The sequence below is a fragment of the Haemophilus sp. CCUG 60358 genome, assembly GCF_001679485.1.
In the GTDB taxonomy this organism is placed as follows: domain Bacteria; phylum Pseudomonadota; class Gammaproteobacteria; order Enterobacterales; family Pasteurellaceae; genus Haemophilus_D.
This window is the reverse complement of sequence record NZ_LZOZ01000012.1, coordinates 1-115343: the sequence shown is the minus strand read 5'-3', so window position 1 is coordinate 115343 and position 115343 is coordinate 1. Positions and strand designations below refer to the sequence as shown.

General features: G+C 39.7%; 121 protein-coding genes, 7 pseudogenes and 1 riboswitch (1 of these 129 running past the window's edge). Of the genes and pseudogenes, 52 read left to right on the top strand and 76 right to left on the bottom strand.

From position 1 onward, the window contains the following. Positions 1-1531, bottom strand: a pseudogene (locus A9500_RS04915) (hypothetical protein); its annotated part reaches 442 nt to the left of the window's first position; the annotation flags it as partial. A 365-nt stretch (positions 1532-1896) separates the two neighbouring features. On the opposite strand from A9500_RS04915, the gene A9500_RS04910 reads away from it, so the two are divergent. From A9500_RS04910 to A9500_RS04900, 3 genes are all read left to right on the top strand, one after another. Next, a complete protein-coding gene (locus A9500_RS04910) occupies positions 1897-3066 on the top strand; it encodes an EmrA/EmrK family multidrug efflux transporter periplasmic adaptor subunit (RefSeq protein WP_065244107.1) in 1170 nt (389 codons plus the stop codon). A gap of 8 nt (positions 3067-3074) precedes the next feature. Beyond that, on the top strand, positions 3075-4601 hold the full coding sequence (locus A9500_RS04905) for a DHA2 family efflux MFS transporter permease subunit (RefSeq protein WP_065244106.1): 1527 nt from the start codon (positions 3075-3077) through the stop codon (positions 4599-4601). A gap of 243 nt (positions 4602-4844) precedes the next feature. After that, entirely contained in the window at positions 4845-5918 is a 1074-nt protein-coding gene (locus tag A9500_RS04900) for a Fic family protein (RefSeq protein ID WP_065244105.1), read from the top strand. Between the two features lie 120 nt (positions 5919-6038). Here A9500_RS04900 and uvrA read toward each other — a convergent pair whose 3' ends face one another. Beyond that, positions 6039-8870 (bottom strand): excinuclease ABC subunit UvrA, encoded by a 2832-nt coding sequence (gene uvrA / locus A9500_RS04895; RefSeq protein WP_065244104.1) that lies wholly within the window; start codon positions 8868-8870, stop codon positions 6039-6041. A 162-nt stretch (positions 8871-9032) separates the two neighbouring features. Between uvrA and A9500_RS04890 the strand changes: the two genes are divergently transcribed. After that, entirely contained in the window at positions 9033-9500 is a 468-nt protein-coding gene (locus A9500_RS04890; protein ID WP_049357843.1) for a single-stranded DNA-binding protein, read from the top strand. 111 nt (positions 9501-9611) lie between these two features. Next, the gene (locus A9500_RS04885) at positions 9612-12311 is read left to right on the top strand and encodes an NB-ARC domain-containing protein (protein WP_065244103.1); all 2700 of its coding nucleotides are present in this window, start codon (positions 9612-9614) and stop codon (positions 12309-12311) included. A 238-nt stretch (positions 12312-12549) separates the two neighbouring features. Here A9500_RS04885 and A9500_RS04880 read toward each other — a convergent pair whose 3' ends face one another. The 4 genes from A9500_RS04880 to A9500_RS04865 form a co-directional block, all read right to left on the bottom strand. Then, complete coding sequence (locus A9500_RS04880) at positions 12550-12918, bottom strand: rhodanese-like domain-containing protein (protein WP_065244102.1); 369 nt, start codon at positions 12916-12918, stop codon at positions 12550-12552. A 214-nt stretch (positions 12919-13132) separates the two neighbouring features. Beyond that, positions 13133-13339, bottom strand: coding sequence for a YnbE family lipoprotein (locus A9500_RS04875; RefSeq protein WP_049380751.1), 207 nt, complete (start codon positions 13337-13339; stop codon positions 13133-13135). Further along, complete coding sequence (locus A9500_RS04870; RefSeq protein ID WP_065244101.1) at positions 13336-16071, bottom strand: YdbH family protein; 2736 nt, start codon at positions 16069-16071, stop codon at positions 13336-13338. The genes A9500_RS04875 and A9500_RS04870 overlap by 4 nt, the downstream gene beginning before the upstream one ends. A gap of 48 nt (positions 16072-16119) precedes the next feature. After that, positions 16120-16596 (bottom strand): DMT family transporter, encoded by a 477-nt coding sequence (locus A9500_RS04865; protein ID WP_065244100.1) that lies wholly within the window; start codon positions 16594-16596, stop codon positions 16120-16122. A gap of 172 nt (positions 16597-16768) precedes the next feature. Between A9500_RS04865 and A9500_RS10495 the strand changes: the two genes are divergently transcribed. The 4 genes from A9500_RS10495 to A9500_RS04850 all read left to right on the top strand — a co-directional run bounded on the left by A9500_RS10495 (position 16769) and on the right by A9500_RS04850 (position 18871). Continuing rightward, a complete protein-coding gene (locus A9500_RS10495) occupies positions 16769-17026 on the top strand; it encodes a hypothetical protein (RefSeq protein ID WP_083180320.1) in 258 nt (85 codons plus the stop codon). A 55-nt stretch (positions 17027-17081) separates the two neighbouring features. After that, positions 17082-17627, top strand: coding sequence for a carboxymuconolactone decarboxylase family protein (locus A9500_RS04860; protein WP_049364053.1), 546 nt, complete (start codon positions 17082-17084; stop codon positions 17625-17627). An 84-nt stretch (positions 17628-17711) separates the two neighbouring features. Beyond that, on the top strand, positions 17712-18065 hold the full coding sequence (locus A9500_RS04855) for a helix-turn-helix domain-containing protein (RefSeq protein WP_065244099.1): 354 nt from the start codon (positions 17712-17714) through the stop codon (positions 18063-18065). A gap of 26 nt (positions 18066-18091) precedes the next feature. After that, positions 18092-18871, top strand: coding sequence for an IS3 family transposase (locus tag A9500_RS04850; protein ID WP_083180318.1), 780 nt, complete (start codon positions 18092-18094; stop codon positions 18869-18871). Positions 18872-18939: 68 nt separating this feature from the next. Here the strand turns inward: A9500_RS04850 and A9500_RS04845 are convergent, their stop codons facing one another. The 6 genes and pseudogenes from A9500_RS04845 to msrAB all read right to left on the bottom strand — a co-directional run bounded on the left by A9500_RS04845 (position 18940) and on the right by msrAB (position 27911). Further along, entirely contained in the window at positions 18940-23313 is a 4374-nt protein-coding gene (locus A9500_RS04845; RefSeq protein WP_065244098.1) for a hemagglutinin repeat-containing protein, read from the bottom strand. 159 nt (positions 23314-23472) lie between these two features. Further along, positions 23473-25071 carry a ShlB/FhaC/HecB family hemolysin secretion/activation protein gene (locus A9500_RS04840; RefSeq protein ID WP_049363849.1) on the bottom strand — a complete coding sequence of 533 codons (1599 nt, stop codon included), beginning with the start codon at positions 25069-25071 and terminating at the stop codon, positions 23473-23475. A 53-nt stretch (positions 25072-25124) separates the two neighbouring features. Next, positions 25125-25946 (bottom strand): annotated as a pseudogene (locus tag A9500_RS04835) (IS3 family transposase); the annotation flags it as partial. Further along, positions 25928-26302 carry a transposase gene (locus tag A9500_RS04830; RefSeq protein WP_065244097.1) on the bottom strand — a complete coding sequence of 125 codons (375 nt, stop codon included), beginning with the start codon at positions 26300-26302 and terminating at the stop codon, positions 25928-25930. The pseudogene A9500_RS04835 and the gene A9500_RS04830, both read right to left, overlap by 19 nt. Positions 26303-26363: 61 nt before the next feature. Continuing rightward, the gene (locus tag A9500_RS04825) at positions 26364-26840 is read right to left on the bottom strand and encodes a redoxin family protein (RefSeq protein ID WP_065244096.1); all 477 of its coding nucleotides are present in this window, start codon (positions 26838-26840) and stop codon (positions 26364-26366) included. Between the two features lie 9 nt (positions 26841-26849). Continuing rightward, on the bottom strand, positions 26850-27911 hold the full coding sequence (msrAB, locus tag A9500_RS04820) for a bifunctional peptide-methionine (S)-S-oxide reductase MsrA/peptide-methionine (R)-S-oxide reductase MsrB (protein WP_065244095.1): 1062 nt from the start codon (positions 27909-27911) through the stop codon (positions 26850-26852). A gap of 113 nt (positions 27912-28024) precedes the next feature. Here msrAB and A9500_RS04815 point away from each other — a divergent pair, with 113 nt between their 5' ends. The 6 genes and pseudogenes from A9500_RS04815 to A9500_RS04790 form a co-directional block, all read left to right on the top strand. Continuing rightward, positions 28025-28891 carry a DMT family transporter gene (locus A9500_RS04815; RefSeq protein WP_054420204.1) on the top strand — a complete coding sequence of 289 codons (867 nt, stop codon included), beginning with the start codon at positions 28025-28027 and terminating at the stop codon, positions 28889-28891. 91 nt (positions 28892-28982) lie between these two features. Further along, positions 28983-29873, top strand: coding sequence for a Fe(3+) dicitrate ABC transporter substrate-binding protein (locus A9500_RS04810; RefSeq protein WP_065244094.1), 891 nt, complete (start codon positions 28983-28985; stop codon positions 29871-29873). Next, complete coding sequence (fecC, locus tag A9500_RS04805; protein ID WP_065244093.1) at positions 29873-30862, top strand: iron-dicitrate ABC transporter permease FecC; 990 nt, start codon at positions 29873-29875, stop codon at positions 30860-30862. Before A9500_RS04810 ends, fecC begins: the two co-directional genes overlap by 1 nt. Further along, complete coding sequence (gene fecD, locus A9500_RS04800) at positions 30862-31845, top strand: Fe(3+) dicitrate ABC transporter permease subunit FecD (RefSeq protein ID WP_065244092.1); 984 nt, start codon at positions 30862-30864, stop codon at positions 31843-31845. Before fecC ends, fecD begins: the two co-directional genes overlap by 1 nt. Continuing rightward, positions 31845-32612: a Fe(3+) dicitrate ABC transporter ATP-binding protein FecE gene (gene fecE / locus A9500_RS04795; RefSeq protein WP_065244091.1), complete on the top strand. Its 768-nt coding sequence runs from the start codon at positions 31845-31847 to the stop codon at positions 32610-32612. The genes fecD and fecE overlap by 1 nt, the downstream gene beginning before the upstream one ends. A gap of 210 nt (positions 32613-32822) precedes the next feature. Further along, positions 32823-33266: pseudogene (locus A9500_RS04790) on the top strand (poly-beta-1,6 N-acetyl-D-glucosamine export porin PgaA); the annotation flags it as partial. Positions 33267-33381: 115 nt separating this feature from the next. Here the strand turns inward: A9500_RS04790 and pckA are convergent. Then, positions 33382-34998 carry a phosphoenolpyruvate carboxykinase (ATP) gene (gene pckA, locus A9500_RS04785; RefSeq protein WP_049381435.1) on the bottom strand — a complete coding sequence of 539 codons (1617 nt, stop codon included), beginning with the start codon at positions 34996-34998 and terminating at the stop codon, positions 33382-33384. Between the two features lie 256 nt (positions 34999-35254). Between pckA and A9500_RS04780 the strand changes: the two genes are divergently transcribed. The 4 genes and pseudogenes from A9500_RS04780 to merA all read left to right on the top strand — a co-directional run bounded on the left by A9500_RS04780 (position 35255) and on the right by merA (position 38626). Further along, positions 35255-36079, top strand: coding sequence for an alpha/beta hydrolase (locus tag A9500_RS04780; RefSeq protein WP_083180323.1), 825 nt, complete (start codon positions 35255-35257; stop codon positions 36077-36079). Positions 36080-36148: 69 nt separating this feature from the next. Beyond that, a riboswitch (PreQ1 riboswitch) is annotated at positions 36149-36214 on the top strand. A gap of 25 nt (positions 36215-36239) precedes the next feature. Next, positions 36240-36365, top strand: a pseudogene (locus tag A9500_RS10490) (7-cyano-7-deazaguanine synthase); the annotation flags it as partial. A 199-nt stretch (positions 36366-36564) separates the two neighbouring features. After that, positions 36565-36957: an Hg(II)-responsive transcriptional regulator gene (gene merR / locus A9500_RS04775; protein WP_007526597.1), complete on the top strand. Its 393-nt coding sequence runs from the start codon at positions 36565-36567 to the stop codon at positions 36955-36957. Between the two features lie 28 nt (positions 36958-36985). Continuing rightward, the gene (gene merA, locus A9500_RS04770; protein ID WP_001031935.1) at positions 36986-38626 is read left to right on the top strand and encodes a mercury(II) reductase; all 1641 of its coding nucleotides are present in this window, start codon (positions 36986-36988) and stop codon (positions 38624-38626) included. 266 nt (positions 38627-38892) lie between these two features. Here merA and A9500_RS04765 read toward each other — a convergent pair whose 3' ends face one another. Both A9500_RS04765 and A9500_RS04760 read right to left on the bottom strand, forming a co-directional pair. Next, complete coding sequence (locus tag A9500_RS04765; RefSeq protein WP_005653496.1) at positions 38893-39498, bottom strand: recombinase family protein; 606 nt, start codon at positions 39496-39498, stop codon at positions 38893-38895. A 14-nt stretch (positions 39499-39512) separates the two neighbouring features. Next, positions 39513-39704, bottom strand: coding sequence for a hypothetical protein (locus tag A9500_RS04760; RefSeq protein WP_065244088.1), 192 nt, complete (start codon positions 39702-39704; stop codon positions 39513-39515). A gap of 101 nt (positions 39705-39805) precedes the next feature. Here A9500_RS04760 and A9500_RS10480 point away from each other — a divergent pair. The 3 genes and pseudogenes from A9500_RS10480 to putP form a co-directional block, all read left to right on the top strand. Further along, positions 39806-39922 (top strand): annotated as a pseudogene (locus A9500_RS10480) (radical SAM protein); the annotation flags it as partial. 235 nt (positions 39923-40157) lie between these two features. Beyond that, entirely contained in the window at positions 40158-43610 is a 3453-nt protein-coding gene (gene putA, locus A9500_RS04755; RefSeq protein ID WP_065244087.1) for a bifunctional proline dehydrogenase/L-glutamate gamma-semialdehyde dehydrogenase PutA, read from the top strand. 13 nt (positions 43611-43623) lie between these two features. After that, entirely contained in the window at positions 43624-45114 is a 1491-nt protein-coding gene (gene putP, locus A9500_RS04750; RefSeq protein ID WP_065244086.1) for a sodium/proline symporter PutP, read from the top strand. A 54-nt stretch (positions 45115-45168) separates the two neighbouring features. Here the strand turns inward: putP and A9500_RS10475 are convergent. From A9500_RS10475 to A9500_RS04710, 9 genes and pseudogenes are all read right to left on the bottom strand, one after another. Next, positions 45169-45279 (bottom strand): annotated as a pseudogene (locus A9500_RS10475) (IS3 family transposase); the annotation flags it as partial. A 166-nt stretch (positions 45280-45445) separates the two neighbouring features. Continuing rightward, positions 45446-46312, bottom strand: coding sequence for an Hsp33 family molecular chaperone HslO (hslO, locus tag A9500_RS04745; RefSeq protein WP_065244085.1), 867 nt, complete (start codon positions 46310-46312; stop codon positions 45446-45448). 198 nt (positions 46313-46510) lie between these two features. Further along, the gene (locus A9500_RS04740) at positions 46511-47590 is read right to left on the bottom strand and encodes a porin (protein ID WP_065244084.1); all 1080 of its coding nucleotides are present in this window, start codon (positions 47588-47590) and stop codon (positions 46511-46513) included. A 171-nt stretch (positions 47591-47761) separates the two neighbouring features. Further along, complete coding sequence (rfaC, locus tag A9500_RS04735; protein WP_065244083.1) at positions 47762-48715, bottom strand: lipopolysaccharide heptosyltransferase RfaC; 954 nt, start codon at positions 48713-48715, stop codon at positions 47762-47764. After that, complete coding sequence (locus tag A9500_RS04730; RefSeq protein WP_065244082.1) at positions 48712-49617, bottom strand: DMT family transporter; 906 nt, start codon at positions 49615-49617, stop codon at positions 48712-48714. Before A9500_RS04730 ends, rfaC begins: the two co-directional genes overlap by 4 nt. A 28-nt stretch (positions 49618-49645) precedes the next feature. Further along, entirely contained in the window at positions 49646-50230 is a 585-nt protein-coding gene (locus A9500_RS04725; RefSeq protein ID WP_054420218.1) for a YcxB family protein, read from the bottom strand. A gap of 1 nt (position 50231) precedes the next feature. Beyond that, the gene (gene waaF, locus A9500_RS04720; protein WP_065244081.1) at positions 50232-51290 is read right to left on the bottom strand and encodes a lipopolysaccharide heptosyltransferase II; all 1059 of its coding nucleotides are present in this window, start codon (positions 51288-51290) and stop codon (positions 50232-50234) included. Between the two features lie 98 nt (positions 51291-51388). After that, complete coding sequence (rfaD, locus tag A9500_RS04715) at positions 51389-52312, bottom strand: ADP-glyceromanno-heptose 6-epimerase (RefSeq protein WP_065244080.1); 924 nt, start codon at positions 52310-52312, stop codon at positions 51389-51391. A 52-nt stretch (positions 52313-52364) separates the two neighbouring features. Next, positions 52365-52868, bottom strand: coding sequence for a protein disulfide oxidoreductase (locus tag A9500_RS04710; RefSeq protein ID WP_049384628.1), 504 nt, complete (start codon positions 52866-52868; stop codon positions 52365-52367). Positions 52869-52978: 110 nt separating this feature from the next. Here A9500_RS04710 and deoC point away from each other — a divergent pair, with 110 nt between their 5' ends. Then, positions 52979-53653: a deoxyribose-phosphate aldolase gene (gene deoC, locus A9500_RS04705; RefSeq protein WP_065244079.1), complete on the top strand. Its 675-nt coding sequence runs from the start codon at positions 52979-52981 to the stop codon at positions 53651-53653. Between the two features lie 66 nt (positions 53654-53719). On the opposite strand, the gene proS is transcribed toward deoC, so the two are convergent. From proS to truD, 6 genes are all read right to left on the bottom strand, one after another. After that, a complete protein-coding gene (gene proS, locus A9500_RS04700) occupies positions 53720-55435 on the bottom strand; it encodes a proline--tRNA ligase (protein ID WP_065244078.1) in 1716 nt (571 codons plus the stop codon). Positions 55436-55529: 94 nt separating this feature from the next. Then, complete coding sequence (gene nlpD / locus A9500_RS04695; RefSeq protein WP_065244077.1) at positions 55530-56747, bottom strand: murein hydrolase activator NlpD; 1218 nt, start codon at positions 56745-56747, stop codon at positions 55530-55532. Between the two features lie 23 nt (positions 56748-56770). Beyond that, entirely contained in the window at positions 56771-56959 is a 189-nt protein-coding gene (locus tag A9500_RS04690) for a hypothetical protein (protein WP_014064606.1), read from the bottom strand. Positions 56960-56975: 16 nt separating this feature from the next. Continuing rightward, positions 56976-57551 carry a YqaA family protein gene (locus tag A9500_RS04685; RefSeq protein WP_014064605.1) on the bottom strand — a complete coding sequence of 192 codons (576 nt, stop codon included), beginning with the start codon at positions 57549-57551 and terminating at the stop codon, positions 56976-56978. A gap of 52 nt (positions 57552-57603) precedes the next feature. Next, positions 57604-58344 (bottom strand): 5'/3'-nucleotidase SurE, encoded by a 741-nt coding sequence (surE, locus tag A9500_RS04680; RefSeq protein ID WP_065244076.1) that lies wholly within the window; start codon positions 58342-58344, stop codon positions 57604-57606. Next, positions 58344-59366, bottom strand: coding sequence for a tRNA pseudouridine(13) synthase TruD (truD, locus tag A9500_RS04675; protein WP_065244075.1), 1023 nt, complete (start codon positions 59364-59366; stop codon positions 58344-58346). The genes surE and truD overlap by 1 nt, the downstream gene beginning before the upstream one ends. 206 nt (positions 59367-59572) lie before the next feature. Between truD and rraB the strand changes: the two genes are divergently transcribed. The 3 genes from rraB to slyD are packed head-to-tail and all read left to right on the top strand — an operon-like array spanning position 59573 to position 61458. Then, positions 59573-60001 (top strand): ribonuclease E inhibitor RraB, encoded by a 429-nt coding sequence (gene rraB, locus A9500_RS04670; RefSeq protein ID WP_049363970.1) that lies wholly within the window; start codon positions 59573-59575, stop codon positions 59999-60001. Positions 60002-60058: 57 nt separating this feature from the next. Next, positions 60059-60769 (top strand): SIMPL domain-containing protein, encoded by a 711-nt coding sequence (locus A9500_RS04665; protein WP_065244074.1) that lies wholly within the window; start codon positions 60059-60061, stop codon positions 60767-60769. 44 nt (positions 60770-60813) lie between these two features. Then, positions 60814-61458 (top strand): peptidylprolyl isomerase, encoded by a 645-nt coding sequence (slyD, locus tag A9500_RS04660; protein WP_065244073.1) that lies wholly within the window; start codon positions 60814-60816, stop codon positions 61456-61458. A gap of 78 nt (positions 61459-61536) precedes the next feature. Here the strand turns inward: slyD and hslU are convergent, their stop codons facing one another. Together hslU and hslV are read right to left on the bottom strand one after the other, a co-directional pair. Continuing rightward, positions 61537-62871 (bottom strand): HslU--HslV peptidase ATPase subunit, encoded by a 1335-nt coding sequence (hslU, locus tag A9500_RS04655; RefSeq protein ID WP_049369891.1) that lies wholly within the window; start codon positions 62869-62871, stop codon positions 61537-61539. Between the two features lie 9 nt (positions 62872-62880). After that, positions 62881-63411, bottom strand: a complete 531-nt coding sequence (gene hslV / locus A9500_RS04650) for an ATP-dependent protease subunit HslV (RefSeq protein WP_005695137.1) — start codon at positions 63409-63411, stop codon at positions 62881-62883. A 220-nt stretch (positions 63412-63631) separates the two neighbouring features. Here hslV and aphA point away from each other — a divergent pair, with 220 nt between their 5' ends. The 3 genes and pseudogenes from aphA to A9500_RS04635 all read left to right on the top strand — a co-directional run bounded on the left by aphA (position 63632) and on the right by A9500_RS04635 (position 66706). Next, complete coding sequence (gene aphA / locus A9500_RS04645) at positions 63632-64339, top strand: acid phosphatase AphA (protein ID WP_014064597.1); 708 nt, start codon at positions 63632-63634, stop codon at positions 64337-64339. 116 nt (positions 64340-64455) lie between these two features. Further along, entirely contained in the window at positions 64456-66066 is a 1611-nt protein-coding gene (gene rmuC / locus A9500_RS04640; protein WP_065244072.1) for a DNA recombination protein RmuC, read from the top strand. A gap of 82 nt (positions 66067-66148) precedes the next feature. Continuing rightward, a pseudogene (locus A9500_RS04635) lies at positions 66149-66706 on the top strand (TIGR00645 family protein). A gap of 38 nt (positions 66707-66744) precedes the next feature. Here the strand turns inward: A9500_RS04635 and hslR are convergent. Next, entirely contained in the window at positions 66745-67140 is a 396-nt protein-coding gene (hslR, locus tag A9500_RS04630) for a ribosome-associated heat shock protein Hsp15 (RefSeq protein ID WP_049364707.1), read from the bottom strand. Positions 67141-67204: 64 nt separating this feature from the next. On the opposite strand from hslR, the gene nudE reads away from it, so the two are divergent. From nudE to A9500_RS04570, 12 genes are all read left to right on the top strand, one after another. Next, a complete protein-coding gene (nudE, locus tag A9500_RS04625) occupies positions 67205-67753 on the top strand; it encodes an ADP compounds hydrolase NudE (protein ID WP_049364706.1) in 549 nt (182 codons plus the stop codon). A gap of 115 nt (positions 67754-67868) precedes the next feature. After that, positions 67869-69869 carry an OPT family oligopeptide transporter gene (locus A9500_RS04620; RefSeq protein ID WP_080970223.1) on the top strand — a complete coding sequence of 667 codons (2001 nt, stop codon included), beginning with the start codon at positions 67869-67871 and terminating at the stop codon, positions 69867-69869. A 50-nt stretch (positions 69870-69919) separates the two neighbouring features. After that, complete coding sequence (locus A9500_RS04615) at positions 69920-70324, top strand: hypothetical protein (RefSeq protein WP_049364705.1); 405 nt, start codon at positions 69920-69922, stop codon at positions 70322-70324. A gap of 9 nt (positions 70325-70333) precedes the next feature. After that, positions 70334-71140 (top strand): 3'(2'),5'-bisphosphate nucleotidase CysQ, encoded by an 807-nt coding sequence (cysQ, locus tag A9500_RS04610; protein ID WP_049364704.1) that lies wholly within the window; start codon positions 70334-70336, stop codon positions 71138-71140. Between the two features lie 72 nt (positions 71141-71212). Then, the gene (zwf, locus tag A9500_RS04605) at positions 71213-72694 is read left to right on the top strand and encodes a glucose-6-phosphate dehydrogenase (protein WP_049364703.1); all 1482 of its coding nucleotides are present in this window, start codon (positions 71213-71215) and stop codon (positions 72692-72694) included. Between the two features lie 61 nt (positions 72695-72755). Further along, complete coding sequence (gene pgl / locus A9500_RS04600) at positions 72756-73454, top strand: 6-phosphogluconolactonase (protein WP_049364702.1); 699 nt, start codon at positions 72756-72758, stop codon at positions 73452-73454. A gap of 33 nt (positions 73455-73487) precedes the next feature. Continuing rightward, complete coding sequence (locus A9500_RS04595; RefSeq protein WP_049364701.1) at positions 73488-73880, top strand: GNAT family N-acetyltransferase; 393 nt, start codon at positions 73488-73490, stop codon at positions 73878-73880. A 66-nt stretch (positions 73881-73946) separates the two neighbouring features. Beyond that, on the top strand, positions 73947-74279 hold the full coding sequence (locus A9500_RS04590) for a n-acetylglutamate synthase (protein WP_065244071.1): 333 nt from the start codon (positions 73947-73949) through the stop codon (positions 74277-74279). A 105-nt stretch (positions 74280-74384) separates the two neighbouring features. Then, positions 74385-75260, top strand: a complete 876-nt coding sequence (locus A9500_RS04585; protein ID WP_065244070.1) for a hypothetical protein — start codon at positions 74385-74387, stop codon at positions 75258-75260. A gap of 69 nt (positions 75261-75329) precedes the next feature. Continuing rightward, complete coding sequence (gnd, locus tag A9500_RS04580; protein WP_065244069.1) at positions 75330-76784, top strand: decarboxylating NADP(+)-dependent phosphogluconate dehydrogenase; 1455 nt, start codon at positions 75330-75332, stop codon at positions 76782-76784. 79 nt (positions 76785-76863) lie between these two features. After that, positions 76864-77184: a DUF4298 domain-containing protein gene (locus A9500_RS04575; RefSeq protein WP_065244068.1), complete on the top strand. Its 321-nt coding sequence runs from the start codon at positions 76864-76866 to the stop codon at positions 77182-77184. Positions 77185-77313: 129 nt separating this feature from the next. Beyond that, positions 77314-77517, top strand: a complete 204-nt coding sequence (locus A9500_RS04570; RefSeq protein ID WP_005695111.1) for a hypothetical protein — start codon at positions 77314-77316, stop codon at positions 77515-77517. Between the two features lie 39 nt (positions 77518-77556). On the opposite strand, the gene srmB is transcribed toward A9500_RS04570, so the two are convergent. Then, positions 77557-78888: an ATP-dependent RNA helicase SrmB gene (gene srmB, locus A9500_RS04565; RefSeq protein ID WP_065244067.1), complete on the bottom strand. Its 1332-nt coding sequence runs from the start codon at positions 78886-78888 to the stop codon at positions 77557-77559. Between the two features lie 70 nt (positions 78889-78958). On the opposite strand from srmB, the gene A9500_RS04560 reads away from it, so the two are divergent. Beyond that, positions 78959-79657 (top strand): tRNA1(Val) (adenine(37)-N6)-methyltransferase, encoded by a 699-nt coding sequence (locus A9500_RS04560; protein ID WP_065244066.1) that lies wholly within the window; start codon positions 78959-78961, stop codon positions 79655-79657. Positions 79658-79691: 34 nt separating this feature from the next. Here the strand turns inward: A9500_RS04560 and pnuC are convergent, their stop codons facing one another. Next, positions 79692-80375 carry a nicotinamide riboside transporter PnuC gene (pnuC, locus tag A9500_RS04555; protein ID WP_065244065.1) on the bottom strand — a complete coding sequence of 228 codons (684 nt, stop codon included), beginning with the start codon at positions 80373-80375 and terminating at the stop codon, positions 79692-79694. Positions 80376-80574: 199 nt separating this feature from the next. Here pnuC and rapA point away from each other — a divergent pair, with 199 nt between their 5' ends. Together rapA and rluA are read left to right on the top strand one after the other, a co-directional pair. Continuing rightward, a complete protein-coding gene (gene rapA / locus A9500_RS04550; protein WP_065244064.1) occupies positions 80575-83337 on the top strand; it encodes an RNA polymerase-associated protein RapA in 2763 nt (920 codons plus the stop codon). Position 83338: 1 nt separating this feature from the next. Further along, positions 83339-83998: a bifunctional tRNA pseudouridine(32) synthase/23S rRNA pseudouridine(746) synthase RluA gene (gene rluA, locus A9500_RS04545; protein ID WP_065244063.1), complete on the top strand. Its 660-nt coding sequence runs from the start codon at positions 83339-83341 to the stop codon at positions 83996-83998. A gap of 58 nt (positions 83999-84056) precedes the next feature. On the opposite strand, the gene rplQ is transcribed toward rluA, so the two are convergent. The 31 genes from rplQ to ftsY all read right to left on the bottom strand — a co-directional run bounded on the left by rplQ (position 84057) and on the right by ftsY (position 101176). Beyond that, on the bottom strand, positions 84057-84440 hold the full coding sequence (rplQ, locus tag A9500_RS04540) for a 50S ribosomal protein L17 (RefSeq protein ID WP_005695104.1): 384 nt from the start codon (positions 84438-84440) through the stop codon (positions 84057-84059). A 40-nt stretch (positions 84441-84480) separates the two neighbouring features. Beyond that, positions 84481-85470, bottom strand: coding sequence for a DNA-directed RNA polymerase subunit alpha (locus A9500_RS04535; RefSeq protein ID WP_065244062.1), 990 nt, complete (start codon positions 85468-85470; stop codon positions 84481-84483). Positions 85471-85501: 31 nt separating this feature from the next. Beyond that, the gene (gene rpsD / locus A9500_RS04530; RefSeq protein ID WP_005625866.1) at positions 85502-86122 is read right to left on the bottom strand and encodes a 30S ribosomal protein S4; all 621 of its coding nucleotides are present in this window, start codon (positions 86120-86122) and stop codon (positions 85502-85504) included. Between the two features lie 29 nt (positions 86123-86151). After that, entirely contained in the window at positions 86152-86541 is a 390-nt protein-coding gene (gene rpsK / locus A9500_RS04525) for a 30S ribosomal protein S11 (RefSeq protein WP_005543603.1), read from the bottom strand. A gap of 16 nt (positions 86542-86557) precedes the next feature. Further along, positions 86558-86914 (bottom strand): 30S ribosomal protein S13, encoded by a 357-nt coding sequence (gene rpsM / locus A9500_RS04520; protein WP_005548758.1) that lies wholly within the window; start codon positions 86912-86914, stop codon positions 86558-86560. Positions 86915-87055: 141 nt separating this feature from the next. Beyond that, positions 87056-87169, bottom strand: a complete 114-nt coding sequence (gene rpmJ, locus A9500_RS04515) for a 50S ribosomal protein L36 (RefSeq protein WP_005625868.1) — start codon at positions 87167-87169, stop codon at positions 87056-87058. 28 nt (positions 87170-87197) lie between these two features. Further along, positions 87198-88523: a preprotein translocase subunit SecY gene (gene secY, locus A9500_RS04510; protein ID WP_005695101.1), complete on the bottom strand. Its 1326-nt coding sequence runs from the start codon at positions 88521-88523 to the stop codon at positions 87198-87200. 7 nt (positions 88524-88530) lie between these two features. Next, positions 88531-88965, bottom strand: a complete 435-nt coding sequence (gene rplO / locus A9500_RS04505) for a 50S ribosomal protein L15 (RefSeq protein ID WP_005695100.1) — start codon at positions 88963-88965, stop codon at positions 88531-88533. A gap of 4 nt (positions 88966-88969) precedes the next feature. Then, complete coding sequence (rpmD, locus tag A9500_RS04500; RefSeq protein WP_046339253.1) at positions 88970-89149, bottom strand: 50S ribosomal protein L30; 180 nt, start codon at positions 89147-89149, stop codon at positions 88970-88972. Positions 89150-89155: 6 nt separating this feature from the next. After that, positions 89156-89656: a 30S ribosomal protein S5 gene (gene rpsE, locus A9500_RS04495; RefSeq protein ID WP_005695098.1), complete on the bottom strand. Its 501-nt coding sequence runs from the start codon at positions 89654-89656 to the stop codon at positions 89156-89158. Positions 89657-89670: 14 nt separating this feature from the next. Then, positions 89671-90024, bottom strand: a complete 354-nt coding sequence (gene rplR / locus A9500_RS04490; protein ID WP_005695097.1) for a 50S ribosomal protein L18 — start codon at positions 90022-90024, stop codon at positions 89671-89673. A gap of 13 nt (positions 90025-90037) precedes the next feature. Next, the gene (gene rplF, locus A9500_RS04485; RefSeq protein ID WP_065244061.1) at positions 90038-90571 is read right to left on the bottom strand and encodes a 50S ribosomal protein L6; all 534 of its coding nucleotides are present in this window, start codon (positions 90569-90571) and stop codon (positions 90038-90040) included. Positions 90572-90586: 15 nt separating this feature from the next. Beyond that, the gene (rpsH, locus tag A9500_RS04480; RefSeq protein ID WP_005625877.1) at positions 90587-90979 is read right to left on the bottom strand and encodes a 30S ribosomal protein S8; all 393 of its coding nucleotides are present in this window, start codon (positions 90977-90979) and stop codon (positions 90587-90589) included. A gap of 36 nt (positions 90980-91015) precedes the next feature. Beyond that, on the bottom strand, positions 91016-91321 hold the full coding sequence (gene rpsN, locus A9500_RS04475; RefSeq protein WP_007242504.1) for a 30S ribosomal protein S14: 306 nt from the start codon (positions 91319-91321) through the stop codon (positions 91016-91018). Positions 91322-91332: 11 nt separating this feature from the next. Next, on the bottom strand, positions 91333-91872 hold the full coding sequence (gene rplE, locus A9500_RS04470; RefSeq protein ID WP_005695093.1) for a 50S ribosomal protein L5: 540 nt from the start codon (positions 91870-91872) through the stop codon (positions 91333-91335). 17 nt (positions 91873-91889) lie between these two features. Further along, positions 91890-92201, bottom strand: coding sequence for a 50S ribosomal protein L24 (gene rplX / locus A9500_RS04465; RefSeq protein WP_005695092.1), 312 nt, complete (start codon positions 92199-92201; stop codon positions 91890-91892). 13 nt (positions 92202-92214) lie between these two features. Next, positions 92215-92586, bottom strand: a complete 372-nt coding sequence (rplN, locus tag A9500_RS04460; protein WP_005619403.1) for a 50S ribosomal protein L14 — start codon at positions 92584-92586, stop codon at positions 92215-92217. 239 nt (positions 92587-92825) lie between these two features. Beyond that, positions 92826-93083, bottom strand: a complete 258-nt coding sequence (gene rpsQ, locus A9500_RS04455; protein ID WP_005695091.1) for a 30S ribosomal protein S17 — start codon at positions 93081-93083, stop codon at positions 92826-92828. Then, positions 93083-93274 (bottom strand): 50S ribosomal protein L29, encoded by a 192-nt coding sequence (rpmC, locus tag A9500_RS04450; RefSeq protein WP_014064571.1) that lies wholly within the window; start codon positions 93272-93274, stop codon positions 93083-93085. Before rpmC ends, rpsQ begins: the two co-directional genes overlap by 1 nt. Continuing rightward, positions 93274-93684, bottom strand: coding sequence for a 50S ribosomal protein L16 (gene rplP / locus A9500_RS04445; protein ID WP_005695088.1), 411 nt, complete (start codon positions 93682-93684; stop codon positions 93274-93276). The genes rpmC and rplP overlap by 1 nt, the downstream gene beginning before the upstream one ends. Positions 93685-93697: 13 nt before the next feature. Continuing rightward, the gene (gene rpsC / locus A9500_RS04440; protein ID WP_049357257.1) at positions 93698-94405 is read right to left on the bottom strand and encodes a 30S ribosomal protein S3; all 708 of its coding nucleotides are present in this window, start codon (positions 94403-94405) and stop codon (positions 93698-93700) included. A 17-nt stretch (positions 94406-94422) separates the two neighbouring features. Then, positions 94423-94755, bottom strand: a complete 333-nt coding sequence (gene rplV, locus A9500_RS04435) for a 50S ribosomal protein L22 (RefSeq protein ID WP_005625897.1) — start codon at positions 94753-94755, stop codon at positions 94423-94425. Positions 94756-94766: 11 nt separating this feature from the next. Then, the gene (gene rpsS / locus A9500_RS04430; protein WP_005539416.1) at positions 94767-95042 is read right to left on the bottom strand and encodes a 30S ribosomal protein S19; all 276 of its coding nucleotides are present in this window, start codon (positions 95040-95042) and stop codon (positions 94767-94769) included. Between the two features lie 24 nt (positions 95043-95066). Continuing rightward, positions 95067-95888 carry a 50S ribosomal protein L2 gene (gene rplB, locus A9500_RS04425; RefSeq protein WP_014064570.1) on the bottom strand — a complete coding sequence of 274 codons (822 nt, stop codon included), beginning with the start codon at positions 95886-95888 and terminating at the stop codon, positions 95067-95069. A 17-nt stretch (positions 95889-95905) separates the two neighbouring features. After that, positions 95906-96205 (bottom strand): 50S ribosomal protein L23, encoded by a 300-nt coding sequence (rplW, locus tag A9500_RS04420; RefSeq protein WP_005632756.1) that lies wholly within the window; start codon positions 96203-96205, stop codon positions 95906-95908. After that, positions 96202-96804, bottom strand: a complete 603-nt coding sequence (gene rplD / locus A9500_RS04415) for a 50S ribosomal protein L4 (protein ID WP_005695085.1) — start codon at positions 96802-96804, stop codon at positions 96202-96204. Before rplD ends, rplW begins: the two co-directional genes overlap by 4 nt. Before the next feature lie 15 nt (positions 96805-96819). Continuing rightward, positions 96820-97446: a 50S ribosomal protein L3 gene (gene rplC / locus A9500_RS04410; protein ID WP_005632753.1), complete on the bottom strand. Its 627-nt coding sequence runs from the start codon at positions 97444-97446 to the stop codon at positions 96820-96822. A gap of 16 nt (positions 97447-97462) precedes the next feature. Further along, complete coding sequence (gene rpsJ / locus A9500_RS04405; protein ID WP_001181005.1) at positions 97463-97774, bottom strand: 30S ribosomal protein S10; 312 nt, start codon at positions 97772-97774, stop codon at positions 97463-97465. Between the two features lie 331 nt (positions 97775-98105). Further along, positions 98106-99038: a permease-like cell division protein FtsX gene (gene ftsX / locus A9500_RS04400; protein ID WP_065244060.1), complete on the bottom strand. Its 933-nt coding sequence runs from the start codon at positions 99036-99038 to the stop codon at positions 98106-98108. A gap of 9 nt (positions 99039-99047) precedes the next feature. After that, complete coding sequence (ftsE, locus tag A9500_RS04395) at positions 99048-99704, bottom strand: cell division ATP-binding protein FtsE (RefSeq protein WP_065244059.1); 657 nt, start codon at positions 99702-99704, stop codon at positions 99048-99050. Between the two features lie 14 nt (positions 99705-99718). Next, positions 99719-101176, bottom strand: a complete 1458-nt coding sequence (gene ftsY / locus A9500_RS04390; protein WP_065244058.1) for a signal recognition particle-docking protein FtsY — start codon at positions 101174-101176, stop codon at positions 99719-99721. Between the two features lie 98 nt (positions 101177-101274). Here ftsY and rsmD point away from each other — a divergent pair, with 98 nt between their 5' ends. Together rsmD and trmL are read left to right on the top strand one after the other, a co-directional pair. Continuing rightward, positions 101275-101859 (top strand): 16S rRNA (guanine(966)-N(2))-methyltransferase RsmD, encoded by a 585-nt coding sequence (gene rsmD / locus A9500_RS04385; RefSeq protein ID WP_065244057.1) that lies wholly within the window; start codon positions 101275-101277, stop codon positions 101857-101859. A 9-nt stretch (positions 101860-101868) separates the two neighbouring features. Next, on the top strand, positions 101869-102345 hold the full coding sequence (gene trmL / locus A9500_RS04380) for a tRNA (uridine(34)/cytosine(34)/5-carboxymethylaminomethyluridine(34)-2'-O)-methyltransferase TrmL (protein ID WP_065244056.1): 477 nt from the start codon (positions 101869-101871) through the stop codon (positions 102343-102345). Positions 102346-102774: 429 nt separating this feature from the next. Here the strand turns inward: trmL and A9500_RS04375 are convergent, their stop codons facing one another. Both A9500_RS04375 and A9500_RS04370 read right to left on the bottom strand, forming a co-directional pair. Next, positions 102775-103530 (bottom strand): DeoR/GlpR family transcriptional regulator, encoded by a 756-nt coding sequence (locus tag A9500_RS04375; RefSeq protein ID WP_065244055.1) that lies wholly within the window; start codon positions 103528-103530, stop codon positions 102775-102777. A gap of 21 nt (positions 103531-103551) precedes the next feature. Continuing rightward, a complete protein-coding gene (locus A9500_RS04370; protein ID WP_065244108.1) occupies positions 103552-104127 on the bottom strand; it encodes a rhomboid family intramembrane serine protease in 576 nt (191 codons plus the stop codon). Between the two features lie 96 nt (positions 104128-104223). Here A9500_RS04370 and A9500_RS04365 point away from each other — a divergent pair, with 96 nt between their 5' ends. Next, positions 104224-104541, top strand: a complete 318-nt coding sequence (locus A9500_RS04365) for a DUF5389 domain-containing protein (RefSeq protein WP_065244054.1) — start codon at positions 104224-104226, stop codon at positions 104539-104541. Between the two features lie 105 nt (positions 104542-104646). Here A9500_RS04365 and pgdx read toward each other — a convergent pair whose 3' ends face one another. Further along, positions 104647-105372, bottom strand: coding sequence for a hybrid peroxiredoxin PGdx (pgdx, locus tag A9500_RS04360; protein ID WP_065244053.1), 726 nt, complete (start codon positions 105370-105372; stop codon positions 104647-104649). Positions 105373-105503: 131 nt separating this feature from the next. On the opposite strand from pgdx, the gene oxyR reads away from it, so the two are divergent. Beyond that, positions 105504-106409: a DNA-binding transcriptional regulator OxyR gene (gene oxyR / locus A9500_RS04355; protein WP_065244052.1), complete on the top strand. Its 906-nt coding sequence runs from the start codon at positions 105504-105506 to the stop codon at positions 106407-106409. A gap of 25 nt (positions 106410-106434) precedes the next feature. After that, on the top strand, positions 106435-107058 hold the full coding sequence (gene fabR, locus A9500_RS04350) for an HTH-type transcriptional repressor FabR (protein WP_065244051.1): 624 nt from the start codon (positions 106435-106437) through the stop codon (positions 107056-107058). A gap of 67 nt (positions 107059-107125) precedes the next feature. On the opposite strand, the gene A9500_RS04345 is transcribed toward fabR, so the two are convergent. After that, a complete protein-coding gene (locus A9500_RS04345) occupies positions 107126-107944 on the bottom strand; it encodes a 5'-nucleotidase, lipoprotein e(P4) family (RefSeq protein ID WP_065244050.1) in 819 nt (272 codons plus the stop codon). Positions 107945-108194: 250 nt separating this feature from the next. Between A9500_RS04345 and ftsB the strand changes: the two genes are divergently transcribed. Genes ftsB through ispF form a run of 3 tightly spaced genes read left to right on the top strand, consistent with a single transcriptional unit; the run spans position 108195 to position 109629 of the window. After that, positions 108195-108473, top strand: a complete 279-nt coding sequence (gene ftsB, locus A9500_RS04340) for a cell division protein FtsB (protein WP_065244049.1) — start codon at positions 108195-108197, stop codon at positions 108471-108473. Further along, positions 108473-109156: a 2-C-methyl-D-erythritol 4-phosphate cytidylyltransferase gene (gene ispD, locus A9500_RS04335; RefSeq protein ID WP_065244048.1), complete on the top strand. Its 684-nt coding sequence runs from the start codon at positions 108473-108475 to the stop codon at positions 109154-109156. Before ftsB ends, ispD begins: the two co-directional genes overlap by 1 nt. Continuing rightward, positions 109153-109629 carry a 2-C-methyl-D-erythritol 2,4-cyclodiphosphate synthase gene (gene ispF / locus A9500_RS04330; protein ID WP_065244047.1) on the top strand — a complete coding sequence of 159 codons (477 nt, stop codon included), beginning with the start codon at positions 109153-109155 and terminating at the stop codon, positions 109627-109629. Before ispD ends, ispF begins: the two co-directional genes overlap by 4 nt. 61 nt (positions 109630-109690) lie before the next feature. On the opposite strand, the gene mscL is transcribed toward ispF, so the two are convergent. The 6 genes from mscL to def all read right to left on the bottom strand — a co-directional run bounded on the left by mscL (position 109691) and on the right by def (position 115204). Continuing rightward, entirely contained in the window at positions 109691-110074 is a 384-nt protein-coding gene (gene mscL, locus A9500_RS04325; RefSeq protein ID WP_065244046.1) for a large-conductance mechanosensitive channel protein MscL, read from the bottom strand. Between the two features lie 78 nt (positions 110075-110152). After that, the gene (gene trkA / locus A9500_RS04320) at positions 110153-111529 is read right to left on the bottom strand and encodes a Trk system potassium transporter TrkA (protein WP_065244045.1); all 1377 of its coding nucleotides are present in this window, start codon (positions 111527-111529) and stop codon (positions 110153-110155) included. Further along, positions 111526-112341 (bottom strand): glycosyltransferase family A protein, encoded by an 816-nt coding sequence (locus A9500_RS04315; RefSeq protein WP_065244044.1) that lies wholly within the window; start codon positions 112339-112341, stop codon positions 111526-111528. Before A9500_RS04315 ends, trkA begins: the two co-directional genes overlap by 4 nt. Next, positions 112342-113679 carry a 16S rRNA (cytosine(967)-C(5))-methyltransferase RsmB gene (rsmB, locus tag A9500_RS04310; protein WP_065244043.1) on the bottom strand — a complete coding sequence of 446 codons (1338 nt, stop codon included), beginning with the start codon at positions 113677-113679 and terminating at the stop codon, positions 112342-112344. Then, positions 113679-114635: a methionyl-tRNA formyltransferase gene (gene fmt / locus A9500_RS04305; protein ID WP_065244042.1), complete on the bottom strand. Its 957-nt coding sequence runs from the start codon at positions 114633-114635 to the stop codon at positions 113679-113681. The genes rsmB and fmt overlap by 1 nt, the downstream gene beginning before the upstream one ends. Before the next feature lie 59 nt (positions 114636-114694). After that, entirely contained in the window at positions 114695-115204 is a 510-nt protein-coding gene (def, locus tag A9500_RS04300; RefSeq protein ID WP_065244041.1) for a peptide deformylase, read from the bottom strand. Positions 115205-115343 lie beyond the last annotated feature (139 nt).

Genomic DNA, 115343 nt, shown 5'->3' with positions numbered 1-115343 from the left:
CATTTTGACCTAAAGCAACAGCGCCTGCTGCAGTAACATTCGCACCTTGACCTAGCGCAACCGCACCTGCCGCAGTAGCATTCGCTGCTGAACCAATAGCAACTGCATAACCTGCCGAAGTATTCGCATTTGTACCTACAGAAATACTTTCTTGCCCACTAGCCTTCGCATAACGGCTGGCAGCCAAAGAAAATGAACCCGTTGCTTCAGCGCCTAAACCAATAGCAACAGCACTATCTTTACCGGCAACGGTATTACGACCTAATGCGATGGCGTTATCTTCTGTTGTTGATACATTAGCATTACGACCAATTGCAAGACCAAAGTTGCCAGATACGTTTGCCTCGCGACCAATAGCAATACCGCTTTCTTTATTCGCCTTCGCAGTCATACCCATAGCGATAGTATTTTCGCCAATTGTTTTAGCGCTAAAGCCCATAGCAATAGCATTATTACCTTGTGAGGCACCTGCTGAATCATTAACTGTCGCACCAGTACCAATTGCAATAGCATTATTACCTTTTGAGCCACCAGTTGGACCGTTAACTACCGCACCAGTACCAATTGCAATAGCATTATCTGCCCATCCTCCAACAGTACTGCCCGAGCCCATAGCAACACCAGCTATCGCACCATTGACGGAATTTTTACCAATCGAAATCGCTTGAAAGTTTGATGCATTCGCATTTGTACCTAATGCTACGCTATCAATATAGCCGCCTCTTGCATTAGAACCAATTGCTGTTGAGTTAGTACCATTTGAAACTGATGAAACACCGATTGCAATCGCTTGAGTACTGTTTGTGGTAGCCGTTGCATCTTCACCAATTGCAATACCTTTTTCACGTTCAACAACAGAATTTCTACCAATCGCAATAGATGCATCTGCTTTTGCATTAGCTAAAGTACCAATTGCAGTAGAATTTCCTGCATTTGAGGATGCTGCTGTACCGAATGCAATCCCTTGGTTACTAGTTGCCGTAACAGTTGCCCCATTACCAATGGCGATACCCTGTTCACGTTGAACATTCGCATTCTGACCAATCGCAACTGCAGAAATTCCGTTTGCATTAGCAAAACCACCAATTGCAGTCGCATTCGCAGCTGTTGCGTTTGCAAATCCACCTTGCGCAATTGCAAAATCAGCATTAGCATTAGAATCAGAACCTATAGCAACAGATTTAACAGCTGTTGATTTTGTAGCAATACCTAAGGCAACACTATTATCTCCAGTTCCAGTAGCTGCACGCCCAATAGCCACACCGCCTTTATTAGCTTCCGAGCTTCTACCTATTGCAATGGAACCTGTACCTGTCGATGTACCACCAGCGATAGCCGCTAGATGATTAGCATTGTCACCAACTATTTGATTCATGCTTCCAGCCATAATAGCATTTGCTTGCCCTGCGATCCCTAATGTTGCCAAGGCAATAACGCTTAATTTGAATAATCTGTTAACACCATTTGAAACAGTTGATGTTGAAATATCTGAGGACGATTTTACTTGTCCTTTAGCTAATTCAGAAGTCACCACCAATGACTGTGGGTTCTATTCCAAATAACCTTGAAAATCTTGTTCATCTAAACAAAACTCCTCATGTGTACTTTAATAAAATTGAACAAAAATAAAAAATTTTTGCCTAAAATCACCATAGATGTGATCAGCTCATGATTATGCATTATAATCAGAAAGAACACCAGTTATATCAAGTAAATATTATGTAAAGATCTCTTCTCCTCTCCGGATATACGGAATTTCTTATACTAAAATATATATTAGTCACTAAAGCGCGGTCATTCTTGAAATAATTCTAATTCACGTTCATAATGAACAAACATTCATATTTTATAGACTGAAGCTTTTTTACTTCAGCCTTTTCCGATAAGGCTCGCATTATGTCCGATCAACAAACAGATACACAAAACTCTTCAAATAATAAATCTCAACAACGTAAAAAAGGGCTTTCTATTTTTATTCTTTTGCTTCTTCTGATTGCAATCGGTTCGGCGGCTTATTGGTTTTTCTTTATTAAAGGTTTTGAAGAAACGGAAGATGCCTATGTCAGCGGCAATCAGGTGATGGTCTCAGCACAGGTGGCGGGAAATATTGCGAAAATTAATGTCGATAATATGGATCCCGTACAAGCGGGCGATGTGTTATTAGAATTGGATGACACCAATGCCAAATTGAGTTTTGAGCAAGCAAAAAGCAATTTAGCCAATGCCGTTCGCCAAGTTTCTCAACTGAATTACACCATAAAACAATTAAAATCTGCTGTTCGTGCGAATGAAATAACCCTTGCTCAAGCACAAGGAAACTTGAACCGTCGTGTGCAATTAGTCAAAGATGGGGCGATTGATAAAGAATCGTTCCAACATGCAAAAGAAGCTGTTGAACTCGCAAAAGCGAACTTAACCACCTCACAAAATCAGCTCGGCGCAAATCAAGCCTTATTGTTAGACGGACCTTTAAGTGAACAACCGCAAATTCAAAGCGCAATCAGTAATTTAAAACAAGCTTGGCTAAATTTAGAACGCACAAAAATCCGCAGTCCAATTAAAGGTTATGTGGCTCGCCGCAATGCTCAAGTGGGTCAAGCGGTGTCTGTTGGTGGGGCATTAATGGCAGTGGTCACAACCGATCAAATGTGGTTAGATGCCAACTTCAAAGAAACACAATTAACCCATATGCGAATTGGTCAGCCGGTTGAAATTCATTTCGACCTTTATGGCAAAGATAAAACCTTTAATGGAAAAGTCGTGGGAATTGAAATGGGTACGGGCAGTGCATTCTCATTATTACCCACTCAAAATGCGACGGGGAACTGGATCAAAGTGGTGCAACGTGTGCCTGTGCGTATTCAATTAGATCCGCAACAACTGGCTGAAAATCCATTACGTATCGGTCTTTCTGCAACTGTGAAAGTGAATGTGACCGATAGCCAAGGCGAAACTTTACGTGACCAAGCGCCATCTACAACGCTTTATTCCACGAATGTGCTGCAATATGATGAAAGTGCGGTCAATAATTTGATTGAATCCATTATTCGCGACAATAGCTATTAGGTTCTGTTATGCCGCAATCTCATTTCAAGCCGCTACAAGGCGGTGCGTTAGCGATGCTCACATTGGTGCTGTCTTTAGCCACCTTTATGCTCGTGCTAGACTCCACCATCGCTAACGTAGCCATTCCAACTATTGCAGGTGATTTGGGTGCCTCGTCTAGCCAAGGAACGTGGGTGATCACTTCGTTCGGGGTGGCAAATGCGATTTCGATCCCGATTACAGGCTGGCTGGCAAAACGTTTTGGTGAAGTGCGGTTATTTTTAATCGCAACGCTATTATTCGTGCTAGCCTCTTGGCTTTGTGGTATTGCAAATAGCTTGGAAATGTTGATCGTTTTTCGCGTCCTTCAAGGTGCGGTAGCGGGTCCCATCATTCCCCTTTCTCAAAGTTTATTATTAAATAACTACCCGCCTGAAAAACGCGGAATGGCATTGGCCTTTTGGTCAATGACAATCGTCGTCGCCCCAATTTGTGGCCCGATTTTAGGCGGTTGGATCAGCGATAATATTCACTGGGGTTGGATTTTCTTTATCAACGTTCCGATTGGGCTTGCCGTTGTCTTAATCAGTTGGAAAATTTTAGAAGGCCGAGAAAGTAGAATTTCTCATCAACCAGTTAACACTATTGGGCTTATTTTATTGGCGCTTGGCGTCGGTGCGTTGCAATTAATGCTGGATCAAGGTCGTGAGCTAGATTGGTTTAATTCCACTGAAATTGTGGTACTTACCATTATCGCGGCGGTAGGTTTAATCGCCCTCATCATTTGGGAACTCACGGACGATAATCCAGTTGTGGATGTTTCCTTATTTAAATCCCGAAATTTCACCGTAGGTTGTGTTTCAACCAGCCTTGCTTTCTTGGTGTATTCAGGGACAGTCGTGCTTATCCCGCTTCTGCTCCAACAGGTTTACAACTATACAGCAACATGGGCGGGACTTGCGGCAGCTCCAGTAGGATTATTGCCGATTCTACTTGCACCGATTATAGGGAAATTCGGCAATAAAATTGATATGCGGATTTTAATCACCGTCAGTTTTATGGTTTATGCGCTGACCTTTTATTGGCGAGCTGTGACCTTTGAACCTGAAATGACGTTTATGGATGTGGCATTACCGCAATTTGTGCAAGGCTTAGCCGTTGCTTGTTTCTTTATGCCACTGACAACCATTACCCTTTCTGGTTTACCACCTGAAAAAATGGCTTCGGCGTCGAGCTTATTTAATTTTCTCCGAACCCTTGCCGGCTCAATAGGCACATCACTTACTACTTTTATTTGGTATAACCGCGAAGCCGTGCATCACACGCAACTCACAGAAGTCATTAATCCATACAATCCGATTTCCCAACAATTCTTCCAAACTATGGCAAGTTTTGGTTTAAGTGAAGAACAAACGGCATCATATCTCGCCAGACAGATCACCGCTCAAGGCTTTATTATTGGTGCTAACGAGATCTTCTTAGTTTCTGCGATAACCTTTATTTCCTTGGTTGTGCTCATTTGGTTTGCTAAACCACCTTTCAGCAGCAAACATTAAAAACACCCGAAAAAATAACCGCACTTTTCTATCTGAAATGACAAGAATTTGTTATTTGGGACAATTGAAAAACTGGGAAATTTAACCAAATATTATGTCTTCTGCTTTAGAACCTGAAACATGCACAAAAAAATAGAAAATTTGTGTGCGTTGTACTAATATGCACAAAATATTCTGAATATTGTGCATGTTATGTAAACGTGCACAAGAAACCACACCTTTTTATGTATAAAGGAAGTCATAATGAACAACTATCAAATTCCAGATTTATTTGCCTTGGGCGAGATAGAAAGTAAAGCGGTATTGAAAGCTTGCAGTGCTGCTCATCAGGCATTAGGTGAGTTAAAAGGCGTGGTACATACGATGCCGAATCAAAATATTTTGCTAGGGACATTACCCTTGCAGGAAGCAAAAGAAAGCTCGGAGATTGAAAATATCATTACCACGCAGGATGATTTATATCAAAGCAATATCAATACACACCAATTCACTACCGTAGCGGCAAAAGAAGTTCACTACTACGCACAAGCCATGTCATTAGGCTTTGACTCCGTCCGTTCCGATAAATTAATTACACTCAATCTCATTAAAGAAATTCAATCTACATTGGAAGGAAACAATGCGGGTTTCAGAAAGCAGCAAGGAACGGGGCTGGTAAATCAAACGACAAAAGAAATTGTTTATATGCCACCGCAAAATCCTACCGATATTGAAAAATATATGTCTGATTTGGAAAGATTTATCAATGACTCGGCACAACTTGATTACGATCCCTTGGTAAAAATGGCACTGATTCATCACCAGTTTGAAAGCATTCATCCATTTTATGACGGAAACGGTCGGACAGGACGGATTTTGAATATCCTGTATCTGATTCAGCAGGATTTGCTAGACACGCCGATTCTGTATCTTTCCCGATATATCAACCGAAACAAAGCTAAATACTATCAATTATTGCAATCGGTACGCGACCGTCAAAACTGGGAAGCGTGGTTAGTATTTATGTTAAATGGCATCACAGAAACCGCCAAACGGACAGTGACCTTAATCAATGGAATTAAAGTATTAATGCAAAACCATAAACAGCTCATCCGTGACAACTTACCACAGATTTACAGCCATGAACTGATTAACAATCTGTATAAACACCCTTATACGAAAATTGATTTCATCGTACGAGACTGCCAAATCCATCGTAATACAGCAAGAACCCGTTTAGAAGCATTGGTGAGAATCGGTATTTTAAAGAAGGAAAAAATTGGAAAAGAAAATTTTTATATTAATGTAGCATTGTATGAGTTATTGATGGAGCAATAGAGATTATCAGAATTCTCAACATTAGCTATATCCAATCAGATAGTAAAAATATCCAATGTTGTAATACAATTCTAGTAAATAACCGCACTTTAATGATGTTCAAAAGTGCGGTTGGTTTTTCTAGCCTTTTGTTAAGATGTCTTTTAGGAATCTCGCGGTATGCGAGCCTTTGACTTTAGCGACCTCTTCTGGTGTGCCTGTTGCAATGATTTGACCACCGCCGCTACCGCCTTCTGGACCAAGATCCACAATCCAGTCTGCGGTTTTGATCACATCTAAGTTGTGTTCGATCACCACGATAGTATTGCCTTGATCGCGCAAGCGGTGTAACACTTCGAGAAGTTGTTTAATATCAGCAAAATGCAAGCCGGTTGTCGGTTCATCCAAAATATAAAGGGTTTTACCAGTATCGCGTTTTGAAAGCTCTGTCGCTAACTTAACGCGTTGTGCCTCACCACCTGAAAGCGTGGTAGAAGACTGACCTAAACGAATATAAGACAAGCCTACATCCATTAGGGTTTGCAATTTACGCGCAATCATTGGGATCGCATCAAAAAACTCGCGAGCTTCTTCCACCGTCATATCTAACACTTGGTGAATAGTTTTGCCTTTATAACGGATCTCCAAGGTTTCACGGTTATAGCGTTTACCTTTACATTGATCACAAGGCACATACACATCCGGCAAGAAGTGCATTTCTACTTTTAGCACGCCATCACCTTGGCATGCTTCACAACGACCACCGCGTACATTAAAGCTAAAGCGTCCCGGGTTATAACCACGCGCACGCGCCTCTGGCACGCCCGCAAATAATTCACGAATTGGCGTGAATAAACCGGTGTAAGTTGCAGGGTTAGAACGCGGTGTACGACCAATTGGGCTTTGGTTAATATCGATCACTTTGTCGAAATATTCCAAGCCTTCAATGGATTTATAAGGTGCAAAATCCGTTTTTTCCGCACGATTTAAGGCGTTTTGAGCCAATGGGAATAACGTATCATTAATTAGCGTTGATTTACCTGAACCTGATACCCCCGTAATACAAGTAAATAAGCCCACTGGGATCTCTAAATTCACACCTTTCAGATTATTCCCTGTCGCACCTTTTAATTTTAGAAGTTTGCTTTTATCAAGTGCGGTTCGTTTTTTCGGAATTTCGATTTTTTCTTCACCCGATAAGAACTTACCCGTAATCGAATTCGGGTTCGCCATGATTTCTTTGGCGGTACCTTGCGCAATCACTTGACCACCATGCACACCTGCCCCTGGGCCAATATCAATAATATGATCGGCTTCTCGAATGGCATCTTCATCATGTTCCACCACAATTACGGTGTTGCCCAAATTACGCAAATGAATCAGCGTATTTAACAGACGCTCATTATCGCGTTGGTGCAAACCGATAGAAGGTTCGTCCAACACATACATGACTCCCACTAATCCCGCACCAATTTGGCTAGCTAGTCGAATACGTTGTGCTTCACCGCCCGAAAGGGTCTCAGCTGAGCGAGAGAGGGAAAGATAATTCAACCCCACATTCACTAAGAATTCTAACCGCTCTTTGATCTCTTTCAGGATTTTTTCCGCAATTTGTGCTTTTTGACCGGTTAAGGTAAGCCCTTGGAAAAACTCAAGGCTTTCACCAATGCTTTTCTCTGAAATTTGCGGCAAGTTAATGCTGCCAATATACACGTTTCGAGCTTCAGGGCGAAGACGTGAACCACCACAATCTGCACAAGGGCGGTTGCTGATATTTTTTGCCAATTCTTCGCGTACAGACATGGATTCCGTTTCTTTATAACGGCGCGCCATGTTATTCAAAATCCCTTCAAAAGGATGCTTGCGGATCACTACATCGCCACGATCGTTCATGTATTGGAATTCAATTTCTTCCTTGCCTGAACCGTGCATCACTATGTCTTTAATTTTTTGAGGCAAATCTTCGTATGGCGTTTCAATATCAAATTTATAATGTTTTGCTAACGAGGTAAGCATTTGATAGTAATAGAAATTGCGACGATCCCAACCTTTTACCGCACCGCCTGCAAGAGAAATACTTTCATTTTGTACCACACGGCTTTCATCGAAGAACTGCTGAACACCTAAGCCATCACAAGTCGGACACGCCCCTGCCGGGTTATTAAATGAGAATAAGCGAGGCTCTAATTCCGGTACAGAATAACCACAATGCGGACAAGCAAAGTTTGCTGAGAAAACCAATTCTTCAGCCTTAGGATTATCCATATCCGCCACAACTGCTGTACCACCAGAAAGCTCTAAAGCCGTTTCAAAGGATTCCGCCAAACGTGTGGCTAAATCTGACCGCACTTTGAAGCGATCCACCACCACTTCAATGGTATGTTTTTTCTGTAAAGCAAGTTCTGGTGGATCGGATAAATCACAGATTTCACCATCAATTCTTGCACGAATATAACCTTGTGCCGCCAAGCTATCTAACAGCTTAACATGCTCACCTTTGCGGTTTTTCACCACAGGCGCAAGCAACATCATTTTGCTTTCTTCTGGCAGACTTAAAACTTTATCCACCATTTGGCTGATGGTTTGTGCCGTTAATGGCACATCATGATCCGGACAACGAGGCTCCCCTACGCGAGCAAACAACAAACGCAGGTAATCATAAATTTCGGTGATAGTCCCCACAGTTGAACGCGGGTTATGAGAAGTGGATTTTTGCTCAATAGAAATCGCTGGTGACAAGCCCTCAATCGAATCCACATCCGGTTTTTCCATCAAAGAAAGGAATTGACGCGCATAAGCAGAAAGAGATTCCACATAACGGCGCTGCCCTTCCGCATAAAGCGTATCAAATGCTAAAGAAGATTTGCCCGAACCGGACAAGCCTGTAATCACAATTAATTTATCGCGCGGAATGGTTAAATTGATGTTTTTGAGGTTGTGGGTTCTAGCCCCACGAATGTCGATAGTATCCATAAAAAAAGCGATTGCCTTAAGAAAATAAATTCAAAAATTGTGACCATTATCGCATATTTCAATATCTGTGCAAATATCCAGTTAATTTTTATGGATCTTTTGTTTCTTTTAAGGCAAAATAGCCAAAATTTTTCACCTTATTTCTAAAATATAGAGGATTCTATGGCAGGTATTAATAAAGTAATCATCGTGGGTAATTTGGGTAATGATCCTGAAATCCGCACGATGCCAAATGGCGAAGCGGTAGCAAATATCAGCGTGGCAACAAGTGAAAGCTGGACAGATAAAAACACGGGCGAACGTCGTGAAGTGACAGAATGGCACCGTATCGTGTTATATCGTCGTTTAGCAGAAATTGCGGGGCAATACTTACGCAAAGGTTCACAAGTTTATGTTGAAGGTCGTTTAAAAACCCGTAAATGGCAAGATAACAACGGCCAAGATCGTTACACCACTGAAATCCAAGGTGATAACTTACAAATGTTAGGTGGTCGTAATCAAGAGATGGGCGGTTATACACCTGCACAATCAGCACCACAACCAAGCTATCAATCTCGTCCAGCACAATCTGCGCCAGCGCCACAAGCTGAGCCACCAATGGACGCATTTGATGACAACATTCCATTCTAAGTTACATTAGAAATTAAATATGGAAATACAATTCAAATGAATAAATAGAAGTCTTTTAAAATAGGCTTCTTTTTTTCTATGTTAAAAAGATAAGTAATAAGAGTTATTTAAATGGATCTAAACACTTTTAGAAGAAAAACAGCTATGGTTTTACACGAATTAGAAATTGGAATAGGAAATCTAGTACTAGAACAAATTCCAGATTCTAATTTATCTGATTCTGAAACTAATAAATTAAAACCGCTGACAGTTCAAGATTTAGTGGAGCAATCATATCTAGATGATTTATTTCAGATGTTAATTCCTTCATCTAAAGATACTATTTTTAGAGAAGATATAATTGAATTAAGAAATATTTTTATACAGAACGAAATATATAATATTAGAAATGTTATATCTCATCCTAATAGAATATTTGATTTAAATTACTGGTATAAAGTTGCTGCCTTGGCAAGTGATCCTATTATTGAATTATTAGGTTTATCTAAGGTTAAAAAATCATTATTATCAGCTGAAAATAATCTAATTGTAGATCCTCCTGAAGATTGGATGAATAGTATCTTTAAGAAAATTCCTAACAACATCCCAGATAAATTTGAACATACTATAACAGGTCTAATTGGCAGGAATAAACTATTAGCCGATCTTAAAGAACTTCTAATAAATAGGCTTGATCGAAGATCTTTGACCATATCCCTCGTTGCTCCAGGAGGAAATGGAAAAACAGCAATTGTATTAGAAACTTTAAGAAGAATTATTAATGATCCATTAACTAAAGAACATTTTGAAGCATGCATCTACATAACATTAAAAACAGAAGAACTAACTGATAATGGTATTGTAAAACTAGATTCAATAACTTCAGTTAATGAGCTAAGAAAAGAATTAGTGAGTATTTTTAATGATCTATTTTTAACAGATTATTCTGATTTTTCTGAGCTATCTGATATAGAATCTAATAAGAAAATTTTATTATGTATAGATAACTTAGAAACTCTTTTAATTGAATGTAAATCTGATTTTGATAACTTTTTATCAGAAATACCGCTTTCTTGGAAAGTATTAATCACTAGTAGAATATCTATTGATAACAGTAAAATTATTAAAGTTGATGTACTAAAGAAAACAGAAGCTATTGCTCTAGCACGTTCTTATCTGTCGAAAAAAGCTGGTAATTTAAGAAATCATACTATGACCGACGATGAATTAGATAAAGTAGTTAATGAATGCTATTTGAATCCTTTAGCTATTAGATTAACTATAGACCTTTACTTAAAAGGGAAGGATATTTTTACCTCAACTAAGGTTGCTAATAAAGAAATAGTTCAGTTCTCATTTAAAAACTTAATCGATTCTTTTGATGAAAATATTATCAAAGTTTTAGAATGTTTATATTTGAAACCAGAAAGTTCTCGAGCTGATTTAAAAGAAATATTAGATTTTTCTGATGACGAAATTGCAGATAGTATTGCCCAATTATCTAATACAAGTCTAATAGTAAGGGTTACTAAAGATGATGTTGAAAATTATAAATTAGGAGAGTCAATTCTTAATTTACTATTGTCTAACCCTAAAAACATTAGAGTTCGCGCTGAAATTCAGAAGAAAATAGGAAGGATGAAGACAAAAATTAATGAATATCAGAGAGAACAAGCTATACAAGGTATAGATAAACTTTCTTTTGATTATATAAATCCATCTTTACCAGACTCTTTAAAGATTTTATTACTTGATCTAAATAAGAGTATTAAAAAGCATAATGATTTATCAATACTATTAGATAGATTTTGTCAGCTAGAATATAATTTCAAGGGACACTTAGAATTTCAGATTGCCTATGGTCGATTATTATTTGAAATGAGAGCTAATGATATGGCTAGAGAACGCTTTAATAGTGCTATATCATGCTGTAATTCGTCTAGAATCGCCAAATACTATTTAGCTTTAATTGATTTTTATGATAATGAATATAGTAACTCATTTAAAAAATTTTGGGATTTATATTTAGATAATGAAATAAAAGGGGAGCTAAGAGAAAAAATTATCGATTATATGTATAAGTCATTACTATACGATAGTAAGTATGAGGAAATATTAGAATTTAGTAAAAAATGGAGAGAATCACAAGTAAGAGGTATCGAAGGTTCTTTTAGAGCCAGAGCAATAAAAAATCTTGCTGAGAAAATTAATATTCCTAAAGATCGAGCTAAAGAAATATTGAGATCTATACATATTTTAGAAGATATATTTAGAAATGACGGATATATAAAAGTAGCCTGTATCCAAATGAAGGCTATAGCTGATGAAATAGCTAAGTTACTCATTTCGACTAAAGATAAACGTGAATATTGGAATTTACATGAATCTATAGAATTTGTGAATTTCATAACAAAACATGTACCTAATTCAATAGATGATATTACATATGGAGATTGCGAATTTCTTATTAAGTTTGTTGATTATATGCATCACCTTCCCAATAAAAATCCATTTCAAAACCTTTTCTGGAAAGATTTTCTTAGCAAGTATAGTACTCTAGTTCTCCTAGAAGAGCTACCATCAGAAAATCATATAGAGGTAATTGTAGAAAAAATAGTATTTTATGATACAGGGAAAAGAGCCAGTTATTTATTCGCTCAATCTCTTGAAAAAGAACGTTTCTTCATTCATTATAGACGAATGTCAAAAGCTTCATATAGATTATGGCCTTCAATAAAAGAAGGCTCAAGATTAGCAATTATTCCAGACTATGAAGGGAAAGAAACGGGTAAAGATGCTCTGGCTAAGGACGTATATATTATTGAACTATAATGATTTTAAATTAAGCAATAACAATAAAGGAGCTGATGTCTTGTCAGTTCCTTTATTTTTTTATACTTTGTTAAACCTTAAGAGGTACGAATTTTTACGACACTTTTTTATCATTATAATAAAACTGAATACTTTCGGTGCAACAACTGTCTCCATAAAAAAGCCAACCTTGATATTTAGTCAACTATTAAATAACAATGAATTCTACAGTGTCGAAAGTTTTTAGACTAAATAATATTTATTTCAAACCTTTTTTAACCAAATCTTCATAACCACCATGATTGGTGACATTGGTATAGCCTGCATTTTTCAGCTCAGTGAGTGCAGCTTCGGCACGGCGACCACTACGGCAGTAAAGGTTGATCGGTGCATCTTTATCTGAATCAATTGCTTTAACACCTTCCACAATTTTATCGTGTGGAATATTCACTGCACCTTGTAAATGACCAGCATTAAACTCCTCAGCAGAACGCACATCAATCCAAACGCCTTTTGCTTTTTCCGGTTGTACCATACTTTGTTCTGTTTGTGGTGCAGTATTTGCATAAGCAACAATAGAGGCGGTAATGGCTGCCGCAGAAAGTACCGCTGTGAATAATTTTTTCATTATTCAATCTCCTATTAAATAGAAATAATATATTTACCTAAATAAATTTAGGGGTTATGTAAAACTAATAGCCATCATACGCCTAAACATAAAGATAATAAACTGTGAACAAAGTAAAAATTAAGTAAAATTTTCGTGAAATTTAACCGCACCTTAAAATAAAAAAAAAGCCATCTGAAATAAAACATTCAGATGGCCTTTTTAATTGATTTAATTATTTCTTTGCAGGATCAACTTCACTCACAGCTTTCTGGGATTTTTCATCCATTTCCACTTTAATATTGTGGTCCACCACCACATTCATATTAATGGTGATCCCTTCCTTTGGGGTGTCTAATTGAATGGTTGGCGTACAGGCTGTGAGTGTAAACATCGCCGCAAAAATAAAAAAGTGCGGTTGAAATTTAAAGTGTTTTATCATTTGTCTTTGTCTAATTGCTTATAAAGTTTATATTGCAGATTTTGTTCAAATTGCGAGCCGTAGTCAATCATATTCCACAATTCAAACATATTTTCTTGGTGCGTATAATTTAACGTTATCGGATTATTGGTTCGCTTAGTTGGATTAAATCCGCTAATACTCGCATGCAACCTCATCTGCCCTTTAGGATCGAGCGTCACCGCCGCATGGGAATTTTGCAGTTCCATTTCTTTTAATAAATCCACCAAAATATTTTCTGTCCAACCACCTTTTTTCAGTCCTTTCACCATTTCATCGGTTAATTTGATAGACACATTTCCCACTTGTTCCAATGTACCATTACAAATCAGACATTCCTTGTGACCAAGCCAAAATGGCAAGGTCGCATTGGCGCGGCCGGTTAAGGTTACTTGGTTATATTGTGCCAAGGCTAACACTTGGGCTAAATCAATATTAGTAAAAGAAAGTGTCGCCATTTTACTTTGTGGAAAACTGAGCTGAGGCACCGTCAATACGCCATCAAATAAGGAAAGTTTCACATTTCTCAAAGTAAGCGGATTTTTCATGGTGTTCGGATAACGCCCAAACAAATCCAATTCCCCATTTGCGACGGAAAGCGCGCCATAGCGAATATTTTGAGTCGAAATATGGATCGGTTTACCCGAAGCCACTTGCAATGCCGAGTTTTCATAATTCATTGGGAAACGAATATTCAAGCCATAAATCTCGCCATCTGGCATAGTGATTTTGCCATTTTTAAGATTCAGCTCCCCCTTCATCTTCACGCCATTGCCATTGATTGCGAATTCACTTTGTCCTTTAATGCTGCCCTCATGAATTAACCAATTCCATTGTTGAGGGAAAAGTGATTGGAATACTTTTGCAGATTGTTCTTTCCAGCTGATTTTGCCTGAAAGTGCAGTATTTTGATATACACCCAAGACATCTAAAGGCCCAAGCGAACCAGCCTTTAAATCACCTGCAAAATTGAAGTTACTGATACTCTTACCATCAATACCTAAACCGAAAACAGGCGAAACAAAACGACCGCCATAAGCCAGTTCAATCCAATCTGTTTTCGCTTGCAACAAACCTCGAATATGCTCTTCTTCATAATCCCAGCGGAGTCGATCTTTAAGCTCCAATGAAAGTGGTGCCATTTTTACCTCTTTCATTTTGACTTCTTTGGAGTGAGCAGAAAGTTGATTTAATTCAATATGATCGGCTTCCCAAAATCCTTTCCCTTCCATTTTGACTGGCGTATTTAAAGATTTCCAGTTTGCACTGCCATTGATAATCCAATCCCAACGGTTTGTCGCTTGTTTCTCCACCGACTGCAACTTATGTTCTTCATCTCGCAAATCAAACACGGTTTTAATACCGGCAATAAACTCGTGGGCATTTCCGTCTAATTTTAGATTGAGGTTTTCAAACTGCGGAGTTGTGCCATTCAACGTTGCCTGCAAACGCCCTTCTAAGCCATAACGACCGATAATAATGTCATCTAACGGTAAACGAACATGTAATTTGGTGTCGGGTTGTACAGTATCCATTTTAAAGACCGAGCCAGGATAAAAATACACCACGGGATGCGTAAAAATCCCGCCTAGATGATAAGTTAAATTAGTAAGTGCCACGGTAGCGTTATAACGTAAATCCCCGCGAGTTTTCAGCTCAAAGTCCAATTCGTTATTATCATCGCCCCCACCGATTTCACCATTTTTCCCTGAAATCACGATCTCCCCTTTGCCCATTTCGCCAAAAGTTTGCAAGATCACGTTCATATCAATGCTTAATGGCAACAAGCCTTCTGCCGCACGATGAATAGATAACCCAAGGAAGCCTTTAATCGGTTGATAGCTGTCAAAGGTCCAATAAAATTTCCCCCACGAAATATCCAAGCCATCTTTGGTGAACACGAAAGGCACATCCAACAACGGCGAATTTGCTGTTAAATCTTGAGCGTTTAACTGACCGTCTGCACCTTGCCATGACACTTTTGTCTCGCCTTTTGTGACGGCTAGTTCTGGGTTATTCCAGTTAAGTAAGACATTGCCTTGTTGAGGAAGCTGAGAAAGATCAGGATCAAAATTCGCAGAGAAATGAAGATCGTAGGTTTTATCTCCCGCTTGTTTGATTTCACTACTCCCCGCCCATTGGAAAATACCATCTTGTGGCGTGACAGTCGATTGATGATGAAGCTCAAGCCCGTCATTATTGGCTTGAGCTTCGAGTGCTAATTGGTTGCCGTTATAGTTTGCGTCTAACGCCCAATCAGCTGATAAGAAAGGTTTTAAAGCCCCTTGTGTCAAGGCTTCGGCATCCGTTAATTGAAAGTGTTTAACGTTAACATGAGAAATAGGCAATGCCGCCCAAAGTGCGGTCAGATTTGGCGGTGTTTTTTCAGCATTATCACTGGGTAAATGGGTTAAACAATCATAATTCAAGCTAGCCTTTTCAACATCAAGACTATGCGTATTCCACCAAGTCACCTGAGTATTATTCAGGTTCACAAGCGTACATTGGTCGGTTTTCACTTTTAGCTCTGGCAGCGTTAAACCTGTTGTTTCCCATTGCCAATCATCGGCTAATTCAATGTGATAATGCGGTGCTAAAAAATGATTGGTAAGTTGCGCTACACGTTTCGGGGTCGCAAAAACGCGTAATAAGCCAATGCTTATTACGATCAATAGCAACAAAATAATCAACACCCACAGGCAACGCTTTCGCATAGTTTCCCCAATTACGCGATTAATCAATAAATAGAGGCGTATTCTATCCTATCTCGCCCCAAATAACTCAACCAACTTATCTCCAAAGAAATAAAACACTAATCCAAAGGCGACAATGATTAATCCAATGAGTTTTGTGATGTTCACTTCTCGGATCGGCATACCGATAAGACCGAAATGATCGATGGTTGTTGCCGTAATTAATTGTCCAACGATGATAAAAAATAACATCGCGGTGATGCCTAATTTCGGTGCAAGTAGAACCGTTGTGAAGACGACGATAGCGCCGAGTACCCCACCAATTAATTTCCACCAAGGTTGTGATGGAATCGTGGATAGATTGCTCCATAAATCAGTTTTAGCCAACGCGATAAAAAAGAGAAAAATCGTGCCTACCGCAAAAGAAATGAAGGTAGCAATCACCGCTTCGCCACTCATGGCTTTCGCCAATTGCGTATTAATCGCTGATTGCGTGGCGAGTGCTACGCCTGCCGCTAAAGCGACGATGAGATAAACAAAAAACATTGAAACTCCCAACAGAAAATTTGGCTTATTTTAACCTTTTCCTATTTGTCTTGTCGCGAAATGCTTTCCATTCTGAAAAAATAATCAAAAATCTACCGCACTTTGCATTTCATTCATAAATACCTCAAAAGTTGTAAGTCATCTTACCTGTTTATTTGATCTCGATCACCATTTGACTATTCTTGATTTGACGCTAACCTTCAAACCCATAGCCGAAAAGCAATTCCAAGAAACCCAAAACAGCGATTACCTCCGCTTTATTGAAGCACGCGCCACCCAAATGTTGCACGACAACAAAGCCCTTTCCGAAAAAGGCAAAAAAGAGTTGGAGAGATTACTGTCTATCGTCAAAACACATTTAGCATGGCGACGCCAAAATAATCATAACTTTTGGCTATATGAAATAAACTTTTCTTCTTTTTCTTACTGAATTTAGAAAGGTATTATCAAGCGGAAATTTATGATTTATCCCTTAGGAGTAGTTTATGTCTCAATTTAAAATTCACACCATTGAATCTGCACCGGAAGCGGCACAAGAAGCCTTAAAAGCCGTACAAAATGCCAATGGTTTTATTCCAAATTTAATTGGTGTTCTCGCAAATGCCCCTACTGCACTTGAAACTTATCGTACAGTGGGCGGTATTAATGGTCGTAATAGCCTAACCGCAACAGAACGCGAAGTGGTGCAAATTACTGCAGCCGTAGTCAATGGCTGTGGTTTCTGTGTAGCAGGCCACACGAAAATCGCTTTAAAAGTGTTAAAACTTGAAGAAGAGCTTGTAAACCAAATTCGTGCAACTGCTTGTATTGAAAGTGATAAAAAACTCGATACTTTAGCGCGTTTCACCCTTGCTGTTATTTTACAAAAAGCAAAATTAACCGAAGCACAACTTAACGCGTTCTTTGATGCAGGTTATACCCAAGAAAATGCTATTGATGTGATTTTAGGTGTTAGCCTCGCCACATTATGTAATTATGTGAACAACATTGCTGAAACTCCAATCAACCCTGAATTACAAGCATTTTCATAATCAAGTCTATAAAAGTGCGGTTCAAAATGATCTGCACCCCAAAAGTTGGACTCAACAAACCAACAATTGAGGTGCAGATTTTTTATGGGTAAACACTACACAATCGAATTTAAATTACAGGTTATTCAACCTATTCTAAAAGGGAAAATGAGCATTCGAGAAGCCGCTCGTTTTTACAATATCTCCTATGACACATTAGTCGGAACCTGGTTGAAACGGTTTGAAAAAAGTGGCATAAAAGGACTTATTTCCCGTAAACCATCAGGACGACCGCCAATGAAACCTAAATATGCAAAAATGCCACCGCCACCCAAAACTGAAGAAGAGCGTTTACGTTTGAGAATTTTACAGCTTGAAGCGGAGGTGGCTTATCTAAAAGAATTGAGAAGGCTCAGACTTCAGGACGAAGCCGAGCAACGGAAATTATCCAAAGGTTAAGAACGCATTATCCCTTAACATGGCTATTGAGTTTCGCACGTTTAGCGCGTAGTACGTTCTTTTCCCAACTTCAAGTTAAGCCAGATAAAGACAAGGTACTTAAAGCCGCCATTAAAGACATTAAAGCGAAACATCCTGATTATGGCTATCGACGTGTTCATGCCTGTTTGCCAGGCGTAAATCATAAAAAAGTCCAACGTTTAATGCAGGTACTTGGGCTTCAAGTGCGGTCAAGAAAAAGCAAGAAATTTACCACCTATCGAGGCACGATAGGGGTGATTGCACCGAATCATCTTGAACGCGATTTTAGTGCAACGGCTCCGAAACAAAAATGGGTGACCGATATCACCGAGTTTAAGGCGAAAGATGGAAGTAAAGTCTATTTATCCCCAATTTTAGACTTATTTAACAATGAGATAGTCTCCTATAATCTCAGCTATTCCCCAAACTGGGTGCAAGTAGAGGACATGTTAATGCAAGCCGTCAAAGGATTAAATAAAGCTTGTGGTGTCATTTTACATTCAGACCAGGGATGGCAATATCAAATGGTAGCTTATCGTCGAATCTTGGCTGAACATGGCATCATTCAAAGTATGTCGAGAAAAGGGAATTGCTTGGACAACGCCGCAATGGAAAGTTTCTTTGGGCGATTAAAAACGGAATGCTTTTATGGTCGGGAATTTAACAGTAGAGAGGAGATAGTTGATGCCGTCAGAGATTATTTGGATTACTATAATCATCGACGGATTCAACTAAAATTAAAAGGACTGAGTCCGATACAATATCGAAAACAATCCTTTAAATAACAGTCTAACTTTTTGGGGTCAGATCAATTCCGTGAAAAATTTGCAAAAAATTGACTGCTTGATGGGTTTTAGTGTCTTACACGTACTTTATAATTTACTTTATTATTTTTAATAAGTTGTAAATTTACTGCACGTATTGGTTTTACTACCTGTCTTACTTTTTCAGGAATTTTTGCTTCAACTTGTTTTTTTATCGCTGTAGTAGCTTCCGCTTTAAAATGTATTTGGCGACTACGATGATTTTTCATCTCAGTACGAGATTTTACACCTTTGACTACAACTGTATCCTGTGTTGCATTCACGCCAGCATTAGTTGCTGTTTGCTGATGTTTGGCGTTAACCTCTAATTTTGCATCCGCTTTCACACCTGCAATAGAACCGTTATTCCAGTCATTTTTTGCTGCTTCTGCCCACTTATCTGTAGTTGGTACAGCAAGTTTACCACTACCATTCGCAGCAAGGCTTACACTTACTTCATTGACTTTATTGGCTAATTGCTCACTGTGAGAATCACCTGAAATCGTACCGCTTGCGTGGTTAGCATTGACAGAGCCACCGATAAATTTCGCATCACCACCAGCATTGATTTTAGCTGTATCGGTGTTGAGAGTGGTTTCGGTATGTGTTTCATTACGCACCACATTCACAGCAAGATGACCGCTACCTGAAGACGGAGTCCATTTTTGTTCAGCCACACCACCGCCTAGTTTTAAGCCTACTGAAACATCAGTTTTGTTCACGCTATCTGTTGCTGCCGTTAAGGCTAAATTGCCTTTGCCTGCATTAAGATTGAGCTGTTCAGAGGTTGAGTTTACGCCTTTTAAATTCACTCCGTTTTGAGCTTGAATGCTCACATTTTTACCGTTTACTGCCACGCCTGTGTGCGTTTGGCTGTTTTCGGTGTTTACGCCTACATTTGCATTAAAGCCTGCATTTGCTACTTTAGCTCCAATATTCACGCCTGTTGCCACAGAGGCTGCCACATTTTGAACGTGATTATTGCCGGCTGTAATGTTCACACGTTTGCCAGAAAGTTGAGCATTTTCAACCGCTTGCACGTTTGTGCCTTGCAAGTTCAATACGCCTTGTGTTTGCACATTTACGTTTTTACCCGCAATGGTGTTCATCACCGCTTGGCTTTGGTTGCCGTTTTTACCATTTGCAGAAAGGCTTAAATCAATAGATGGAACTGCTGCACCTGCTGATGGCACAACCATTGCACCAACACCTACTTTCGCTTCAAAACCACCACCTGATTGGGTTTTACTGCTTGTTGCTTGGCTGAATTGAGCACTTTGAGCTTGAATATTCACATTTTCACTTGCGTTAATATTTGCTTGGCTATTTAATTTGCCTGTGTGAATGTTCACGTTTTTCGCATTAATTGAGCCTTGCACAGCATTGCTTTCTTGGCTAGCAGATTGGTTGTAATTTGCTCCTACTTTTGCTGCAACGTTAAAGCGTTGGAAGTCGGTAGTATCGGCTGAAACGCCTAAACTCGCCCCAGCTGAAAGGCTGTTTTTCTCAACACGATTTGCAACTGCTACAAGTTGATGGCTGTTTGAATTAAATTGTGCCGTTTCTCCTGCCTTGTATTGGGTCGCATTATCTTGAATGTGGTTTGCATTTACGCTGATATTTTTGCCCGCTTGTAACTGCGTTGCGGTATGCGTTGTGCTTGATACGGTTTCACGTCCACCTTTTGCAGCAAGTTCCGCTTCCACGCTGAAAGCTTTGGATTTATCAATGCTCGCAGACACCGTGAGATCAACACTCACATTATTGCCAAAGCTATTTATACTGTTTTTCGCAGTAGTGTGGAGTACCTCTTTCGCATTTTCTTGAATATTTCCTCCTGCTTGCACTTGGCTGCCTTGATGCTCAATGCGATTTGCATTAAGTTTTACATCATTTGCCGCTGAAAGTTTGCTTACTTGGGCTTTGTTTTCCACGCTTGAATTCAAGGAATGAGCTACGCCAACCCCTAAAGTGGCACTTAATTTGTTCTCGGTTACGGTGCCGCTCAAACCAACATTTACTTCGTTTTTCACGCTGTTGTTAATGCTTTGATTTTGAGCCGCTTGTGTCGTGATTTTATCTGCGTTAATGACTAAATTGCCGTGAGTTGCCGCTACTTCACTGCCTGAAACAGTCACAGTTTTTGCATTCAATGCTACATCGTTACCTTTTACGCTTGAACCTGTATGCGTTGTCGTGTGACTATTTTGGCTGTTATTGTAAACGTTCAAGCCCAAGTGGAATTTACCTTCTGCATTTATAGCATCTGCTTTTTTCTCTTTGCTGATTTCAACATCTGCATCCACGCTTGGCTTACCTTTGTTATTATCAAGGTTGAGATTTGCGGTTAAATGCCCGTGTTGGAATGATGTTTTGAGGCTGTCGAAACTGCCCGCGAAACTAAAACCAGCCTTACTTGATTCCGTACGAACGTGGTTAGCTGCACCTTTCACTTCAATACCACTTTTTGCTGCAATATCGAGCAACCCTGCGGATTGCACGGTTGAGCCCACAATGCTCACGTTTTTGTTGGTAGAGAGTTGGAGATTCGATGCTGATTTTAAGGTTGAACCTTTTGCAGTAGAGGTATGTGTATAGCTACTTTGGCGAGCCTTGGTAATATCAAAAATTGTACCTTGACGAGCGTAATCAACTGCAGTGGTTTTCGCTTGAGTGCTATCAATAACTAATGCACCTGCATTGCCTTTTACTACGCCATTACCACCCGTTACGACACGGCTGCCTGAAATATGCACGCCACGGCTTGCATCTAAAGTCGCATCGCCTTTCACGGTAAAATCAGCCCCGTGAACAGTTTCCGCACTTCTGCCTGTACCAACGGTTTTAGAGCCTGCTAAACCACCCCAGAAACGCATATCATCGCTGAGGTTATAACTTTCGCTAGATCTTTCTGAGCCGAATGAAAGCGAACCGATATTTTTTGCCAATAATGCACCATCCACATTTGCCACTACGCCTGTTAAATGCACATCGCCTTTACCGCCTAAAATAAGATCTTGTTCGGTCGTTAATTCTGTCGCAGTGTAGTGCTGCACGCTACTATCTTGGCTGCTTAAACCTGTTTTTAAACGTGCAGTTTCATTTTTAAATTCAGCACGAGCCGTTTGAGTGGTAGTGGCTTTTGCACCACGTAAATTCACGCCTTGTTCGCCATAAATAGCGGTCGTTTTTGCGGAAACTTTTGCACCTTCTGTGGTCACTTTGCCTTTGGTTGCTTCAATATTTACACTATCGCCTGCAATCGTAGTGCGGTGTATGGTTTCAACACGATTGCTCTCTTGTTCATTGCGATACCAACTGCCTTTGCTTTGGTTTTTGCTGTGTTCACGTAAATTTACGTTTTTTTCTGCCCCTAAATGTACATTGCCACCGCGAATATTGCTATTTTTGGCTTGAATATCTGCTCCTGAAATGTTCAATTTACCACCGACATTCACGTTAAATTGATCGGTTTGCACACGGGTTGCTTGGTAGCTTTCACTTGAGCCACTTTGATGATCACGAGACTGTACGCCATTTTGATGTGTAACTTTTGCTTTACCTCTATCTGTATGACGACTAATTCTACCGTTTAAGTTTGCATTGCCTGCGGTAATATCCACTTCTTTTGCTTGTAAATTAGCCGATTGAGCGGTGATAGTCGCACGATCATCAGTTGAATGAATACGAATTCTACCCGCTTGAATACTACCCACAACTTTGCCATCCAGCACTTGACCTTTACGCTCTGTAGTTGTAATTTTAAGCGTGCCATTGTCTTCACGTGCAATTTTATTTTTGCCCGTAATCACATTCACCCCTTCGCTGGTGGTAATTTGACCGCCAACGGTCACTTGCGGGGCGATTAAATCAATGTCACCAGAACTGGTAATTTTGCCGCTGGTGCTTAACGCTTTATCGCCTGTTGCATCATAGCCTTTAAGTTTACCTTCTGCGACTTGCGGTTTACCTACCACAAGCGAAGCACGAGGCGTATTAATAAAACCGCCTCCTTCCACGCTAATGCCGTTCGGGTTAGCTAACACATAATCGGCTTTTTCACCAAAGATTTCTTGCTGACCAGCAATTTTAGAAGGATTGCGACTAACGACTTCGTTCAGAATCACTTTTGCGGATTGGGTTTTGAGATTTGGGTTGGCGTTCAGATCGCCTGCGAGTTGAGATTTGCCATTTTGACGAGCATTGTTTAGCACCGCACCAGATTTATCTACGTTAAACTTATCATATCGGTTATGCGATAACCCTGCGGCACTTGGATTGGCGATATTGATAATTTCAATGCCTTGTTTTTTGCTAATTTGTGTATTGGCATCTGCCGCACTGATTTCTGCAAAAGCAGATTGCCCCGCAATGCTGAATGCAATGGCGAGCGAAATTTTGCTTAAAGAGTAAGTTTTAGACATTTTGTACCTCGTAAAATGGAACATAACTAAATAAGAAATGCTCGTATTAAAGCAAAAATGGATAGGTTAGACCAGTTATTTATGGAGTAAAAATGTGATCTGCTTCACAAAAAAATAATTTATTGAGTAAAAAATCAAGTGTGCATTAGTGTAATAAGCTTAGAATTTATAGCTGATGCTTCCCAACACTAATCGCTCTTGTTTGACACCATCAGTTTTCGAAAACAATCGCCCCATTGCCCATTCAAGGTTAGCTTGAAAGGCTTTCTGCTCCCAATTCAACCCAACAGAATAAGCAAAGGCTTGTTCTCGCTGAGTATTCGCTTGTGTTGATTTTTGTACGCCAAAATCAATGCCAACGTAAGGCGAAAATGTACCGAATTCGGTTGCTTTTACCCAAGCAATATCGTTGTGTAAAACAATATTTTTCTCAGCCGATAAGCTCAAATCATTTAAGCCTCTCACCCTATTTCGTCCCGTTAAATCTTCTTGTTTAATCGAAGGCAAATAATCGCGGCTATATTGTGCTGTGAGCTGATGAGAATGGCGAAAAAGTTGTTCACCAATCGGTTGATAGCGGTTAAATTTCAGCTCAAAATTCCAACGGCTAAAACGATCTTCTGGCTGGTTTTCACCTTTATTTCGCCCCTGTTCATAGCGGAAATCAGTAACAAAAGTGGCATTTTCAAACAGCTGCAAATGATTTAGCCCAATAGAAATGCTCGTTAATTTAGGACTTTGAAGATCTAAAACCACATCATCCAGTCGGTTTTTGCTGTTAATTTTCTCGATCTGCGTTGAAAATGTTGAAATATGGTTAGAACCACGATGGAAAACATAATCTGCGGTTAATCCCGTTTGGAGAGTTTGCCCTTTTTGTTGCAGGCTTAATGTCTGAAGTGAGAGCGGCGTTTTAAATTGGGAAATAGAAACAAAGCCACTGAATGTCCAATAACCATAAGGTAAGGAATAATAGAGCAATGCCGAGCGGCTAAATTGATGACGAAATTTTAGTGTATGCGAACCGCTTAGATAAAGCGTATCTGATAAGCCAAAAGGGGTGCTAATGCTAACAGAGGAACGTACCTGCCAACGATCGTAGGTTCTTGACGCGTAATTATCCAATCCAATTGAACCATTGAAACGAGAAATTGGTTCGTTCGTAAATTTCAGTTTAACTTCGCCATTTTTAGCTGGCAAAACATCAACAGAAACGCTGTTTCCCGTGATGCGATTCGCTTGATCCAGTGCTTGGTCGAGATCTTGCACTTTCAGTGGTTTACCTATCGCATTTGGCAAAATTTGGCTTAAATTAAACCGCTTATTATCGCTTTCTATAGCAGCAATTTTGCCCTCAAATACATGCAGGGTTAAAACGCCTGATTGATCGTCTTCAAACTGAAAAGGGTTGTGAATGTAGCCTTTTCTCACATAGGCTTGAGTAAGTTGTTGGCTCAGCTGATTAAGACGAGCTTCATTCAAACATTCGCTCGATTTAGGTGCAAAAGGCATTGGATCAATAAGCGTTATTCCTTTAAATTTCACACCTTGATAATCTAAACAAATTTGCGAGAAATCGCCATTTTCAACCGCTTGAGAAGTAGATTGGAATTGATGTTGTTCTAACCAACGTTGTTGATTTTGGCTCTGTAGCTCAGAGAATTGCTGTTTAGATTGTTGGAGCGATTGGGTGATATCATCAGCCCAAACATTTGATGAAAAAAGAGTAAGAAGAAAGGGAAAAGCAAATTTATTCATAGCAGCGATAAAATAAAAAATATGATCTGCCCCCCAAAAGTTGGACAGGTTAGTTAACTTAAATATTGAGCTCGGTATTGCACTGGGCTCAATCCTTTTAAACCAAGTTTAATTCGTTTTTGGTTGTAATACACTAAATATTCTTCAATTTCAGCCTGTAATTCAGCAATTGAATGATAAGTCCGTGAGTAAAAGCACTCTGATTTTAATATTGCAAAAAAGCTTTCAATCACCGCATTATCGTAGCAATTTCCTCGGCGGCTCATACTTTGAACCGCTTTACCTTCCAACATTTTCACCCATTCCGCCGTGCCATACAATACACCTTGGTCGCTATGAATAATCGGGCATTCTATCGGTTTAATTCGACTAAGTCCTTGTTCTAACATCTTTTTCACCAATGAAAATTTGGGGCGTGTTGAAAAGTTATAGGCAATAATTTCTCGGTTAGCCAAGTCCATTAACGGTGAAAAATAAAGCTTTTCTTGCCCAACATGAAATTCCGTTACATCTGTTACCCATTTTTGATTGAGTGCCGTTGCTGTAAAATCACGATTCAGCAAATTCGGGGCAATATGCGATGTTTTTCCACGTTTTCCATGTCTTTTTTTGCGTAAAATGGAATGAATACCTAACTCGTTCATCAACTTTAACACCGTCTTATGATTCAAATTAAAACCCATTTGGCGTAATTTAAACGTCATGGGGCGATAACCATCTCGTTTTCTGTTCTTTTTATACAGCGATAAAATAGCTTCTTTAGCTTCGTGATAATTTCGCTTAATCTCTTTATAGTAAAAGCTTGAATGAGGCATTTTAGCCACATGAAGTAAATCATTTAATGCGTGGTTTGGCTTCAATCTTTCAATAATTTTTCTTTTTTCTGTCGCTGCTTTTGACGGTCGAGCGCCTCCAACTCCTTTAGATAAGCAATCTCCGCTCGAGCCAAGGCGAGCTCTCGCTGCAGCTTTTTAAACGCTTTAGGTGAAAAGTCTGTGGTTTCTGGAATTTCAATGTCTTTCTTTTTCATCTTTGGCTTCACTATTTTCGGGGTTTGAAGGTTTGTATAAGGCGATTTTATGCCATCAAGCCCTCTTTCTCGAAATGCTTTTAGCCAATAAATGACGAGAGCATGGGAAATTTTATGAAGTTTAGCCACCTCACGGATACCATAATTCTGTTCAGTGACGAGTTTGATAATTTTCAAACGAAATTGATAAGAGTAGGACATAATCTGCACCTCAAATTAGGTGTCCAGGTTTTGGGGTGCAGATCAAATGACCGCACTTTTTTTATTCCTTCACAAATTGTTTAATTTGATCTGAATTCAAATGACCTGGCTGTGCTTTGATAAGATTTAAATCCTTATCCAACAGCAAATTAAACGGATAGCCTAATACATTGGCTCGTTTAATAATTTCCCCCTTTTCATCCAATAATACAGTGATATTTTTATAGTCCAAGCCTTTATACCAATTGATAAATTTGGGGCTATTTTGTTCGTTCTTTTGTCCAGGTGAGGTAATCGTAATCACATTAAAATCAAGATTTTTTTCTGCACTAAGATCATCAATTTCCGCTAAGCCTGCTAAGCAAATTGGACACCAAGATGCCCACATTTTGATATACAGTGGCTTGCCTTGATATTGTGATAAAGAGACGGTTTGATTATCCAACGTCTTCAAGGGGATATCCGCCAAAGACACCTTCTCTTGTGCAAAACTCAATGGACTCAAAAACAATAAAAGTACGGTCAATATTTTTTTCATTTTTTCCTCTTATTTCACAAAGGGAATCAAATCGCCATAGCCTTGTTTTTCCATTTCATCTAATGGAATAAACTTAATCGATGCGCTGTTAATGCAATAACGCAAACCACCTTTATCACGCGGACCATCATCAAACACATGGCCTAAATGGGCATGACCACTGCGACTTAACACCTCAACACGAGTCATATTAAAGCTATTATCTCTTTGATACTCCGCCACTTCAGCGGCAATCGGTTTGGTAAAACTTGGCCAACCACAACCGGATTCAAACTTATCTTTGGAAGAAAATAACGGTTCTCCCGTGGTGATATCCACATAAATACCAGGCGCGAAATTATCCCAATATTCGTTACTAAAAGAACGTTCTGTATGTTTGCCTTGCGTCACATCATATTGAAGTGCGGTCAATTTTTGCTTTAATTCTGTATCACTTGGTTTGGGGTATTTTTTATCATCAATTAATGGCTCATCGGCTTTTTTGATGTCGATATGACAATAGCCATTCGGGTTTTTCTTGAGATAATCCTGATGATACTCTTCCGCCTCTACATAATTTTTCAGCGGTTCCACTTCAATTTGAATCGGTTCTTGATATTTGCTTTGTAAGGTTTTCAATGCTGCCTCAATAACCGCTTTATCTTGTTCATTTTGATAATAAATGCCGGTGCGATACTGTCTGCCACGATCATTGCCTTGCTTGTTAATACTGGTTGGATCGATAACACGGAAATAATATTGCAACAATTTATCTAGCGAAATTTTGTTTGGATCGTAAGTCACTTTCACGGTTTCAGCATGATCTGTCGCGTGCAATAATTGGTAGTTAGTGGTATCGCCTTTTCCATTGGCATAGCCAGAAACGGCATCGGTCACGCCTTGAATGCGTTCCATATAAGCTTCTAGTCCCCAAAAACAACCACCAGCAAGATAAATAATTTGATGTTCTTGTTTACTTTCCATTGTCATTTTTTGCTCCTTTGATGATTCTGTGTGATCAGCATACGTTAAACTACTTTGCAAACCGCCAAAAAGTGCGGTCAATATGAGAAATGTTTTTGTATATTTCATTTTCTTTCCTTATTATAGAAAATATCTTCAGCCTACATTTCATTAGACGAAGAGAAACCCATTTTCTTACAAAATAAGGCAATTTTTTACCGCACTTTATGCAAGGAACCCTTATGCCAAACATACATATCCGCAATAATTATCAAAAAGCTGTTGTTTGTATGGTGTTAGCTTACATCAGCATTGCCTTAATGGGCGTATTTGTAAAATACGCCTCTGATGAATTACCGTCCAGTGAAATTTTATTTTCCCGTTTTTTTATTGGTTTTGTGTTTCTCCTGCCTTTTTTAATTAAAGATGGAGATTTCAAAGTTGATATGTCGCAATGGAAGTTTCTCGTTTTGCGTAATCTCGCCGGCATTGCCAGTATGTTGTTAACCTTTTACGCGATTAAATATTTACCAATTTCCATTGCGACTTTATTGATGAATACGTCCTCACTTTTTGTGCCTTTATTGCTGTTTTTCTTTAAAGTCAGAACACCATTAAAAGTATTAGCTTGTAGTTTTATGGGTTTTATCGGTGTATCCATCATTATGCTGACCAACGGATCAATGAATATCAACCCTATCCATGTAGGCTATGCGTTAGGTGCTGCTGTGCTAGCAGCCATGGCATTTATCAGCTTACAAGAGCTCAATAAACATAACTCACCTAAAAATATCGTGTTTTACTTTCACTTATTAGGCTCGATTTTATTGCCACTCTTTTTCATCACGCAGTGGAAAATGCCAACATTACATGGATTTACTCTGCTACTTTTAGTGGGCGGATTCGGTCTTATTTTCCAATTGTTATTGACTCGCGCCTTTAAATACGCGCCTGCAAATGTCATTACGCCTTTTGCTTTTACTGGCGTGATTTTCTCCAGCATCTGTGACTGGCTCTTCTGGGATAACGTACCTAGTCTGAATTTCTGGATTGGTTCATTAGTCATCATTATCGCTGTCAACTTGCTTGCTAGAATGCGGGCAAAATAGAGAAATCCGACCAAATAGCTAAAATACAACTATTCTCAATAACATTGTTTGAATGTATAATCCAAATGCTTTTTATTATTGAGGACACAACATGAAAAAATTATTCAAAACTACTTTAGCTTCCGCATTGTTAATGGCATCTGCATTTGCTAGCGCCGTGACGATTAAAGATGCGAAAGGTGAATTTACCCTTGATAAAACCCCAAGCCGTGTTGTGGCATTGGAATATTCTTTTGTGGATGCTTTAGCCCAAGTCGGTGTTAGCCCAGTGGGTGTGGCTGACGACAACAAAGTCGATCGTATTTTGCCGCAAGTGCGCGAAAAAATTGCTGCATGGCAATCCGTTGGCACGCGTTCTCAACCGAGTCTTGAAGTGATTGCATCTCTCAAACCCGATTTAATTATTGCCGATCCATCTCGCCATACTGCAGTATTTGAAGAATTGAAAAAAATTGCACCAACGGTGATGTTTGATTCCCGTCATGAAAGTTATCAAGAAAATCTTGAAACTGCGCAGAAAATTGGTGATTTAGTGGGTAAAAGCGCTGAAATGAAAGCGAAGATCAATGAACATAATGATTACATTGCCAACATTGCAAAAAATCTAGGTGTACAAGGCAAAAAAGCCTCATTTGGTACTTCCCGAGAAGATAAATTTAATATCCAAAATGCGAATGGCTATGTGGGTAGTTTCTTAACGACATTAGGTTTTGCCCCAACTAAACTCAATAGTGATCAAGCTTTCGTAGAAATCAACCTTGAACAATTAGTAATGGAAAAACCGGAATACTTGTTCATCGCCCATTATCGTGATGAAAGTATTGCGCGTAAATGGGAAGCTGAGCCACTGTGGAAAGCCATTCCTGCCGTAAAAGCGAACCAGGTTTACAGCGTTGATGCCGACATGTGGGCTCGTGGTCGTGGCTTAGAAGCGAGCAAAATTATGGCAAAACAAATTGAAGGTTTCGTGAAACAAAAATAATGATGAAGTCCACTTTCCGTTGGGGACTCCCCCTTATCATTCTGGCTTTCCTATTATGGGGAAGCCTGTTTTTGTATTATCCCATCGAAATTCGACCGCTTGCAGCTTTACAAGCGTTCCTCCCCGATGGCGATGAAATGGCCAAAATTACGGTAACCGATTTACGCTTACCGCGCGCATTAGTTGGCATGATTTTAGGTGCCAATCTTGCGGTGGCGGGGGCCTTATTACAAACCATTACGCGCAATCCACTGGCCTCACCTACACTACTTAGCGTGAACTCAGGAGCCAGTCTTGCCATGGTAACCGCCAGTGCGTTTAGCCCCTTGATTCTTTCTGGTTATAGCATTGCTTTAGTGGCTAGTATCGGTGGCGGTCTGAGTTGGTTTGTGGTGATGCTGATCAGCAACGGATGGAAAGACAACAGTGGGGATCGTAGCCGGGTGATTTTAGCGGGGATTGCTGTATCACTACTGTGTGCAGCGCTCACGAAATTGGTGCTGATTATCGCGGAAGATCATGCCTTCGGTATTATGAGTTGGCTAGCTGGTGGCATTGCACATGCCCGTTGGAATGAATTATTGACGTTATTTCCGTTCTTTATTTTGACCGCACTTTTCTGCCTGTTTTTTGCCAGCCGTTTGAATTTACTCAATTTAAGCGATGAATCCGCTCGTTCACTAGGCATCAATCTCTTCCGTTTACGTTGGTACGCAAACATCATGGCGTTATTGATTGTAGGTTCAAGCGTAAGTGTTGCCGGCCCCGTGGCCTTTATTGGCTTACTCGTGCCCCATCTTGCTCGCTATTGGATTGGTTATGACTTGCGAAAATCGCTCCCTATGGCGATGTTACTCGGCGCAATTTTAATGCTGGCTGCAGATACCATTGCCCGCGCGGTCAACTTCCCTAGCGAAGTGCCTGCTGGTGCGGTACTTGCCTTAATCGGTGCCCCAGTCTTTGTATTATTTGCCAGAGGAAGACACTAATGCGAACCTCTCATGTATCTTTTCGCGCTATCGGCTTTTATGTCATCACGCTTAGTCTGATGTTACTACTCTTTGGGTTGAGTATTCGCCTTGGCACTTATACGCTTTCCTTTGAGGAAATTTGGGCGGCCTTTCAGCCTGACGATAAAAACTATTTTACCTTGATGGAATATCGCCTACCCCGTGCAGTGTTAGCGATTTTATTAGGCGGAGCCTTAGCAATTTCTGGTGTGTTAGTGCAAAGCGTGGTACGTAATCCACTTGCCTCTCCCGATATTTTAGGGATTAACAACGCGGCTGGGTTGGTTGCTGTTTCAGTATTGATGTTCTTGCCAAACTTGGCATTTTACTGGATGCCAATTTTTGCCTTTTTAGGCGGCGTGCTCTCTTTTGTCATTTTATGGATCGTATGCGGTTTTAACTTCCGCCCTATCAAAATGGCAATCATTGGGGTCGCACTATCCGCATTGTGGGCAGCCATCAGTCATTATCTGATGCTTACTAATCCAGTCGAGATCAATACCGCGATGTTATGGCTCACAGGCAGTCTATGGGGACGCAGCTGGTCTTATTTAAATGTGGTATTACCATGGTTAGTGGTATTGCTGCCCTTGCCATTTATTTTCTGTCGCGATCTCGACACCCTTGGTTTAGGTGAAAACAAAGCCTCCACCTTGGGCGTAACCGTAAATAAAGTGCAAATTAGCGTTTTAGTGTTAGCGGTAGCTCTTTCCACTACAGCCGTGGCAATTTGTGGTCCGATTGCCTTTTTAGGCTTGGTTGCTCCGCATCTTGCCCGTCGTTTAGTCGGCGGCAGACATCGCACCCTATTACCGGCAGCCTTGATTATTGGCGCCCTCTTATTACAACTTTCGGATATTTTGGCGCGGGTGATTGACCCACCAACTGAATTACCAGCGGGCATTCTGACTGCAATTATTGGTGCGCCATATTTCTTCTACTTATTGATGAGAACTAAATAATGAGCATTGAAATCAATAATTTATCTTTAGGTTATCAAGATAAACTCGTGGTTAAAAATCTGTCGCTAAAATTCCCGAAAAATAAAGTGATTGCATTAATCGGCCCAAATGGTTGCTGTAAGTCCACCACATTAAAAGCGGTAGCTCGCTTGCTCAAACCAAAGCAAGGCTCAATCACCCATAAAGGCAAGGACATTTGGCAAAAAACCCCTAAAGAATATGCCCAAGAATTGGCTTTTCTCCCGCAGCAACACTTGGTACCCGAAGGGATTAAAGTGCGCGAATTGATCGCCTACGGACGTTCGCCTTACTTAAATCTTTGGGGCAAACTTAGCCAAAAAGATGAAGAATTGGTTAATTGGGCGATGGCGCAAACACAAACTGCCGAACTCGCCGAACAGTTAGTTTCCGATTTATCTGGTGGTCAGCAACAACGGGTATTTTTAGCTATGACACTTGCGCAAGATGCTGAATTAGTGCTACTCGATGAGCCGACTACTTATCTAGATTTAAACCGCCAAGCTGAACTCATGGGCATGATGCGACAAATGCAACAAAACGGTAAAACCGTGATTACGGTGTTGCATGATCTCAACCAAGCCTGCCGCTATTGCGATTATTTAGTCGTGATGAAAAAAGGTGCCGTGATGGCACAAGGTACGCCCGATGAAGTGATGACCGAAGAGTTGCTGAAGGATGTGTTTGATTTGGATGTCATCATTTATCGTGATCCTATCAGTAACACACCGATGTTTATTTTGAAATAACTTTCAATCACTTCTCTAAATATCAAATAGGCGTTTTATTTTACTAAAATGCCTATTTTTTCACCTAAAACACTCGATGTTATACATAACTAATACTTTTTATAGCTCAACTTGAGGTCGGACCACTTTACGAAACTTATACTTTCCTTACATTGTCATAAATATGGAGTCCACAATAAATAATTATAATTAAACATAGTAGAAGTTAATATGAAGTCTCTATCCCATGTCTTTAAGGCAGTGCTATTAGTAGGTATCAGCACCTCAGTAGTACAGCTTGCCTATGCCCAAAATTCCTCTATTGATACCGAACGAGAAAATATCATCATTTTCTCTCGTCAAGGAGAGGCCCAATTAAATCAAGCTATTCCAAAACTTGAGGCCTTATTTAAGGGGACGCACGATGTGAAAGTGCGCGATGATTTAATTACACTCTATCTGAGGACGAATCAATCCGCTAAAGTACTTTCACTTTGCGAAAGCTGCGCACCAGCGCAATTTTCCCAAAATGAACTGGAAAATTTAGGCAAAGCCGCTCGAAATGAAAAACAATACGACCGTGCCGTTGCATTCTATTCCCAATTGCAAAAGCAATTCCCTGATAATCCAAATGGATGGCTTGGTGGCGCATTAGCCTCCACTGAAACCAAAAACTAAAACTACACTGCGGCAAAAAATGCACTGAATGTTTAAAAGAAAACCGCACTTTGATTTAAAAACCAAAGTGCGGCTATTTTTAGAGATGTTTAATTAGATACTGTTTATCTAATTAAGCTTTTGGACCCGCTGCGATAAGTGCTTTACCTTCTGCATTAGTCGCATATTTTTCGAAGTTTTTCACGAAACGACCTGCAAGATCTTCAGCTTTAGCTTGCCATTGAGCTTTATCAGCATAAGTATCACGAGGGTCTAGGATCGCAGGATCTACACCAGGTAATGCTTTTGGAATCGCTAAGTTAAAGATTGGTAACTCACCCATTTCAGCTTTTTCTATAGAACCATCTAAGATTGCATCGATAATACCACGAGTATCTTTAATTGAGATACGTTTACCCGTACCGTTCCAACCAGTATTAACTAAATACGCTTCTGCACCAGCAGCTTGCATACGTTTGACTAATACTTGAGCATATTGTGTTGGGTGGAGAGTTAAGAACGCTGCACCGAAACATGCTGAGAAAGTTGGAGTTGGCTCAGTAATACCACGCTCTGTACCAGCTAATTTAGCAGTGAAACCAGATAAGAAGTAGTATTTGGTTTGCTCTGGTGTCAATTTAGACACTGGAGGTAACACACCGAATGCATCCGCAGTTAAGAAAATTACTTTCGTTGCGTGACCTGCACGAGATACTGGTTTAACAATATTATCAATGTGATAAATTGGGTAAGACACACGAGTATTTTCTGTTTTAGAACCATCATCGAAATCAACTGAACCATCTGCACGAACCACCACGTTTTCTAATAATGCATCACGACGGATTGCACGGTAGATATCTGGCTCATTTTCTTCAGAAAGATGGATAGTTTTCGCGTAACAACCACCTTCAAAGTTGAAGATACCTACATCATCCCAACCGTGCTCATCGTCACCAATTAATTCACGTTTTGGATCGGTAGAAAGTGTGGTTTTACCTGTACCTGATAAACCGAAGAAGATTGCTACATCACCGTCTTTACCTACGTTAGCAGAACAGTGCATTGCACCTACACCTTTAAGTGGTAGGAAGTAGTTCATCATTGAGAACATACCTTTCTTCATTTCGCCGCCGTACCAAGTACCACCGATTAATTGGATACGCTCAGTTAAGTTGAATGCAACGAAGTTTTCAGAGTTCAAACCTTGTTCTTTCCAGTTCGGGTTGGTGCATTTAGAACCATTCATTACCACGAAATCAGGTTTAAAGGTTTTTAATTGTTCTTCTGTAGGACGAATGAACATATTTTTCACAAAGTGTGCTTGCCATGCTACTTCAGTCACAATACGTACTGCGATACGGTCTTGTTCACTTGCGCCACAGAAACCATCAACCACGAATAAACGTTTACCAGAAAGTTGTTTAGTCACAAGACCTTTCAAGCTTGACCAAGTTTCTTGAGTCATTGGTTTGTTATCGTTTTTCGCCACATCAGAAGTCCACCACACAGTATCTTTTGTGGTATCATCTAAAACGATGTATTTATCTTTCGGCGAACGACCGGTAAAGATCCCAGTATCAACAGCCACCGCTCCAGTTGTGGTAAGTGTACCTTTTTCAAAGCCTTCTAAGCCAGGTTTGGTTTCTTCTTCAAAAAGTTGTTCATAGCTTGGGTTATAAACCACTTCTTTTACATCATGAATACCAATGGCTTCAAGTTCTTTAATTACATTTTTAATGTCAGTCATAGTTCACCTCTTGATTAAAGTTTAAAAGTTTTCCTGCAGATATTGTAGGGGAATTGCCAGAAAAAAAATGTTAACTAGATCAAATTTTTGAACATTCATTGAAAATTTCTACCTATTTTTAGGGTGTTTTTGGGAGCCAAGATGAAGTGCGGTTGATTTCACCTTTACTTTTACTATATAGTGATAACCATTCTCAAATTAAGACCGGATAACCATGTTCTCATTTCTGCGTTTACCCTTTTTATTTTTCCTGCTGATATTTACGCAAAGCACGCAAGCAGAACCCGACTTTAAGATTCCTCCTATTCAAGAAAGCATGAAAAAAATGTATCAAATTCAAGAAAAAGATTTTACTTTTGAAGGCAAGCATTATCGTTTGTTTATTGCAGTTCCACCAAAAACATCGCAAAAACTGACCGCACTTTACACATTGGATGGCAATGCACAATTTCCAATAGCAGTGAATGCTGTCAATCCTCATAAACCGCTTCCTCTTATTGTCGGTATCGGTTATGTATCTGATAAAGCTTACGTCATTGAGGAACGAATGAGAGATTACACTTTTCCAGTAGAAGGCGCTGAATTTGCCAAAGGAGGGAAAGCCGCTGATTTTCTACGTTTTATTCAACAAGATGTAAAGCCTTATATTGAACAGCATTTCGATATCAATAAGGAAAAACAATATTTCTTTGGCCATTCTTTTGGTGGGTTGTTTGGATTATACGTGCTCTTCCATCAACCGGATTTATTTCAACATTACACATTGGCAAGCCCTTCTCTTTGGTGGGGGAATGGTTCATTTTTGCCTCAAAATGAGCCATGGATTAGCCAAAAACCATCACATATTCTGATTACATTAGGCTCTTATGAAGAACATCCTGAACAGGATCCGAATATCACTGAAGAGCAATTACAGCGTATTAATCAACGGAAACAAATGCGAACAATCAATGCGCATCAACTGGCGGAAATATTAACCAAACAAGGAAATTCCGTGGCGTTTATTTCCATTCCCAATAAAAACCACGGTGGCTCAATTCCTGACGCAATCAAACATAGCTTGGAACAAGTGCAACAATAAAACGTCCAAAAAAATCCCCGTTATCATGATGATCTGCCCCAAGAAATTTGACCGCTTATTTTCTCTTCATTTTCCGTGGTTCGAAACTTTCCCACGGTTAGTCAATATTTGACGAGAAAACAAAACTAAGGATGTTTATGCAACAAAATAAAAAGCCCTTGTGATTTTTTCAGGCGGCCAAGACTCCACAACTTGCCTATTTCAGGTCATCGCAGAATTCGGCAAAGAAAATGTCGAAGTAGTGACCTTTCAATACGGACAACGTCATGCAATTGAGCTAGAAAAAGGGCTTAACGAATACTTAATAGTTTAAAAACAACTGGTGTTTAAATTGGATTTTCTGGTGGGATGTTAGGATAATCAATAGTATTATATAAAAGTATCAATCACATACGAGTGATACTTTGGAAAAAAAATAAAATAGTCCAATTTACTTGACCGTGTACTATGGTACATGGTTTATAATATTCAGGGGGTGAAATAAGATGATTTATCGCATTAGTGAGTTTGCAGATAAATGTGGAGTTAATAAAGAAACGATCAGATATTACGAGCGAAAAAATTTATTACAAGAACCTCACCGAACGGAAGCTGGTTATCGGATATATTCATATGATGACGTTAAGCGTGTTGGGTTTATTAAACGAATACAGGAACTTGGTTTCTCTTTAAGCGAGATTTATAAATTACTTGGTGTTGTAGATAAAGATGAAGTTCGTTGTCAAGATATGTTCGAATTTGTTTCTAAAAAACAAAAGGAAGTGCAAAAACAAATAGAGGATTTAAAACGAATTGAAACTATGTTAGACGACTTAAAACAACGATGTCCAGCTGAAAAGCAATTACATTCGTGTCCAATAATAGAAACATTAACATGAGAGATTAATTAACGAAAGGAGCTTTTTTATGAATAAATTTAAGGTAAACATTTCAGGAATGACCTGTACGGGTTGTGAAAAACACGTAGAATCAGCACTTGAAAAGATAGGTGCTAAAAATATTGAGTCTAGTTATCGTCGTGGTGAAGCAGTATTTGAACTGCCCGATGATATTGAGGTTGAAAGTGCAATAAAGGCGATTGATGAAGCAAATTACCAAGCCGGAGAAATTGAAGAAGTATCATCACTAGAAAACGTGGCGTTAATTAATGAAGACAATTATGACCTTCTTATTATTGGTTCTGGTGCTGCTGCCTTTTCTTCGGCAATTAAAGCTATAGAATACGGTGCAAAAGTTGGAATGATTGAGCGTGGAACGGTTGGGGGAACCTGTGTGAATATTGGCTGTGTTCCGTCAAAAACTCTTCTTAGGGCAGGGGAAATCAATCATTTATCAAAAGACAATCCGTTTATAGGTTTACAAACATCCGCTGGAGAAGTGGATTTAGCTAGTTTAATCACGCAAAAGGATAAATTGGTGAGCGAACTTCGGAATCAAAAATATATGGATTTAATTGATGAATATAATTTTGATTTAATTAAAGGTGAAGCAAAATTCGTTGATGCTAGTACGGTTGAGGTCAATGGGGCAAAGTTATCTGCAAAACGCTTTTTAATTGCAACAGGTGCATCGCCTTCGTTGCCCCAAATTTCAGGACTTGAAAAAATGGACTATTTAACTAGTACAACACTTCTTGAGTTAAAGAAAATACCAAAACGATTAACTGTAATTGGTTCAGGATACATTGGAATGGAGCTTGGACAACTATTTCATCATTTAGGTTCAGAAATAACGCTTATGCAAAGAAGTGAGCGACTTTTAAAGGAGTATGATCCTGAGATTTCAGAGTCAGTTGAAAAAGCGTTAATTGAACAGGGTATAAACCTTGTCAAAGGGGCAACTTTTGAGCGTGTTGAACAAAGTGGAGAGATAAAAAGGGTTTACGTAACAGTAAATGGCAGTAGAGAAGTCATTGAATCAGATCAGTTACTTGTTGCCACTGGAAGAAAACCAAATACGGATTCTTTAAATTTAAGTGCAGCAGGTGTTGAAACTGGAAAAAATAATGAAATCCTGATCAATGATTTTGGTCAAACAAGTAATGAAAAGATTTATGCAGCAGGAGATGTGACTTTAGGACCACAATTTGTATATGTAGCAGCCTATGAAGGTGGAATTATTACTGATAATGCTATTGGTGGATTAAACAAAAAAATAGATTTATCGGTAGTTCCTGCTGTTACGTTTACGAATCCGACGGTTGCAACGGTTGGTTTAACAGAAGAACAAGCAAAAGAGAAAGGGTATGATGTGAAGACATCTGTATTACCTTTAGATGCTGTTCCAAGAGCAATTGTAAACCGTGAAACAACCGGTGTATTTAAACTAGTAGCAGATGCAGAAACACTAAAAGTATTAGGGGTTCATATTGTATCTGAAAATGCAGGAGATGTCATCTATGCAGCATCATTAGCTGTTAAATTTGGCTTAACGATAGAAGATTTAACAGAAACCCTAGCACCATATTTAACAATGGCTGAAGGGCTAAAATTAGTTGCACTTACGTTCGATAAAGATATTTCGAAATTATCTTGTTGTGCAGGCTAAGGGAACTTTTTTAGGATATAAAGAAAATTATTGAAGAATGGTTAAGAAATACTGAAAACGATACCCCTCTTAATAGAGCTAACTTATTAGAAGAAATTGTAAGAACTTTTTATGATTTCTCTAAATTTGAGCGTCCAGGTGGAGCAGGAATTGATGGCCGAAATGGCCCTGAACGACAAGGATTGGCTAGAGTTCTTGAAGCAGCTATTGAACACTACGATAAAATGAAGAATTAATTATATAAGAAGCCTAATAATTCAAAATTATTAGGCTTTTTCTCTACAATTAAGTATTTCCCTATTATAAATACCTTTTATTCTTGCCACCGTTGATTTAGATAAATCATATCGTTTCATTACTGTTGAAATAGAATCACCAGCTTTAAAATCCGCATAAATCTTTTTGCGTATTTTATCTGTTACTTTCGGTGGACGGCCGCCTAAAGCATTTTTATGACCCGAAGCAAGTTTTGTTCGCTTCCCTTCCTGAGTACGCTCAACAATAAAACTCCTTTCCAATTCAGCAAAAATACCTAACAATTGAATTAGTGCCATCCCCATAGGATTGTTTTGGGTTCGAGTATCTATTCCTTGTTGAATTGCAACAAAGCCAATATTTTTATTCTTAAATAGTTCAAGTGTATTCAAACACTGAGCAAGGCTCCTTCCTAAGCGATCAAGCTTAGTTACTGCAACAACATCACCCTCTCGAACATAATCCAGTAGTTCATCCAATTGTGCTTTATTTTTCTCAGCTTTACCGGAATGTTTCCCTGAGAAAATTTTTTTGCAGCCGTATTCTTTTAATGCTTGAATCTGTTCACTCAAATCCTGCTGTTGAGTTGATACTCTAGCGAAGCCTATTAATGCCATCTTTTCTCTTAAAATTACTTAAAAATGTTATTAAATGACTGTTGGTTATTTCTTTTAGCTAAATTTATACCAGCTTTTAATCCCTCTCTAAATGGAGTGCTTCCAAGTGGTGTTAATGGTTGAATAGGGGCTAGAGATAGCAATGCGGATGCCCCCATAATCATTCTATAACCTTCTTCAAAGCCTTTTTGATAATCATAATCCATAATTAACTCCTATGTTCAAAATTCAACAGAAAAAGGACTAGCAAATGTTTAAAATTGCAAAAGAATTCATTTTTGATATGGCACATATGCTTAATGGGCATGATGGCAAAATGAATTTATTAGAAACTATCACTCAATTAGGTCAATTAAATCTTCGTGCTACTAAACCTAAATGGCAGTTAAGCCTTCAAACTCATAAGATTATTGGTATCGAGTAATATCTTATTAACATCTTTCTGAGAAGAATCAGGCGATTCTTCTCAAATTTGCTTTTCTATTTTCTTCAAAAACTAAAAAATATCGCTATTTATTCAGTATTTTCGTGAATTTTGCATTATTTTCACACAATTCTGTGAAGTGATTCACAAATTCGAGAAAAAAGCATTTACTTTTCCCTCTGTTGATTTTATGTTCATTAACAATCTTGTAACAAAGTAACAAGGGGTGATTACTATGTCCTTCCAACTTTCTAAAACCTACCGTCCTGAACGCCAACTCATCACCGAAAACTATCGCTTAGATGAGAAAACGGCAGTAGATAACTTGCTTAAAACCTTAGATTTTACCCAAGAACAAGAAAAACGCATTACTGACAATGCGATCAAACTTATTAACAAACTTCGCCATCTTAAACAAAAACAATATGGCGCAGATGCCTTAATGCAAGAATTCTCATTAAGCAGTGAAGAAGGTGTCGCACTAATGTGCTTAGCTGAAGCGCTATTACGTATTCCTGATGCAGAAACCCGCGATGATTTGATTTATGAAAAATTACGTGATGGTAACTGGAAATCTCACATTGGTAACGCTAACTCATTTTTTATCAACGCAGCTAGTTATGGCTTAGTTTTCGGTAAAAAAATTAGTGAAAATTTAGACGAAAAAAGCCTCGCAAATGCGTTAAGCCGTAGCTTTGCTCGCTTCTCTGCCCCGATTATGCGTACGCTCATTGTAAAATCCATGCAAATCTTAGGGAAACAATTCGTAGCTGGCGTTACCATGCAAAAAGCGCTAACGAACATTAAACCTCGTTATGAAAAAGGCTTTACCTTCTCTTTTGATATGCTTGGTGAAGCAGCCATGACCCAAGCGGATGCAGATCGTTATTTTAATGATTATCTCCATGCCATTGAAAGTGTGGGGAAAGATGCTGCAGGTCGCACTATCTATAATGGTAACAGTGTTTCCGTTAAACTTTCTGCTATCCATCCAAAATATTGGCGTGCGAAATATGATCGTGTTATCGACGAGCTTTATCCGCGCGTAAAAGAACTTTTCTTACTTGCCAAAAAATATAACATCAGCGTAAACATTGATGCAGAAGAAGCTAGCCGTTTAGAGCTATCTCTGGATTTAGTAGAAAAATTACTAGATGAGCCAGAACTCAAAGGCTACAAAGGTATTGGCTATGTTGTTCAAGCTTACTCTAAACGTTGCCCATTTGTATTGGATTACTTAATCAATCTTGCCCGAGAAAAAGACGGTTACTTAATGATTCGCCTTGTAAAAGGAGCTTATTGGGATAGCGAAGTAAAATGGGCGCAAGCGGATGGCTTAGATGGTTTCCCGCTTTATACTCGCAAAAATCATACCGATATCTCTTATATTGCCTGTGCGAAAAAATTACTTGCTGCTCAAGATGTAATCTACCCACAATTTGCGACGCATAACGTACAAACCATGTGTACGATCCACGAATTAGGTCAAGGCAAACAATTTGAATTCCAATGCTTACATGGCATGGGTGAAAGCTTATACGACAACATTGTTGGCAAAGAGAATTTTAATCGCCAAGTCCGTGTTTACGCCCCCGTAGGCACGCACGAGACCTTATTAGCTTACTTAGTTCGCCGTTTATTAGAAAACGGGGCAAACTCATCATTTGTTCATCAATTGGTCGATGAAAATATTCCGGTAGAACAATTAGTGATTCCGCCTTGGAAACTCTATGAGAAATCTAATGGTGAACCGAATAAATTAGTACGCAATCCACTTGAACTATTTAATGATCGTAGAAACTCTGCAGGTTTTGATTTAAGCAACGAATTTGAGTTAGCTAAATTAGAACAAGCATTAAACGAAGCACCTATCGAAAATGCGCAATCACTCACGGTGCTGGCTAATGCAGAAAACTTAGCTGCACATACCGTCGTCAATCCAGCTAATCTGAAAGAGAGCTTAGCGGAAGTTGCTTTCTTAAACCCAACTGAAGCACAAGCTGTGTTTAATGCGGCAAATAATGAGACATGGGCAGCACAAAGCGCAACTGAACGAGCAAATGTATTACGAAAAGCCGCAGATTTATATGAAGAAAACTTCGGCTTATTGATGAAACTTGCCATTGTTGAAGCTGGTAAAACATTACCAAATGCAATTGCAGAGCTACGAGAAGCCGTCGATTTTCTCAGATATTATGCAAATCAGCTTGAATATCTCGCAAAAGATCAACACTTGGGTGCACCACGCGGAAAAGTTCTCTGTATTTCGCCTTGGAACTTCCCTTTAGCTATCTTTACTGGACAAGTCGCTGCAAGCCTTGCAGCAGGAAATGCGGTAATTGCTAAACCAGCAGAACAAACTTCTCTTATTGCATATGCAGCAGTAAAACTTTTACACCAAGCAGGCGTACCAAAAGAGGCATTACAATTGGTGCTTGGGGCAGGCGATTTAGGGGCGGCATTAGTACAACAAGCTTTTGATGGCGTTGTGTTTACTGGCTCAACTGAAGTTGCAAAATTGATTGAAAAACGAATTGCACAAGCGGATAACGATCCTGTTTTAATTGCTGAAACTGGTGGACAAAACGTATTAGTATCTGACTCCTCTGCATTACCAGAACAAGTTGTTGCAGACGTTTTAAGCTCTGCATTTGACTCTGCTGGTCAACGCTGTTCTGCACTACGTATCTTGTTATTACAAGAAGATGTTGCAGATCATTACTATAAAATGATTACAGAAGCGATTAACGAATTTAGCCTTGGCGACCCGCGTTTACTCTCAACAGACATTGGCCCTGTAATTGATCAAGAAGCGAAACAAAATCTAGAAAATCATAAAGCGAATATGCGGAAAGTCGCTCGTGCTTATGTCGAATTAGAGGCACCAACCAATGGTCATTTTGTCGCACCAGCAGTCTATCTTTTAGATAATCTTAACCAATTACAACGTGAAGTGTTTGGCCCAATCTTACACATCGTGCGTTATAAAAAAGAGAACTTAGTTAACGTACTCAATGAAGTTAATGCGAAAGGTTATGCGCTAACTGGTGGTTGCCATAGCCGTATCCGTAAACAGATGGATTTAGTTGAAAAACACCTCCACTGCGGTAACTTCTATATTAACCGTAATATTGTTGGTGCAGTTGTGGGCGTACAACCATTTGGTGGTCATGGTTTATCTGGTACAGGCCCGAAAGCCGGTGGCGAATTCTATTTGCAACGTTTAACAAAAACAGACCGCTACTACAGCCAATTTGGGGATGAAAACAGTCTAGGTAATGCACAACCTGTTTTAGACAGTATTACTGGTGAACGCAACTCTTTAGCTTACTTGCCTTCTGAAGTAGCAATTCTAAATGGCGATTTAGCTACATCAGAAAAAGCTGCAAATAAACTATTGGCAAAAGGCTTTACGATTTTAGTTGAGCCAAGTCATCCATTAGCTAAATCTGGTAAAGCGGGCGTACGAGTTGATACTAAACTAGGCCACTGCCAAAAAGGTATCTACTTAGCAGAATTAAGTAAAGAACGACGCCAATGGTTAGCTGAAAACAGCTCAGCTATTTTTAAATGCTATGATTGGCAAACTACCCAAGATATTTTACCGTTATACGATGAGTTCTCTCGCAGTTACAACACCACAGCTGCTGGCGGGAACACCTCGTTAATGTCTTCTGAAGAACATTAAGAAGGAGTAATTTATGCAAATCTACATTACCTTTGGGCTCTATTTGCTCGTTATTTTAGGCATTGGATTATATGCCTACCGTTCCACGCAGAATTTTGACGACTATATTCTAGGTGGTCGCAAAATGGGCAGTTTTGTTACTGCCATGTCTGCTGGTGCATCAGACATGTCCGGCTGGTTATTAATGGGATTACCTGGAGCAATTTTTCTCTCTGGTTTATCCGAAGCTTGGATTGTCGTTGGGTTAACTATTGGGGCTTATTTGAACTATCGTGTTGTTGCTGGCCGCTTGCGTATTTTTACTGAAAAATATAGCAACGCCTTAACGTTACCGGAGTTCTTTGCACAACGTTTCCCACGTCAGAAAAAAGCACTGAAAATCATCTCTTCAGGTATTATCTTGTTCTTCTTTACCATCTATTGTGCCTCTGGAGTAGTGGCTGGTGCGAAATTATTCCAAAGCCTATTAGGCATGGATTACACTACCGCGCTTTGGTTTGGTGCGATTGCGACCATTAGCTACACCTTTATTGGTGGGTACTTAGCAGTTTCTTGGAGTGATACCATTCAGGCTTCATTGATGATTTTTGCTCTAATTCTTGCTCCTGTGATGGTTATTCTCACGATCAGTTGGGATGATCTCAAAATGGCACTTGAAGCAAAATCTGCTGTAACAGGTATTCCTTATAGTAACTGGTTGCACAACGTTTCTGGTATTGGTGTAGTGTCTGCCTTGGCATGGGGTTTAGGCTACTTCGGTCAACCACATATTTTGGCTCGCTTTATGGCTGCGGACTCTGTTGCTTCTTTAAATAAAGCACGCAAAATCGGTATTACTTGGATGATCCTTTGCTTAGGTGGTGCAGTTGCTGTCGGTTATTTTGGACTAGCTTATTTCACTGAAAGAAACATTGACCTTTCGAATGCAGAATCTGTATTCATTGAATTGTCCAAAGTCATGTTTAACCCTTGGATTGTCGGCATCATATTATCTGCAATTCTTGCCGCAATTATGAGTACCTTATCTGCGCAATTATTGATGTGTTCTGCGGCTATTACAGAAGATTTCTATAAAGGTTTCTTCCGTAAAAATGCCTCTAGCACAGAATTAGTTTGGGTTGGTCGCTTAATGGTGTTACTCATCTCTGTCATTGCTATCGTTATCGCACATGACCCTAACTCAAAAGTGATGGGATTAGTTTCGTACGCTTGGGCTGGCTTTGGTGCTGCATTTGGACCAGTTGTGATTCTTTCTCTCTTTAACCGTAACATTAGCTCAAAAGCTGCATTATGGGGAATGCTATCTGGCGCTATCACCGTCGTTGCATGGAGCCCACTCATGCGCTATCTAGGCTGGGACGATTTATCCAAACTTTATGAGATTATTCCCGGTTTCTTAGTTTGCTCATTTATTACTTTAACATCATCTGTCTTTGCACCTGTTCATCCGAAAGTGCAACAACAATTTGATGAAGCCCTAGCAGAATTTGAAACAAGATGCTAACTTTATTTAACAAAAAACCTAAACAAAATGATCTAACCCCAAAAAGTTAGACTGTTATTTAAAGGACTGCTTTCGATATTGTATCGGACTCAGTCCTTTTAATTTTAATTGGATTCGTTCTTCATTATAGTACCGGACATAATCATTGATAACCTTTTCAAGTTCATCAATGCCAGTAAACGATTTTCCGTGAAAGCAAGATTTTCGTGATGTTCGAAATAGAAATTCACGACTTGTTGTTTGAAAAGTTGATTATATTTAGTCATAAAAAATCTGCACCTTAATCAGTTANNTAACTGATTAAGGTGCAGATCATGAACGGGGATTTTTCTTATTGTGCTTGTTTGAGTTTATTGATGGCTTCTTTATTGAAGAAGTAATGCGTGCCACAACATTCACACTGCATATCAATACTGCCTTTATGCTCGTCTAAGATTTCATCAATTTCAGTTTCTGGAATTAGCAATAATGCTGCACCAGAACGTTCAGGTGAGCAACCGCAGAAGAAAGAAACAGTTTGCGGTTCAAAAACTTCCACTACTTCTTCATGATATAAACGATAAAGCAATTCTTCTGCGGGCAATCCAAATAACTCCTCATCTTTTACGGTTGATGCCAATGTGGTTAAATGCTCAAAATCCTCTGGCGTACCTTGACCATCTGGCATGATTTGCAACAGCATCCCTGCTGCAACTGGTTTACCTTCATATTCACCTGTGCGAATAATAAGTTGGGTTTGTAATTGCTCTGAACGAACAAAATAGTCTTCTAAACATTCCGTAATCGTTGGTTTATCTAAACCGATAACACCTTGATAACGCTCGCCTTCAGTCGGAGCAATCGTAATCACTAACACGCCTTTTCCGATCATATCATGCAAGCTCATGCCATCTTGAATATCACCTTGCACACGAGCTAATGCGCGAATTTGTTGCTGATCATTGCCGTTTACCAAAGCTAATTTTAATGGGCCATCACCTTGAATTTGAACAGTAATATTACCGTTAAATTTTAATGTTGCAGTCAATAAATTAGTCGCCACCATCATCTCACCCAATAAGTTTTGTACTGCTTTTGGATAATGATGAGTATTCAACGTATCAGTAAAAGTTTGGTTTAATCGCACCCATTCACCACGCAAGGCACGGTTTTGGAAAAGGTAGCGGTAAAGTTGGTCATTGTCTTGAGTGTAATTCATTATTTGTTCCTATTTATTCTTCGAATGAAAAGTGCGGTCAATTTTGTGAATAAATCTTAAACGTTCAAAAAAGATGTCATTTTGTTACCGCACTTTGCGCCTGAGCAGTATTATGGGGGTGAAAATCAAAATTACAAGCCAAAAAGAAAAGCGGATAGCTTTCACTATCCGCTCGCTTTATAAAATTAAACTGATGAATTACCAGTATGCACGTAAACCGATAACAGTTTTGAAATCACGGCTACGATCTACCGCACTATTTTCGTATTTAGTACGAGTTGCTTGCCATTCTAAGAATGGTTTCACTTTTAAAGAACCTTGATTGTATACATAGTATTCAGTACCCACCATGAATTGACGAGTTCTGTCTGTATCACCAAATTGTTTATCTGTTTTATATGCGTACATTGCATATACATTCCAATCTTCGTTTAAACCTTGACGAACAACTGCACGCACTTCATTTTTAGTACGCTTGTCACCTTGGTTTTTAGTTACTTGACGCTCTAAATCGACACCATAAGTCGTGTGAACGAAGTTATAGGCTAAACCTAATCCATAAGCATTACGGTAGTATGATGTATTGTTAGCATTTTCAGAAATTTCACGAGTAAAACCTGCTGCTACGGTCACATTTTGAATGCTATCAATTGCATGGTTAAAGATAAGACCTGTACCCCAAGCATTTTTACGTTTATTTGTTAAATCAAGGTTTTTCATGCTACGTTTGCTTGAACCACCATAGTACGCACCAAATTTAACTTTGTTATCACCATAGTTACCGTTGTACACATATTGAGTTACACGACGTGCAGAACCATCTAATAAGCCATCAGACAAGCTGTAAGTATTTGCTAAGTCAGTTTGTTTTACTTCATCAGTAATAGTTACCATATTACCGTAAGTCAACTCACCGAATTGTTTGTGGCCAAAACCAGCATAAAGTTGGTGAGTGTAAACATGGTCAAAATCATGTTGTGAAGGTGCTTCACCACGCATACGCCATTCAGCACGTCCTAAAGCGTAGAAATCGCCACCTAAGCTTTGTTTTAATTTGAAACCAAAACGCGAACCGTTGTTATCAACTGCGTGGTTGATGTGCTCTTTCGTTACATCACCGTTTACATAGTTAGTTTTGTTAGAGGTGCTTTCCCATTTAACACGTAAAGAACCGTAAAAATCAACATCTGTACCAGTTTGGTCAATGTGGAAGTTATAAGCTTGTGCAGAACCTGCTGCTAATGCAACTACAGATAAAGCAAGAAGTGTTTTTTTCATAACGCTTTCCTTATGATTTAATGAAGTTAATAAAAAATTGAACTTTTTTCAGTTTATACACCAGAACCAGAACCAGAATGTGTCAATCTTAAATTTTCCCAACTATCAGAAAATAGGCAATTTTTTGACTAAAATCAATCCAGATAAATATATTTTTGATTATTTTATCGCCTATTTAATTAATAAATTTAGCATTGAAAACACTTGATCTGACTTAATATTTTCCATTGAACTGGCCGTTAAATAATGTTGATTTTTACCATAACTGCCAATTAAGGTCGGATCAGTTGCGCCATAAAGCGTAATATTGGGTTTGTCCAGTGCGGCCGTTAAATGAGCAAGCCCTGTGTCTACCGATACCACGGCTTTCGCATTAGCTATTTGGTAAGCCAATTCATTTAATGAAAGTTTAGGCAAAACGACCACATGAGATAAATCTACTGCTAATCGCTCTGCTCTCGCCTTTTCTTTTTCATTTCCCCAAGGTAAACGAACTTGAACAGAAAGTGCGGTCAGTTTTTCAATTAAATTTCGCCATTCATGTTCTGGCCAATGCTTTTCATCTCTTGTCGTAGAATGAAAAAAGATCACGTAAGGTTCGATAGAATCTGCGGAAATAAAATGACGCGCAATATCGTAATCCCCTTTCTCTTTCGGTAATGGATAAGATAATGCTTGTGCAAAAAGTTGACGAATACGTTCTACCGCATGTTGTTGATAGGAAATAGCGTATTTTTTATCGTAAAACAAGGAAGCTATAGGCTCGCGGATACTTTTACGGTCATAGCCATGTTTAACGCCATTGGCTAAGCGTGTCGCAAAAAAAGCGCTCTTAAAAAGCCCTTGCGCGTCAATCACGGCATCATATTGATTGGCTTGTAATAAAGTGCGGTAAGATTTCCATTCGTTTTTTGTTTGAGCTGAAAAAGGCGATTTTCGCCAACGTCTTAAAGCAATTGGAATGATTTGATTCACTGCAGAATGCCAACGTGGGATTTCGGCAAAATTCTCTTCCACCACCCAATCAATAGAGAGATTAGGAATAGCACGCTGTGCATCAGTCAATGCCGGCAAAGTATGAATCACATCGCCCATAGAGGAAGTCTTAATCACACATACTTTCATTTAATTAACCTTCTTCCCCAGTGCATAATCCCAAGCCCTGATACGGCTAAAATGCCTCCAATAATTAAGGAGGAATCCACTTGTTCATTCAACCAAACGGCTGAAAATAAAATGCCTAAAATAGGCACAAGAATAATATAAGCCGAGGCATTGCCTGCCCCTAAGTGTTTCACACCATCAAAATACCATGCATAGGCTAATACCGTTGCACCAAATGCAAGACCAAGTAAACTTATCCACTCACCTTGTGATAAATTCAGTACTGTCAGCCAATTGTCCGAGCTTTCCACGCATAGGGCACATATAAATAACAATAAAAAACCAAAAATGGAAGATAATGTGGTTGCGGTGAGAGAATCAATGCCCGCAAGTACTTTTCTCGCCAATAAGGTGTAAACGACCCAACAAATTAGCGCACCAATTAATAATATTTGCCCCAAACCAAAGGAATCCATCATTTGTAAAAAATTCCCTTTTGTGAGAGCCAATAATGTTCCGCTCATGGCAATAACCATTCCAAGTATTACCCAGCGATTCCATTTTTCTTTAAATAAAAAAATCGCCAAAAGCGTGGTAAATACAGGGTTTGTTGCCACAATAACAGCTGCTTGTCCCGCTGGAAGATATTTCAGCCCCCAGATAAAAAATGTGGAATAAGCGAAAACACCGAAAAAGGCGGTCACAAACAACCCCATCCACTGATTAGCGTTTAGTTGTTTAGCATATTTGAAGCGATTCGCCGCATATAGCCAAATAATGAGTGGAATAATGGCGAAAAAAAAGCGCAGGCTTGAAGCAACAAATGTCGGCATAGCTTGGGCAACTACTCGTCCCCAAGGCCAAGAGGCGCCCCATAAAATCACCATTCCAATTAATTGTAAATGTATGCGGAGAGGGTTCATATCATTAACATATCCTGTTAGACCTTTTCTATTTACTTAAAGGCTCTGCTTGGTAAGCTTTTATTTTTTCTCGTAAAGCGGCTTCAAATGCTTCTCGATGAGCATCATCTTGAAAGGCTGAATGAGGAATATCTAAAAACAATCCAGAACCAACTCGAATTACTAAATAGCCATATTTATTTTCAATATGATGAATATAATGATAACTATATAATGTTTGGCAGAGATCTATTTTAATATATAAGCCATCTTCTTGAATTCGTATGGTTTGACTTCCTTTCTCCATTTTGGAGCCTATTTGGTTTTTAATCATACACATATTCAAATAAGGTCGTATTATAAGAGCATAGAAAAAAGAAAATATTGAAATAGCAGACAATATATATCCCGCATAATAGGCCAAAATATTCTCATAATAATCATAAAGAACTTCAGCCCAATTTCTCATAAAAAATGCAATAAAAAGACTTGGTATCAAGCAAAATAAATATAATAAAAAATCGCCAAGCCGCATCATTTTACGAAATTTATTATGCTTATAAATTTCACGACTGATTTTACGGGCTGCTTTAGCTTCATTTTTATCTAATACGGGTTGATATGTCACTTCCATTTTATATTCTCTCTTTCTTAAATCTTAAAAGTGCGGTCAATTTTTCTACCACTTTTTCTGGTGTAATATCAATCAAACTTTGGTGATACCCTTCCGAGCTATCTGTGCTTTTACGCACTTTAATTAAATCGCCTTCAATTAAACGAATAATCACCGCTTTATCCGATAATGGTGGCGTATAAGTTGGGCTCGTTGGGCCATAAAGCGCTACCAATGGACGATCTGTCGCAGCGGCAATATGCATTAAGCCACTGTCATTACTCACCACTGCAGTACAATTAGCAATTAAATCTACCGCTTGATTCAGGTTTGTTTGTCCCGCTAAATTTAAACAAAATGATTGTAGCTCGGCGGGCAATGCATTGCGAATTTGCTCTCCTGCTTCCACATCTTTTGGTGAACCAAATAATTCTACCGCATAGCCTTTTTCAATTAGCATTTCAGCCAATTTAGCATAATGATAATGCGGCCAACGTTTAGCTGGACCAAATTCTGCTCCAGGACAAAAACCGATAATCGGACGCTCGCCTAAAAGTGCGGTCTGTTTTTCAAAGTTTTTTAAGGTTTCCGCCTGTTGAGTTGAGTCAACGGTTAAATAAGGTTTTAGAACAGGAATATCAGCCGCTTTCGGTACCGCATTTTGCTCAAAAGCTAACGCTACATAACGTTGCACCATCATGGGGTAATCACGTTTGTTATTGCGTAAATCGTTAAGCAAGAAATAACGGCTTTCTCCTTTCCAGCCACGACGTACCGCAATTTTTGCAAAAGCGGGAATGAAGGCGGACTTCAAGGAGTTTGGTAATACGATTGCCATATCATATTGATTGCGCAATGCCTTACCTAAACGATAACGTTCACACAAGGCAAATTTGCCGTGTCCAAGTGGCATTTCAATAGCATGACGCACTTCTGGCATACGGGCTAAAAGCGGTTTACACCAATTGGGCGCCATCACATCAATTTGGCAATTTGGATATTGCTGTTTGAGTTGTTGATACAAACTGTGCGACATCATCATATCGCCGACCCAAGACGGGCCGATAATTAAAATATTCATGTTTGACCTTATAACAAAAGTGCGGCTAAAAATAAGACCAATTTTAACCGCACTTTATTCATTTTCTAGTATTGAACGACATTATTTGTTCAATATTTTTATTTATTTAACCACGCCATGTACTCAGCCACACCTTCTGCTACAGTTTTAAATGGTTTGTCGTAGCCAGTTGCGCGGAGTTTAGTTAAATCCGCCTGCGTATATTCTTGATAGCGAGATTTCAAATGCTCTGGGAATGGAATGGTTTCCACTGCGCCTTTGCCGTGGAATTTAATTACCGCTTTCGCCACTTCTGCGAAAGACTCTGCATTGCCGGTACCACAGTTGAAGATACCCGAAATGCCATTTTGCCAGCACCAAATGTTGACTTGTGCCACATCGCCTACATAAACGAAATCACGGCGGAAGTGTTCACTGCCTGCAAATAATTTTGGATTTTCGCCTTTCAGGATTTGGTTATTTAAGTGGAATGCCACACTCGCCATTGAGCCTTTGTGGCCTTCACGTGGACCATACACATTGAAATAACGGAAACCACATACCGGTGATTGCGCTTCAGGTAAAATCGCACGCACATATTGGTCGAATAAGAATTTAGAATAACCGTATACATTCAATGGGCCTTCAAATTCACGCTCTTCACGGAATTCAGTTTTGTCGCCATAAGTTGCCGCACTTGATGCATACAAGAACGGAATTTGACGATCTAAGCAGTAATGCAATAACTCTTTTGAATATTCGTAGTTATTATGCATAATGTATTTGCCGTCCCATTCAGTGGTCGCTGAGCAAGCCCCTTCATGGAATACTGCATCGATATCACCTAAATCATCGCCTGCAATAATGGATGCAATGAAGTCTTCTTTATCACAGTAATCTGCGATATCAAGATCCACTAAGTTAATGAATTTAGTCCCGTCTTTTAAGTTATCCACCACTAAAATATCTTTGCGTCCCATATCGTTTAATGCTTTAACGATATTACTGCCGATAAAACCGGCACCACCTGTTACGATAATCATAATTCTGTCCTCTTTAAAATAAGTCTGTGTATTGTAATAGATTTTGTACCGCTTAGCCAAAAAACTCTGTGAAAAACAACCGCACTTTTAAGCCCCAGTAACTTGTCCAGCCCGTTGTGGCCAAATCCATTTTTCCTTTATTTAAAATAATAATGGTCGGTGTCACATTTACCTGCCATTGATCCGCAATCTTGCCTTGAGGATCATTCACCGTTGTAAACTGATAGTGATGCGTTTGTAAATAATCCTCCACGTCCTTATTTGTCCCCGAACGCAGAGCAACAGAGACTACTGGATAGCCTTCTTCTGAAAGTGAATTAATCGCTGGAGAAGTATAACGACAATAACCACACCAACTTCCCCAGAAATAAATGATTGTCGGCTTAGCTTGATCTAATTGGGGTAAAAAGAAGGCATTCCCCTGTAAATCATAAAGTGCCGTCGCATTGATTTCAGGTGGAATATTGGGTTTACGAATAAAATCGAGAATACTGCTTACAATAATCAACGTCAGCAGGAGCGAAATCGCATTTTTTAATAATGTTTTAAGTTTCACAATAAAATTTCATGATCTAGGATAAATGGATTGTAATCGATCAGAAAAGTGCGGTCAAAATTACAGATATTTTGCTATGATAACCACATCATTTAATAAGGAGAAAAAATATGGATAGTAAACAATTAGCACAATATATTGATCACACAGCCCTTACTGCTGAAAAAACAGAACAAGATATTCTTAAACTCTGTGATGAAGCCATTCAGTACGGCTTTTATTCAGTCTGCATTAATTCAGGTTATATTCCTTTAGCCAAAGAAAAACTCGCTGGCTCAGATGTAAAAATTTGTACGGTAGTCGGTTTTCCACTCGGTGCCAACTTATCCTCAGTCAAAGCGTTTGAAACCCAAGAAGCCATCAAAGCGGGTGCGGGTGAGATCGATATGGTGATTAATGTTGGCTTAATTAAATCCAATAAATGGGATGCCGTAAAAGATGACATTCAAGCTGTATTAACCGCTTGTCATGGTGTACCGCTTAAAGTGATTTTAGAAACGTGCTTACTCACCAAAGAAGAAATCGTAAAAGCCTGTGAAATCTGTAAAGCATTAGGTGTAGCATTCGTTAAAACCTCAACGGGTTTCAATAAAGGCGGCGCAACCGTAGAAGATGTGGCATTAATGAAGAAAACGGTAGGCAACATTGGCGTGAAAGCCTCTGGCGGTATTCGTGATACTCAAACCGCACTAGCGATGATTAAAGCGGGAGCTACTCGAATTGGCGCAAGCGCAGGCATTGCGATTGTAACGGGTGTTTCTGCTAATACCTCAAGCAATTACTAATCGATAATAAAAAAGGAGATTGAAGTGTATGCTTCAATCTCCTTTCTTCATCATCAAAGGATCACATTAAGCTTTAATTTGTCCTTTCAAGAAATCTAACAACTGATCTTTGGCAATCATTTGTTTTTCACCGGTGCGACGATTTTTGTATTCGATTTCACCGTTTGCAAGATTTTTCTCACCAATCACCACCATATGTGGCACACCGATAAGTTCCATATCTGCAAACATCACACCTGGGCGTTCTTTACGATCATCAAAGATCACTTCTATGCCTTGTGCCTGTAAAGTGCGGTACAATTCTTCGGCATATTCTTGAACGCTTTCAGATTTATGCATATTCATTGGCACGATAGCTACGGTGAATGGCGCAATTTCATCTGTTGGCCATACAATACCGCGATCATCAAAATGTTGTTCAATCGCAGCAGCGACCACACGCGTTACACCAATACCGTAACATCCCATGGTTACGACCATTGGACGACCATCTTCACCTTGAACAGTCGCATTCATCGCTTCTGAGTATTTTTTACCTAATTGGAAAATGTGGCCTACTTCGATACCACGTTTAATCAATAAGGTACCTTTACCATCTGGGCTTGGATCACCTTCAACTACGTTACGAATATCCGCCACTTTTGGTAAAGCTACATCACGTTCCCAGTTGATATTGAAGTAATGTTTACCATCAATGTTTGCACCCGCACTGAAATCAGACACTAATGCCACTGAACGATCAATAATCACTGGAATATTGAGATTAACAGGACCTAATGAGCCCACACCTGCACCAATTTTTGCTTTAATAACAGCTTCATCCGCAAACTCAAATGGTGAAGCCACTTCCGGTAATTTTTCCGCTTTGATTTCATTTAATTCATGGTCACCACGAATGACTAATGCCACTAACGGTTGCTCTTCACTTGCCCCTTTTACAATTAAGGTTTTGACCGTTTTCTCAATTGGCAAATTAAATTGTTCCACCAACTCAGCAATCGTTTTTGCATTTGGTGTATCAATTAATTCCATGGCTTTCGTTGGCGCAGCACGTTCACCAATTGCCACAGCCTCCGCTAATTCAATATTTGCAGCGTAATCAGATTCCGTAGAGAAAATCACATCATCTTCACCGCTGTTTGCTAACACTTGGAATTCATGTGAGGCGCTACCACCGATAGAACCCGTATCCGCTTGTACTGCACGAAAATCTAAACCTAAGCGATTGAAAATATTGCTATAAGTTTGGTACATCACATCATAAGTTTGTTGCAAGCTAGCATGATCCGCATGGAAAGAATACGCATCTTTCATGATAAATTCACGTGAACGCATGACACCAAAACGAGGACGCACTTCATCACGGAATTTGGTTTGAATTTGGTATAAATTGATTGGAAGTTGTTTGTATGATGACACTTCGCGACGAACTAAATCCGTAATCACTTCTTCATGTGTTGGACCTAATACAAAGTTACGGTTTCCGCGATCCACAAAACGTAGTAATTCTGGGCCATATTGTTCCCAACGACCTGATTCTTCCCATAATTCTGCTGGTTGCACCACTGGCATTTTGATTTCAAGTGCACCACTTTTATCCATTTCTTCACGAATGATTTTTTCTACTTTACGAAGCACACGCCAGCCTGTTGGCATCCAGTTATAAAGACCGGAAGCAAGAGGACGAATCATCCCCGCACGAAGCATTAATTGATGGCTCACAATGGCCGCTTCAGCCGGGGTTTCTTTTAGTGTTGAGAATAAATATTGACTTGTACGCATTAAATTAACCTTAGATTCTAAGCATTGAGAAAAAATTGGTGAGAGTATAACAAAAAGTGCGGTCATTTTTAACCGCACTTTTTCTGAGAAAAGATTATCTTCTCGGTAAGTATCTAACTGGATCCACAGATTTACCTTTATAACGGATCTCAAAGTGAAGTTTCACAGCATTGGTCCCTGTGCTACCCATTTTCGCAATCTCTTGGCCAGCTTTCACTTCTTGTTGATCGCTCACAAGGATCTTGTCGTTGTGCGCATAAGCACTTAAGAAATCATCGTTATGTTTGATGATGATTAAGTTACCGTAGCCACGTAATGCGTTACCCGCATACACAACACGACCATTCGCAGCAGCTTTAACTGCTTGGCCGCGTGAACCACTGATATCAACCCCTTTGTTACCACCATCGGTATTAGAGAAACCTTGGATCACGTTACCTTGGGTTGGCCATTGCCATGCAATATTCGACGCAACTGGTGCCACAACATTTGCATTAACTGGTGTATTGTTTGTAGTTTCTACTTGTGTTGTCGTCGTTGCTGGTGTGCTAGGCGTATTGTTTGTGAAGACTGGTTTTGAAGGTTCACCGTTACCCACACCTGATTTAATAGGGCCAATTACTGTACCATCAGAACCAATTTGTGTGCCATTTGCACCTGGTGTATAAATCACTTCTGGCTCAGCAGGTGCCGCTGGTGCGGTAGTTTTCACTGGAACTGTTGTGGTGATTGTTTTGGTTGAACAATTTGAAATTTTTAATGTTTGACCCACACTTAAGCTGTAAGGCTCTTTCATATTGTTCATGCTCGCTAAATCTTTTACGTCCATACCCGTCAAGTAAGCGATTAAGAACATGGTATCGCCTTTGTTTACTTTATAGGTGTTTCCTTTGTATGAACCTTTTTGAATTTGGCTGTAATCTGGTGCATTGGTATTTGGATTACGTGGCACGTTGATTGCACCTGAGCTGGTACAATCAGAAACTGTTTTAGTTACCGTCTTAGTTTGCGGCTGAACCGGTGCAGGAGCGGGCTGTGGTTGAGTTGCTGCTGGCTGTTGTACCGGTTGGTAAGTTGGTTGGAAACTTGGTTGTGGGGTTTGAGTTCCCGTTGGCACGCTGCTGCCCATTGTACTTGGCATGGTATTTTGTTGGATTTCTGGCTGCCATGTACCGCTAGAGTTATTATCGACAGGTTGCATTACACCTGGAGAAAGTGTGCCATCCACATTTTCGATTGGTGCAGGGCTATTTGAACTACAAGCCGTTAAAATAGCGATACTCACAGGGAGCAATAAAAACGATTTTTTCATTTATTCTTCCTTTAAAATTAAATTTATTTCATTTGATTTGGCATTGAATTCTTTTCAATTTCCGGCATAAAGCTACCACCGGCAACAGCTCCCGTTCCTTCTACTGGTTGCATAATACCATCTGGCAATGCGTCGGGATCTTGTTTTTTCGGCTCTCCCGTACAAGCTGAAACCAGCAATGCACTCGAGATAATAAAGAGTAATTTATTCATAAAAAAGGTCATCCTGTTATTTTAAAATAATATAAATAATCACAGCTAAAGCAACGACACTCCAACCAATGACTTCAATGGATTTACGTAATTTCGCGGCGAATTTTTCTCCGCCCCATGCGGCGAGTTTCGCCACTAAAATAAAACGAGCAAAACGCGACACAAACGCGGTAATCACAAAGGGGATAAACGCCATTTGCATTACACCGGCGCAAATGGTGAAAACTTTATAAGGAATTGGGCTAAAACCAGCGACAAAGACCACTAAAACGCCCCATTCTTTAAACCACGCCATAGCTTGTTCCCAAGCGGCTTGGTAACCCCATTGTTGAATATAACCTTGAACCCAATCAAAGGCATAATAGCCGATAGCATAACCAATCATCCCCCCCACTACAGAAGCGACCGCCGTATAAAGCGCAAAACGAAACGCACTTTTCGGCTTTGACATTGACATTGGAATCAACATCACATCGGGTGGAATTGGAAAGAAAATGGCCTCAATAAAACTCACAAAGGATAACCAAAACACGGCAAAGCGATGTTTTGACCATTGCATCGTTTTATCGTACATTGCACCAAAAATATTCATTCACTTATCCTTTATGGGTTCAACAGGAGAAAATTCGTTTCAAAACGGCACATTATTCACTTTCCAGCCAAGCTTGTAAAGCAGCAATTGACTGATGAGCCGTAAGATCCGCTTGAATTGGCGTAATGGCGACATAACCATTTTTTACCGCATGGAAATCTGTACCTTCACCATCATATTCTGGCAAGCCTGATGGTCCAATCCAATAAATATTTTCGCCTCGAGGATCTTCTTGTTTAATTACTTCAGCTGCAGATGTGCGATAGCCTAAATGACACACCTTAATGCCTTTGAGTTCTTCGTAAGGTAAATCTGGTACATTGATATTGATCACTTCGCGTTTATTCAATAATTGAGGATGTAATTTGGGAATCAAATCACACACCACGCGAGCCGCTGTTTCATAATGCAGACGACCATCTAAAGAGACGGCAATGGCCGGCAATCCCAAATGGCGACCTTCTAATGCAGCGGCCAAAGTACCGGAATAAATCGTATCATCCCCCATATTACAACCCGCATTAATGCCTGATACCACAAGATCCACTTGGCCAGATAAAAAACCATTTAAGGCCAAATGCACACAATCTGCAGGGGTGCCATTCACGCAGTAATCACCGCAATCTAAATGACGAGGGCGAAGAGGCTCAACAAGCGTTAATGAGCTTGATGCTGCGCTGCGATTCCGATCCGGCGCGACGATCACCACATCGGCAATTTTTCGTAATTCTTTTGCTAAAACTTGAATCCCTTCGGCGTGAAAACCGTCATCATTGCTGACTAAAATTCGCATTATTCTTCTTCCTTAATATTCACTAACTCTCGCACCAATGCAGTGGCATAACTCCCTGCAGGCAAATAAAATGAGAGCTTCAATCCTTCTTCAACAAACGACCAATGGAAATCTTTTGCCTGCATTAATAAAGGGCGGCGAGCGGCTTTCATTCGTTCTTGTTTCATTAATTCTTGGAAAACCTGGTGTTCTAAAACCACTTGATTTTCGATCGCACTTGCAGATAAATTTTCTTCGCCAATTAAAGGCGCAGTCAATAAAATATCTTGCTCGTTCAAGCGTTGCTGTAAGACCGCTAAATCTTCATTTTCATCGGCCTTAAACCAACTGTGCGATCCGTTTAATTGCACAATATCGTCTCTTAGAACCTGATCTGCCACATTTTGTTCAATTCGTTCTGCCACAACTAAATTAAAAATTTCACTGCGAGCCGCTGAAAGGTAAAAACTGCGTTTTTTACGATCTTTGACCTTAATCTCCCCTTTCGCCCAACGAATCGCTTGAGTCAGATTATGACCATCACGCCCAAAACGTTGTTCGGTAAAGTAGTTAGGGAAACCATATTTCGCCACAAAATTTAAGCGTTCATTTAATTCATCACTTTCTTTTGCGCCACGCAATAAAATCTCAAAAGCATTTCCTTGAAGGCTACCAGTACGAATTTTACGATTGTGGCGAGTCACTTCTAAAATCTCGACGCCTTCTAATTGAAATTGGCTAAAATCAGGTGTTTCTTTCCCCGGCATTTGCAAACAAAACCATTGTTCCGTAATGCCATGACGATCTTTCAAACCGGCATACCCCATATTTCGCTCAGAAATGCCTGCGAACTTGGCAAGTTTTTCACCGACAAACAGTGTATTACAATCCGTTTTACGGATTTTTACCGCCACAAATTCGCCTTCGCCTGACATTTCATAGCCCAGATCTTCTTTAACAATAAAATCGGCAAACTCTTGCTTTAAAAGTGCGGTTGTTTTTGGCGGTGTTTTTAAGGTGAAATAAGGGAGATGTTTGACCATTTTTTTCGTTCTAAAATAAGAAAGCCCAACTTTTTTCGCTGCAATAAATAGCGTGATCAGCTGGGCATGTTAAGCACAATTTATTCACGCAGAATTTTAACCTTTCCGCCCCTTCAAGGCAAACTGAAATGAGAATAAATTTTTAGCGACATTTTCATCTTTATCCCCTACAATGACCGCACTTTTTCTGACAAAAGGAATGCCTTATGACGAACTTTAACGAACTTCAAGAAGAAACCCGTGAAATTATTACGGACTTATTAAATGATGGCAGCGATCCAGATGCCCTTTATATTATCGAACATCACATCGCCCATTATGATTTTGATACCTTAGAAAAAATTGCCGTGGATGCTTTCAAAGCGGGCTATGAAGTGTCAGAAGCAGAAGAATTTGAAGATGAAAATGGCAAGGTCATTTTCTGTTTTGACATCATCAGTGAAGTGGAATTAAAGCCTGAAATTATCGATGCACAACAAAAAGAAATTTTACCATTAGTCGAAAAATACAAAGGTATTTATGATGGCTGGGGCACGTATTTTGAAGATCCAAATGCGGAAGATGATGAATACGGCGATGACGGCGAATTTTTTGACGATGAAGATGTCGAAGACGACAACGAACGTTTACATTAATAATGTGGGGGAGTTAATCGCCCTTAATTTTTATCTTACCCAAATAGGAATGAAAAAATGAAACTCAAAGCACTTTCTCTTGCATTACTTGCCTTACCTATCGCTTCTTTTGCAGAAGAACCCGTACCAAATTATCCAGCTGATGTAACCTTTACTGTTGAAGCAGAAAAAGCAGTAGAACGTGATTTATTGCAAGTCTCCCTTTTTTACCAAGCGGAAGGCAATGATTTATCCGCGCTCAATAAAACCATGGCAGAAAAAATGAATAAAGCCATTGAATTAGCGAAAGCACAGAGCTCGGTCGAAATTACTGATAATTCTCGTAATACCATGGTTCGTTACGATAATAAAGGCAAACAGCAAGGTTGGATTGCGCATGCAGGATTAACCTTAGAAAGTAAAGACTCTCAAGCATTATCAACATTAGTAAATGAACTAGATGGCGTATTGGCCATTGCTCAGGTCAATGCCTCTGTTTCTCGTGAAAAATTAAGTAGTTTAGAAAATGAATTAACCAAAGAAGCTTTAGCAAAACTTAAAGATAAAGCAGTCTTAATTCAAGAATCCTTGCAGGTGAAAGGTTATCGCATACAGAACCTTGAAATTTCCTCAGTTAATGATTCAGTCGCTGATTTCCGCCCTTATGCTGCAGCCGAACTAAGCTCTAAAAGTTTATACTCGAGTGGGAAAGATGAAACTTACACTCAAAGTGGCAAAGAGAAAATTAAAGTCAGTGTGAATGCGCGAATTGCATTGCTTAAAGAATAATTTTCTATACAATGAACGACGATTTTTTTAATAAGGAAAACAATATGAAAGTAGCAAAAAATACGGTTGTGAGTATCGCTTACCAAGTACGTACTCAAGACGGTGTATTAGTTGATGAAGCACCAGCAAATCAACCATTAGAATATTTACAAGGCCACAATAACTTAATCATTGGTCTTGAAAATGCCTTAGAAGGTAAAGAAGTTGGCGACAAATTTGAAGTGCGTGTTCAACCAGAAGAAGGCTACGGCGAATACAATGAAAACATGGTTCAACGTGTACCAAAAGATGTATTCCAAGGCGTTGATGAAGTGGTGGTTGGTATGCGTTTCTTAGCAGATACAGATATCGGCCCTGTTCCTGTTGTGATCACTGAAGTGGACGGCGATGAAGTGGTGGTTGATGGTAACCACATGTTAGCGGGTCAAGAATTACACTTCACTGTTGAAGTTGTTGGTACTCGTGAAGCAACATTAGAAGAAATTGCTCACGGTCACGTGCATGGTGAACATGATCATCACCATCATCACGATGATGAAGGTGGTCACGGCTGCGGTTGTGGTGGTCACGGTCATCACCACCATGCCCATGATCACGATCATGGGCACGGCGGTTGCTGTGGCGGTGGTCATAAACACGATCATGATCACGGACACGGTCATGGCGGCTGTGGTTGCGGCGGTCACTAATCTTAATCTAGAGATAAAACTAGAGACAAAAAAAGTGCGGTTAAAAATAACCGCACTTTTTCTTTATCTAAACTTTCATTACAGAATGAATCGACTTAAATCTTCATTTTCAATCACTTCGCCTAATGCCTCAATCACATAGGCCGCATCGATATTCACGGTTTGTCCGTTCATATCGCTCGCATCAAATGAAATTTTATCCATTAAACGTTCCATAACGGTATGTAAACGTCTTGCTCCGATATTCTCTGTTTTCTCATTCACACGGAAAGCTGCTTCAGCAATTTTCTTAATCGCATCTTGTGTAAACTCAATACTCACGCCTTCTGTTGCCATGAGGGCTTTATATTGCTCTGTTAAAGACGCATTTGGCTCAGTTAGAATACGCTCAAAATCTTCTGCCGTTAATGCTGATAATTCAACACGAATCGGCAAACGACCTTGCAACTCTGGGATTAAATCTGATGGACGCGCCACTTGGAATGCACCCGATGCAATAAAGAGAATATGATCAGTTTTCACCATCCCATGTTTGGTATTAACCGTTGAACCTTCCACCAATGGTAATAAGTCACGTTGCACACCCTCACGAGAAACATCCGCACCACTGTATTCGCCTTTTTTACAGATCTTGTCAATCTCATCAATAAACACAATACCGTTTTGCTCAACTGCATCAATGGCTTTTTGTTTCAATTCTTCTGGATTGATCAATTTGGCTGCTTCATCGTCAATTAAGGTTTTTAATGCATCCTTAATTTTCATTTTGCGTTTTTTAGTTTTATCCGAACCCAGGCTTTGGAACATGGATTGCAACTGATTGGTCATTTCTTCCATACCAGGAGGTGCCATGATTTCCACCCCCATTGAAACACCCGCAGACACATCAATTTCAATTTCTTTATCGTCTAATTGACCTTCACGTAATTTTTTACGGAACGCTTGGCGAGTACTGCTGTTGGTATCGTGGTTTTCCACTTCACCCCATTGATTTTTTGGTGGTGGTAGTAATGCATCTAAAATACGATCTTCAGCCGCATCTTCTGCTTTCGCACGATTTTTCGCAATTTCTTGCTGGCGAACCAATTTCATCGCACTGTCCGTTAAATCACGAATAATGGAGTCCACTTCTTTCCCCACATAGCCCACTTCGGTGAACTTGGTCGCTTCCACTTTAATGAATGGTGCATTAGCTAATTTTGCAAGACGACGCGCAATCTCGGTTTTCCCCACACCTGTTGGACCAATCATTAAAATATTTTTAGGGGTCACTTCATGGCGAAGTGGCTCTTGCAACTGCATTCTTCTCCAACGGTTACGTAATGCGATCGCAACCGCTCTTTTCGCCTCTTTTTGGCCGATAATATGTTGATCTAATTCGGAAACAATTTCACGAGGGGTCATTTCAGACATAATTTTTCCTTATTTATTCGGTAATTCTTCGATAGTGAAATTCGTATTGGTAAACACGCAGATATCACCGGCAATTTTTAAAGACTTCTCAACAATTTCACGTGCTGATAAATCGGTATTTTCCACCAATGCACGAGCGGCCGACAACGCATAATTACCGCCTGAACCAATCGCTAAAATCTGATCGGCTTCCGGTTGCACCACATCACCAATACCGGTAATGATTAAACTTTCTTTTTCATCCGCCACAATCAGCATCGCTTCTAACTTGCGTAACGCACGATCGGTTCGCCAATCTTTGGCTAATTCCACCGCGGCTTTTAACAAATGCCCTTGATGCATTTCTAATTTACGCTCAAATAATTCAAATAAAGTGAACGCATCTGCTGTGCCGCCTGCGAAACCGGCTAGAACTTTGCCATTATATAAACGGCGTACTTTGCGGGCATTCCCCTTCATCACTGTATTGCCTAGTGAAACCTGTCCATCGCCCCCAACAACTACTTGGCCATTACGACGTACGCTTACAATTGTTGTCATTCTTTTTATCCTTCTTTTAAGAAAAGTTATTCGTTATATGCGATCGATTCCGCCAAATTCAAGGGGAAATTTTTCTTTGATGCTTTATTAGACAATCAGTTTAAAAAAATGTGACAAAGATCATAAATCAAAATAGCAAACGTTTGCCAAGATTTTACTCCAAAATATCAAAGGAATATGATTTGTTATGTTCAAAACAAACTACTCAATGAGGAAAATCATGAAAAATTTACTTAAACTTTCTGCCATTGCAATTTTAGCGGCAAGCGCAGTCTCTACTTTTGCATCAAACAAAGAACCTTACACTGAACAAGGTACAAATGCTCGTGAAATGACAGAGCAAAAACCGATTCACTGGATCTCTGTTGAGCAGTTGAAAAAAGAATTGGAAGGTAAAGCACCCATTAATGTGAGCTTCGACATTGACGATACTGTACTTTTCAGTAGCCCTTGTTTCTATCACGGCCAAGAAAAATACTCTCCAGGTAAAAATGATTACTTAAAAAATCAAGATTTCTGGAATGAAGTGAATGCAGGTTGTGACCAATATTCCATTCCAAAACAAATTGCGGTGGATTTAATTAATATGCACCAAGCACGTGGTGACCAAATTTATTTTATTACCGGTCGTACAGCGGGTGATAAAGATGGTGTGACACCAGTGCTACAAAAAGCCTTTAATATTAAAGACATGCACCCTGTAGAATTCATGGGCGGTCGCAAACTTCCAACTAAATATAACAAAACACCTGGTATTATTGAGCACAAAGTGAGTATTCACTATGGTGACAGCGATGACGATATCCTCGCAGCAAAAGAAGCTGGTATCCGTGGTATTCGTTTAATGCGTGCTGCTAACTCCACTTATCAACCAATGCCAACCCTTGGTGGCTACGGTGAAGAAGTATTGATTAACTCAAACTACTAATCTTCCTAAAAAGTGCGGTTATTTTTGACCGCACTTTTCTTATCTAATTAACAATCTTAATTTTTAAAAAGTTTCTGGGAATATGCTAAAATTTTTGCGTTTCTAGGAGCCTATTTATGTCAGAACTCACGTCTAATCAATATTTAATTATCATTGCCGTGCTGGTTTTTATCAGTATTGTGATGCTTTTTCTATTAAGCCGCAGCAAACGAGATACGCAAGAATTACAACAAGATCTCAATAAAACCATCGACGATTACAATCAATTGGCTGAGCGTTTTGATTCCTTAAGTTCGGTCAAAAATCAATTAGAACAACAAGCCGTTAAAGCGCAAACTCATGCGGAAGGCTTGCAAACTCGCCTTAATGAACGCGATGAAAAAATCCAATATTTAGAAAAAGAATTGGATGAAGAACAGCTCCGACACGATCAAATTGGCGGGCAAATCACCGCATTAAAAGAACGCTTTGGGATCGCGTCAGCACAAGCCGAAAGCTTACAAGGTCAATTACAACAAGCGCAAGAAAATGTACTTAGAAAAGAACAAGAACAGCAAAAAACGCAGGAAAAATTGACCGCACTTTCACAAGAATTAACGGAGTTGAAAACCACCCTTTCCGAAAAAGAAAAGCATTTTGCCGAACAGCAACAGCATATTGAACAATCCAAACAACAACTAGGCGTAGAATTCCAAAATCTGGCCAACCGCATTTTGGAAGAAAAAAGCCAATCCTTTAATCAAACCAATCAAACGGCATTGGAAACCTTGTTGAAGCCTTTCCGAGAACAAATCGAAGGCTTTCAAAAACGGGTCAATGAAATCCATTCGGAATCGGTGAAAGGTAATGCGGGCTTAGAAGCGGAAATTAAAAAGGTGTTGGAAATTGGCTTAAATATGTCGCAAGAGGCCAATAATTTAACTTCTGCGCTAAAAGGGGAAAAGAAAACCTTAGGCAACTGGGGAGAAGTGCAACTTGAACGCGCACTTCAACTTGCGGGACTCATTGAAAACGTGCATTACAGTGCGCAGGCCCATTTTAAAGATGAACAAGGCGGTCGAAACTATCCTGATTTTGTGCTCAATTTACCTGATGAGAAAAATATTATCATCGATAGCAAAATGTCATTGAATGCTTACGAAAGTGCGGTCAATTCTGAGGATGAATTCGAACGTGAGCGTTTACTAAGGGAGCATATTAAAGCCCTGAAAAATCACATTGATGACTTGCACCGCAAGGATTACAGCAATTTGATTGGCATGCGCAGTCCTAATTTTGTCTTGATGTTCATTGCAGTGGAACCCGCTTATATTGAAGCCTTAAAATTAGATCCAAGTCTATTTAATTATGGCTACGAGAAAAATGTGATTATGGTTTCGCACACGACCCTCATGCCAATTTTACGCACAGTGGCGAATTTATGGCGTATCGAACGAGGCAACGCCGAAGCGAAAGAAATCGCAGAAAAAGCGGGGGAAATTTACAACCAGATTTGCCTGGTGGCAGAACGTTTAAACAAACTGGGGAATACCCTTTCCACTGTGAGCAATCAATACAACAGCACCGTCACCGCCCTTGTGGGGCAACAAGGTTTAGTGGGGAAAGTGGAACGCTTTAAAGACTTGTCAGCGAAAGCTAACAAGAGCATGCCAAACGTTGAATTACTCAATAATGACGTGGACTTAACGCGCCTATCCCTTATCACTACCGAGAACGGGGTAAAATAAAGCATCCCTGTTGAATTTTTCTTTAAAAGCGGCTATTTTCTTGCCGCTTTTTTATTTAAATTTTTTATTTGTGGGGAATTTTATGGCGACAGAACAAAAAGAAATCACGGATCCATGTGCAAAATATAACGAATAAACCAGTTTTCTAAGCAAAACAATTTTTGCGAGTCGTTGGCTACAAGTGCCTATTTACTTAGGTTTAATTGTCGTACAAGGTATCTATGCCTACAAGTTTATGAAAAACTTGTGGTATCTCATCACCAATGTTAATGAAATGGATGCAGACACCATTATGCTCGCCGTCCTCAATCTCATTGATGTGGTGATGATTGCAAACTTATTGGTGATGGTGACATTAGGCGGATACGAGATTTTTGTTTCAAAACTTCGTACAAAAAACCATCCTGATCAACCTGAATGGATGAGCCATGTGAATGCGACCGTGCTGAAAGTTAAACTTTCTATGTCAATTATCAGCATTTCGTCTATTCACTTATTGCAAACCTTTGTGAATGCCTCAAAAATTCCTGAAAAAACGATTATGTGGGAAGTGATTATTCATTTTGCTTTCTTGATTTCAGCGATTGCGATGGCTTATACCGACAAAATCCTCTACAGTACAAGCCACAAAAACCATTAATACACAAAGTGCGGTCAAATTGACCGCACTTTTATTTTCTAGAACTCATCTTGGTGTTTAAATTTCAATAAATCTCGACGTTCTTTTTTGTTTGGACGACGATCAGGATGTGGCATAGACAGTGCATTATTTTTTCTTGCCCATGCCATTTCTTCGCGTTTTTTCACACTCTGTGCCGTTTCTTGGTAAAGTAATTGGGCCTCAGGGGCGCCACGGCGTTGATCACTTAAAGCAATCACTTCAATTTCTTTTTCGTCGCTACCTTGGCGAAGTTTAATCATCGCACCAACTTCGACGGTTTTACTCACTTTTGTACGTTGGCCGTTGTAATGGACTTTACCCCCTTCAATCATTGCTTTCGCAATGCTACGGGTTTTATAAAAACGCGCCGCCCAAAGCCATTTATCTAATCGTACTTCATTATTTTCAGCCATAACTCTTCCTATTTCTCTCACTTTGCGTATGATGAGCCAATAACAAGATAATAGGGCTAATATTATGAAAAAACAACTTCCACACATTCTCTCCCTTTCTACCGTGGCAAAATCCCGCTTGTTTGAAATTCAAGCCGTCGATCTCAAATTCTCTAATGGCATTGACCGCACTTACGAACGTTTCCGCCCTTTTAATCGCGATTCTGTCATGGTGATTGCAATTGATGGAGAGGATCTTCTCCTGGTTCGCGAATATGCTGTTGGAACGGAACAATATGAACTAGGTTTTGTAAAAGGTGGAATGGATACAGGAGAAACGCCCGAACAAAGTGCAAATCGTGAATTGCAGGAAGAAATTGCTTTTGGCGCAAAAAAATGGACGTTTTTACGCACCATGAAGATCAATCCACAAATCATGGGTCATAAAATGCACGTTTTACTAGGTGAAGATCTATACCCAAATCAACTGGAAGGGGATGAGCCCGAACCATTAGAAATCGTACGCTACCCTTTATCTCAACTTGATGCCCTGTTGGTGAGTGATGAATTTAATGAGGCAAGAAACTTAACCGCACTTTATATCTTACGAGATTATTTAAAAAAACGTAAATAAATCGAAGAAATTTAGATAAATTCTAATCACAAACGATTAACTTTAAATAAAACTTGAATAATTATTCTTTTTTTGAGAATGTATAGTCATTTTTCAAAAATAAATAGGAAAATTTATGTCTCATGATAATTTAAAAGAATTGACCTTCCGAGGAATGTTCCTTGGGGCGTTAATTACAGTGATCTTCACTGCATCTAACGTTTATTTAGGTCTTAAAGTGGGGATGACTTTCGCCTCCTCCATTCCAGCTGCCGTAATTTCAATGGCAATTTTAAAATTCTTCAAGGATTCCAGTATCTTAGAAAATAACATGGTACAAACCCAAGCTTCATCAGCAGGGACGTTATCTTCTGTTATTTTCGTGCTTCCAGGCCTATTAATGATGGGCTACTGGCAAGAATTCCCATTTTGGCAAACGGTGCTTATCTGTGCCTCTGGTGGTACTCTAGGCGTACTATTTACCATTCCATTACGTCGTGCAATGGTGGTAAACAGCGACTTACCTTACCCTGAAGGTGTGGCTGCGGCTGAAATCTTAAAAGCGGGTAACAATAGCGAAAGCGACAGCGGTGTAAAAGATATTGCTTACGGCGGTATTTTTGCAGGAACCGTTGCATTCTTCACCAATGCATTACGTGTCATGTCTGATAGCGCGAGCGCATGGTTCTCTAACGGTAAAGCGATTTTCCAATTACCAATGGGCTTCTCTCTTGCCTTAGTGGGAGCGGGTTACTTAATTGGTATCGTGGGCGGTCTGGCCATGTTATTCGGCACATTCCTTGCTTGGGGTGTCGCAGTACCTTATTTCACTGCAACAGGCGATATGCCAACCGATGCGTCAATCGTGAGCTATGCGATGACCGAATGGAAAACCAAAGTTCGCTTTATTGGTGTCGGGACTATCGGTATCGCAGCGATTTGGACATTATTAATCCTTCTCAAACCAATGATCGAAGGGATGATTCATTCTTTCCGTATGTTAAAAGGTTCCCAAGAGGAATCAGAACATCGTATTGATATCGACTTATCACCAAAAACCATCATTTACATTTTATTGGCGACAGTCGTGTTAATCGTGATTTCTTTATATCACTTCGTTGCCGCAGCGCCTATTTCTGCCGAGCTTGCCGTATTATTAGTGGTGGTTTGTACGCTACTTGCGGTGTTAATTGGTTTCTTCGTTGCAGCAGCATCGGGTTATATGGCTGGACTTGTGGGCTCATCTTCTAGCCCTATTTCTGGTATCGGGATTATTTCTGTTATCGTGATTTCACTTGTTTTAGTGACTATTGGTAAAAGCAGTGGTTTATTTGAAACAGCGGACGGTCAAAAATTCTTAACCGCATTGACCTTATTCACGGCATCTATCGTTTTAACCACCGCGACTATTTCAAACGATAACTTACAAGACTTAAAAACCGGTCTTCTAGTTGAAGCGACCCCTTGGAGACAACAGGTTGCATTGATTATCGGTTGTTTCGTTGGTGCATTAGTGATTGCACCGGTATTAGAAATTTTATACCACGCTTATGGTTTCACTGGCGCATTACCACGTCCAGATATGGATCCAGCACAAGCGCTTTCAGCACCACAAGCAACCCTTATGACCACCATTTCACAAGGTATTTTCACCGACCATTTAGAATGGACCTACATTTTAACTGGTGTTGGTTTAGGTATTGTATTGATCATTGTGGATGCATTCATGCGTAAAACCAGTGACAGCCGCTTTGCCTTACCAGTATTAGCGGTTGGGATTGGTATCTACCTTCCACCATCAATCAATATGCCGGTTGTGGTCGGTGCGGTAATGGCATGGTTTATCACCCGTCATATTAAAAACTATGCAAAACGCACTAACGATACTGAAGTGGAGAAAAAAGCAGAACGTTTCGGCACACTTTTCGCTGCGGGTTTAATTGTGGGTGAAAGCTTGATGGGCGTCATCTTAGCCTTCATTATTGCGGCATCTGTCACCTCAGGTGGTTCTGAAGATCCATTAGCCTTAGGATTAGAAAATTGGGATAATATTGGCGAATTACTTGGTCTTGCCGTATTTATCTTTGGTATCTTTATTTTCGTTTCTCGTGTATTACGTGCGAAGAAATCGAAATAATGGATTTAAATAGGCTGTCCTCGGATAGCCTATTTTTCTAGGAGCTTAAGGTGTCAACGCAATCCCCTTATCTAAAAGCAATTATCATCTTCCCATTGGTTACACAGCTAATCGGTAGCATTATTGCTTATGTCGCTTTCGGAATGGACTACTGCAAAGAAGGCAACTTCGATGCCGTATTATTTGGTTTCTTTCTAACATTTTGGCCTCTCACCGTGCCAGCAATAATCAATGCTTACTTTGCTAAATACCGCGGCTATCTACGTCATCAGTGGAATAAAATTCTCATTTTTTCATTCATCATTCTTTTTTGTTATTGGAGTATCGGCAACCTTCTCATCGCACAAAATACTCAATATCTGACTGACCGTGTATTATTTGTCTTAGAGGGTTCTGTCATCCTGGCAATCTATACAACAATTTTCCTCTCCTTGTTATTACCGAAATCAAAGTAGGAAATAAACATGCAATTATCTCAATCTCTTCTCGATCAAGTCCGTGCACTCGCTAATGAAGCGGGAAAACATTTAGCTCATTTTTACCAACAGGATGTAAAAATACAAACTAAATCGGATAACACCCCTGTCACGGAAGCAGATTTATTTGTCAGCCAATTTTTAATCAAAAAACTGACCGCACTTTTCCCTGACATTCCTGTTCTTTCAGAGGAAAACTGCAATATTCCCTTTGAACAACGCCAAACTTGGCAAACTTATTGGCTAATCGATCCCCTTGATGGCACGCAACAATTTATTGATCGCACAGATCAATTCTCCGTATTGATTACACTCGTACAAAACCATCAACCTGTACTGGGTGTTATCCACTTCCCTATTTTGAATATCACCTATTACGCAATGAAAGGTTTTGGGGCATTCAAGCAAAGCAACAAAGAAATAAAAATCTTACAACCCAAAAAAATCGATCTCACAAAACCGCTAAAAATCGCCGTAGGCGCCACTACCTCACAAGAAAAAGTGCGGTCAATTTTAGCAAAGAATTTGGCATGCGAATTTACGGTGGTGGGTTCGAGCAGTTTGAAAAGCGGTTTGGTTGCTGAGGGAGCTGTTGATTGCTATGTTCGACTCGGTAAAACTGGCGAATGGGATACGGCAGGCGCTGAAATTTTATTAGCTGAAATCAATGGAATGATTTTCGATCCGCACTATCAACCGCTCACCTATAATCAGCGTGAAAGTTTAATTAATCCCTCCTTTGTGATGGTGGCAGATAATACACAAAATTGGGCATCTGTCTTTCAATTTAATTGATTGGTTCGATTGGTAAAGTGCAGTAATATATTGCATTATTTAAAAATACTACTCGGAACAATAAGGAATAATATGCAAACTAATAATAACTGTATCGTGATTTTTGGTGCTTCCGGTGATTTAACTCACCGTAAACTCATTCCAGCACTTTATAATCTCTTCAAATTTGGTCGTTTAAACAAATTTTCTGTATTAGGTGTCGCGCGTTCAGAATTAAACGATGAGACTTTCCGTGAAAAAATGCGCGAAGCGTTACTTGAAACAGAAGAAACCACTCCAGAAACGCTAGACGCTTTTTGTAGTCATCTCTATTACCAAGCGGTAAACACATCAGATGCGGCCGATTACGGTAAATTAGTCCCTCGTTTAGAAGAATTACATACTAAATATCAAACGAATGGCAACACCCTTTACTATATGTCCACGCCACCAAGCTTATATGGTGTGATTCCAGAATGTCTTGCGGCTCATGGTTTAAATACAGAAGACGAGGGTTGGAAACGTATTATTGTCGAAAAACCTTTTGGTTACGATGAAAAAACCGCACAAGAACTCGACGTCCAAATTCATCGTTTCTTTGAAGAGCATCAAATCTATCGTATCGACCATTATCTAGGTAAAGAAACCGTTCAAAACCTACTTGTTTTACGCTTCTCAAATGGCTTATTCGAACCGCTTTGGAACCGTAATTACATTGATTATGTCGAAATTACGGGGGCAGAAGCCATTGGCGTAGAAGAACGTGGTGGCTATTATGATGGCTCTGGTGCAATGCGTGATATGTTCCAAAACCACTTATTACAAGTTCTCGCCATGGTTGCCATGGAACCACCGGCAATCATCAATGCGAACTCAATGCGTGATGAAGTGGCCAAAGTCATGCACTCTTTACGTCCATTAACGCAAGATGACGTTGAGCACAACTTAGTGCTTGGTCAATATACTGCTGCGGAAATTGATGGCAAAGAAGTTAAAGGTTATTTACAAGAAAAAGGCGTGCCGGCTAACTCTCGCACTGAAACCTTTATGGCATTACGTTGCGAAATCGAAAACTGGCGTTGGGCTGGCGTACCTTTCTATGTGCGTACAGGTAAACGCTTACCGGCACGTGTGACAGAAATTGTGATTCATTTCAAAACTACGCCACATCCGGTATTCAGTCAAAATGCGCCTGAGAATAAATTGATCATCCGTATTCAACCTGATGAAGCCATTTCAATGCGCTTCGGTTTGAAAAAGCCAGGTGCGGGCTTTGAAGCGAAAGAAGTCTCAATGGATTTCCGTTATGCCGATTTGGCCGATGAGCAAGTACTCACGGCTTATGAACGCTTATTGCTTGATGCGATGAAAGGCGATGCCACACTCTTTGCGCGTACGGATGCGGTGCACGCTGCATGGAAATTTGTGCAACCGATTTTGGATTACAAAGAATCGGGTGGTCGAATCTACGAATATGAAGCGGGCACTTGGGGACCTGTTGCAGCCGAAAAACTCATTGCGAAAAGTGGTCGCGTATGGCGTAAACCAAGCGGTAAAATGAAGAAAAAGGTTTAATCATTAATATCTCGCCTTCTTCAATAGAAGAAGGCTTATCACCGAATAGAGAGAAACAAACATGAACACCATTACCTTCCCAACGGCTCAACACGCTGTTGAAAAGATTGCCCAAGAATTTGTGATTTATAGTCAATTAAGTCACCCTGTGCATATTTCTCTTTCTGGCGGTTCAACACCTAAGCTGTTATTCAAAACTTTAGCCAAAGCGCCTTATACCGAACAAATCAACTGGAAGAATCTGCATTTTTGGTGGGGTGATGATCGCATGGTTCCACCAACAGATTCAGAAAGCAACTACGGTGAAGTGCAAAAACTCTTATTCGATCATATTCAAATTCCCGCAGAAAATATCCACCGAATTCGTGGCGAAAATGAACCGCACTTTGAGTTAAAACGCTTCGAAGAAGAATTAAGTGTGGTCATTCCAAACGGTGTTTTTGATTGGATCATTTTAGGTATGGGAACTGACGGTCATACCGCTTCTCTCTTCCCACATCAAACTAATTTTGATGATGAAAACCCAGCTGTCATTGCTAAACACCCTGAAAGTGGTCAAATTCGCATTTCTAAAACAGCCAAACTCATTGAACAAGCGAAACGCATTACCTATTTGGTCACCGGCGAAAGCAAAGCGGATATTTTAAAAGAAATCCAAACGACTCCTGCAGAGAATCTGCCTTATCCCGCAGCAAAAATTAAAGCAAAAAATGGAGTGACGGAATGGTATTTGGATAAAGCGGCGGCGAAATTGCTATAACAAGTTGAGTATCAAATATCATAGGGTTGCAAAATGATAGACTACAAAGTGAATGAACCAGTTTCAGTTAAACAATTTATTGAATTACTAAATAAAACAACGCTCGGGGCACGCCGTCCGTTAGAGGATGAAAAACGTGTCGCAGCGATGCTGCATCATGCGGATTTGTTAGTCACCGCTTGGGATGGTGAACAATTAGTAGGTGTGGCACGTTCCGTGACGGATTTTGCCTATTGCTGTTATTTATCTGATTTAGCGGTTGATGAACAATATCAAAAACAAGGTATCGGCTTGCAGTTAATTGAACACACCAAACAGGCGTTACATCCACAAGCCAAAATCGTGCTTTTATCAGCTCCACAAGCAGTGGATTATTATCCGCATATTGGATTTACTCAACATATGAGTGCGTGGACGAAGAGTTAATCTATTAGCATTGTACGGACTAAAGTTAAATTAAAATATAGATACATCAGATGCGGAATGACTTTAATGTTGAATTTAGATAATAAAAAATTTATTGCTGTTGAAAACACCGCAAATGGTGAGGTCAGTAGCCAAACAGAATTTCATTATCACCAACAAGGCAACATGATTTGGGCCGAATATGGTGGAGGTGAAATTTTAAAAGGCTTTTTAATTGGAAAATGGATTGACGAGACTCAAATTGAATTTACGTATCAACATTTAAATCAATCTCTAGAAAATCGTCTGGGTCGTTGTTGTACAAGATTTTCTTTAGAAGAAAGTAAGCTCGTCGGACATGAAAAATGGCAGTGGCTAGACACGTTAGAGCAAGGTAGCTCTTTAATTAGAGAAATTTAAAAGAAGTTTTGCTATAGATTATTATCCGCATATTGGTTTTTAACGCTGACGAAGAGTTAAGATGACCGAACGTGGAGTTATTTCCATGCTATTTTAAATTAAATAATGAAAAAATATCGTTTAACAAATAATACTATTGTTTATGAAGGAAGAACACTTTATCAAATAGAAGCGCTAATAACAATTTACCCCTATGATGACGAAGAAGATAACTATTGGGATCCCCCGATTGTTGAAGAAGGCTCTCTCGGAGGATATATTGAAAGTGAAAATAATTTATCACATATAGGCAAAGCTTGGATAAAAGATAATGCAAAGGTTCTTGGAAATAGTAAAGTTCTAGACAATGCGATAGTTTCTGAAAATGCTATAGTTCGTGATAATGCGATGCTCATCCATAATGCAACAGCCTCTGGGAATGCTATAGTTTCTGAAGATTCATCTGTTGAAAATAACTCTTCGGTATACGGAGATGCTATGATTTTAGGTGCATCTACAATTTGTGGAGACTCATATATCTTCGATAAAAGTAAAATTTGTGATTCTTCAATTGAAAATTCAATTATCTTTGATGATGCAATTATAGAAAACTCAAGTATTGTTAATGGACATATAGGTAAACATGCTCACATTCGATCATATAAAGATGTAATTTCTATATCCTACTCTGGTTTTTTAAAACTAAATCTAACCGCATATAAAACTGAAGATAATGTTTATATTGCGACGGAAAGTTATCCTAACCACGTTCGTGTTTTAGAAAGCAAAAACTTCCTTAACTTCTTATATGACTATGGAAAAAGAATATTAGATAAGAAATTCGAAGTTAAAAACAAAAATATTGCATATATACTTGATAATATTAGCTCAACACTTAAAACAAGCGCTAATATTGAAGATAAAATAATCTTTGATTTTTTAATGGCTGTCTTTTTATCTTTTCAAGAGCTTTTAGAGGATAAAATATATCAATCAATGTAGAGTGAAATTTAGTTACACCAACATATTCAATCGGTACAAAGACTTGTACCTCACAAACAGGAGAAAACAATGTCAGTAAAAGGCGACATCGGTGTTATCGGCTTAGCCGTAATGGGGCAAAACCTCATTTTAAATATGAATGATCATGGCTTTAAAGTTGTGGCATATAACCGTACCACTTCAAAAGTGGATGAATTTTTACAAGGCGCAGCAAAAGGCACGAATATTATCGGCGCATACTCTTTAGAAGATTTAGCTTCTAAATTAGAAAAACCACGTAAAGTGATGTTAATGGTGCGCGCGGGTGATGTAGTGGATCAATTCATTGAGGCATTATTACCACACTTAGAAGAAGGCGACATCATCATTGATGGTGGTAACTCAAACTATCCTGATACCAACCGTCGTGTTAAAGCATTGGCTGAAAAAGGTATTCGCTTTATTGGTTCGGGTGTTTCGGGTGGTGAAGAAGGTGCGCGTCATGGACCATCAATCATGCCGGGTGGTAACCACGAAGCATGGCCATATGTTAAACCAATCTTCCAAGCAATCTCAGCTAAAACAGAACAAGGCGAACCTTGCTGTGACTGGGTTGGCGGCGAAGGTGCAGGCCACTTCGTGAAAATGGTTCACAATGGTATCGAATATGGCGATATGCAATTAATCTGTGAAGCTTACCAATTTTTAAAAGAAGGTTTAGGCTTAAGCTATGAAGAAATGAAAGCTATCTTCGCAGAATGGAAAAAAACTGAACTGGATAGCTATTTAATCGATATCACGACCGATATTCTTGGTTATAAAGATGCTGATGGTGAGCCATTAGTTGAAAAAATCTTAGATACAGCTGGCCAAAAAGGGACAGGTAAATGGACGGGTATCAATGCATTAGATTTCGGTATTCCATTAACCTTAATCACTGAATCTGTCTTTGCTCGTTGCGTATCTTCATTTAAAGATCAACGTGTTGCCGCTAATCAATTATTTGGCAAAACAATTCAACCGGTTGAAGGCGACAAAAAAGTGTGGATTGAAGCAGTACGTAAAGCATTATTGGCGTCAAAAATCATTTCTTACGCACAAGGCTTTATGCTGATTCGCGAAGCCTCTGAACAATTTGGCTGGAACATTAACTACGGAGCAACAGCGTTGTTATGGCGTGAAGGTTGTATTATCCGTAGCCGTTTCTTAGGTAACATTCGTGATGCATACGAAGCGAACCCAGATTTAATCTTCTTAGGTTCAGATAGCTACTTCAAAGGCATTTTAGAAAACGCATTAAGCGACTGGCGTAAAGTGGTGGCAAAATCGATCGAAGTGGGTATCCCAATGCCTTGTATGGCCTCTGCGATTACCTTCTTAGATGGCTATACTTCAGCACGTTTACCAGCAAATTTATTGCAAGCACAACGTGACTACTTCGGTGCACATACTTATGAGCGTACCGACAAACCACGCGGTGAATTCTTCCACACCAACTGGACAGGTCGCGGTGGTAATACTGCATCTACCACTTATGATGTGTAAATCTAAAAACGCATGATAAACTCACCGCACTTTGTTCGCATAAAGTGCGGTTTATTTTTACCTTATTTTGGAGAAACCTATGTTACCTCAATCACGCTTAGATAAAATTTCAGAAATGGAAAACCTTCTCAATGAAGCAGAGAGTTTCTTAGCTGACGCAGAACAATTTCTTGAAAAATGGCAGGCCTTCTTACCAAAAATGAAAACCTTAGAACACTATTATTTTGATGGTGACTGGCGAGCTGACTATCGGGCTTATGAAGAAGGTGAAATTCCTGAAAATATGCCTTGTGGTGTATTAAGTGAAGATTTAGTATTTAATGCAAGTACAGGACACCATGGATTGGCTATTGAATATTTGAAAGTGGTTGCGAAAGTATTAGATCAAGCGAAAGATTAACATTCAATATATTTCATTGTTCAGAAAAACATCGAAAAACGCATATTTTTGAACTTTCATTCATCTCTGTTTGTCTTATGGAGTACTATCAATATGGATAGTTTTATATGTTAAACACGGAGAGATCCTATGAAATTAATTGGAAAATCACTTGTTATCGCGATGACTGTTATTTCTCTTGCAGCATGTGGAAATATGAGTCGTACTCAAAAAAATACAACAGCTGGCGCGGCTATCGGCGGCGCAGCAGGCTATATGATTGGCGGTAATGCCGCAACCACATTAGGTGGTGCCGCATTAGGTGGCTTAATTGGTAGCCAAGTTCATAAATAGTCAAAAAAATAACCGCACTTAATGAGTGCGGCTATTTTTTTATTGTTTCTCTGCAGCTTTTTCTGTGCTTGGTTTACGACGTTTACCTATATTTTTCGTATCTTTATGACGAAGTTTGGCTTTTTTCTTCACCTCTGATTTTTTCTTTTCTTCACGCTTTTCTTTAATACGCGCTTTTTGCTTTTTAGACATAGATTTTACTTCCCCATCTTTTGGTGGTTTGGTTCGAGGTTCTAAGCCTTCTAAAATACGCGCTTTCAAAAGCTCTTCTGTATAACGCTTAATCTTACCAAGTAATTTGTAATCATGGGCTTCCACAAAAGAAACAGCTGTACCTTTTTTCCCTGCACGAGCCGTACGACCAATACGATGCAAATACGTATCTGCACTATAAGGTAAATCGAAGTTCATCACGTGTGTGACATCATCAATATCAATCCCGCGAGCAGCCACGTCAGTTGCCACTAACACAGTAACAACACCTGATTTCAACTTATCAATGGCATTATTACGTTGCGTTTGTGCCATATCGCCTTCTAGATAAGTGGAGCGAATGCCACGTTTACGCAAAGTTTCAGAAAGCTCACGCACATCTTCGCGACGACGGACAAACACAATACCACGGCTCACTTTCTCGATTTCGATAAAACGTGCAAGCAACTTAATTTTATGTTCATTGCTATCAGCGTGATAATACCACTGATTGATTTTCTTACGCTCACGACGACTTGGCTCGGCATCAATTTTTACCGGATCATTCAATAAACGTTCTGCGAAATCAACTAATAACTCCCCTTCTAATGTGGCAGAGAAAAGGAGCGTTTGTTTACGCCAACGTGTTTCAGCCGCAATTTTCTCCGCATCTTGCCCAAAGCCCATTTGCAACATGCGATCTGCTTCATCAAAAATTAGCATTTCTACCGCGCGACAATCAAAGTTCTCTTCTTTGATGTATTGCAATAAACGCCCCGGTGTTGCTACTACGATATCCTGATTTGAATTAAATACTTCCCCATGATTTTGATAAGCCACACCGCCAGTAATGGTTGCAATCTTCAAATGCGTGAATTGCGCCAGTTCTTCCGCTTGCTCTGCAACCTGCATCGCTAACTCACGGGTTGGCGTTAAAATTAAAATGCGAGGTGCGCCTGGCTTACGACGCGGATAATCTAATAAATGCTGAATCGCTGGCAATAAGAATGCAGCCGTTTTACCAGTACCTGTTGGTGCAGAACCGAGCACATCTCGCTCTTCCATGGCAGCAGGAATCGCTTCTAATTGAATGGCAGTTGGGCGAGTGTAGCCTTTCTTTTCTAAGGCTTTTAATAATTCGGGGGAAAGAGCGAATTCTTCAAATGGAGATAAATTCATTATTTTGCGTTAATTTGTTAAAATTGGGGCTGATTATACCTGAAAGTGCGGTCATTTTCCGCAAGATTTTATGAGCAGCTTTACCTTTAAACAATTCCATATTAATCAACAACATTGTGCAATGAAAGTCGGCACTGACGGCATTTTACTGGGTGCTTGGGCGGATGTGCCTGATTGTCAGCGGATTCTTGATATGGGAACTGGCACAGGCTTAGTTGCACTAATGCTTGCCCAACGAAGTCATGTGCATTGCCAAATTGAAGCCGTTGAACTTGATCCCCTTGCAGCACAACAAGCACAAGAAAACTTTAAGGCTTCGCCATGGCACAATCGCCTTCATTTAACAAGCCAAGATGTGCAAACCTATTGCCAACAAACAGCATATCAATTTGATTTAATTGTGGCTAATCCGCCTTATTTTGCACAAGGCGTTGAATGTAAAAATGACGAACGAGCGCTTGCCCGTTATGTTCAACAAAGCCATTTAGATTGGTTAAATTGGGCGACGAGTTGTTTATCCGAAAAAGGAAAAATCAGTTTTGTCTTGCCTTATGAGGCGGGAAAAACATTGATAAATTCAACCGCACTTTATTGTATTAAACAAACTGATGTCATTACAAAAATAGGGAAAGATCCACAACGTATGTTACTCACATTTAGCCGGGAGCATTTACCACAGGTAAAAGATAGCTTGGTGATTTATGACGAAAACAATCAGTACACAGGGGAATTTATTACATTGACAAAGGCATTTTATTTGAAAATGTAAGGGCATATTACTATGCCCTTTTTTATTGATGTGATTAGTGGTTTTCCGCTTTGACGAGTTTCGTCCAGTTGTAATAACCATATAATGAGTTGAGTAAGTAAGCACTATACATTAAGTACATTGCTGGCTGTTCTGCCCAAAGCAAAATGGAAAGCACATTTAAGACAATCCATAATAACCATTGCTCACGATAACGCAAAATCATTAATAATTGCGCCGCTACGGTGATAATCGTGGTTAAACCATCTAATCCTGTAGAACTCCCTCCTGCCGCTTTTAAGGCTTGCACAAAGCAAAAAGTACCAATACCAACACTCACGAGTAAAACAGCCCAACCTTTTGGTGTCAACGCTTTTGCAATTACACTTTCACCGCCATTATCGTTTTGCATATGCTGTTTCCACATAAAATAACCGATAAATTGTGATGGAATATAGACATAGAGCACTGTATTCATTTCACCAAGGAAATTGTTTCCCCAGGCGACATAAAAATAGGTGTAAGCAAAAATAAGCCCAAAGAAATAGTTACTAATTTTTCCTTTACTTACCAATACCACACAGAGAATACCTGCAATACCCGAAATCATGCCTAATGGGCTATCTGGTGCAAGAACATAAGCAATAATTTGCGCGGCAAGGAAAATAACTACCCATGCCACTTCAAAAGGCTTCCAACCGGATAAAAATTCTTCTTTAAGTCGTTCTGTCCAATTCATGGAACACTCCTGTTTTATGAAAAAGTACGTCATTTTTACACCGCACTTTTTTAAAGTAAAGCTTAGGCAACATTTAATTTGATTATTGTGAGAAAAATCACACTTTATTTTTCATGCTTTTAGATGTCCATGCCTTGCTTTCCCTTATAATCAGACTACAATATCGCCCCATTTTAAGAGATTCATTAAGAGGAAGATGATGTCATTTGCAATCGGTCAACGCTGGATTAGTGAAACTGAAAATAACCTCGGATTAGGGATGATAACCGCCTTAGATTTCCGCTCGGTTACTCTTCACTTTCCTGCTACAGATGAAACCCGAATTTATGCGGTGGCACAAGCGCCATTAACCCGAATTGTGTTGAATAAAGGAGAACAACTTCATCACCAAACAGGTTGGCAAGGAGAAGTCCTTGATGTTCAAGAAATGAATGGTCTCTTATTTTATTTGGTCAAAAATGCGCAAGGCGAAGAGATTATCGTCAATGAAAAAGAACTTTCTCCGATAATTTCCTTTAGCCAAGCAAAAGATCGCCTCTTTTCATCACAAATTGATCGCAATGAACATTTTGCATTGCGCTATCAAACCCTTCTGCATCAACAAGCTCAATTTCAATCGCCTTTGCGTGGCTTACGAGGCAATCGTGCGGGTTTAATTCCTCACCAGCTTCATATTGCACAAGAGGTAGGAAATCGTGTGAATCCTCGCGTACTCTTAGCGGATGAAGTGGGTTTAGGTAAAACTATTGAAGCAGGGATGATTTTGCAAAACCAGCTTTTTGCTGAAAAAGTACAACGTGTATTAATTATTGTACCGGAAACCTTGCAGCATCAATGGCTTATCGAAATGCTTCGTCGTTTTAATTTACATTTTTCATTATTTGATGAAGAACGTTGTGAAGATTTTGCCGAACAAGCGATCAATCCATTTAGTACTGAAAGCTTAATTATTTGTGCACTAGATTGGTTGAAAGCACATCCTCATCGCATACAACAAGCCATTGAAGCTGAATTTGACTGTTTAATTGTCGATGAAGCACATCATTTGGCTTGGTCAGAAAATGCGCCGAGTGCCGCTTATTTATTGGTGGAACAATTAGCGAACGCTATTCCGTCTGTTTTATTACTCACTGCAACACCTGAACAATTAGGTTTGGAAAGCCATTTTGCACGCTTACGCTTGCTTGATCCTGAGCGTTTTTATGATTACCAAGCGTTCTTGAAGGAACAGGAAAATTATCAACCTGTGGCCGATGCAGTGCAATCATTGCTTTCAGAGAAGCCGCTAAGTGCGGTCGAAAAAAATCATATTTCTGATTTACTCAATGAGCAGGATGTCGAACCATTATTTAAAGCCTTAGCCTGTCATAATGACGACGAAAAACAAACTGCACGACAAGAACTTATTCAAAATCTCATCGATCGACACGGTACAAGCCGTATTTTATTTCGCAATACACGTCAAGGTGTAAAAGGTTTCCCGCATCGGGTTTACCATCAAATAACGATTGATGCGGCTGAAGTAGATGAAAAAATTCATTGGTTAATTGATTTTCTAAAATCACACCGAAATGAAAAAATCTTAGTTATTTGTAAAACAGCACAAACGGCAATTCAACTTGAGCAAGTTTTACGAGAAAAAGAAGCCATTCGCGGTGCTGTTTTCCATGAAAGAATGTCAATCATTGAACGAGATCGTGCGGCAGCTTATTTTTCAGATACCGATAATGGTGCTCAAGTTTTACTGAGTTCTAGCATTGGTTCTGAAGGGCGAAACTTCCAATTTGCTTGTCATCTCGTACTCTTCGATTTACCAGAAAATCCTGACTTACTTGAGCAATGTATTGGCCGTTTAGATCGTATTGGACAAACGCGAGATGTACAAATTTATGTACCTTGCCTCACAAACTCTGAGCAGCAAGATTTAGCACGTTGGTATCATGAAGGTTTAAATGCTTTTGAACAAACTTGCCCTATTGGCATGACATTGTTTGAACAATATGAATCGTTACTAAAAGTGCGGTCGGAAAATAAAGCGGATTTTGAGCAACTTATTCTCCAAACGCAAAAACAAGCAAAAGCATTGCGCTTAGCCTTAGAGAAAGGACGCGATCGTTTGTTAGAATTAAATTCTAATGGTGGAGAAAAGGCACAACGACTTGCGGCAGAAATCGCTCAAACAGATAATTCACCACAATTAGTCGATTTTGCACTGAATTTATTTGATATTATTGGTGTAGAACAAGATGATTTAGGTGAAAACAGCATTGTTATCACACCAACGGGCACCATGCTTATTCCTGATTTTCCTGGATTAAAAGAAGAAGGTGTTACAGTAACTTTTGACCGACAACTTGCCCTTGCTCGTGAGGAATTAGAATTTCTTACCTGGGATCATCCAATGATACGCCAAGGCATTGATTTAATCGTTTCTGGTGACATTGGCAAAGCATCGATGGCATTATTAGTCAATAAACAGCTGCCTGCAGGCACGCTGTTGGTTGAATTGATTTATATGATTGAAAGCCAATCACCAAAAGGTTTGCAACTGAATCGTTTTCTTCCGCCTACACCTGTTCGCTTATTGCTGGATAGCAAAGGAAACGATCTAGCCGGACAAGTTAATTTTGATACATTGCAAAATAAACTTAAGCCGCTAGGCAAAGACATTGCGAATAAAATGGTCAAAATGGCTCGTCCAAATATTGAGCAATTAATAAAAATAGGCGATCACAAAATGACTGAAATCGCACAAGCTCAAATTCAAGAAGCTAGTAAATTAGCAGATCAAACATTGAGCACTGAAATCAATCGACTTATAGCCTTGAAAGCAGTAAATAAAAATATTCGCCAGGCGGAAATTGATGTATTAGAAAAACAACGCGAGCTTTCTCTGGAAGAGTTAAGTAAAGCAAGCTGGCGATTAGATAGCCTTCGGGTAATAGTGACAAACAAGGAATAATATGGCACTTATTGAATACCATCCCCCTTTAGAACCGTATTTAGATATTATCTATCAAGATAATCATATCTGCGTGGTAAACAAGCCAAGCGGTTTACTTTCAGTTCCTGGCAATCAACCTGAATACTACGATAGTGCAATGAGTCGGGTAAAAGAGAAATTTGGATTTTGTGAACCTGCACATCGTCTAGATATGGCCACAAGTGGGATTATTCTTTTTGCATTAAGTAAAGCGGCAGATAAAGAGTTGAAACGTCAATTCCGTGAACGTGAGCCAAAGAAATATTATCAAGCTTTAGTATGGGGACACTTAGAACGAGATAGTGGGGAAATAAATCTTCCAATGATTTGCGATTGGGAAAATCGCCCTCGTCAACGCATCGATTTTGTATTTGGGAAAAGAGCGGTCACTTTTTATGAAGTTTTAGAACGGTTACCAACTAACTGTACTCGAGTTAAACTAACTCCAATCACAGGACGTTCGCATCAACTTCGTTTACATACGCTCGCGCTTGGACATCCCATTTTAGGGGACAAGTTTTATTCTCACCCACAAGCTAAATCGATGTCACCTCGCTTATGCTTACATGCAGAAGAACTTATGATTACGCACCCTATCACAGGTGAAAAAATGACATTCAGAGCTAAAGCTGAATTTTAGGAAAACAATATATAAAAAAGGCTCACATCAGTGAGCCTTTTTATTTTATAACAAATTATTATTCCGCTGCTGCTTCTGCAACTTCTGGACGATCAACTAACTCAATGTATGCCATTGGAGCGTTGTCACCTGCACGGAAACCACATTTTAAGATACGGGTGTAACCACCTGCACGTTGAGCAAAACGTGGACCTAATTCATTGAATAATTTCGCAACAGTTTCGATGTTACGAGTACGAGCGAATGCTAAACGACGGTTTGCAACGCTATCTTCTTTTGCTAATGTAATTAACGGTTCAACTACACGACGTAATTCTTTAGCTTTTGGTAAAGTAGTCTTGATGATTTCATGACTAACTAAAGCACTTGCTAAGTTACGGAACATCGCTTGGCGATGGCTGCTATTACGGTTTAGTTGACGACCACTCTTACGATGGCGCATGATCTTATCCTTCTCAGAAAAATCTTAACCTATGACCAAACTAGTCTTCAGCAATACTTGCTGGTGGCCAATTCTCAAGGCGCATACCAAGTGACAAGCCACGTGAAGCGAGAACGTCTTTAATTTCAGTAAGAGATTTCTTACCAAGATTAGGCGTTTTTAATAACTCAACTTCTGTACGTTGTACTAAGTCACCGATATAGTGAATTGTTTCTGCTTTCAAACAGTTAGCAGAACGAACTGTCAACTCTAAGTCATCAACAGGACGTAATAAAATCGGATCGAATTCCGGTTTTTCTTCCTTGACTTCAGGTTGACGAACATCACGCAAATCAACGAATGCATCGAGTTGCTCTGCTAAAATTGTTGCTGCACGACGAATTGCTTCTTCCGGATCAATAGTCCCGTTAGTTTCTAACTCGATAACTAATTTATCTAAGTCAGTACGTTGTTCAACACGTGCTGCTTCAACATTGTAAGCAATACGGTCAACCGGGCTATAACAAGCATCCACTAATAAACGACCAATTGGACGATCTTCATTTTGTGAATGAGTACGAGCAGATGCTGGTACATAACCTCTACCACGTTGAACACGAATACGCATATTAATAGATGCATTTTCGTCTGTTAAGTGACAGATTACATGTGATGGATTAACAATCTCAACATCACCATCATGGGTGATATCAGCTGCAACAACAGGGCCAATTCCAGATTTATTTAATGTCAGAATAACATCATCTTTATTCTGTACTTTAACCGCTAGACCTTTAAGGTTTAAAAGAACTTCAAGAACATCTTCCTGAACACCTTCTTTACTACTATATTCGTGCAGTACGCCATCAATTTCTACTTCAGTTACAGCACAACCTGGCATTGAAGACAGAAGGATACGACGTAATGCATTCCCTAGAGTATGACCAAAGCCACGCTCTAACGGTTCTAAGATCACCTTAGCATGAGTAGAGCTAACTTGCTCGATATCTACTAAGCGTGGTTTTAAAAATTCTGTAACAGAACCCTGCATTTTATCCTCTCTTTGCTTTTAAGCTTAACTATTATTTAGAGTAAAGCTCAACGATCAGATGTTCGTTAATGTCTGCTGATAAATCAGAACGTTCAGGAACACGTTTGAACACACCTTCCATTTTTGCAGAATCAACTTCTAACCAAGTTGGTTTTTCTCTTTGTTCTGCTAATTCTAATGATGCTTTAATACGTGCTTGTTTTTTAGATTTCTCACGAACAGCAACGACATCATTTACAGAAACTTGGAAAGATGGGATATTTACAACACGACCATTTACGACAATCGCTTTGTGGCTCACTAATTGACGAGCTTCTGCGCGAGTTGCAGCAAATCCCATGCGATAAACAACGTTATCCAATCTACCTTCTAATAATACTAGTAAGTTTTCACCAGTATTACCTTTTAAACGGTTTGCTTCTTTATAGTAGTTACGGAATTGACGTTCTAAAATACCATAGATACGACGAACTTTTTGTTTTTCACGTAATTGACTACCATAGTCAGACAAACGCGGTTTACGAGCACCGTGTTGACCTGGTGCTGTATCAATTTTACATTTTGAATCAATCGCACGCACACCTGATTTAAGGAATAAATCAGTGCCTTCACGACGGCTGAGCTTGAGTTTAGGGCCCAAATATCTTGCCATTTTCTTTCTCCAACTATCCTATTACGCCATTAAACACGACGTTTTTTCGGTGGACGACAACCGTTATGAGGAATCGGAGTCACATCAGTGATGTTCGTGATACGGAAACCCGCTGCATTTAATGCACGGATTGTTGATTCACGACCCGGACCCGGACCTTTAACCATAACTTCCAAGTTCTTTAAGCCGAACTCTTTAACGATTTCAGCACAACGTTCTGCAGCAACTTGTGCAGCGAACGGGGTAGATTTACGAGAACCACGGAAACCTGAACCACCTGCTGTAGCCCAAGCTAAAGCATTACCTTGACGGTCAGTAATGGTAACGATTGTGTTATTGAAAGATGCGTGAATGTGTGCTACGCCATCTACAACTTGTTTTTTTACACGTTTACGTGCACGAACTGGTGTTTTAGCCATTCTTTATTTACCCCGACTATTTTTTGATCGGCTTACGTGGACCCTTACGGGTACGCGCATTAGTTTTAGTACGTTGACCACGTACCGGTAAACTACGACGATGACGTAAACCACGGTAACAACCTAAGTCTAAAAGACGTTTGATGTTTAGTGTTACTTCACGACGTAAGTCACCTTCAACGGTAAATTTACCAACTTCGTCACGCAGTTTGTCAATCTGCTCTTCAGACAATTCGCTGATCTTAACATCTTCAGCAATACCCGCTGCAGCACAAATGCTTTTAGAACGAGTTTTACCGATACCGTAAATTGCAGTTAAAGCGATTACAGCGTGTTTGTGATCAGGAATGTTAATGCCTGCAATACGGGCCACTATGCACTCCTATTATTTTAACTAATTTGGTATTCTGATCTTGAAAAGCCCGTTTTCAGGATACTCAAACAGAATACCAAGGACATAAATGAGTTGAGTAGTATAACTACTCAACCGGTTCTTTGCAAGAAGAAATGTTAATTAACCTTGACGTTGTTTATGTTTAGGGTCGCTGCATAATACGCGAACAACACCTTCACGTTTAACAATTTTACAGTTACGACACATCTTCTTAACGGAAGCACGAACTTTCATTGCTTATCCTTTTTACTTAAATGAACAATTACTGTCCAAAACCTTTAAGGTTTGCTTTTTTTAACGCAGATTCATATTGAGACGACATTAAGTGACTCTGAACTTGCACGATAAAATCCATAATTACAACAACAACGATTAATAAGGAAGTACCACCGAAGTAGAATTTAACATCCCATGCTGATGTCATAATGTAAGGGACTAAACATACGAACGTTACATAAAGACCGCCGATTAATGTTAAGCGAGTCATTACTTTATCAATGTAACGAGATGTTTGTTCACCTGGTCTAATTCCTGGGATAAATGCACCAGATTTTTTTAGATTATCTGCTGTATCACGTGGATTATATTGCATTGCAGTATAGAAGAAACTGAAGAAAATAATCGCTACCGCATAAACAAGAAGATATAAAGGTTGTCCAGGATTCAACAACATTGATAAGTCATTTAACCACTCAAACTTATCATTTTGACCAAACCATTGTGTCAATGTGGCAGGGAATAAAATAATGCTTGAAGCAAAAATTGCTGGCATTACGTTTGCCATATTAACTTTTAATGGTAAGTGAGTTGAATGACCACCTAAAATTTGACGTCCTTGTTGACGCTTAGCATATTCAACACGAATTCTACGTTGTCCACGTTCTACGAAGACAACAAAATAAGTTACTGCAAAAACAATAGCAGCGATTAGTAGAAGAACTAAAGGATGCATTTGTCCTTGACGAGCTTGCTCAACTGTTTCGATGATTGCATGTGGCAACCCTGCAACAATACCACCAAAAACAAGAATTGAGATACCGTTACCAATACCTCTTTCAGTAATTTGCTCACCTAACCACATTAAGAACATGGTTCCGGTCACAAGACTCACTACTGCAGTGAAGTAAAAAGTAAAACCGATATTTGGCACTAACTGTGGCAACATATTCGGTAAACCGGTAGAAATTGCGATAGCTTGGATAGTAGCAAAAACCACCGTTGCATAACGAGTATACTTGGTGATTTTTCTTTGTCCTGCTGCACCTTCTTTCTTCAATTCTGCTAAAGCAGGTGAAACCGTAGCAAGCAATTGCATCACGATAGATGCCGAAATATACGGCATAATACCTAATGCTAAAATTGATGCTCGGCTCAATGCACCACCAGAGAACATGTTTAACATATCAATGATGGTGCCTTTTTGTTGTTCAACTAATTGAGCTAGCACGGCGGCATCAATACCAGGAAGCGGAATAAAAGAACCAATACGATAAACGATAAGTGCACCTAATACAAAAAGCAATCTGCTTTTTAGTTCACCAGTACCACTATTAGTACTTCTGCTTTGATAACCTGGTTGTTTAGCCATTTGCTAATTATTCCTCAACTGAACCGCCAGCAGCTTCGATCGCTGCTTTTGCACCTTTAGTTACACGTAAACCACGTACAGTAACTGCAGATTTCACTTCACCAGCTAAGATAACTTTAGCGAATTGAATATCTTTAGTTAAAATGTTTGCAGCTTTTAACGCTTCTAAAGTGACAACATTTCCTTCAACTTTTGTTAATTCGTTTAAACGAACTTCAGCAGTTACAGCTGATTTCATTGAAGTGAAACCAAATTTTGGTAAACGACGGTATAATGGCATTTGACCACCCTCGAAACCACGACGAACACCGCCGCCAGTACGAGATTTTTGACCTTTATGACCACGACCACCAGTTTTTCCTAAACCTGAACCAATACCACGACCAAGGCGTTTTGCACTGTGCTTAGCACCTTCAGCCGGAGATAGAGTATTTAAACGCATTATCTTACTCCTCCACTTTAACCATGTATGAAACTTGGTTAATCATACCACGTACTGCCGGAGTATCGATTAACTCAACAGTATGGTGCATATGGCGAAGACCAAGACCACGCAAGGTAGCTTTGTGCTTCGGTAAACGAGCAATTGCGCTACGAACTTGAGTTACTTTAATAGTTTTAGCCATTATCAATTACCCCAAAATTTCATCAACGGTTTTGCCACGTTTAGCAGCAACCATTTCTGGTGATTTCATATTTGCTAATGCATCAATAGTTGCACGAACAACGTTGATTGGGTTGGTTGAACCATACGCTTTAGAAAGAACGTTACGTACACCAGCAACTTCTAACACTGAACGCATTGCACCACCAGCGATGATACCTGTACCTTCGCTAGCTGGTTGCATGAATACGCGAGAACCAGTGTGAACACCTTTAACTGGGTGTTGTAATGTACCTTCATTTAAAGCGACATTAATCATATTGCGACGTGCTTTTTCCATCGCTTTTTGGATCGCTGCCGGAACTTCACGAGCTTTACCATAACCAAAACCTACGCGACCGTTACCATCGCCTACTACCGTTAAAGCAGTAAAGCTCATAATACGACCACCTTTTACAGTTTTTGATACACGGTTTACTGCGATTAGCTTCTCTTGCAGTTCACCAGCTTGTTTTTCGATGTTTGACATCTCAATTTACCTCATTAGAACTGTAGACCAGCTTCACGTGCAGCGTCCGCTAAAGTTTGGACACGACCATGATATTTAAAACCGGAACGGTCAAAAGCAACGTCTTTAACGCCTTTTGCTAATGCGCGCTCAGCAACAAGTTTACCTACTACTGCTGCGGCATCTTTATTACCGGTATATTTAACTTGCTCACGAATTGCTTTTTCAACAGTTGAAGCAGCGGCAAGCACTTCTGAACCGTTTGGTGCAATAACTTGTGCGTAGATATGACGCGGAGTACGGTGAATAACTAGACGAGTTACACCTTGCTCTCTCATCATATGACGTGCACGAGCTGCACGACGGATACGAGCTGATTTCTTATCCATAGTGTTACCTTAATTATTTCTTCTTAGCCTCTTTCATACGTACTACTTCATCAGAGTAACGTACACCTTTACCTTTATAAGGCTCAGGACGGCGATAAGCGCGAATATCTGCTGCAACTTGACCAATTAACTGCTTGTCTGCACCTTTTAAAACGATTTCCGTTTGTGAAGGGCATTCTGCAGTAATACCTGCTGGTAAAGTGTGCTCCACAGGGTGAGAGAAACCTAAACTTAATGCAACTGCGTTGCCTTTAATTTGAGCTCTGTAACCAACACCCACTAGTTGTAATTTCTTAGTGAAGCCTTCAGTAACACCGATAACCATTGCATTAACTAATGCACGAGCTGTACCCGATTGAGCATTCGCTTCAACAAAACCTTCACGTGGAGTGAAAGTAAATTGACCATTATCTTGTTTAACTTCAACTGAGTTATGAATTGTGCGAGATAACTCGCCATTTTTACCTTTTACTGTTAATAGCTGACCGTCGAGTTTAACTTCAACGCCGGCAGGAATATTAACAGGTGCCTTTGCAACACGAGACATTTTCCTACCCCTCTATTAAGCTACATAACAGATGATCTCACCGCCTAAGCCCGCTTGACGAGCTGCACGGTCAGTCATAACACCTTTAGATGTAGAAATTACAGCAACACCTAAACCACCCATAACTTTTGGTAATTCGTCTTTACGTTTGTAAATACGAAGACCAGGACGACTTACACGTTGGATGCTTTCTACAACCGGTTTGCCTTGGAAATATTTTAAAGTAATTTCCAATTCAGGTTTTGCACCTTCTAAAACTTTAACGCTTTCGATATAACCTTCAGCAGCTAATACGTTGGCAATTGCCACTTTTAGCTTGGAAGAAGGCATATTGATTGCAACTTTGTTCGCAGCTTGACCGTTACGAATACGGGTCAACATATCTGCGATTGGATCTTGCATACTCATTGTACTTTTTCTCCGATTCCAAAATAAAGTGGTATATTACCAGCTCGCTTTTTTAAGGCCTGGGATCTCGCCGCGCATAGCAGCTTCACGAACCTTAATACGGCTTAAACCAAACTTACGTAAAACGCCGTGAGGACGTCCAGTTTGGCGGCAACGGTTACGTTGACGACTAGGGCTAGAATCACGTGGTAAAGTTTGTAACTTCAACACTGCGTTCCAACGATCTTCGTCAGAGGCATTGACATCAGAAATGATTTTCTTTAATTCTGCACGTTTAGCGAAGAATTTTTCAGCCAATTTAACGCGTTTTACATCGCGTGCTTTCATTGATTGTTTTGCCATTATAACCTGCCTTATTTACGGAATGGGAAATTAAAGGCAGCAAGTAGTGCTTGACCTTCTTCATCATTCTTAGCAGTAGTTGTGATAGTGATATCTAAACCACGTACACGATCTACTTTATCGTAATCGATTTCAGGGAAGATGATTTGTTCACGCACACCCATGCTGTAGTTACCACGACCATCAAATGATTTCGCGCTTAAACCGCGGAAGTCACGAATACGTGGAACAGCAATTGTAATTAAACGTTCAAAGAACTCCCACATACGCTCACCGCGTAGTGTTACTTTACAACCGATTGGATATCCCTGACGGATTTTAAAGCCAGCAACAGATTTACGAGCTTTAGTTACTAAAGGTTTTTGACCGCTAATTGCTGCTAAGTCCGCTACTGCGTTGTCTAGCAATTTCTTATCGGTCAATGCTTCACCCACACCCATATTCAGGGTAATCTTTTCGATTCGTGGGACTTGCATGACAGATTTGTAGCCGAATTTATTTTTTAACTCGTTTACTACTTGATCTCTGTAGTAATCATGCAGTTTCGCCATCGCATTACTCCAGTTTGTTAGATAATTTCATTGTTAGATTTGAAGAAACGTACTTTTTTACCGTCTTCGAATCTAAAACCTACACGGTCAGCTTTGTTTGTTTTTGGATTGAAAATCGCAACGTTAGAAGCATCGATAGCCGCTTCTTTTTTCACTAAACCACCAGCTTGTCCTAAAGCAGGAACTGGTTTTTCATGTTTAGTGATGATGTTGATACCTTCAACAAACACTTTACCGTTTGGTAACACTTTAGTTACCTTGCCACGCTTGCCTTTGTCTTTACCGGCAAGTACGATTACTTCATCGTTTTGACGAATTTTTGCAGCCATTTCTCACTTCTCCTTACAATACTTCTGGTGCCAAAGAAATGATCTTCATGAATTTCTCAGAACGAAGTTCACGAGTCACCGGTCCAAAAATACGAGTACCGATTGGTTGCTCTGTGTTATTGTTTAAAATTACACAAGCGTTACCATCGAAGCGAATGACTGATCCGTCTGGGCGACGAACACCCTTCTTGGTGCGCACAACAACTGCTTTTAATACATCACCTTTTTTAACTTTACCGCGTGGAATTGCTTCTTTCACAGTAACTTTGATGATATCACCAATAGCAGCATAACGACGGTGCGATCCACCTAGAACCTTGATACACATTACACTGCGAGCACCAGAGTTATCGGCAACATCCAGCATAGTCTGTTCTTGGATCATATTTTATGCTCCGTTAAGTTAATAATACACCCTTGCGGGACGAACCTATCCATACCTTATAAAGATATATGGCGGATAGGTGGCGGAGTTTACCAAAATCAAGCTAGAAACGCAATCAAAATTTTATACTTAAATCAGAGTGTTTAAAGTGCGGTCAAATTTTCATTATTTTTTAGCAAGTCTTAGAAAGAAAAAAGCCAACGGTATAAACCATTGGCTTTTATTTTTTAACTTGTTAATTAAGCAATAACTGCTTTCTCAACAACACGAACTAAAGTCCAAGATTTAGTTTTAGAGAGAGGGCGACATTCGCGAATCTCTACTACATCACCTAATTTGGCTTCGTTGTTCTCATCGTGTACGTGTAATTTAGTTGTACGACGGATAAATTTACCGTATAACGGATGTTTTACCTTACGTTCAATAGCAACAACGAAAGATTTTTCCATTTTGTCGCTAACAACTTTACCTTGTACGCTACGAATTTTATCAGTCATTACTCACCCGCCTTCTCAGTTAAAATGGTTTTAACGCGTGCGATATCACGACGCACTTGTTTAGCCTGATGGGTTTGTTGAAGCTGACCGGTGGCTGTTTGCATACGCAATTTGAATTGTTCACCTAAAAGGTTCACTAATTCATCATTCAGCTCTTCAACACTTTTTGTACGTAAATCTTGAGCTTTCATTACATCACCGTCTTAGTTACGAAGGTAGTCTTGATTGGCAATTTAGCAGCTGCTAATGCAAATGCTTGTCTTGCGATCTCTTCAGACACACCATCCATTTCATAAAGTACTTTACCCGGTTGGATTAAGGCTACCCAGTACTCAACGTTACCTTTACCTTTACCCATACGGACTTCTAATGGTTTTTCAGTAATTGGTTTATCTGGGAAAACACGGATCCAGATTTTACCTTGACGTTTAACTGCACGTGTCATTGCACGACGAGCCGCTTCAATTTGACGAGCGGTTAAACGACCACGACCAACTGCTTTTAACCCGAATGTACCGAAGCTAACTTCAGTACCACCCGCGATACCACGATTACGGCCTTTGTGAACTTTACGGAATTTTGTACGTTTTGGTTGCAACATTTAGCGTTTCTCCTTACTTACGACCTTTGCCACGCGGAGCCTTTTTAGGCTTGTCGGCAGGTTGTTGTTCTGATTGCGCAACTGCAGCCATTCCACCCAAAATTTCACCTTTGAAGATCCATACTTTAACGCCGATTACGCCGTATGTAGTATGAGCTTCTGCAGTGTTATAATCGATGTCCGCACGAAGAGTATGTAGAGGTACACGACCTTCACGATACCATTCAGAACGTGCGATTTCTGCACCACCTAAACGACCGCTAACTTCAACTTTGATACCTTTAGCACCTAAACGCATTGCGCTTTGTACCGCACGTTTCATAGCACGACGGAACATTACACGACGTTCTAATTGAGAAGCGATGCTGTCTGCAACTAATTTTGCATCTAATTCCGGTTTTTTCACTTCAGCAATGTTGATTTGAGCCGGAACACCAGCGATTTTAGACACTGCGTTACGTAATTTTTCAACATCTTCACCTTTTTTACCGATAACGATACCAGGGCGAGCTGTGTGAATTGTTACACGAATACTTTTAGCTGGACGCTCAATAGTAATACGTGAAACCGAAGCGTTTGCTAATTCTTTATTTAAGAATTTGCGTACTTTGAAGTCACCGTCAAGATTGTCGGCGAAATCTTGTGTATTCGCGAACCAAGTAGAGTTCCAAGGTTTTACAATACCTAGGCGAATACCATTTGGATTTACTTTTTGACCCATTGCTATTCCTCTACTTATTAACGATCTGACACAACCACAGTGATGTGGCTAGTACGTTTTAAAATACGATCTGCACGACCTTTAGCACGTGGCATAACACGTTTCATGCTAGGACCTTCGTCAACGAAGATTTTAGCAACTTTAAGATCATCGATATCTGCACCATCATTATGCTCTGCATTAGCAATAGCAGACTCTAATACTTTTTTCACTAAAGCCGCAGCTTTTTTGTTAGTAAAAGTTAAGATTTCTAATGCTTGCGCAACTTTTTTACCACGAATTAAATCGGCAACTAAGCGAGCTTTTTGGGCAGAAGTGCGAGCGTAACGATGTTTTGCGATAGTTTCCATCTATTTACCTCTTATTTCTTAGCTTTCTTATCTGCCGCGTGACCGCGGTATGTACGAGTCGGTGCAAATTCACCTAATTTATGGCCGATCATTTCATCAGATACATAAACAGGAACGTGCTGACGACCATTATGGACTGCGATGGTCAATCCGATCATTGAAGGAATGATCATTGAACGACGGGACCAAGTTTTGATTGGTTTTTTATCCCCGCTTTCCACCGCCTTCTCTACCTTCTTCAACAAGTGTAGGTCAAGGAAAGGACCTTTCTTGAGAGAACGTGGCATGGCTTATCCTCTTATTAATTTAAATTATTTGCCACGACGACGTACGATGAATTTATCGGTACGTTTGTTGTGACGAGTTTTCTTACCTTTAGTTTGAACGCCCCAAGGAGTTACTGGGTGTTTACCAAAGTTACGACCTTCACCACCACCGTGTGGGTGATCTACTGGGTTCATTGCAGTACCACGAACTGTAGGGCGAATGCCTCTCCAGCGGTTAGCACCAGCTTTACCCAATACGCGAAGCATATGTTCTGAGTTACCAACTTCACCGATTGTAGCAACACATTCAGCTAATACTTTACGCATTTCGCCTGAACGTAAACGTAAAGTTACGTAGTTGCCTTCACGAGCGATGATTTGTACATAAGCACCAGCAGAACGAGCGATTTGACCGCCTTTACCTGGTTTTAATTCAACGTTATGTACTGTTGAACCAACTGGGATATTACGCATTGGTAATGAGTTACCCACTTTAATAGGTGAGTTAACGCCAGATTGGATTTGATCGCCAACTGACAAACCTTTAGGTGCTAAGATATAACGGCGTTCACCATCTTTATAAAGCACTAAAGCAATGTTAGCTGAACGGTTTGGATCATATTCTAAACGCTCAACAACCGCTGGGATATCTAACTTGTTACGTTTGAAATCGATTAAACGGTAATGTTGTTTATGACCACCACCGATGTGGCGAGTGGTAATACGACCATAATTGTTACGACCACCAGTTTTAGATTTAGTATCTAGAAGAGGCGCGTAAGGTTTACCCTTATGTAATTCAGGGTTCACGATTTTAACAACGTGACGACGACCAGCGGAGGTCGGCTTACATTTAACGATAGCCATTCTCTAATTTCCTCCGATTACTCTGCACTGTCCACGAAGTCCAAGTTTTGGCCTTCGGCTAAAGTTACATAAGCTTTTTTCCAGTCGCTGCGACGACCCATTTTGTTACCACGGCGTTTAGTTTTACCCTTAACAACCACAGTACGAACTGAGTCAACTTTTACTTCAAATAATTGAGCAACAGCAGCAGCAATTTCAGCTTTGTTCGCATCTAAAGCAACTTTAAGTACAACAGTGTTAGATTTTTCAGCATTGTTAGTTGCTTTTTCAGAGATGTGCGGTGCACGTAGCACGCTTAGCAAACGTTCTTGACTCATGCTAGGATCTCCTCAATTTGTTTCACAGCGTCAACAGTAACAATCACTTTATCGAAAGCGATTAAGCTAACTGGATCGATACCTTGAACATCACGTACATCAACTTTATACAAGTTACGTGCCGCTAAGAATAGATTTTCATCTAAACTTGCTGTGATAATTAACGCATCTTCAACTGCTAAATCTTTTAATTTTTGTACTAAAACTTTAGTTTTTGGTGCATCTAATTCGAATTTTTCAACAACAACCAAACGGTCTTGACGAACTAATTCAGAAAGAATGCTTTTGATAGCACCACGGTACATTTTCTTGTTCACTTTTTGGCTGTGATCTTGTGGTTTAGCCGCGAAGGTTGTACCACCAGAACGCCAGATTGGTGATTTGATATCACCAGAACGAGCACGACCTGTACCTTTTTGACGCCAAGGTTTTTTACCTGAACCAGACACTTCAGCACGAGTTTTTTGCGCACGAGTACCTTGACGAGCACCTGCTGCATAAGCAACAACAACTTGGTGAATCAAAGCTTCGTTAAACTCACGTCCGAAGGTAGTTTCAGAAACAGTTAGTGCGTTTGCACCTACAACTTGTAATTCCATCTCTATCTCCTAGACTTATGCTTTAACTGCCGGCTTAACGATAACATCGCCATTGATAGCACCAGGTACAGAACCTTTTACTAATAGCAATTTACGCTCAGCATCTACACGAACAACTTCAAGTGATTGAACGGTTACACGCTCAGCACCTAAATGTCCTGCCATTTTTTTACCTTTAAACACACGACCTGGAGTTTGGTTTTGACCAATAGAACCAAGTACACGATGTGATAAAGAGTTACCGTGTGTAGCATCTTGAGTACGGAAGTTCCAACGTTTAACACCACCTTGGAAACCTTTACCTTTAGAAGTACCAGTAACATCTACTTTTTTAACATCTGCAAAGATGTCAACATTGATTTCTTGACCTAAAGTGAATTCTTCACCTTCAGTACGAAATTCCCATAAACCGCGACCAGCTTCAACACCTGCTTTCACGAAATGACCTGCTTCAGGTTTAGTTACACGATTCGCTTTTTTAGAACCAGTAGTAACTTGAACTGCAGTATAGCCATCGTTTTCAAGAGTTTTAACTTGAGTTACGCGGTTGGCTTCGATTTCGATAACGGTAACTGGTACAGAAACACCGTCTTCATTGAAGATACGGGTCATACCAACTTTACGACCGACTAAACCAATCATTGTAATAACCTCTTAATTAACCTAGGCTGATCTGCACGTCCACGCCGGCAGCCAAATCTAAACGCATTAATGCATCAACAGTTTTTTCTGTTGGCTCTACGATATCTACTAAACGTTTGTGTGTACGAATTTCGTATTGATCACGCGCGTCTTTGTTCACGTGTGGAGAAATCAACACGGTGAAACGCTCTTTACGAGTTGGTAAAGGGATTGGACCACGAACTTGTGCACCAGTACGTTTAGCTGTTTCTACGATCTCCGCAGTAGATTGATCGATCAAACGGTGATCGAAAGCTTTTAAGCGGATACGGATTCTTTGGTTCTGCATTAGACCAGAGCTCCAATAAAATTTAGCTAATAAAAAACTAACACCAATCACAATTCTAACTTCAAAATAGAAAAGGAGGTGTAAGTTACCTGTTATATAGTCTCCAAATCGGAAACATTGTTAGTATTACATATCGTAATACTCGTTTAATAAATGATTACATTAAACGGCTTTCAATGTCTGAAAGCCCGTGGATATTACACAAAAACACCTAATTATGCAAGCTTTTTGTTCAATTAATTTCCACATACAAAAAAGTGCGGTCATTTTTCTGAATGTTTTTCAGATGAAAACACGACAAAAAATGACCGCACTTTAATATAAATGAAATCTATAGTTTGTTATCTAACATTGTAATATGTCTTGTTGCTGCAATCCAAGCGCCAACATAGCCCATAATCAAGCAGCTGACTAATAAGAAGATTAGCTCACCAACGCCTAATCCATTGAGCTCAAATGTAACCGCAAAGATATCCGTCACATACTTCACCGCTGAAGTAAAGTATCCTACAATAAGACTGCTAAAGAGTGCTGCAACCAATCCGCCCAACACCGCATAAATCATACCGGTATAAAGATAAGGACGAAGAATAAATTGATCTGTCGCACCTAATAGTTTCATCACATCAATGCTTGCTCGGCTACTATAGACATCAGAGCGAATACTATTTCCGATAACAAGGAATACCGCAATGGTCATCAAGACCGTACAGAAAATTGCCACATGCGCAAATAACCACGAAAGTGCGGTCAATTTTTCCATCCAATCGTTATCTAAACGAACTTCTTGCACCCCTTTAATTTTATTTAAGTTGGTACGTAATTCTGCTCGTTTTTCAGATGCATTAAAGTCTTTAGACGGTTTCACCATCACGACTGCCGGTAATGGATTATCATCTAAAATCTCTAATTCTTCACCAAAACCAGACCAACTTTTGAATTCTTTTAAGCTTTCTTGGCGAGAAACATAATTTAAAGATTCCACGCCTTCTTGTTGACGGATTTTTTCCACCACTAAGTTAGCATCTTCTTCACTTAAATTTTTGTGTAAATAGATTGTGAGTTCGCTTTCCGGATAAAATTGAGTCGTCGCTAAATGTAAATTTTTCCATAACAAATAGCTCACCGTTGGAATCGTTAAAGACACGGCAATGACTAAAATTGTTAGCAATGTACCAAATTTACGTTTTACCAAATCGCCCCAAACAGAACGCAAAGTATAGGCAGTTTGCACGCCAAAAGAAGCATCAATACGTCTTGTCATTTTTTATCCTTAATAGCGTAAATAGCCTTGTTCAAGTACAAGACATGGTTTTGGTTTTTTTTGAATTAAATTGATATCGTGTGTCGCAATCAAGACTGTCATGCCTAAACGATTAAACTCTTCAAAAAGATTAAAAATCCCTAAGGAAAGTTCATCATCAAGGTTACCTGTCGGCTCATCCGCTAATAAAAGTTGCGGTTTATGTACGATTGCACGTGCGATATCTACGCGTTGTTGTTCCCCACCTGAGATTTGTGGCGGCATATAATTCGCTTTACTGCGTAAACCCACGTGATCTAACGCAACCAATGCACGTGTATGCGCTTCTTTCGGGTTCATGCCAGCAATAATCAATGGCAACGCCACATTTTCTGCCACGCTACGATCCGTTAATAAACGGTAATCTTGGTGAACCATACCGATTTGACGACGTAAAAATGGGATTTCATATTTAGACAAACGCGTAATATCATGACCATTAAACCAAATATTACCGGCATTCGCCTTTTCCATTCCCATGATTAATTTAAGCAAGGTACTTTTACCCGCGCCAGAATGCCCAACAAGATAAGTCATACTTCCGACAGGAAGATGAAAATTTAAGCCCTGCAAGGCCGGCTGAGTTGCACCGTGATAAGCTTTAGAGACATTTGAAAATCGAATCACTTTATTATTCCTTTTTATTCTTCATTTTCGTGAACAAACAATGCTTCAATAAATTCTTCTGCATTAAATTCGCGTAAATCTTCAATCTTTTCACCCACACCAATATAACGAATTGGTAAATTAAACTGATCTGCAATGGCGAAAATTACCCCACCTTTTGCTGTACCGTCTAACTTGGTTAATGAGATACCGGTTAGTCCAACTGCTTCATCAAAGAGTTTAGCTTGGCTAATTGCATTTTGTCCTGTACCCGCATCAAGAGTAAGCATAATTTCGTGTGGTGCGGTTTCATCGTATTTTCTCATGACGCGAACAATTTTCTTCAATTCATCCATGAGATTATTTTTATTTTGTAAACGTCCTGCCGTATCCGCAATTAAAATATCAATGTGACGTGCTGCGGCAGATTGCATCGCATCAAAAATCACCGACGCAGAATCTGAACCCGTACTTTGTGCCACCACCGGAATATTATTACGCTCACCCCACACTTGAAGCTGCTCTACTGCAGCAGCACGGAAAGTATCCCCTGCTGCTAACATGATTGATTTACCTTCATTTTGGAATTTACGAGCCAACTTACCAATTGTGGTTGTTTTACCTACACCATTCACGCCAACCATCAAAATAACATACGGTTTTTTAGTCGTATCAATAATTAGCGGCTGCGCGACAGGTTTTAAGATCTCCGCCATTTCAACTTTAAGTTGTTGGTAAAGTAATTCCGCATCTTGTAATTGTTTACGACTTGCATGCTCCGTTAAATTCTTAATGATTTTATTAGTTGTTGGCACGCCAATATCAGCAATTAAAAGTTGCTCTTCCAACTCATCAAACAAATCATCATCAATTTTTTTGCCTAAAAAGAAAGAGCGGAAACCTGCACCAATATTTTGCTTGGTTTTGAGTAAGCCTTTGACTAAACGACTGAAAAAGCCGCCTTCACTTGGTTTTTCTTGCGTTTCGGTATTGATATCTGAACGTAATTCGTCTTTAACATCGTCAACAATTTCAGGCTCAATCTCAGCTTCAACCACAGGAAGATCTTCAATGACATTATTTTGTTCAATAATGCTTTCTGCTGGCTCTGCTGTAGGAAGTGCGGTTGAAATTTCTTCTGTTTTTACCGTTTCTTCGTCAATTGTTTCAATCACCGGTGTATCTAAAACAGGTTCAATATTGACCGCACTTTCAGGTGAAATCACTTGTTCTACGATAGGTTCAAGATGCTCAACAACGACCTCTTCTACTTTATCTTCTTGCAGTTGTTCAGCTAATTCCTGTAATTCTTCCTGTTCAACTTGTTCTAATTGAACGTTCTCTTCAGCGTGAACAATTTCTTCCTCAGGTGAAACATCGGCAGGTTCGACAGATGGCTCTTCAATAATTGGCTCAATTTTTTGTTCTTCTTGCTTTTTATTGCGACCAAAAAGGGAGGCCCAAAATCCACCTTTTTTCTTTTCTTCTGACATAAATTCTTCTCTTAAACACAAATCTGTAAAAAATACTGCCTATTCTAGCAAAAAATCGTCTAAACTAAGCACAATTTTCACTAAAAATCTGTTTCTTTATGAAAAAAATGCAAGTTCAAAATGCCAAAGGCGAAGTTCGAATCATCGCGGGTCTTTGGCGTGGACGAAAATTACCGGTTTTAAATGCTGAAGGTTTGCGTCCAACAGGCGATCGCGTAAAAGAAACCTTATTCAACTGGTTGATGCCTTACATTGTGGATAGCCATTGTCTTGATTGCTTTGCAGGCAGTGGCTCACTTGGTTTTGAAGCCCTTTCTCGCCAAGCGAAACAGGTGACGTTTTTAGAGTTAGATAAAAATGTGGCAAACCAATTAAAGAAAAATTTGCAAACGCTAAAAACAACGAGTGAACAAGCTCAGGTAATCAATCAAAATAGTTTAGAATTTTTAAAACAAGTGCAAAATCAACCGCACTTTGATGTGGTATTTTTAGATCCACCTTTTCATTTTGGCTTAGCAGAACAAGCGATTGCACTTTTAGAGGAAAAGAATTGGCTCTTACCTCATGCATTGATTTATGTTGAAACAGAAAAAGACAAACCGCTTAGCGTGCCTGATAATTGGCAATTACTGAAAGAGAAAACCGCAGGTATGGTGAGCTACCGCCTGTATAAAAAAGATTAGGAAATTATTATGTTGGATATTGTGTTATACGAACCTGAAATTCCACAAAATACGGGAAATATTATTCGTCTTTGTGCCAACACTGGCTTTCGCCTTCATTTAATCGAGCCACTTGGCTTTACATGGGATGATAAAAAATTACGTCGCTCAGGTTTGGATTATCATGAATTTGCTGAAATCAAAAAGCATAAAACCTTTGAAGCCTTTTTAGAAAGTGAAAAACCGAAACGTCTTTTTGCGCTGACGACTAAAGGCAGCCCAGCACATAGCGAAGTGCAATTTGAATTAGGGGATTACTTGATGTTTGGCCCTGAAACTCGTGGTATTCCCATGTCTATTTTAGATAGTATGCCAATGGAGCAAAAAATCCGGATTCCTATGACCGCAAATAGCCGTAGCATGAACTTATCTAACTCAGTAGCCGTAACAATTTATGAGGCGTGGCGACAACTTGGTTATGAAGGCGCAGTGAATTTAAATCGATAAAAATCTGCAAAATAGCCTCTTATTTTCTAAACAAAAATAAGTGGCTTTCTTTTTGCATTTAAATTGTGATCTCGATCACATATTTGTAATTTTAATATTCCCTTTTTTTAAAAACAGCAGTATAAATAAATTACATTTAGAGAGGGATCTCGATGTACTCCACTTGATCTATCAAGATCTTGTCTTTCTTGACTCTTCAAGCAAACCTTCCCCGTAGTCCTAAATAAAGAATTGGCAGTCGAATGATTTGTCGTCCGTTTTTATCCCTAAAATCTAATAATTTAATATGCAGCAAAATTAACCTTATCTCATATTAATAAGGATGTTGGCATGAATGGGGTTAATTTTGAATTGGTCGAAACAGCAGTGGCTAAGCATGGATGCCTACAAAAAAAGTGCGGTCAATTTTGGCCGCACTTCCTATTTCTATCATTTACAAATCACTAACTTTGTATTGCTATTTTCTAAATAATCTGCAATTTGTTTTGGCACATCATCGGTGAAAAGGTAATCCACATCTTTAAGCTCACCTAACCGTACAATAGCTTGTCGAGAGAATTTCGAATGGTCGGTTGCTAACAATGTTTGACGCGAGCTTTCTATAATAGCTCGCTTCACTTGGACTTCGTGATAATCATAGTCCAATAATGAGCCATCAAGGTCGATCGCACTAATCCCGAGAATCCCAAAATCTAAACGGAATTGCGAAATAAAATTAACCGTTGCCTCACCAATAATGCCCCCATCCTTACGTAAGGAACCGCCCGCCATCGTAATATCAAAGGTTTCATTTTGGCGTAATAAATGAGCGGCATTGATATTATTCGTCACAATACGTAACCGTTCATGGTTTAATAAAGCACTTGCTACAGCTTCAGGTGTGGTTCCAATATCAATAAATAAGGAAGCACCATTTGGAATACGTTTTGCCACTTCGCGAGCAATGGCGCTTTTTTGGGAAGGAAAAAATTGTTTACGTTCAATGTAATCAGAGTTTTCTGCGGTAGAAGAAGGTGCCGCGCCACCATGATGACGACGAATTAAATCTTGTTCCGCAAGGATATTCAGATCACGTCGAATCGTCTGAGGACTGACATCCAGCTCTATCACCAGCTCTTCTGTGCTGGCATACCCTTTTAGCTTCACAAGCTCAATAATTTTCTGATGGCGTAATGATTGTTTCATATAAATGCCTATAAATTTGAATTAGCTAAACTTTTTAATATTAATTTTACTCTGCAGAAATCCCCAAACCAATCCTAAGATAAAGCCTGAAATATGAGCTGCGTTGCCTATATTAATACCAAACAACGGACTAATAAAGCCAAAGAGAAGACCTACCAGTAACATTGTAAAAAAACCTTCCGGTAAGTCAAAGCTATGCGGGTGCAATTTGTCCACCACCAACACATAACCTAACACCGCATACACGACGCCAGATAATCCGAAAAAAGCTGGACCGGTAAAATAATTCTGTACGGCGCCACTCACTGCGGCAGACACTAAGACCAATAATAAAAAATGGAAAGAACCAAATCGGCGTTCAATCGCGCCACCAAATAACCAGAACCACGAAAGATTAAATAAAATATGGGGTACCGACAAATGAACAATAGCATGGGTGAAATAGCGCCATACTTCCTGATCTTCCCAAGAATAAGCAGGATAATGAAATAAATCTATAATTGGCTCTTCAAATCCTATATTCTGCAAGAGATACATCACCGCGCAAAGTGTGGTCAAAATAAACGTGATTTTTTGTGCGCTCAATGTGCGTTTCAATACTTTTCTCTCTTCTGGCACATCGGTTTCACTATCAAATAAAGACGGCATTTGTTATATTCCTTTTTATTTTTCGTCAATCATATAAGGTTCATTATGAAAAAACAAACTATGCCGACAGGATTTAGCGGCTTCGCTTGGGGAATCGCGGCATTTTGTTTACCCATTTTACTATGGCCAATGGCCTCTCTGCTTTCCACTGCTTTTGCGAAAAACCCAACATTAAGCGACTTTCAGATCGATCTTTTCTCGATTATCTTTTGGGTGTATCCCTTTGTTTTGGTTTTAATTGCGCGTTTACTTTATAAATTGCATCAATACAAACCTAAACTTGCCGTAAAATTATTGCTACTAAGTGCGCTCATTTTTTACATTGTTTTAGTTTCGGTTTGCTACATTGGCTTTAATGCTTAAGAATATAAAAACAAAATCACAAACAACAAAAAGGGAGCTTTCGCTCCCTTTTAACTTATGTTCCTAATAATCAAAAATATAAAAAATTTCCTACCTAGCAATCAATTATGCAAAGTATTTTTCTAAATCGTCGCTACCGCCGATGTGTTTACCACCGATGAATATTTGTGGCACAGTTGCACGACCAGAAACCGCACGTACACTCACGATAGTTGCATCTTGACCTAATACGATTTCTTCAAAGCTTAAACCTTTATCACGTAAAAGTTGTTTTGCTTTCGCGCAATATGGGCAGCCTGGTTTAGTGAAGATTGCGATTGATTCTTGCACTTGGAAATCTGGTGTAATGTATTTCAACATAGTATCGGCATCAGATACTTTAAACGGATCGCCTGGCTCATTTGGTTCAATAAACATTTTTTCCACTACGCCATTTTTCACGAGCATAGAATAACGCCAAGAACGTTTACCAAAACCTAAATCATCTTTTCCAACTAACATACCCATACCTTCAGTGAAGGTACCGTTACCATCTGGAATGAATTTTACATTGTGTGCTTCTTCTGCCTCTTTCCAAGCATTCATAACGAAAGTATCGTTTACAGACACAACTAAAATATCATCAACACCATGTTGTTTGAAGACTGGCGCAAGCTCGTTATAACGTGGTAAGTGAGAAGATGAACAAGTTGGCGTGAATGCACCTGGTAATGAGAAAACAACAACTGTTTTGTTATCAAATAATTCAGATGTGGTCACATCAACCCATTGATCGCCTTGACGAGTACGAAATGTAACTTGCGGAACTTTTTTTCCTTCCATATTAGACATAATATGTCTCCTCTGTGAGTTAAATTAATTTGCCCTAAAAACTTGATAGGCATTATAGAAAGTTTTGTGATATAGTCATAATCAATTAATTCTATCCTTTTAATTGACATATTCTATAAAGTGAGAACCCCATGAATATTCGTGATTTAGAATACTTAGTAGCTCTTTCCGAGTTTAAACATTTCCGTCGTGCGGCGGATTCTTGCAATGTTAGCCAACCCACTTTAAGTGGCCAAATTCGCAAACTAGAAGATGAATTAGGCATTATTTTACTTGAACGTACTAGCCGCAAAGTACTCTTCACGCAATCAGGTATGTTACTTGTCGATCAAGCTCGCACTGTATTACGCGAAGTCAAATTACTCAAAGAAATGGCTAGCAATCAAGGTAAAGAAATGACAGGTCCATTACACATTGGATTAATCCCAACCGTTGGCCCTTATCTACTTCCTTATATTGTACCAACATTGAAAGAAACTTTCCCAGATTTAGAAGTATTTCTTTACGAAGCTCAAACCCATCAATTATTAGAGCAATTAGAAACTGGTCGATTAGATTGTGCGATTGTGGCTCGCGTACCCGAAACTGAAGCGTTTATCGAAGTGCCTATTTTTGATGAAAAAATGTTACTCGCTGTATCCGACCAACATCCTTGGGCTTCAGAAAGTAAAATTGCCATGAATACCTTAAAAGGGCAAGAAATGCTTATGTTGGATGATGGGCATTGCTTACGTAATCAAGCACTCGATTATTGTTTTACGGCCGGTGCTAAAGAAGACTCTCACTTCCAAGCCACTAGCCTTGAAACGTTGCGTAATATGGTGGCAGCTAATGCAGGCATCACCTTTATGCCAGAACTTGCTGTATTAAATGAAGGCACACGTGCAGGTGTAAAATATATTCCTTGCCATTCGCCAGAACCGTCTCGTACTATTGCTCTCGTTTACCGCCCAGGTTCACCATTACGTAATCGCTATGAACGCGTTGCAAGTGCGGTCAGTGAACAAGTTAAATCGATTTTAGCGAATAAAAAATAATTTATCATAAGCTGAGGAAAACCCAATGGCTGGTGTTCGAGCAATTCAAAAAGAAAAAACCCGTCGAGCTTTAATTGACGCTGCATTCAATCAATTGAGTGCAGAAAAAAGCTTTTCTAATTTAAGCTTGCGTGAAGTTGCCCGTGAAGCGGGCATTGCACCAACTTCTTTCTATCGCCACTTTAGCGATATGGATGAGCTCGGATTAGAAATGGTAGATGAAGCAGGTTTAACCCTCCGTCAATTAATGCGCCAAGCGCGTAAACGTATTGATGCAGGTGGCAGTGTGATCCGAGTATCCGTGGAAACCTTTTTTGAATTTATCACTCACAGCACCAACGTGTTCCGTTTGCTCTTACGTGAAAGTTCGGGCACTTCTCAAGCTTTCCGTACCGCAGCCGCTCGTGAAATCAAACACTTTGTCGATGAATTAGCTGAATACATTGCGAAGAAAAATCACTACCCTCAATATGTGTCTTATGTTCAGGCAGAGGGAATGGTAACCATCGTATTCACGGCAGGTTCTAACGCCTTAGACATGACCAAAGCTGAACAAGATTTGCTAAAAGAGCGCGTTATCTTACAACTTCGCATGCTTGCCAAAGGTGGCGACTTCGCCGCCCATAAAGAAAAAATGATGCGAAAATAGACCGCACTTTTAGACTAAAACAAAACACCCGCATCTCTGCGGGTGTTTGTTTATCTCAAGAAGGGAATTATTTACCATCCCAAGCTTTAACTGCATCTAAACGTGCTTTTACTTTGCTGCTTGAATCGCCTTTGAAATAATCTTTTGCTAAGCCGCCTTCAAAGCCACCGTAGTTTGGGTTAGGTAATACGATGAATGTTTTACCAAATTTCGCTTTGTTTTGTGCCACGAAATCACGACGTTCTGCATTTTGTTTACCGTAGATCGCATCACCGAAGTCATCTAGGTTATCACCCACATAAACGACGATTTCATAACCTTGTTTTTCAATTTCTTCAAAACGTGCTGCTTTTGGTGATTTATCTTTTTTCAAGTAAAACGCTGAATCTTCAACACCATTAAAACCTAAACGTTTCATGTCATCAATCGTACCTGCTTTTTCATTGCTGTCTTTACGATTAGAAACATAGAACATTTTACCGCCATGGGTATTTACATAGTTATTGAATTCTACTGCACCTGGTACCACACCTGATTGACGAGCTTCTACCCAACGAGTCCAATCTTTACCATCAAATGGTTTATTGTTTTGAACTTGCCAGCCAGCATAAGGGCTGTTATCTAACATGGTTTCATCTAAGTCCACCACAACAGCTTTTTTCTTACCTTTTTTCACTTTAGCGTGATCAAATGCCACTTTTGCCGCATTGTATGCTTGGTAAGAAAGGGCTTGATATTCACCTGATTGTTGAATCCAGTTAAGACCTAATACCGCTTGTTGTTGAAGCTGCGCATCCGCTTCTGCACTCTTATCTTGAGTCGCACAACCGGTTAAAATAAATGCTGACATCGCTGCAATAGCGGTAAGTTTTAATGTTGTTTTCATTGATTGTTCCTTCTGTTAAAAAGTCATAATGACGAGCAAAAGTATAACAAGCCTATTTGGGCAGTGACTATGGGTTTATCAAACTTTATAACTAATTTGTGAGAGAGATCACATTTTTAAATTTTAAGTTACCTGATAAGCCGAATGAGATCACTTCAAAAATCATCTTATTTTTAACCGCACTTTTTCATCGCATTTCGCTGTATTTCACGGTAAACTATCCCTATTTTTCAGAAATAATAGGTAATTTATGCGTCTTTTCATTGGAATTTTAGTGGGTATTCTCTTGCTATTTCAGTACGATCTTTGGTTTGGTAAAAACGGCTATTTTGATTACAAAGATGTCGTCGCTCAAATCAAAGAGAATAAAGCTGAAAATGAAAAGCTCTCACAAAGAAATCAAATGATTTCCGCCGAAATTCAAGGATTAACAAAAGGCTTTGAATCTATTGAAGAGCGTGCTCGCATGGGCCACGATATGGTCAAACCAAACGAAGTATTCTATCACATCGTCAAAGAGCATAAATAATGAGCCGCGAAATTATTGCCGTCATTCCTGCTGCGGGTGTTGGAAGCCGTATGCAGGCAAACAAACCTAAGCAATATCTGAAAATCCTAGACAAGACGATTCTGGAACATACTCTCTCAGTGATTCTATCCCACCCTGCAATCAATCACGTTATTCTTGCGGTAGGAAAAAATGATCCCTATCTTTCTGAAATGACTTTATTTCCTCATCAAAACATCACCCTCGTTGAAGGTGGTGAAACACGAGCCGAGTCAGTTCTCAATGGGCTAAAAGCGATTAAAAATGACCATGCTTGGGCATTGGTGCATGATGCAGCCAGACCTTGTTTAACACATCAAGATTTAGATAAATTGCTCCAAATCGATGATGAACACGGCGCTATTTTGGCCATTCCAGCGGTCGATACGATTAAACGCGCGAATAAACAACAAGATATTATTAAAACAGAAGATCGCGCTGAACTTTGGCTTGCACAAACACCTCAATTTTTCCGTTGCGATCTATTAAGAAATGCACTTGAAGAGGGGCTATCTCAAGGTGCTAATATTACAGATGAAGCCTCTGCGATGGAACTTGCCGGATTTCAACCGCACTTAGTCGCGGGACGAAGTGATAATATTAAAGTGACACGTCCAGAAGATTTAGCTTTAGCCGAATTTTATTTAACAAGGAAAACTCTATGATACGAATTGGACATGGGTTTGATGTTCATGCTTTTGGTGAAGATCGCCCTTTAATTATTGGTGGCGTTGAAGTGCCTTACCATACCGGATTTATTGCCCATTCTGATGGTGATGTCGCCTTACATGCCTTAACGGATGCCTTATTAGGTGCGGCAGCATTAGGGGATATTGGTAAACTCTTCCCTGATACTGATATGCAATATAAAAATGCAGATAGTCGTGTTTTATTACGAGAAGCATTCCGCCAAGTACAAGAAAAAGGCTATAAAGTAGGTAATGTGGATGTAACTATTATTGCTCAAGCCCCTAAAATGCGTCCTCATATCGATGCAATGCGAGCGAAGATTGTGGAGGATTTACATTGTGATATTGAGCAAGTAAACGTGAAAGCAACCACAACAGAAAAACTTGGCTTTACAGGTCGAAGTGAAGGCATTGCTTGCGAGGCTGTCGCCTTATTATTAAAGGCTTAAATTTTAGGTAAAAGAAAAGGTTGGTAAAATACCAACCTTTTTTATTCACATTAAATTCTTATTATTTTTTTAATAAATCGCGAATTTCAGTAAGTAAATCTTCTTGTGAAGGACCTTTTACTTCTTCTACTGGTTTTTTCACTTTGTTGATACCTTTGATCATCATGAAGATTGCGAATGCAATGATGATGAAATCAAAGACGTTTTGAACAAATGCACCGTAGTTTAATGTTACTGCTGGAGTTTCACCTACTGCTTGTGCTAACGTGATTTTTAAATCTTTGAAATCTACGCCACCAGTTAAGATACCTAATACAGGCATTACTACGTCGCCGACAAGTGAACTTACGATTTTACCAAAAGCACCACCGATGATCACACCGACTGCCATGTCTACTACGTTGCCGCGTACTGCGAATTCGCGGAATTCTTTAAGAAAGCTCATAAAATTTCCTTTTGTGTTGGTTTAAAAAATTAAAAGAGTGCGCATTATAGATTTTTAGATTAAAAAGTAAACTGTTATTTAAATAAAAAATGCACTTGGTTGGAATAATTTTTCTATTTCTGACACAGATTTCTTGTCATTAATATAAACAATGACACTATCGCCTTCTTCAATGGCCACCTGACGACGAGCAATAATTACCTCATTTTTACGTAAAATTGCTGCAATCATTGCACCAACTGGAAGTTTAATATCGCCAATCCGTCTTCCAACCACATTGGATGTTGTCGAATCACCATGTACCACAAGTTCAATGGCTTCCTCAGTACCATGACGCAAAGAGGCTACGTTTTTGATATCTCCTTTACGCACATGACCCAATAAAGCCGAAATTGTCGCTTGTTGTGGTGAAACCGCGATATCAATGGTTCCGCCTTGAATCAAATTGATATATGCCATGCGCTGAATAAGTACCATCGCCTTTTTGGCACCCAGACGTTTTGCCAGTAATGCCGACATAATATTGGCTTCATCGTCCGCACTTAATGATAAAAAGACATCGACGTTCTCAATATGCTCTTCAAAAAGTAAATTCTGGTCAGAAGCATCACCATGGAAAACAAGGGTTTTAGAGAGTTTCTCAGCCAACACTTTTGCTTTTTCACCATCACGCTCAATGAGTTTTACTTGATACTTATCTTCTAGCTGTTTTGCTACACCTGAGGCAATATTCCCGCTGCCCACAATCATGATACGCTTGTAAGTTTTCTCAAGGCGTTGCAACTCACTCATCACCGCTTTAATGTGCTCTATCGCACAAATGAAGGTAATTTCGTCTCCCGCCTCAATAATGGTCGAACCTTGCGGGCGAATTAATTTATCATTACGTAAAATTGAAATGATACGGCAATCAATATGTGGCATATGCTCTTTAAAAGCGGATAACGCATAGCCCACTAAAGGACCACCGTAATACGCTTTTACAATCACAATGCTAATTCGATTATTGGCAAAATGCGCCACTTGCAACGCACCTGGATAAGCTATTAAACGAGTAATCTCATCTGTGACTAAATTCTCTGGTGAAATCAGATGATCGATTGGCACATTTTCATCATTAAATAACTTATCTTTCTCTCGCAAATATTCAGCATTACGAATACGTGCAATACGAGTTGGGGTATTGAAAAGGGTATATCCCAACTGGCAAGCAATCATATTGGTTTCATCAGATGCGGTTACCGCAACCATCAAGTCTGCATCAGCTGCCCCCGCATCTCGTAAAATCTTGGGTGAAGAAGGCAAACCTTTAACCACACGTAAATCATGCTTATCTTGCAAATTCTGCAAATGTTGAGATTCATTATCGACTAGTGTGATATCGTTATCTCCACTCACTAAATTTGCCGCAAGTGTTGTGCCTACTTGTCCTGCACCTAAGATGATTATTTTCATTCTGTTCTCTCCACAACCAAAGGTCGGATACCAATTTCAGCTGAATTTAGACCGCACTTTAATGCCTCAATACGGCGACAAATGGTCGCTGTTACTTGTTCAGCTTCTGCCATTTTTTCTGCTGTAATCGCTAAATCTTGTTTACCAAATAACAGACCATCGAGTAAACGTTCTGCATGCATACCTTCACGACAAAAATGCAACACGCCTACATCTTCAAATAATGTCGCTACTTTTGCCGTTTTAGTCGTCGCAATGCCTAAAGCGCCATCTTCACCACCGAGCTCTCGGAATAATTGATGTGTTGGAAATCCGCCGCAAGCTAAGAAAAAAGCTTTATTGAAAACGATGTTTCCCCCACAGGTCATACGCATATATTGCCATGCCTGATCAAAATTAGGGTGTTCTGCATAACGTTGGGCTAAATTTATCGGTTTTAATGCTAATCTCACGACCGAAGTATCTGGCTGAAAATGAAAGGTTGCCGCCGCCACTTCTAATGCTCCCGGTTCATATGCATCATCCGCATCTAAAAACGCAACAAAATCGACCGCACTTTTAGCAGAAAGCATCGCACCCAAATTTCGAGCCATCGCGACACCACTATTTTTCGACATTTGTTCGACAGAAATTCTGCCAGGATATTGCGCGGCAAGCTGTAAGGCTAATGCAAATGTATTATCTGTCGACGCATCATCAATCAACCAAAGACGGCCAAGATTGCCTTGCAGCAACACAGATTCCACTGCTCGAACAAGCGTTTGTTCCTCGTTATAACAAGGAATGACGACATCAATTAAAGGCAAATTCATTTAAGCTGACCGTTTTCTCAATTTTACATAATAGAACCCATCCCCGCCATTCTCTTGTGGTAAGAATTGGATTCCAATCGTATTTTCAGTTTGTTCAAACGGCAATGGCATTAATTCTGCATCGGGTGTTTCAGCTAAAAAATGCTGTATTTGCTGACTATTCTCATCAGGAAGCACCGAACAAGTCGCGTAAAGCAAAATACCATTAGGTTTCAATTTTGCCCAAAGCGCTTTTAGAATTTGTCCTTGCAAGGCAACCAATTGAGCAATATCCGTTTCTTGACGCAGCCATTTAATATCCGGATGACGACGAATCACCCCTGTTGCCGAGCAAGGTGCATCTAATAAAATACGATCAAAGGATGCTCCACTTAAACCTATTTCTGAAAGCCACTTTTCAGGCTCGGTCGCATCACCACAAACAACAGTCGCCTGTTGATTCAAACGGGCAAGATTTTCTTCGACGCGTTTTAAGCGATGAGCCTCGACATCAAGCGCAATCACTTTTGCTTGCGGTGCCATCTCTAAAATATGTGTAGTCTTCCCACCTGGGGCCGCACAGGCATCTAAAATTAATTCATTATTTTGTGGCTCAAGCAATAAAGCCGACCACTGCGCATTGAGATCCTGAACTGTCACCGCACCTTGTTCAAAATTTGGCAACTTTGTGACCGAAAGTGGTTGAGCTAAGCGCAGAGCATGTGGATTATCAGATTCAAATGCGACGATCTCTTGCTCTTCCAACAAAGTGCGGTAAGTTTTCGTATTATTTTGTTGTTGGTTAACTCGCAACCACATTGGTGGCTTTTGGTTATTCGCCTCCATAATTTCACGCCAATTCGGATAAGCTTTTTTTAGTTTATTCACAAACCATTCAGGATGAAGCGTTTGCCAATGTTTATCTACTACAGCAAGAATATCCTCTTGTTCCCGTAAGAAGCGACGCAATACACCATTAACCAAACCACGGAAACTATCCGATTTTAATGATTTTGTGGCGTTCACCACTTCATCCACAGCCGCATGAGCGGGTACGCGCATATAAAGTAATTGGTACAATCCCACCAATAGCAAGCAGTGCACGATGCGGGTTTTACCCTTCAATGGTTTATCTAATAGTTTTTTTATAATATTTTCTAAACGAGGCAATACGCGACAAATACCAAAGGTAATTTCCTGTAATAAAGGAAAATCCTGTGGTTTTACCTGTGATTGCACTTCAGGAAGCAACGTTGATAAGGACTTACCTTGATCTAAAACCTGCAAAATCACTTGAGCAGCAATAGCGCGTACCGAAAGTGCGATCGATTTTTCCGTTTTTTTTCGTTGAAATACCATTAGTTTAGAACCTTACCTACCTGGAACCAATCTGCTCGACCATTGAGGAAGTCTTGCACCGACATAGGTTTCTTGCCTGCAGGCTGAAGTTGCAATAAATTTAAAACGCCTTCTTTCGTGGCAATTTGGATACCTTTTTTATCGACACTTAAAATCGTCCCAGCGGGCTTATCTACATGTGGCAACAGGGCAGCAGCATGAACTTTTAAGGTTTGTTCATTACCTTGCTCATCGGTTAATTGTAGGAAACTAATCGGCCAAGGATTAAATGCGCGAATATTGCGTTCAAGCTGGGCTGCCGATAGCGACCAATCTAATTTAGCCTCTTCTTTAGAAAGTTTCTCTGCATAGTTACTTTGGCTATCATCTTGTTTTTCTGCAATGAATTTCCCTTCTTCCAAATGATCTAAAACATCAATCAATGCAGATGGCGCAATTTCAGCTAACTTATGATAAAGCGAGGCAGAGGTTTCTTGCACATCAATATCACAATACACTTTATGTAACATATCGCCAGTATCTAAACCCACATCCATTTGCATAATTGTCACACCTGTTTGTTGATCACCTGCCCAAATAGAGCGCTGAATAGGTGCAGCGCCACGCCAACGTGGCAACAGAGAACCATGCACATTTAAACAACCTAAACGAGGCATATTCAACACTGCTTGAGGTAAAATCAAACCATAAGCGACAACAACCATTACATCAGCATTTAACGCTTTAAGCTCTGCTTGTGCTTCTTCTTTACGCAAGGATTTTGGTTGATAAACAGGAATTTGATGCTGTTCTGCTAATTGTTTTACAGGACTCGCCTGCAATTTTTTACCGCGGCCAGCCGGTTTATCTGGTTGCGTATAAACAGCAATAATATTGTGATGAGAATTTAAAAGTGCAGCAAGATGCTGTGCTGCGAAGTCCGGGGTACCGGCAAAGATGATATTCAATGGTTTCATAATGTTCTACGTTATGGCGTTGATAGGAAAAGTGCGGTCATTTTATACCGCACTTTTGATTATTGTTTTGCAATTTGTTTTTTATATTTCACTAATTTTTCTTTGATACGTTGACGTTTCAACGGTGAAAGATAATCCACAAATAAAATACCGTTCAAATGATCGATCTCATGCTGAATACAGATTGCTAATAAACCATCTGCATCAATCGTAAATTCTTTACCATGGCGATCTAACGCTTTTACCGTGACTTTTTCTTTACGAGGCACTAAAGCACGGAATCCAGGAATAGACAAACAACCTTCTTCTATGCCTGTTTCACCTTCTGAGGTCAAAATTTCTGGATTGATCAACACTAATTGATTTTGTTTGTCGCCTTCAATATCAATCGTAATAATACGCTGCAAGATATCTACCTGCGGAGCTGCAAGACCAATGCCTTCTTCTTGGTACATCGTATCAAACATATCATCTACAATTTTGCGAATGTCATCATTGACTTCGACAACTGGCTCACAAACAATCTTTAGGTGATCATCTGGATAAATTAATACATTAAGTGCGGTCATATTTTCTCTTGTTTTATAAAAATTACGGCGATGATTGTATCATAGAATCAACGCTTTGCTAAAATATTGAAAACTCCATAAACAAAAACCCCAAGCTCTTCAGCTCGGGGTTCTAATTCAGTACCTGGCGGTGTCCTAC

Bases quoted from the DNA above. Each gene is read 5' to 3' on its own strand.
- A9500_RS04560 (WP_065244066.1), top strand. From the start codon at position 78,959: ATGAGCAGCTTTACCTTTAAACAATTCCATATTAATCAACAACATTGT.
- putP (WP_065244086.1), top strand. From the start codon at position 43,624: ATGCAAATCTACATTACCTTTGGGCTCTATTTGCTCGTTATTTTAGGC.
- A9500_RS04535 (WP_065244062.1), bottom strand. From the start codon at position 85,470: ATGCAGGGTTCTGTTACAGAATTTTTAAAACCACGCTTAGTAGATATC.
- waaF (WP_065244081.1), bottom strand. From the start codon at position 51,290: ATGAATATTTTAATTATCGGCCCGTCTTGGGTCGGCGATATGATGATG.
- A9500_RS04825 (WP_065244096.1), bottom strand. From the start codon at position 26,840: ATGAAAAAAATATTGACCGTACTTTTATTGTTTTTGAGTCCATTGAGT.
- A9500_RS04890 (WP_049357843.1), top strand. From the start codon at position 9,033: ATGGCAGGTATTAATAAAGTAATCATCGTGGGTAATTTGGGTAATGAT.
- A9500_RS04315 (WP_065244044.1), bottom strand. From the start codon at position 112,341: ATGAATTTGCCTTTAATTGATGTCGTCATTCCTTGTTATAACGAGGAA.
- fecD (WP_065244092.1), top strand. From the start codon at position 30,862: ATGCGAACCTCTCATGTATCTTTTCGCGCTATCGGCTTTTATGTCATC.
- A9500_RS04590 (WP_065244071.1), top strand. From the start codon at position 73,947: ATGTTGAATTTAGATAATAAAAAATTTATTGCTGTTGAAAACACCGCA.
- A9500_RS04730 (WP_065244082.1), bottom strand. From the start codon at position 49,617: ATGAACCCTCTCCGCATACATTTACAATTAATTGGAATGGTGATTTTA.
- cysQ (WP_049364704.1), top strand. From the start codon at position 70,334: ATGCAATTATCTCAATCTCTTCTCGATCAAGTCCGTGCACTCGCTAAT.
- rpmD (WP_046339253.1), bottom strand. From the start codon at position 89,149: ATGGCTAAAACTATTAAAGTAACTCAAGTTCGTAGCGCAATTGCTCGT.
- rapA (WP_065244064.1), top strand. From the start codon at position 80,575: ATGTCATTTGCAATCGGTCAACGCTGGATTAGTGAAACTGAAAATAAC.
- trmL (WP_065244056.1), top strand. From the start codon at position 101,869: ATGTTGGATATTGTGTTATACGAACCTGAAATTCCACAAAATACGGGA.
- slyD (WP_065244073.1), top strand. From the start codon at position 60,814: ATGAAAGTAGCAAAAAATACGGTTGTGAGTATCGCTTACCAAGTACGT.
- ftsY (WP_065244058.1), bottom strand. From the start codon at position 101,176: ATGTCAGAAGAAAAGAAAAAAGGTGGATTTTGGGCCTCCCTTTTTGGT.
- rplC (WP_005632753.1), bottom strand. From the start codon at position 97,446: ATGATTGGTTTAGTCGGTCGTAAAGTTGGTATGACCCGTATCTTCAAT.
- zwf (WP_049364703.1), top strand. From the start codon at position 71,213: ATGCAAACTAATAATAACTGTATCGTGATTTTTGGTGCTTCCGGTGAT.
- secY (WP_005695101.1), bottom strand. From the start codon at position 88,523: ATGGCTAAACAACCAGGTTATCAAAGCAGAAGTACTAATAGTGGTACT.
- rplX (WP_005695092.1), bottom strand. From the start codon at position 92,201: ATGGCTGCAAAAATTCGTCAAAACGATGAAGTAATCGTACTTGCCGGT.
- merR (WP_007526597.1), top strand. From the start codon at position 36,565: ATGATTTATCGCATTAGTGAGTTTGCAGATAAATGTGGAGTTAATAAA.
- rplW (WP_005632756.1), bottom strand. From the start codon at position 96,205: ATGAGTCAAGAACGTTTGCTAAGCGTGCTACGTGCACCGCACATCTCT.
- rsmB (WP_065244043.1), bottom strand. From the start codon at position 113,679: ATGGTATTTCAACGAAAAAAAACGGAAAAATCGATCGCACTTTCGGTA.
- rraB (WP_049363970.1), top strand. From the start codon at position 59,573: ATGACGAACTTTAACGAACTTCAAGAAGAAACCCGTGAAATTATTACG.
- A9500_RS04570 (WP_005695111.1), top strand. From the start codon at position 77,314: ATGAAATTAATTGGAAAATCACTTGTTATCGCGATGACTGTTATTTCT.
- ftsB (WP_065244049.1), top strand. From the start codon at position 108,195: ATGCGTCTTTTCATTGGAATTTTAGTGGGTATTCTCTTGCTATTTCAG.
- A9500_RS04620 (WP_080970223.1), top strand. From the start codon at position 67,869: ATGTCTCATGATAATTTAAAAGAATTGACCTTCCGAGGAATGTTCCTT.
- rpsC (WP_049357257.1), bottom strand. From the start codon at position 94,405: ATGGGTCAAAAAGTAAATCCAAATGGTATTCGCCTAGGTATTGTAAAA.
- A9500_RS04875 (WP_049380751.1), bottom strand. From the start codon at position 13,339: ATGATAAAACACTTTAAATTTCAACCGCACTTTTTTATTTTTGCGGCG.
- fecE (WP_065244091.1), top strand. From the start codon at position 31,845: ATGAGCATTGAAATCAATAATTTATCTTTAGGTTATCAAGATAAACTC.
- rpmJ (WP_005625868.1), bottom strand. From the start codon at position 87,169: ATGAAAGTTCGTGCTTCCGTTAAGAAGATGTGTCGTAACTGTAAAATT.
- A9500_RS04845 (WP_065244098.1), bottom strand. From the start codon at position 23,313: ATGTCTAAAACTTACTCTTTAAGCAAAATTTCGCTCGCCATTGCATTC.
- ftsX (WP_065244060.1), bottom strand. From the start codon at position 99,038: ATGACAAGACGTATTGATGCTTCTTTTGGCGTGCAAACTGCCTATACT.
- rplF (WP_065244061.1), bottom strand. From the start codon at position 90,571: ATGTCTCGTGTTGCAAAGGCACCTGTTAATATTCCTGCCGGCGTTGAA.
- rsmD (WP_065244057.1), top strand. From the start codon at position 101,275: ATGAAAAAAATGCAAGTTCAAAATGCCAAAGGCGAAGTTCGAATCATC.
- fmt (WP_065244042.1), bottom strand. From the start codon at position 114,635: ATGAAACCATTGAATATCATCTTTGCCGGTACCCCGGACTTCGCAGCA.
- A9500_RS04725 (WP_054420218.1), bottom strand. From the start codon at position 50,230: ATGGAAGTGACATATCAACCCGTATTAGATAAAAATGAAGCTAAAGCA.
- rfaC (WP_065244083.1), bottom strand. From the start codon at position 48,715: ATGAAAGTATGTGTGATTAAGACTTCCTCTATGGGCGATGTGATTCAT.
- rpsJ (WP_001181005.1), bottom strand. From the start codon at position 97,774: ATGCAGAACCAAAGAATCCGTATCCGCTTAAAAGCTTTCGATCACCGT.
- A9500_RS04665 (WP_065244074.1), top strand. From the start codon at position 60,059: ATGAAACTCAAAGCACTTTCTCTTGCATTACTTGCCTTACCTATCGCT.
- A9500_RS04865 (WP_065244100.1), bottom strand. From the start codon at position 16,596: ATGTTTTTTGTTTATCTCATCGTCGCTTTAGCGGCAGGCGTAGCACTC.
- rpmC (WP_014064571.1), bottom strand. From the start codon at position 93,274: ATGAAAGCTCAAGATTTACGTACAAAAAGTGTTGAAGAGCTGAATGAT.
- rplD (WP_005695085.1), bottom strand. From the start codon at position 96,804: ATGGAATTACAAGTTGTAGGTGCAAACGCACTAACTGTTTCTGAAACT.
- rplE (WP_005695093.1), bottom strand. From the start codon at position 91,872: ATGGCGAAACTGCATGATTACTACAGAGATCAAGTAGTAAACGAGTTA.
- rfaD (WP_065244080.1), bottom strand. From the start codon at position 52,312: ATGATTATCGTAACAGGTGGTGCCGGTTTTATCGGCAGTAATATCGTT.
- A9500_RS04690 (WP_014064606.1), bottom strand. From the start codon at position 56,959: ATGAATAAATTACTCTTTATTATCTCGAGTGCATTGCTGGTTTCAGCT.
- A9500_RS04900 (WP_065244105.1), top strand. From the start codon at position 4,845: ATGAACAACTATCAAATTCCAGATTTATTTGCCTTGGGCGAGATAGAA.
- A9500_RS04740 (WP_065244084.1), bottom strand. From the start codon at position 47,590: ATGAAAAAAACACTTCTTGCTTTATCTGTAGTTGCATTAGCAGCAGGT.
- A9500_RS04840 (WP_049363849.1), bottom strand. From the start codon at position 25,071: ATGAATAAATTTGCTTTTCCCTTTCTTCTTACTCTTTTTTCATCAAAT.
- fecC (WP_065244093.1), top strand. From the start codon at position 29,873: ATGATGAAGTCCACTTTCCGTTGGGGACTCCCCCTTATCATTCTGGCT.
- A9500_RS04685 (WP_014064605.1), bottom strand. From the start codon at position 57,551: ATGAATATTTTTGGTGCAATGTACGATAAAACGATGCAATGGTCAAAA.
- nudE (WP_049364706.1), top strand. From the start codon at position 67,205: ATGAAAAAACAACTTCCACACATTCTCTCCCTTTCTACCGTGGCAAAA.
- A9500_RS04765 (WP_005653496.1), bottom strand. From the start codon at position 39,498: ATGGCATTAATAGGCTTCGCTAGAGTATCAACTCAACAGCAGGATTTG.
- mscL (WP_065244046.1), bottom strand. From the start codon at position 110,074: ATGAGCTTTCTTAAAGAATTCCGCGAATTCGCAGTACGCGGCAACGTA.
- A9500_RS04810 (WP_065244094.1), top strand. From the start codon at position 28,983: ATGAAAAAATTATTCAAAACTACTTTAGCTTCCGCATTGTTAATGGCA.
- proS (WP_065244078.1), bottom strand. From the start codon at position 55,435: ATGCGTACAAGTCAATATTTATTCTCAACACTAAAAGAAACCCCGGCT.
- A9500_RS04880 (WP_065244102.1), bottom strand. From the start codon at position 12,918: ATGAAAAAATTATTCACAGCGGTACTTTCTGCGGCAGCCATTACCGCC.
- msrAB (WP_065244095.1), bottom strand. From the start codon at position 27,911: ATGAAATATACAAAAACATTTCTCATATTGACCGCACTTTTTGGCGGT.
- rpsQ (WP_005695091.1), bottom strand. From the start codon at position 93,083: ATGACTGATAAAATTCGTAGCGTACAAGGTAAAGTTGTTAGCGACAAA.
- pnuC (WP_065244065.1), bottom strand. From the start codon at position 80,375: ATGAATTGGACAGAACGACTTAAAGAAGAATTTTTATCCGGTTGGAAG.
- hslV (WP_005695137.1), bottom strand. From the start codon at position 63,411: ATGACAACAATTGTAAGCGTACGTCGTAATGGCCAAGTAGTTGTTGGG.
- surE (WP_065244076.1), bottom strand. From the start codon at position 58,344: ATGCGAATTTTAGTCAGCAATGATGACGGTTTTCACGCCGAAGGGATT.
- pgl (WP_049364702.1), top strand. From the start codon at position 72,756: ATGAACACCATTACCTTCCCAACGGCTCAACACGCTGTTGAAAAGATT.
- nlpD (WP_065244077.1), bottom strand. From the start codon at position 56,747: ATGAAAAAATCGTTTTTATTGCTCCCTGTGAGTATCGCTATTTTAACG.
- hslU (WP_049369891.1), bottom strand. From the start codon at position 62,871: ATGTCTGAAATGACCCCTCGTGAAATTGTTTCCGAATTAGATCAACAT.
- ispD (WP_065244048.1), top strand. From the start codon at position 108,473: ATGAGCCGCGAAATTATTGCCGTCATTCCTGCTGCGGGTGTTGGAAGC.
- pckA (WP_049381435.1), bottom strand. From the start codon at position 34,998: ATGACTGACATTAAAAATGTAATTAAAGAACTTGAAGCCATTGGTATT.
- A9500_RS04760 (WP_065244088.1), bottom strand. From the start codon at position 39,704: ATGGATTATGATTATCAAAAAGGCTTTGAAGAAGGTTATAGAATGATT.
- A9500_RS04585 (WP_065244070.1), top strand. From the start codon at position 74,385: ATGAAAAAATATCGTTTAACAAATAATACTATTGTTTATGAAGGAAGA.
- ispF (WP_065244047.1), top strand. From the start codon at position 109,153: ATGATACGAATTGGACATGGGTTTGATGTTCATGCTTTTGGTGAAGAT.
- hslO (WP_065244085.1), bottom strand. From the start codon at position 46,312: ATGAATTACACTCAAGACAATGACCAACTTTACCGCTACCTTTTCCAA.
- rplQ (WP_005695104.1), bottom strand. From the start codon at position 84,440: ATGCGCCATCGTAAGAGTGGTCGTCAACTAAACCGTAATAGCAGCCAT.
- oxyR (WP_065244052.1), top strand. From the start codon at position 105,504: ATGAATATTCGTGATTTAGAATACTTAGTAGCTCTTTCCGAGTTTAAA.
- A9500_RS04855 (WP_065244099.1), top strand. From the start codon at position 17,712: ATGGGTAAACACTACACAATCGAATTTAAATTACAGGTTATTCAACCT.
- gnd (WP_065244069.1), top strand. From the start codon at position 75,330: ATGTCAGTAAAAGGCGACATCGGTGTTATCGGCTTAGCCGTAATGGGG.
- rpsS (WP_005539416.1), bottom strand. From the start codon at position 95,042: ATGCCACGTTCTCTCAAGAAAGGTCCTTTCCTTGACCTACACTTGTTG.
- rplV (WP_005625897.1), bottom strand. From the start codon at position 94,755: ATGGAAACTATCGCAAAACATCGTTACGCTCGCACTTCTGCCCAAAAA.
- A9500_RS04375 (WP_065244055.1), bottom strand. From the start codon at position 103,530: ATGAAACAATCATTACGCCATCAGAAAATTATTGAGCTTGTGAAGCTA.
- merA (WP_001031935.1), top strand. From the start codon at position 36,986: ATGAATAAATTTAAGGTAAACATTTCAGGAATGACCTGTACGGGTTGT.
- A9500_RS04885 (WP_065244103.1), top strand. From the start codon at position 9,612: ATGGATCTAAACACTTTTAGAAGAAAAACAGCTATGGTTTTACACGAA.
- truD (WP_065244075.1), bottom strand. From the start codon at position 59,366: ATGGTCAAACATCTCCCTTATTTCACCTTAAAAACACCGCCAAAAACA.
- trkA (WP_065244045.1), bottom strand. From the start codon at position 111,529: ATGAAAATAATCATCTTAGGTGCAGGACAAGTAGGCACAACACTTGCG.
- rplO (WP_005695100.1), bottom strand. From the start codon at position 88,965: ATGCGTTTAAATACTCTATCTCCGGCTGAAGGTGCTAAGCACAGTGCA.
- rplB (WP_014064570.1), bottom strand. From the start codon at position 95,888: ATGGCTATCGTTAAATGTAAGCCGACCTCCGCTGGTCGTCGTCACGTT.
- rluA (WP_065244063.1), top strand. From the start codon at position 83,339: ATGGCACTTATTGAATACCATCCCCCTTTAGAACCGTATTTAGATATT.
- srmB (WP_065244067.1), bottom strand. From the start codon at position 78,888: ATGAATTTATCTCCATTTGAAGAATTCGCTCTTTCCCCCGAATTATTA.
- rpsK (WP_005543603.1), bottom strand. From the start codon at position 86,541: ATGGCTAAAACACCAGTTCGTGCACGTAAACGTGTAAAAAAACAAGTT.
- pgdx (WP_065244053.1), bottom strand. From the start codon at position 105,372: ATGTCTAATATGGAAGGAAAAAAAGTTCCGCAAGTTACATTTCGTACT.
- A9500_RS04575 (WP_065244068.1), top strand. From the start codon at position 76,864: ATGTTACCTCAATCACGCTTAGATAAAATTTCAGAAATGGAAAACCTT.
- A9500_RS04910 (WP_065244107.1), top strand. From the start codon at position 1,897: ATGTCCGATCAACAAACAGATACACAAAACTCTTCAAATAATAAATCT.
- A9500_RS04815 (WP_054420204.1), top strand. From the start codon at position 28,025: ATGCCAAACATACATATCCGCAATAATTATCAAAAAGCTGTTGTTTGT.
- rpsH (WP_005625877.1), bottom strand. From the start codon at position 90,979: ATGAGTATGCAAGATCCAATCGCAGATATGTTGACCCGTATTCGTAAC.
- A9500_RS04870 (WP_065244101.1), bottom strand. From the start codon at position 16,071: ATGCGAAAGCGTTGCCTGTGGGTGTTGATTATTTTGTTGCTATTGATC.
- deoC (WP_065244079.1), top strand. From the start codon at position 52,979: ATGGATAGTAAACAATTAGCACAATATATTGATCACACAGCCCTTACT.
- A9500_RS04860 (WP_049364053.1), top strand. From the start codon at position 17,082: ATGTCTCAATTTAAAATTCACACCATTGAATCTGCACCGGAAGCGGCA.
- A9500_RS04830 (WP_065244097.1), bottom strand. From the start codon at position 26,302: ATGTCCTACTCTTATCAATTTCGTTTGAAAATTATCAAACTCGTCACT.
- A9500_RS04595 (WP_049364701.1), top strand. From the start codon at position 73,488: ATGATAGACTACAAAGTGAATGAACCAGTTTCAGTTAAACAATTTATT.
- rplP (WP_005695088.1), bottom strand. From the start codon at position 93,684: ATGTTGCAACCAAAACGTACAAAATTCCGTAAAGTTCACAAAGGCCGT.
- A9500_RS04345 (WP_065244050.1), bottom strand. From the start codon at position 107,944: ATGAAAACAACATTAAAACTTACCGCTATTGCAGCGATGTCAGCATTT.
- putA (WP_065244087.1), top strand. From the start codon at position 40,158: ATGTCCTTCCAACTTTCTAAAACCTACCGTCCTGAACGCCAACTCATC.
- rpsN (WP_007242504.1), bottom strand. From the start codon at position 91,321: ATGGCAAAACAATCAATGAAAGCACGCGATGTAAAACGCGTTAAATTG.
- def (WP_065244041.1), bottom strand. From the start codon at position 115,204: ATGACCGCACTTAATGTATTAATTTATCCAGATGATCACCTAAAGATT.
- fabR (WP_065244051.1), top strand. From the start codon at position 106,435: ATGGCTGGTGTTCGAGCAATTCAAAAAGAAAAAACCCGTCGAGCTTTA.
- rpsD (WP_005625866.1), bottom strand. From the start codon at position 86,122: ATGGCAAGATATTTGGGCCCTAAACTCAAGCTCAGCCGTCGTGAAGGC.
- uvrA (WP_065244104.1), bottom strand. From the start codon at position 8,870: ATGGATACTATCGACATTCGTGGGGCTAGAACCCACAACCTCAAAAAC.
- rplN (WP_005619403.1), bottom strand. From the start codon at position 92,586: ATGATCCAAGAACAGACTATGCTGGATGTTGCCGATAACTCTGGTGCT.
- A9500_RS04365 (WP_065244054.1), top strand. From the start codon at position 104,224: ATGAAAAAACAAACTATGCCGACAGGATTTAGCGGCTTCGCTTGGGGA.
- rpsE (WP_005695098.1), bottom strand. From the start codon at position 89,656: ATGTCAAACATCGAAAAACAAGCTGGTGAACTGCAAGAGAAGCTAATC.
- A9500_RS04905 (WP_065244106.1), top strand. From the start codon at position 3,075: ATGCCGCAATCTCATTTCAAGCCGCTACAAGGCGGTGCGTTAGCGATG.
- aphA (WP_014064597.1), top strand. From the start codon at position 63,632: ATGAAAAATTTACTTAAACTTTCTGCCATTGCAATTTTAGCGGCAAGC.
- rmuC (WP_065244072.1), top strand. From the start codon at position 64,456: ATGTCAGAACTCACGTCTAATCAATATTTAATTATCATTGCCGTGCTG.
- hslR (WP_049364707.1), bottom strand. From the start codon at position 67,140: ATGGCTGAAAATAATGAAGTACGATTAGATAAATGGCTTTGGGCGGCG.
- rplR (WP_005695097.1), bottom strand. From the start codon at position 90,024: ATGGATAAGAAATCAGCTCGTATCCGTCGTGCAGCTCGTGCACGTCAT.